At 61.2% G+C, this 112698-nt stretch carries 101 protein-coding genes and 2 pseudogenes (2 of these 103 cut by a window edge); 47 read left to right on the top strand and 56 right to left on the bottom strand.

The genetic code is table 11. The features are described from left to right. The 4 genes from HCI85_RS04365 to HCI85_RS04350 all read right to left on the bottom strand — a co-directional run. Positions 1–838 carry the 5' portion of an acyltransferase gene (locus HCI85_RS04365; RefSeq protein WP_167142376.1) on the bottom strand. The gene continues 68 nt to the left of window position 1, outside the view, so 838 of the gene's 906 nt are visible here — the first part of the coding sequence; the start codon lies at positions 836–838; the stop codon falls past the left edge of the window. A gap of 239 nt (positions 839–1077) precedes the next feature. Further along, positions 1078–3171 carry a phosphate acetyltransferase gene (gene pta, locus HCI85_RS04360; RefSeq protein ID WP_167142373.1) on the bottom strand — a complete coding sequence of 698 codons (2094 nt, stop codon included), beginning with the start codon at positions 3169–3171 and terminating at the stop codon, positions 1078–1080. Positions 3172–3198: 27 nt separating this feature from the next. Beyond that, positions 3199–4386: an acetate kinase gene (locus HCI85_RS04355; protein WP_167142370.1), complete on the bottom strand. Its 1188-nt coding sequence runs from the start codon at positions 4384–4386 to the stop codon at positions 3199–3201. After that, positions 4387–4758, bottom strand: a complete 372-nt coding sequence (locus HCI85_RS04350; RefSeq protein WP_167142367.1) for a DUF3565 domain-containing protein — start codon at positions 4756–4758, stop codon at positions 4387–4389. It lies immediately after the preceding gene. On the opposite strand from HCI85_RS04350, the gene HCI85_RS04345 reads away from it, so the two are divergent. From HCI85_RS04345 to HCI85_RS04335, 3 genes are all read left to right on the top strand, one after another. Beyond that, entirely contained in the window at positions 4727–5212 is a 486-nt protein-coding gene (locus HCI85_RS04345) for an FKBP-type peptidyl-prolyl cis-trans isomerase (RefSeq protein ID WP_090248959.1), read from the top strand. The two genes, HCI85_RS04350 and HCI85_RS04345, sit on opposite strands and share 32 nt — an antisense overlap. 226 nt (positions 5213–5438) lie before the next feature. Next, entirely contained in the window at positions 5439–5921 is a 483-nt protein-coding gene (locus HCI85_RS04340) for a glutathione peroxidase (protein ID WP_167142364.1), read from the top strand. Positions 5922–6017: 96 nt separating this feature from the next. Next, positions 6018–6755 carry a nitroreductase family protein gene (locus HCI85_RS04335; protein WP_167142361.1) on the top strand — a complete coding sequence of 246 codons (738 nt, stop codon included), beginning with the start codon at positions 6018–6020 and terminating at the stop codon, positions 6753–6755. 58 nt (positions 6756–6813) lie between these two features. Here the strand turns inward: HCI85_RS04335 and HCI85_RS04330 are convergent, their stop codons facing one another. The 7 genes from HCI85_RS04330 to HCI85_RS04300 all read right to left on the bottom strand — a co-directional run bounded on the left by HCI85_RS04330 (position 6814) and on the right by HCI85_RS04300 (position 14677). Further along, entirely contained in the window at positions 6814–8145 is a 1332-nt protein-coding gene (locus HCI85_RS04330; RefSeq protein WP_167142359.1) for a DUF58 domain-containing protein, read from the bottom strand. A gap of 40 nt (positions 8146–8185) precedes the next feature. Then, positions 8186–9298, bottom strand: coding sequence for an AAA family ATPase (locus HCI85_RS04325; protein ID WP_167142356.1), 1113 nt, complete (start codon positions 9296–9298; stop codon positions 8186–8188). Beyond that, positions 9295–10542, bottom strand: coding sequence for a DUF4350 domain-containing protein (locus HCI85_RS04320; RefSeq protein WP_167142353.1), 1248 nt, complete (start codon positions 10540–10542; stop codon positions 9295–9297). Before HCI85_RS04320 ends, HCI85_RS04325 begins: the two co-directional genes overlap by 4 nt. Next, a complete protein-coding gene (locus HCI85_RS04315) occupies positions 10539–12128 on the bottom strand; it encodes a DUF4129 domain-containing protein (RefSeq protein WP_167142350.1) in 1590 nt (529 codons plus the stop codon). Before HCI85_RS04315 ends, HCI85_RS04320 begins: the two co-directional genes overlap by 4 nt. After that, positions 12115–13095, bottom strand: coding sequence for a stage II sporulation protein M (locus HCI85_RS04310; protein ID WP_167142347.1), 981 nt, complete (start codon positions 13093–13095; stop codon positions 12115–12117). The genes HCI85_RS04315 and HCI85_RS04310 overlap by 14 nt, the downstream gene beginning before the upstream one ends. Beyond that, the gene (locus HCI85_RS04305) at positions 13092–13814 is read right to left on the bottom strand and encodes an RDD family protein (RefSeq protein WP_167142345.1); all 723 of its coding nucleotides are present in this window, start codon (positions 13812–13814) and stop codon (positions 13092–13094) included. The genes HCI85_RS04310 and HCI85_RS04305 overlap by 4 nt, the downstream gene beginning before the upstream one ends. Before the next feature lie 101 nt (positions 13815–13915). Further along, positions 13916–14677, bottom strand: a complete 762-nt coding sequence (locus tag HCI85_RS04300) for a hypothetical protein (RefSeq protein WP_167142342.1) — start codon at positions 14675–14677, stop codon at positions 13916–13918. A gap of 171 nt (positions 14678–14848) precedes the next feature. On the opposite strand from HCI85_RS04300, the gene sbcB reads away from it, so the two are divergent. Beyond that, positions 14849–16279: an exodeoxyribonuclease I gene (gene sbcB, locus HCI85_RS04295; protein ID WP_167142339.1), complete on the top strand. Its 1431-nt coding sequence runs from the start codon at positions 14849–14851 to the stop codon at positions 16277–16279. Positions 16280–16382: 103 nt separating this feature from the next. On the opposite strand, the gene mvaT is transcribed toward sbcB, so the two are convergent. Then, positions 16383–16757: a histone-like nucleoid-structuring protein MvaT gene (mvaT, locus tag HCI85_RS04290; protein WP_090248939.1), complete on the bottom strand. Its 375-nt coding sequence runs from the start codon at positions 16755–16757 to the stop codon at positions 16383–16385. A 295-nt stretch (positions 16758–17052) separates the two neighbouring features. Between mvaT and purU the strand changes: the two genes are divergently transcribed. From purU to HCI85_RS04275, 3 genes are read left to right on the top strand one after another with little or no spacing between them, the layout of a single operon-like run. Further along, positions 17053–17904: a formyltetrahydrofolate deformylase gene (gene purU, locus HCI85_RS04285; RefSeq protein WP_090248938.1), complete on the top strand. Its 852-nt coding sequence runs from the start codon at positions 17053–17055 to the stop codon at positions 17902–17904. Positions 17905–17948: 44 nt separating this feature from the next. Beyond that, positions 17949–18374 carry a CBS domain-containing protein gene (locus tag HCI85_RS04280; RefSeq protein WP_167142336.1) on the top strand — a complete coding sequence of 142 codons (426 nt, stop codon included), beginning with the start codon at positions 17949–17951 and terminating at the stop codon, positions 18372–18374. 27 nt (positions 18375–18401) lie between these two features. Beyond that, positions 18402–18587 (top strand): hypothetical protein, encoded by a 186-nt coding sequence (locus HCI85_RS04275; RefSeq protein WP_090248936.1) that lies wholly within the window; start codon positions 18402–18404, stop codon positions 18585–18587. Between the two features lie 42 nt (positions 18588–18629). Here the strand turns inward: HCI85_RS04275 and HCI85_RS04270 are convergent, their stop codons facing one another. Beyond that, entirely contained in the window at positions 18630–20507 is a 1878-nt protein-coding gene (locus HCI85_RS04270; RefSeq protein ID WP_167142333.1) for a methyl-accepting chemotaxis protein, read from the bottom strand. 122 nt (positions 20508–20629) lie between these two features. On the opposite strand from HCI85_RS04270, the gene HCI85_RS04265 reads away from it, so the two are divergent. Further along, positions 20630–22126 (top strand): helicase HerA-like domain-containing protein, encoded by a 1497-nt coding sequence (locus HCI85_RS04265; RefSeq protein ID WP_167142329.1) that lies wholly within the window; start codon positions 20630–20632, stop codon positions 22124–22126. A gap of 55 nt (positions 22127–22181) precedes the next feature. Here the strand turns inward: HCI85_RS04265 and HCI85_RS04260 are convergent, their stop codons facing one another. Further along, positions 22182–22394: a hypothetical protein gene (locus tag HCI85_RS04260; protein WP_090251216.1), complete on the bottom strand. Its 213-nt coding sequence runs from the start codon at positions 22392–22394 to the stop codon at positions 22182–22184. A 243-nt stretch (positions 22395–22637) separates the two neighbouring features. Next, positions 22638–23393, bottom strand: coding sequence for a substrate-binding periplasmic protein (locus HCI85_RS04255; protein WP_241693728.1), 756 nt, complete (start codon positions 23391–23393; stop codon positions 22638–22640). A gap of 339 nt (positions 23394–23732) precedes the next feature. Here HCI85_RS04255 and HCI85_RS04250 point away from each other — a divergent pair, with 339 nt between their 5' ends. Next, on the top strand, positions 23733–24017 hold the full coding sequence (locus tag HCI85_RS04250) for a hypothetical protein (protein ID WP_167142326.1): 285 nt from the start codon (positions 23733–23735) through the stop codon (positions 24015–24017). Positions 24018–24027: 10 nt separating this feature from the next. Here HCI85_RS04250 and HCI85_RS04245 read toward each other — a convergent pair whose 3' ends face one another. Further along, positions 24028–24573 (bottom strand): tetratricopeptide repeat protein, encoded by a 546-nt coding sequence (locus tag HCI85_RS04245; RefSeq protein ID WP_167142323.1) that lies wholly within the window; start codon positions 24571–24573, stop codon positions 24028–24030. 230 nt (positions 24574–24803) lie between these two features. Between HCI85_RS04245 and HCI85_RS04240 the strand changes: the two genes are divergently transcribed. Continuing rightward, on the top strand, positions 24804–25937 hold the full coding sequence (locus tag HCI85_RS04240; protein WP_167142319.1) for a M14 family metallopeptidase: 1134 nt from the start codon (positions 24804–24806) through the stop codon (positions 25935–25937). Between the two features lie 59 nt (positions 25938–25996). Here the strand turns inward: HCI85_RS04240 and gcvT are convergent, their stop codons facing one another. The 5 genes from gcvT to gcvH all read right to left on the bottom strand — a co-directional run bounded on the left by gcvT (position 25997) and on the right by gcvH (position 33292). After that, positions 25997–27118 carry a glycine cleavage system aminomethyltransferase GcvT gene (gene gcvT, locus HCI85_RS04235; RefSeq protein ID WP_167142316.1) on the bottom strand — a complete coding sequence of 374 codons (1122 nt, stop codon included), beginning with the start codon at positions 27116–27118 and terminating at the stop codon, positions 25997–25999. 81 nt (positions 27119–27199) lie between these two features. Further along, positions 27200–28576 carry an L-serine ammonia-lyase gene (locus HCI85_RS04230; RefSeq protein ID WP_167142313.1) on the bottom strand — a complete coding sequence of 459 codons (1377 nt, stop codon included), beginning with the start codon at positions 28574–28576 and terminating at the stop codon, positions 27200–27202. Between the two features lie 98 nt (positions 28577–28674). Next, positions 28675–29928 carry a serine hydroxymethyltransferase gene (gene glyA / locus HCI85_RS04225; protein ID WP_167142310.1) on the bottom strand — a complete coding sequence of 418 codons (1254 nt, stop codon included), beginning with the start codon at positions 29926–29928 and terminating at the stop codon, positions 28675–28677. Positions 29929–30046: 118 nt separating this feature from the next. Further along, on the bottom strand, positions 30047–32899 hold the full coding sequence (gcvP, locus tag HCI85_RS04220; protein WP_167142307.1) for an aminomethyl-transferring glycine dehydrogenase: 2853 nt from the start codon (positions 32897–32899) through the stop codon (positions 30047–30049). A 9-nt stretch (positions 32900–32908) separates the two neighbouring features. Then, entirely contained in the window at positions 32909–33292 is a 384-nt protein-coding gene (gene gcvH / locus HCI85_RS04215) for a glycine cleavage system protein GcvH (RefSeq protein WP_167142304.1), read from the bottom strand. 568 nt (positions 33293–33860) lie between these two features. Between gcvH and HCI85_RS04210 the strand changes: the two genes are divergently transcribed. From HCI85_RS04210 to HCI85_RS21195, 4 genes and pseudogenes are all read left to right on the top strand, one after another. After that, entirely contained in the window at positions 33861–35612 is a 1752-nt protein-coding gene (locus HCI85_RS04210) for a DUF1302 domain-containing protein (RefSeq protein ID WP_167142301.1), read from the top strand. Positions 35613–35641: 29 nt separating this feature from the next. Next, positions 35642–37012, top strand: a complete 1371-nt coding sequence (locus tag HCI85_RS04205; RefSeq protein ID WP_167142298.1) for a DUF1329 domain-containing protein — start codon at positions 35642–35644, stop codon at positions 37010–37012. Between the two features lie 155 nt (positions 37013–37167). Beyond that, positions 37168–39393, top strand: a pseudogene (locus HCI85_RS04200) (hypothetical protein); the annotation flags it as partial. A 129-nt stretch (positions 39394–39522) separates the two neighbouring features. Then, a pseudogene (locus HCI85_RS21195) lies at positions 39523–39708 on the top strand (response regulator transcription factor); the annotation flags it as partial. Here the strand turns inward: HCI85_RS21195 and HCI85_RS04195 are convergent. Continuing rightward, positions 39705–40508 (bottom strand): transglutaminase family protein, encoded by an 804-nt coding sequence (locus HCI85_RS04195; RefSeq protein ID WP_167142292.1) that lies wholly within the window; start codon positions 40506–40508, stop codon positions 39705–39707. The pseudogene HCI85_RS21195 and the gene HCI85_RS04195 overlap by 4 nt on opposite strands. 115 nt (positions 40509–40623) lie before the next feature. Here HCI85_RS04195 and HCI85_RS04190 point away from each other — a divergent pair, with 115 nt between their 5' ends. Together HCI85_RS04190 and HCI85_RS04185 are read left to right on the top strand one after the other, a co-directional pair. Next, complete coding sequence (locus tag HCI85_RS04190) at positions 40624–41355, top strand: hypothetical protein (protein ID WP_167142289.1); 732 nt, start codon at positions 40624–40626, stop codon at positions 41353–41355. Positions 41356–41421: 66 nt separating this feature from the next. Next, positions 41422–42441: a Leu/Phe/Val dehydrogenase gene (locus HCI85_RS04185; RefSeq protein WP_167142286.1), complete on the top strand. Its 1020-nt coding sequence runs from the start codon at positions 41422–41424 to the stop codon at positions 42439–42441. 65 nt (positions 42442–42506) lie between these two features. Here the strand turns inward: HCI85_RS04185 and HCI85_RS04180 are convergent, their stop codons facing one another. Both HCI85_RS04180 and HCI85_RS04175 read right to left on the bottom strand, forming a co-directional pair. Continuing rightward, positions 42507–42767, bottom strand: a complete 261-nt coding sequence (locus HCI85_RS04180) for a YebG family protein (protein WP_108485834.1) — start codon at positions 42765–42767, stop codon at positions 42507–42509. 147 nt (positions 42768–42914) lie between these two features. Beyond that, a complete protein-coding gene (locus HCI85_RS04175) occupies positions 42915–43913 on the bottom strand; it encodes an MBL fold metallo-hydrolase (RefSeq protein WP_167142283.1) in 999 nt (332 codons plus the stop codon). Positions 43914–44057: 144 nt separating this feature from the next. Here HCI85_RS04175 and HCI85_RS04170 point away from each other — a divergent pair, with 144 nt between their 5' ends. Then, the gene (locus tag HCI85_RS04170) at positions 44058–45239 is read left to right on the top strand and encodes a diguanylate cyclase domain-containing protein (protein WP_167142280.1); all 1182 of its coding nucleotides are present in this window, start codon (positions 44058–44060) and stop codon (positions 45237–45239) included. Positions 45240–45360: 121 nt separating this feature from the next. Continuing rightward, a complete protein-coding gene (locus HCI85_RS04165) occupies positions 45361–45864 on the top strand; it encodes a phosphate-starvation-inducible protein PsiE (protein WP_374725296.1) in 504 nt (167 codons plus the stop codon). 13 nt (positions 45865–45877) lie between these two features. On the opposite strand, the gene HCI85_RS04160 is transcribed toward HCI85_RS04165, so the two are convergent. From HCI85_RS04160 to arsB, 4 genes are all read right to left on the bottom strand, one after another. Further along, entirely contained in the window at positions 45878–48514 is a 2637-nt protein-coding gene (locus HCI85_RS04160; protein ID WP_167142277.1) for a DEAD/DEAH box helicase, read from the bottom strand. A 175-nt stretch (positions 48515–48689) separates the two neighbouring features. Then, on the bottom strand, positions 48690–49568 hold the full coding sequence (locus HCI85_RS04155) for a helix-turn-helix domain-containing protein (RefSeq protein WP_167142274.1): 879 nt from the start codon (positions 49566–49568) through the stop codon (positions 48690–48692). A gap of 86 nt (positions 49569–49654) precedes the next feature. Next, a complete protein-coding gene (locus HCI85_RS04150) occupies positions 49655–50410 on the bottom strand; it encodes a substrate-binding periplasmic protein (protein ID WP_167142271.1) in 756 nt (251 codons plus the stop codon). Positions 50411–50603: 193 nt separating this feature from the next. Beyond that, positions 50604–51674 carry an ACR3 family arsenite efflux transporter gene (gene arsB / locus HCI85_RS04145; RefSeq protein ID WP_167142268.1) on the bottom strand — a complete coding sequence of 357 codons (1071 nt, stop codon included), beginning with the start codon at positions 51672–51674 and terminating at the stop codon, positions 50604–50606. 150 nt (positions 51675–51824) lie between these two features. Here arsB and HCI85_RS04140 point away from each other — a divergent pair, with 150 nt between their 5' ends. The 6 genes from HCI85_RS04140 (at position 51825) to HCI85_RS04115 (ending at position 57201) form a co-directional block, all read left to right on the top strand. Then, positions 51825–52598 carry a metalloregulator ArsR/SmtB family transcription factor gene (locus HCI85_RS04140; RefSeq protein WP_167142265.1) on the top strand — a complete coding sequence of 258 codons (774 nt, stop codon included), beginning with the start codon at positions 51825–51827 and terminating at the stop codon, positions 52596–52598. A 24-nt stretch (positions 52599–52622) separates the two neighbouring features. Beyond that, positions 52623–53333, top strand: coding sequence for an arsenical resistance protein ArsH (gene arsH, locus HCI85_RS04135; RefSeq protein WP_167142262.1), 711 nt, complete (start codon positions 52623–52625; stop codon positions 53331–53333). Positions 53334–53395: 62 nt separating this feature from the next. Then, positions 53396–53722, top strand: coding sequence for a YnfA family protein (locus HCI85_RS04130; protein WP_090248888.1), 327 nt, complete (start codon positions 53396–53398; stop codon positions 53720–53722). A gap of 24 nt (positions 53723–53746) precedes the next feature. Further along, positions 53747–54748, top strand: coding sequence for an ArsJ-associated glyceraldehyde-3-phosphate dehydrogenase (locus HCI85_RS04125; RefSeq protein ID WP_167142259.1), 1002 nt, complete (start codon positions 53747–53749; stop codon positions 54746–54748). A 244-nt stretch (positions 54749–54992) separates the two neighbouring features. After that, positions 54993–56222: an organoarsenical effux MFS transporter ArsJ gene (gene arsJ, locus HCI85_RS04120; RefSeq protein ID WP_167142256.1), complete on the top strand. Its 1230-nt coding sequence runs from the start codon at positions 54993–54995 to the stop codon at positions 56220–56222. Between the two features lie 73 nt (positions 56223–56295). Beyond that, the gene (locus HCI85_RS04115) at positions 56296–57201 is read left to right on the top strand and encodes a DMT family transporter (RefSeq protein ID WP_167142253.1); all 906 of its coding nucleotides are present in this window, start codon (positions 56296–56298) and stop codon (positions 57199–57201) included. Here the strand turns inward: HCI85_RS04115 and HCI85_RS04110 are convergent. Both HCI85_RS04110 and HCI85_RS04105 read right to left on the bottom strand, forming a co-directional pair. Further along, positions 57198–58379, bottom strand: a complete 1182-nt coding sequence (locus HCI85_RS04110) for an AAA family ATPase (protein ID WP_167142250.1) — start codon at positions 58377–58379, stop codon at positions 57198–57200. The genes HCI85_RS04115 and HCI85_RS04110 overlap by 4 nt on opposite strands. 48 nt (positions 58380–58427) lie before the next feature. Then, positions 58428–60797: a DNA polymerase II gene (locus HCI85_RS04105; protein ID WP_167142247.1), complete on the bottom strand. Its 2370-nt coding sequence runs from the start codon at positions 60795–60797 to the stop codon at positions 58428–58430. 152 nt (positions 60798–60949) lie between these two features. Here HCI85_RS04105 and HCI85_RS04100 point away from each other — a divergent pair, with 152 nt between their 5' ends. Continuing rightward, the gene (locus tag HCI85_RS04100; RefSeq protein WP_167142244.1) at positions 60950–62947 is read left to right on the top strand and encodes a peptidase U32 family protein; all 1998 of its coding nucleotides are present in this window, start codon (positions 60950–60952) and stop codon (positions 62945–62947) included. Positions 62948–62976: 29 nt separating this feature from the next. Here HCI85_RS04100 and HCI85_RS04095 read toward each other — a convergent pair whose 3' ends face one another. Genes HCI85_RS04095 through yaaA form a run of 5 tightly spaced genes read right to left on the bottom strand, consistent with a single transcriptional unit; the run spans position 62977 to position 66393 of the window. Further along, a complete protein-coding gene (locus HCI85_RS04095; protein ID WP_167142241.1) occupies positions 62977–63837 on the bottom strand; it encodes a DMT family transporter in 861 nt (286 codons plus the stop codon). Positions 63838–63880: 43 nt separating this feature from the next. Then, the gene (locus tag HCI85_RS04090; protein WP_090248873.1) at positions 63881–64270 is read right to left on the bottom strand and encodes a hypothetical protein; all 390 of its coding nucleotides are present in this window, start codon (positions 64268–64270) and stop codon (positions 63881–63883) included. 11 nt (positions 64271–64281) lie between these two features. After that, entirely contained in the window at positions 64282–65112 is an 831-nt protein-coding gene (locus HCI85_RS04085; protein WP_167142239.1) for an SDR family oxidoreductase, read from the bottom strand. 33 nt (positions 65113–65145) lie between these two features. Then, positions 65146–65610 carry a multidrug transporter gene (locus tag HCI85_RS04080; RefSeq protein ID WP_090248869.1) on the bottom strand — a complete coding sequence of 155 codons (465 nt, stop codon included), beginning with the start codon at positions 65608–65610 and terminating at the stop codon, positions 65146–65148. A 3-nt stretch (positions 65611–65613) separates the two neighbouring features. Then, a complete protein-coding gene (gene yaaA, locus HCI85_RS04075; RefSeq protein ID WP_090248867.1) occupies positions 65614–66393 on the bottom strand; it encodes a peroxide stress protein YaaA in 780 nt (259 codons plus the stop codon). 139 nt (positions 66394–66532) lie between these two features. On the opposite strand from yaaA, the gene dmeF reads away from it, so the two are divergent. From dmeF to HCI85_RS04030, 9 genes are all read left to right on the top strand, one after another. After that, positions 66533–67552 (top strand): CDF family Co(II)/Ni(II) efflux transporter DmeF, encoded by a 1020-nt coding sequence (gene dmeF / locus HCI85_RS04070; protein WP_167142236.1) that lies wholly within the window; start codon positions 66533–66535, stop codon positions 67550–67552. Positions 67553–67853: 301 nt separating this feature from the next. Beyond that, a complete protein-coding gene (locus tag HCI85_RS04065) occupies positions 67854–69245 on the top strand; it encodes a PhoH family protein (RefSeq protein ID WP_167142233.1) in 1392 nt (463 codons plus the stop codon). A gap of 145 nt (positions 69246–69390) precedes the next feature. Further along, entirely contained in the window at positions 69391–69867 is a 477-nt protein-coding gene (gene moaC / locus HCI85_RS04060) for a cyclic pyranopterin monophosphate synthase MoaC (protein WP_160085348.1), read from the top strand. Beyond that, a complete protein-coding gene (locus tag HCI85_RS04055; RefSeq protein ID WP_090248858.1) occupies positions 69864–70106 on the top strand; it encodes a MoaD/ThiS family protein in 243 nt (80 codons plus the stop codon). Before moaC ends, HCI85_RS04055 begins: the two co-directional genes overlap by 4 nt. A gap of 46 nt (positions 70107–70152) precedes the next feature. Further along, a complete protein-coding gene (gene moaE / locus HCI85_RS04050) occupies positions 70153–70611 on the top strand; it encodes a molybdopterin synthase catalytic subunit MoaE (protein WP_167142230.1) in 459 nt (152 codons plus the stop codon). Positions 70612–70887: 276 nt separating this feature from the next. Then, complete coding sequence (locus tag HCI85_RS04045; protein WP_167142227.1) at positions 70888–71664, top strand: ABC transporter substrate-binding protein; 777 nt, start codon at positions 70888–70890, stop codon at positions 71662–71664. Between the two features lie 237 nt (positions 71665–71901). Further along, complete coding sequence (locus tag HCI85_RS04040) at positions 71902–72951, top strand: PDZ domain-containing protein (protein ID WP_167142224.1); 1050 nt, start codon at positions 71902–71904, stop codon at positions 72949–72951. Continuing rightward, positions 72944–74404 carry a S1C family serine protease gene (locus HCI85_RS04035; RefSeq protein WP_167142220.1) on the top strand — a complete coding sequence of 487 codons (1461 nt, stop codon included), beginning with the start codon at positions 72944–72946 and terminating at the stop codon, positions 74402–74404. Before HCI85_RS04040 ends, HCI85_RS04035 begins: the two co-directional genes overlap by 8 nt. Before the next feature lie 130 nt (positions 74405–74534). Then, positions 74535–75032: a hypothetical protein gene (locus HCI85_RS04030; RefSeq protein ID WP_167142217.1), complete on the top strand. Its 498-nt coding sequence runs from the start codon at positions 74535–74537 to the stop codon at positions 75030–75032. 19 nt (positions 75033–75051) lie between these two features. Here HCI85_RS04030 and HCI85_RS04025 read toward each other — a convergent pair whose 3' ends face one another. From HCI85_RS04025 to HCI85_RS04005, 5 genes are all read right to left on the bottom strand, one after another. Beyond that, positions 75052–75495 carry a hypothetical protein gene (locus HCI85_RS04025; RefSeq protein ID WP_167142213.1) on the bottom strand — a complete coding sequence of 148 codons (444 nt, stop codon included), beginning with the start codon at positions 75493–75495 and terminating at the stop codon, positions 75052–75054. A 29-nt stretch (positions 75496–75524) separates the two neighbouring features. Beyond that, complete coding sequence (locus HCI85_RS04020) at positions 75525–76157, bottom strand: helix-turn-helix transcriptional regulator (RefSeq protein WP_167142210.1); 633 nt, start codon at positions 76155–76157, stop codon at positions 75525–75527. Between the two features lie 81 nt (positions 76158–76238). Further along, on the bottom strand, positions 76239–77366 hold the full coding sequence (locus HCI85_RS04015; protein WP_167142207.1) for an NAD(P)/FAD-dependent oxidoreductase: 1128 nt from the start codon (positions 77364–77366) through the stop codon (positions 76239–76241). Then, on the bottom strand, positions 77366–78319 hold the full coding sequence (locus tag HCI85_RS04010) for an ornithine cyclodeaminase family protein (RefSeq protein WP_167142204.1): 954 nt from the start codon (positions 78317–78319) through the stop codon (positions 77366–77368). Before HCI85_RS04010 ends, HCI85_RS04015 begins: the two co-directional genes overlap by 1 nt. A gap of 98 nt (positions 78320–78417) precedes the next feature. Continuing rightward, positions 78418–79365: a GlxA family transcriptional regulator gene (locus HCI85_RS04005; protein WP_167142201.1), complete on the bottom strand. Its 948-nt coding sequence runs from the start codon at positions 79363–79365 to the stop codon at positions 78418–78420. 119 nt (positions 79366–79484) lie between these two features. On the opposite strand from HCI85_RS04005, the gene HCI85_RS04000 reads away from it, so the two are divergent. From HCI85_RS04000 to HCI85_RS03990, 3 genes are all read left to right on the top strand, one after another. Then, the gene (locus tag HCI85_RS04000; RefSeq protein ID WP_167142197.1) at positions 79485–79955 is read left to right on the top strand and encodes a nuclear transport factor 2 family protein; all 471 of its coding nucleotides are present in this window, start codon (positions 79485–79487) and stop codon (positions 79953–79955) included. A 37-nt stretch (positions 79956–79992) separates the two neighbouring features. Further along, complete coding sequence (locus tag HCI85_RS03995; RefSeq protein WP_167142194.1) at positions 79993–80310, top strand: GIY-YIG nuclease family protein; 318 nt, start codon at positions 79993–79995, stop codon at positions 80308–80310. A 66-nt stretch (positions 80311–80376) separates the two neighbouring features. Next, entirely contained in the window at positions 80377–81312 is a 936-nt protein-coding gene (locus HCI85_RS03990; RefSeq protein WP_167142191.1) for a glutathione S-transferase family protein, read from the top strand. 33 nt (positions 81313–81345) lie between these two features. On the opposite strand, the gene HCI85_RS03985 is transcribed toward HCI85_RS03990, so the two are convergent. Genes HCI85_RS03985 through HCI85_RS03970 form a run of 4 tightly spaced genes read right to left on the bottom strand, consistent with a single transcriptional unit; the run spans position 81346 to position 84910 of the window. After that, positions 81346–81663 (bottom strand): glutaredoxin family protein, encoded by a 318-nt coding sequence (locus tag HCI85_RS03985; protein ID WP_167142188.1) that lies wholly within the window; start codon positions 81661–81663, stop codon positions 81346–81348. A 47-nt stretch (positions 81664–81710) separates the two neighbouring features. Next, positions 81711–82529, bottom strand: a complete 819-nt coding sequence (locus HCI85_RS03980; RefSeq protein WP_167142185.1) for a polyphosphate kinase 2 family protein — start codon at positions 82527–82529, stop codon at positions 81711–81713. A 2-nt stretch (positions 82530–82531) separates the two neighbouring features. Beyond that, the gene (yejK, locus tag HCI85_RS03975; protein WP_090248829.1) at positions 82532–83539 is read right to left on the bottom strand and encodes a nucleoid-associated protein YejK; all 1008 of its coding nucleotides are present in this window, start codon (positions 83537–83539) and stop codon (positions 82532–82534) included. A 36-nt stretch (positions 83540–83575) separates the two neighbouring features. Beyond that, the gene (locus HCI85_RS03970) at positions 83576–84910 is read right to left on the bottom strand and encodes a TAXI family TRAP transporter solute-binding subunit (protein WP_167142182.1); all 1335 of its coding nucleotides are present in this window, start codon (positions 84908–84910) and stop codon (positions 83576–83578) included. Between the two features lie 357 nt (positions 84911–85267). On the opposite strand from HCI85_RS03970, the gene HCI85_RS03965 reads away from it, so the two are divergent. Both HCI85_RS03965 and HCI85_RS03960 read left to right on the top strand, forming a co-directional pair. Next, positions 85268–85960 carry a hypothetical protein gene (locus HCI85_RS03965; RefSeq protein WP_167142180.1) on the top strand — a complete coding sequence of 231 codons (693 nt, stop codon included), beginning with the start codon at positions 85268–85270 and terminating at the stop codon, positions 85958–85960. A 20-nt stretch (positions 85961–85980) separates the two neighbouring features. Next, positions 85981–87828 carry a zinc-dependent metalloprotease family protein gene (locus HCI85_RS03960; protein ID WP_167142177.1) on the top strand — a complete coding sequence of 616 codons (1848 nt, stop codon included), beginning with the start codon at positions 85981–85983 and terminating at the stop codon, positions 87826–87828. A 50-nt stretch (positions 87829–87878) separates the two neighbouring features. On the opposite strand, the gene yjeH is transcribed toward HCI85_RS03960, so the two are convergent. Next, positions 87879–89147, bottom strand: coding sequence for an L-methionine/branched-chain amino acid transporter (yjeH, locus tag HCI85_RS03955; protein WP_167142174.1), 1269 nt, complete (start codon positions 89145–89147; stop codon positions 87879–87881). A 128-nt stretch (positions 89148–89275) separates the two neighbouring features. On the opposite strand from yjeH, the gene HCI85_RS03950 reads away from it, so the two are divergent. From HCI85_RS03950 to HCI85_RS03930, 5 genes are all read left to right on the top strand, one after another. After that, on the top strand, positions 89276–89695 hold the full coding sequence (locus HCI85_RS03950) for an Lrp/AsnC family transcriptional regulator (RefSeq protein ID WP_167142171.1): 420 nt from the start codon (positions 89276–89278) through the stop codon (positions 89693–89695). Positions 89696–89703: 8 nt separating this feature from the next. Then, positions 89704–90924, top strand: coding sequence for an exonuclease subunit SbcD (gene sbcD, locus HCI85_RS03945; protein ID WP_167144254.1), 1221 nt, complete (start codon positions 89704–89706; stop codon positions 90922–90924). Next, on the top strand, positions 90921–94355 hold the full coding sequence (locus tag HCI85_RS03940) for an AAA family ATPase (RefSeq protein WP_167142168.1): 3435 nt from the start codon (positions 90921–90923) through the stop codon (positions 94353–94355). Before sbcD ends, HCI85_RS03940 begins: the two co-directional genes overlap by 4 nt. 109 nt (positions 94356–94464) lie before the next feature. Next, complete coding sequence (locus HCI85_RS03935) at positions 94465–95256, top strand: substrate-binding periplasmic protein (protein WP_176600615.1); 792 nt, start codon at positions 94465–94467, stop codon at positions 95254–95256. A 69-nt stretch (positions 95257–95325) separates the two neighbouring features. After that, on the top strand, positions 95326–96612 hold the full coding sequence (locus HCI85_RS03930; RefSeq protein ID WP_167142165.1) for an ABC1 kinase family protein: 1287 nt from the start codon (positions 95326–95328) through the stop codon (positions 96610–96612). On the opposite strand, the gene HCI85_RS03925 is transcribed toward HCI85_RS03930, so the two are convergent. Then, positions 96609–97751 (bottom strand): ABC transporter substrate-binding protein, encoded by a 1143-nt coding sequence (locus tag HCI85_RS03925; protein ID WP_167142162.1) that lies wholly within the window; start codon positions 97749–97751, stop codon positions 96609–96611. The genes HCI85_RS03930 and HCI85_RS03925 overlap by 4 nt on opposite strands. A gap of 121 nt (positions 97752–97872) precedes the next feature. After that, on the bottom strand, positions 97873–98667 hold the full coding sequence (locus HCI85_RS03920; protein WP_167142159.1) for a substrate-binding periplasmic protein: 795 nt from the start codon (positions 98665–98667) through the stop codon (positions 97873–97875). 172 nt (positions 98668–98839) lie between these two features. Here HCI85_RS03920 and HCI85_RS03915 point away from each other — a divergent pair, with 172 nt between their 5' ends. Together HCI85_RS03915 and HCI85_RS03910 are read left to right on the top strand one after the other, a co-directional pair. Continuing rightward, on the top strand, positions 98840–100207 hold the full coding sequence (locus HCI85_RS03915) for a choice-of-anchor I domain-containing protein (protein WP_167142156.1): 1368 nt from the start codon (positions 98840–98842) through the stop codon (positions 100205–100207). Positions 100208–100440: 233 nt separating this feature from the next. Next, positions 100441–101679, top strand: coding sequence for an SLC13 family permease (locus HCI85_RS03910; protein WP_167142153.1), 1239 nt, complete (start codon positions 100441–100443; stop codon positions 101677–101679). Positions 101680–101689: 10 nt separating this feature from the next. On the opposite strand, the gene rlmF is transcribed toward HCI85_RS03910, so the two are convergent. The 9 genes from rlmF to HCI85_RS03865 form a co-directional block, all read right to left on the bottom strand. Beyond that, on the bottom strand, positions 101690–102718 hold the full coding sequence (rlmF, locus tag HCI85_RS03905) for a 23S rRNA (adenine(1618)-N(6))-methyltransferase RlmF (RefSeq protein ID WP_167142150.1): 1029 nt from the start codon (positions 102716–102718) through the stop codon (positions 101690–101692). Positions 102719–102807: 89 nt separating this feature from the next. Next, the gene (locus tag HCI85_RS03900) at positions 102808–103371 is read right to left on the bottom strand and encodes a VTT domain-containing protein (protein ID WP_167142148.1); all 564 of its coding nucleotides are present in this window, start codon (positions 103369–103371) and stop codon (positions 102808–102810) included. Between the two features lie 15 nt (positions 103372–103386). Next, positions 103387–103683 carry a winged helix-turn-helix domain-containing protein gene (locus tag HCI85_RS03895; RefSeq protein WP_167142145.1) on the bottom strand — a complete coding sequence of 99 codons (297 nt, stop codon included), beginning with the start codon at positions 103681–103683 and terminating at the stop codon, positions 103387–103389. A gap of 52 nt (positions 103684–103735) precedes the next feature. Then, positions 103736–105112, bottom strand: a complete 1377-nt coding sequence (gene nhaD, locus HCI85_RS03890; protein WP_167142142.1) for a sodium:proton antiporter NhaD — start codon at positions 105110–105112, stop codon at positions 103736–103738. A gap of 211 nt (positions 105113–105323) precedes the next feature. Next, positions 105324–106787, bottom strand: a complete 1464-nt coding sequence (gene nhaC / locus HCI85_RS03885) for a Na+/H+ antiporter NhaC (protein ID WP_167142139.1) — start codon at positions 106785–106787, stop codon at positions 105324–105326. 101 nt (positions 106788–106888) lie between these two features. Continuing rightward, complete coding sequence (locus HCI85_RS03880; RefSeq protein WP_167142135.1) at positions 106889–109720, bottom strand: valine--tRNA ligase; 2832 nt, start codon at positions 109718–109720, stop codon at positions 106889–106891. 112 nt (positions 109721–109832) lie between these two features. Continuing rightward, a complete protein-coding gene (locus tag HCI85_RS03875; protein ID WP_167142131.1) occupies positions 109833–110225 on the bottom strand; it encodes a DNA polymerase III subunit chi in 393 nt (130 codons plus the stop codon). 9 nt (positions 110226–110234) lie between these two features. Next, positions 110235–110654: a DNA polymerase III subunit chi gene (locus tag HCI85_RS03870; protein ID WP_167142127.1), complete on the bottom strand. Its 420-nt coding sequence runs from the start codon at positions 110652–110654 to the stop codon at positions 110235–110237. Between the two features lie 244 nt (positions 110655–110898). Continuing rightward, positions 110899–112389 carry a leucyl aminopeptidase gene (locus HCI85_RS03865; RefSeq protein WP_167142124.1) on the bottom strand — a complete coding sequence of 497 codons (1491 nt, stop codon included), beginning with the start codon at positions 112387–112389 and terminating at the stop codon, positions 110899–110901. Between the two features lie 143 nt (positions 112390–112532). On the opposite strand from HCI85_RS03865, the gene lptF reads away from it, so the two are divergent. Next, on the top strand, positions 112533–112698 hold the start of the coding sequence (gene lptF / locus HCI85_RS03860) for an LPS export ABC transporter permease LptF (protein ID WP_167142121.1). Its footprint extends 956 nt past the window's final position; only the first 166 of its 1122 coding nucleotides appear in the window; its start codon is at positions 112533–112535; its stop codon lies beyond the right edge, outside the window.

The raw sequence follows: 112698 nt of genomic DNA, 5'->3' as shown, positions 1-112698 counted from the left end.
CCCATTGCTGGAACTGCAAGCGGTAGGCTTCGTCCTGATCATAGTTGCCGCCAATAAATTCCTTGGGAATCTGCAGCTGATCGAAACGCACGACTACCTGATCAATCCGTCCGCACAGCAGGTCCCAGAAACCGGGGTTGCCTTGTGGGTAATGGATGGTGACATTGACCAGGCTATGCAATTGCTCCCCCATGGCGTCCAGCACAAAGGCAATACCGCCGGCCTTGGGTTTGAGCAGGTGCTTGAACGGTGACTGCTGCTGCGCGTGCTTAGCCGGCGACAGACGCGTGCCTTCGAGGAAATTGAACACCGACACCGGGTTGGTCTTGTAGCGCTCGCAGGCCTTGCGCGTGGTGGCCAGGTCCTGGCCGCGTTTTTCCGGGTGCTTGGCTAGGTATTCCTTGCTGAAGCGCTTCATGAATGGAAATTCCAGCGCCCACCAGCACAAGCCAATCACCGGTACCCAGATCAGCTCTTGTTTGAGGAAAAACTTGAGAAACGGAACACGCCGATTGAGCTGGTATTGCAGCACCAGAATATCCACCCAGCTCTGGTGGTTGCTGGTCACTAAGTATGAGTGCTGTTTATCGAAACCACTCAGCCCGGCCACATCCCAATGCGTACGGCCGACCAGGTTCATCCAGAACTTGTTGATGGAAATCCAGGCTTCGGCACTCGCGTGCATCATAAAGCGCAGGATGCGGTGTACCTCAGGTATGGGTACTAGCAGTTTCACCAGTGCCAGGATAAACAGCGGCCAACACCAGAACAGGGTATTGAGTGCCAACATCAGGCCGGCAAGCAGGCCGCGCAGTGGAGCAGGCAGGAAATGCAGCATTGGGGCAGGTGCCTCCAGAAAATGGGGCCAGGCTGGTTGCGGGCCACTGCTGTGGCGCTCAAGCGGCTTGATCCCCGACTTATCTACGCCTGCGGTTTTGCACCGCAGATCGGTCGGCGCACAGGTTAACGTCTGTGCACCGAACTGCAACCCCTCGAAATATGGGTTATCGCAGCGATTCGCGGATGTTTAGCACTTTTGCCTGGCCAGGGCCGCCGCTTAGCAGCCCTGGCTGCGCATCACTGCGGCAGGTTGGCGGCCTGGATTGCGGTCAGGGCGATGGTGAAGACGATATCGTCGACCAGTGCGCCGCGAGACAGGTCGTTCACCGGCTTGCGCAGACCCTGCAACATCGGGCCGACGCTGACGCAATCGGCGCTGCGTTGTACCGCCTTGTAGGTGGTGTTGCCGGTGTTCAGGTCGGGGAAGATAAACACCGTAGCGCGGCCGGCGACCGGGCTGCCAGGGGCCTTCTGCCGACCGACGCTTTCAATCGCCGCCGCGTCGTATTGCAGCGGGCCGTCGAGCAGCAGTTGTGGGTTGATGGCCTTCGCCAGGCGAGTGGCCTCACGGACTTTTTCTACTTCTTCGCCGCTGCCGGAATCGCCAGTTGAGTAGCTGAGCATCGCCACCCGAGGAATGATACCGAAAGCGCTGGCCGAGGCCGCGCTTTGCAGGGCGATTTCCGCCAGCTCCACCGCTGTCGGGTCAGGGTTTACCGCGCAATCACCGTAGACCAGTACCTGGTCGGGTAGCAGCATAAAGAACACCGACGACACCAGCTTATAGCCCGGTGCAGTCTTGATCAGCTGCAGGGCGGGGCGAATGGTGTTGGCGGTGGTGTTGATCGCCCCGGAAACCAGGCCGTCGACCTCATCCAGGGCGAGCATCATGGTGCCCAGCACCACGGTGTCCTCCAGTTGCGCGGCGGCCATCGGCGCGTTCAGCCCTTTGCCCTTGCGCAACTCGACCATGGGCTCGACATAGCGCTCGCGAATCAGATCCGGGTCGAGGATTTCCAGCCCTTCCGGCAGCTCGATGCCATGGGCGCGGGCTACGGCGTGGACGTCATCCGGTTTGGCCAGCAATACGCAGCGGGCGATGCCGCGCGCCTGGCAGATGGCCGCAGCCTGCACGGTGCGTGGCTCACTGCCTTCCGGCAAGACGATGCGCTTGTTGGCTGCCTTGGCGCGTTGTACCAGCTGATAGCGAAACGCCGGCGGCGACATGCGCAGCTCGCGTGGCGTGCCGCAGCGGGCGAATAGCCATTCATGGTCGATATGGCTGGCGACGAAGTCGGCGACTTTTTCCGCGCGCTCCTTGTCATCGACCGGGATTTCCTTGTTCAACCGGTTGAGGTTGGTCGCGGTGTCGTAGGAGCCGGTGCTCACCGTCATTACGGGTAAACCGCCCTGCAGCGCGCCGCGGCATAGTTCCATGATGCGTGGGTCAGGCGCAAAGTCGCTGCACAGCAGCAAACCGGCCAGCGGCATGCCGTTCATCGCAGCCAGACTGGCTGCGAGGATGATGTCGTCGCGGTCCCCTGGCGTCACCACCAAGGTGCCAGGCTTGAGCAGTTGCACGGTGTTGGCCACCGCGCGGGCGCAGAGCACGATCTTCAGCATGCGCCGCTGCTCGTAATCGCCGGCATTCAGCACCCGCGCGCCGAGCAGGTCGGCGATGTCGCGGGTACGCGGGGCGTTCAGTTCTTCCTGCCATGGGATGCAGCCGAGCAGGCGGAAGTCATCGCCCTTGAGCAGTGGCGAGAGTTCTTTCAGGCGATTGGCGAAGGCTTCGATACCATCGTCACTGCGTACCTTGTTGAGGATCACCCCGAGCACTTTCTCGTCTTTTGGCCCGCCAAACAGTTGGGCCTGAATTTCCACTCGGTCGCTCAATTCGCTGAGGCTTTCCTGTTCCGGCGCTGAGACCAGAATCACCTCGGCATCCAGGCTTTTGGCCAGGTGGAAATTGACCCGCGCGGCGTAGCTGGCCTGGCGCGTCGGCACCATGCCTTCGACGATCACCACGTCTTTATCTGCAGCGGCCTGCTGATAGAGGCTGATGATTTCTTCCAGCAGTTCATCCAGCTGGCCGTCACCGAGCATGCGCTCGACATGCGCCAGGGCCAGCGGTTTTGGCGAGTGCAGGCCATGAGTGCGGGCGATCAGCTCGCTGGATCGCTCGGGGCCCATGTCGCCCTGATGCGGTTGGGCGATAGGTTTGAAGAAGCCGACCTTGAGGCCGGCACGCTCCAGGGCGCCGACCAGACCCAGGCTGATCGAGGTCAGGCCGACACCGAAACCGGTGGGGGCAATAAAGAAAGTGTGCATTCGCGCTCCGTAGTAGTCAGGTGACGATCAGGCTTCGAGTAGCGCCAGGGTGTCGAGGGCAATCTGTCGTTCTTCATTGGTCGGTACGACCATCACGCGCGGGTGGCCGGGCGCCTGGATCGGTCCGGCCGCGCCGCGCACGGTGCGAGCGTTGGCCTGCTCATTGAGGGCCAGGTTGAGCAATTTCAGGTGGGCGATTGTCCTGCTGCGGATCAGCGCCGAGTTCTCGCCGATGCCGCCGGTAAAGACCAGGCCGTCGAGTTGTGGCAGGGCGCAGCTCATGGCTGCCAGGGATTTGGCCAGGCGGTAGCAGAACACCTCGATGGCCAGGGTGGCGCCGGCATGGCCCTGCACGCGGGCTTGCTCCAGGGTGCGCATGTCGTTGGATAAACCAGACAGGCCCTGCAGGCCGCTGTCTTTATTGAGCATCGCTTCGATCTGCTCCAGGCTCCAGCCCAGGGTGCGCGCCAGGTGGCTGTGCAGGTTGGGGTCGACATCGCCGCTGCGGGTGCCCATCACTACGCCTTCCAGCGGCGTCAGGCCCATGCTGGTGTCGCGGCTTTGCCCATCGACGATGGCGCAGGTCGAGCAGCCATTGCCCAGGTGTGCCACCAGCCAGCTGCTGGCATTGACCGGCAGCCCGGCCATTTCTGCGGCGCGCTGGCTGACAAAACGGTGGCTGGTACCGTGGAAGCCGTAGCGGCGTACGCCGTGTTCGCGGTACAGGTGCTCGGGCAGGGCGTAGCGGTAGGCGTGTTCGGGCAGAGTCTGGTGAAAGGCCGTGTCGAACACTGCAACCTGAGTCAGGTCGGGGAACAGCTTGATCGCCGCTTCGATGCCCAGCAGGTTGGCCGGGTTATGCAGCGGTGCCAGCGGCGCGGTGGCGCGAATCGCCGCAAGGCTCAGCGCATCCAATCGACAGGCAGCAGTGAAATGCTCGCCGCCATGCACCACGCGGTGGCCGATTCCGTGCAGTTGGCCGCCAGCGGCGGCCTGCACCAGGGGCAATACCTGGGCGAGGGCGGCACGGTGATCGGCATGGGGCAGGATCAGGCTGTCTTTACTATCGCCTTGTTGCCAGTGGACTTGTGCATCCGGGCTGCCCAGGCGCTCGGCCAGGCCGCTGAGAATAAAGGCATCTTGGTCTTCGTTGATCAGGGCAAACTTGATCGATGAGCTGCCGCAGTTGATCACCAGAATATTGCGTGCGGGCATTTACCGCTCCTTGTTCAAATCGTGGTTCAGGCGTTCTGTCGTCGCCTCGCTTGCGCTATTTTCAGCCGCGCACCAGCCGCAGAGGAAAGGTCCTCCCACGTGCGCCTGGCGTTGATGAGCATCCAGCACCCACGCGCGATTCTGCCAGGGCGGCTGGTGGCGCAGGTGCTGAGTATGGCCGCAGGACAATACTGCCACCCAATGGCCGTGCTCATCCTGACGAAAATCAAGCACACGCACTGAGGCCGCGCGTGGCCGTCCGTCTGTGTCCGGTTCGCTTTCGCGCGTGCCCTTGGGTAAACTTGCCCGCTCTTTATTTCCAAGCAAAAGGTCTCGCCCCATGCTGATCGCCGCCAATAAGGCCGTCTCCATCGACTATACCCTGACTAACGATGCCGGTGAGGTGATCGACAGTTCCGCAGGCGGCGCGCCGCTGGCTTATCTGCACGGTGCCGGCAACATCATCGGTGGCCTGGAAAAAGCCCTGCTGGGCAAGCAAGCTGGCGATGAGCTGGACGTGGCCGTTGAGCCGGAAGACGCTTACGGCGAATACAGCGCCGAGCTGGTAGCCACCCTCAATCGCTCGATGTTTGAAGGCGTTGATGAGCTGGAAGTCGGCATGCAGTTCCACGCCTCCGGCCCGGACGGCGGCATGCAGATCGTTACTATCCGTGAGCTGGAAGGCGACGACGTGATCGTTGACGGCAACCACCCACTGGCTGGCCAGCGCCTGCACTTCAAGGTCAAGGTTGTCAGCGTGCGTGATGCCAGCGAAGAAGAAGTTGCGCATGGCCATATCCATGGCGAAGGCGGTCATCATCATTGATGGTTTAGCCCTATGTGGTCGCCACGAGTCGACTTATGGTCGTATCAACCGTTGGCTTGACTGCTAAGCTGCAACAGAAGAAAGGCGCCTTCAGATAGGCGCCTTTTTTATGAGCCACCATCCTTGGCGGCTCACCCTGCGGGCCGTCGCGGTGCGACGTTAAAAATGGCTCCCGGCCATTTTTTGTCCGCTACACGTAACCTGTGTGTTCTCAAGGAGTTAGACCATGAGTGCCTTTCACGACCTCAACCTGCGTGCACTGGATGGCCAAGAGCTGCCGCTGGCACCCTTCAAGGGGCAGGTGGTGTTGGTGGTCAATGTGGCTTCCAAATGTGGCCTGACGCCACAGTACGCGGGCCTGGAAAAGCTCTATCAGCAATACAAAGGACAGGGCTTCAGCGTGCTCGGGCTGCCGTGCAATCAGTTTGCCGAGCAGGAGCCCGACAGCGAGGACGCCATTCGTACGTTCTGCAGTCTCAACTACGGCGTGACCTTCCCGTTGGGCAGCAAACTTGAAGTGAATGGGCCGGACCGCCATCCGCTGTATCGTCTGCTGGCAGGCGAGGGCGCCGAGTTTCCAGGTGATATCACCTGGAATTTTGAGAAGTTCCTCGTCGGTCACGATGGCCGTGTGCTGGCGCGCTTCTCGCCGCGCACCACGCCAGATGACCCGAGCCTGATCCAGGCGATCGAAAAGGCGCTGGGTTAAGGCCATTTGCGCCAAGGCTGCGGACTAAGCCGGTATACGGCTTGTTCGTGGCTGGGCATCGCGGCTTAATCGGGCAACCTGCTGAGGATGCCCCTGATGAGCCTGTTTCCCGCTGATACCGCCATTTCTCCCGCGACTCCCGCCGCACTGCGTGAGCTGATCGAAAGTCGCCGCGCGGTACGCCGCTTTACCGCCGAAGCGGTGCCTGATGAGGTGGTGCGTGATTGCCTAGAACTGGCGGTGCTCGCGCCCAACTCCTGCAACCTGCAGCCCTGGAGTTTCCAGGTGATTCGCGACCGGGCGTTGCTGGCCCGTTTGCACCCGGTGTGCATGAGTCAGAATGCGGCCAAGGCACCACTGATCATTGCCGTACTGGCGCGGCCGGACACCTGGAAGCAGGCTTGCCAGAACATCATCGACTACTGGCCGGAGCCGGAAGTACCGGCGCGGATTCGCAGCTTCTACAACAAGACCGCACCCTTTCAGTACAACCAGGGACCATTCGGTCTGTTTGGGCTGTTCAAACGTCAGCTGCTGCGGGTGGCAGCCTGGCGCAAACCGTTGATGCGCGCGCCCAACAGCCAGGCGCAGATGCGCATCTGGGCGGTGAAATCCACGGCGCTGGCGGCGCAGAACCTGATGCTGGCCTTCCAGAGCCATGGCTATGCCACCTGCCCGATGGAAGGCTTCGATGAAGTGCGCCTGCGCAAGACGCTGAACATCCCGCGCCAGGCCTTGCCGATCATGCTGCTGGCGGTGGGCAAGCAGGACGAGAAGGGCGTGTATAACCCACGTCTGCGCTTTCCGTTGGAACAGCACGTGACGTGGCTATAGCCGTAGGTTGGGGCGGGGCGCTCAACGCCAACCTAGGTCGGCGTTGGCGTGGCCAGTGCTAGAGAACGCCGGCTTTTTTCCAGGCTAGATAACTGCTCACCAGCTGCGGTCCCAGTTCGCTCGGCCGCGCATCCAGCACCGGCACCTTGTGGGCAATCAGGCGTTCGTGCAGGCCAGCGCGGGCATTCAGGTAGTCAAGTGTGCCGCAGTAATCCAGAGCGCTGGAGAGGTCCTGCACCGGGGTGTGGCGCAGGGTGTCCAGCACTTCCTCACGCAGGCTGGCGACCAGCACGCGGTGTTGGCGGCTTAGGCGTTTGACCGCACCGAGCAGCGCCTGATCATCCTCATCACGCAGATTGGTCACCAATACCACCAAGGCGCGGCGGCGTTGGCGGCTGAGCAGGTTTTCCACTGCGGCGGTGAAATCTGCGGGTTGCTGGGTGCTGCGCAGGTCGTACAGGGCGTTTAGCAGCACATTTAGCTGCGCCTGGCCTTTTACCGGAGTAAGGAAGCGGTTCTGCTCACCGGCAAAGGTCGATAGGCCGACCGCATCGCCCTGGCGCAGTGCCACGTAGCTCAGCAGCAGGCAAGCGTTGAGGGCGTGATCGAAGTGCGACAGCTCGCCGTCCTGGCTGCGCATGCGTCGGCCGCAGTCGAGCAGGAAGACAATCTGCTGGTCGCGCTCGTCCTGATACTCGCGGGCAATCGGTGTGCGTTTGCGTGCGGTGGCTTTCCAGTCGATCTGCCGCAGGGTGTCGCCGTCGCGAAACTCGCGCAGCTGGTGAAATTCCTGCCCCAGGCCGCGGCGTTGCTGTTGGCGTACGCCCAGCTGGCTGAGCCAGTCATCCACCGCCATCAGTTGCGCGCCGTAAAGCCGGGCGAAATCTGGGTAGACGCGGGTTTCACCAGCCACGGGCAGATAACGCCGGGCTCGCCACAGGCCCATGGGGCTGGGCAGGCTGACTTCGCACTGCGGGAAATGAAAATGCCCGCGTAGCAGTGGGCGCACGCGGTAGCTGACCTGAGTCTGTTCGCCGGGGTGCAGATCGACCTTGAGCGGCAGGTGCTCGAAGGCCATATCGCCGGGCAGATGGTCGAATACCTCCACTTCTAGCGCACGGGTGTAGCGGTGGTGCAGATTCAGCCGTACTTCGCTCCAGCGCCCCAGCGGCAGGTTACCGGGTAGCTGGCGTTCGATGCGCGGCGAAGGCACTTGACGCAGCAGCAGGGCGTCGATCAGCGTCAGGCCGAGCAGCACCAGCAGCAGGCCCCAGTAAATCGGGGTGAAGCTGCGCGGCACGGCAACGCCCAGGGCGCTGCAGATACCCAGGGCAATGCCGAGCACGAACAGACCTGCGAGCAGCGCCAGCAGCGCGCGTGAGGGTTTCATGCGAGAGTGCCTTTCAATGCGGGCTTTTGCCAAGTGCGGGTCATAGGCGCGGTGCCGGAACCTGGTCGAGCAGCTGTTGCAGCACTTGATCCACCGACAGGCCTTCGATATCCAGCTCTGGCGACAGCCGCACGCGGTGGCGCAGTACGGCCAGGGCGCAGCCCTTGATGTCATCCGGCAGCACGAAGTCGCCACCGCGCAGCAGGGCGCGGGCCCGGCCGCAACGTACCAGGGCGATTGAGGCGCGCGGCCCGGCGCCGATGGCCAGGCCAGGCCAGGTGCGGGTGGCGCGGGCGATGCGCACGGCGTAGTCGAGCACCTGCTCATCAATCGGCAGGTCGCTGGCGATCTTCTGCAACGCCAGTACATCGCGGGCCTGCAGCAGGGTGCGCAGCGGGGTGACTTCGAGCATGTCGGCTTTGCTCGAGCGCGCCACCTGCCGAACCATGTTCAGCTCTTCGCTCTGCTCGGGGTAATCCATGCGCAGCTTGAGCATAAAGCGGTCGAGCTCGGCTTCCGGCAGCGGGTAGGTGCCTTCCTGCTCTATCGGGTTCTGCGTGGCCAGCACCATAAACGGCAACGGCACATTCAGCGCGCGGCCTTCCAGGGTTACCTGACGTTCCTGCATGACTTCCAGCAGCGCCGCCTGGGTCTTGGCCGGGGCGCGGTTGATTTCATCCGCCAGCAGCAGGTTGGTGAATACCGGGCCCTTGCGCAGCTTGAACTGCTCGCTCTGCAGGTCATACACGGCGTGGCCGGTGACGTCGCTGGGCATCAGATCCGGGGTGAACTGGATGCGCGCGAACTCGCCGCCAAAGCAGCGTGCCAGGGCACGCACCAGCAGGGTCTTGCCAAGGCCGGGAACGCCTTCGACCAGCACATGGCCGCCAGCGATCAGGGCGCTGAGCACATCATCAATCACCGCCGTTTGGCCGATCAGAGCTTTCTGCAACTCCGCACGCAGCGCCTGAGCCAACTGGCTGGCGCGCTGGCGCTGCGCATTCGGGTTGGCAGCTGCAGCTGCAGCTGCCGGGGCAGATGGTGCTGGGGCCGGTGCAGGCGTTTCGGTGGCCGCAGCTTCTACAGTTTCAGCGGCGACAGGGGCTGACTCGATCTCGCTGTCCGGCTGTTCGGGTGTGTGTTCGCTCGTCATAGGGCATTCCTGAGGGTTTGCAGGTTGGCGACCTGGCGGGTGAAGTCGGCGGCGGCCAGGCGCTGCTTGGGCAACGGCCGCATGGCTTGGCTGATAACGCTAGAAGGCTGGCGGGTCAGGCGGCTCAGCACCTGCCACTGCTCGGCCACCGCGAGGCGTTCGAAACCGGGGTGACGATGCCGCGCGCGGCGCTGGATGTCTTGTTGCAAGCCTTGCAGCAGGCTGTGCTGACCGTTGTGGCGCAGGAGGAAGTCGGCACTGCCGCGCAGGTGCTCCTGTAATTGGCGGCGATTACGGCTGGCGGGCAAAAGCAGCGGGCCCTGGCGCATGCCCAGGTGCCACAGGCCGAATGCCAGCAGCAGCGCCAGAGCGACCAGCGCCTGCGGGAAGTGCTCAAGCAGCAGGCTGAACAGGTCATCGCGGTCCGCCCGGTAGAGCAGGGTGACCTGGCTGTCCTGGGTCATGTACCAGAGCAGCCAGGCGTTGTCGTATTCGCCGATGCCTTGGTTCTGCCAGATCCAGCTGTCGCTGACCACGCTGATCAGGCCATCGCCATGGTAGAGCTGCAGCAGATGGGTGGCGGCGTCGCTGTTGGCCCAGGCGTGGGCACGGTTTTCGGCATCGTAGAGGTGGAAGTCGGTGTCGAAGTTGAAGTAGGCCGGCGCCTCTTCGTTTTCCAGATACAGCTGGGTTAGTTCTGGGTAGGCATTGTCTGAGCCTGTGGCTGCATCTGTCGCAGCTTCCGCTTCAGCCTGCGGCTCAGCGTCGGCCGTGTCTTCAGTCGAGGCGTCTTCTTCCGCTGCTTCGCTGGCGTCCTCGTCAAGTTCTTCGCTCTCATATTGCTGGATGCCCAGGCTGTCGAGCAGCAGATCGCCGCTTTTGCCTTCTTCTTCATCCCACAGGCGCTCGGCGACAAACAGCAGGTGGCCGCCTTTGGCCGTCCAGGCCAGCAGGCGTTCTGCCTGCTTGGGCGTCATGCGGTTGCGGTCGCCGAGCAGCAGCAGGGTTTGTCCGGCGCTCGGCAGGTCCTTCATGACCTCCAGGCCATCGGCACGTTGTACCTGCAGGCCCTGTTTGCGCAGGAAATGCTCGGCAGCGAGATAAGGGTTGGCTCGGGCCTCGGGTGCGGGGCCGTGCTCGAGGGTCTCTTCATAGGGCGTGAGTTTGCCCAGCAAGTAGATGCCGAGCAGACCGACCACCAGCAATAGACCGGCACCGAGGAGGAACTGGAGACGCCGATTCATGCCTGCGCCTCCTGTTCGAACAGGAGGCGCCAGGCATTGCACAGGCCCTGTTTGAGTGCCGCGGGCGGCAGTCGATGGCCGTAGGCGAGGTTCTGCCAGTGGCGGGTCAGGGCCTGGCTGAAGTGGCTGAGGTCTTTTTGTTGCAGCGCCTGCACCAGTTGCAGCACTTCGGCTTCGGTGTGCGAGCTTTTCAGCGGCAGGCGCTGTTCGTGCAACATGCGGCTGAGCAGGGCGCGGTAAAGCAGGCCGAGGGCGGCGCGTGGCTGTTCATCCCAGAGTTTTTCGACTTCACCGGGGATATCCGCTGGCAGGCTTTGTGGCGCCACTTCCAGGCCAAATAGCTGTTCAGGTGGCTGATAGGTACGGGCTTGCGGCAAACGCAGGCGACCGGCAAAGGCGCTCAGCCAGTCGCGGTAGCGCCACAGCAGCCAGGCAATCAGGCTGAACAGCGCGGCCCACAGCAGCACTTCGAAGAACAGCGCCACTGCATCGACGCTTTTCCAGAACTCGGTGAGTTTGAAGAATTTTTCCAGCAGTTCGATCAGGGCCTTGGCGTCTTCCTCGCTCGGCTCCTTGGGCTCTTCGCCGAGGCGCCAACGGGTGACGGTTTCACGGTGCTCGAAGGGCGGCTGATCGAGCAGCTGGCCTATGCTTTTTTGCGCTTCGGCGCTGGTCAGCGGCTGCTTGAGCAGGCGGTCGGCTTCTGGCCCCATGGGGTCTTCAACCGGCAGCGGGCAGCTGCTTGCGGTTGCGGTTTGGGTATCGGAGGCCATGGCGCTGTTTGGCAGCTGCATCAACAGCAGGCCGCAGCCCAGCAGCAGGGCATAAGCCACGCCCGTCAGGCGCTGGCGTAGCTGGCGGAAGACCAGTTCGATGTCCCAGGCTTCCAGAGCGGTGCGGCGATTCAGGTAGAGGGTGAAGCCGCAGGCGACGTAGATCGGTTCCCAGAGGATCAGCAGCAGAACGTAGGTCAGGTTGGACAGATGTTCCAGCCATAGCCACTCGCCAGACGCCGCATTGATCAGGCTGTCCCAGGTCCAGTCCAGCTCCATCTGCGCCGGCAGCAGCATGTAGACGAAACTGATGATGCCGAACCACAGCGCCATTTCCAGGTGAACGCCGACGATGGTGAGCCAGCTGGCGCCACCGGCATCGCGTTGGCCGAGGACGATCAGGCGCTGGCTGCGCGCCTTGCCGGACAGGCCTTCCAGCTGCATCACCGGCAGGTCGAAGCTGCGTGTGGGGCTTAGCCGGCGCCAGGTCAGGCTGGCCAGCAGTTGCGGTTTGAGCAGACCGGGCAGGGCTTTTAGCGCCTGCCTGAGGCTTGGCGTAGCGCCGAACAGGGCATGCGAGAGGATATACAGAGGCAGGCGTTCGTAAGCCGGTTTCAGCCACCAGAAGATCAGTACGGCGATGCTCGGGTAATCCCACAGCAGCAGGCACAGCAGGGCGAAAATCGGCACGGTGACCAAGGCCCAACTGAGCATCAACAGGCCTGCATGCTGTTTGGCTAGTAACACGCCGAGGTCGACGGCTTCCCAGGCGCTACGAGGGCGGATGGCGACGCTGGCATCAGTCAGGCGCATGCGCACCTCGGCCAGCCAATAGCAGATAAGCCAGCACCAGCAGCCAAAGACCAGCGCCGACTGCATATTTGATCGCAGGGCTGGCCAGGTCCATGGATGACCAGTAGGCCTCGATAAACGCCGCCAGCAGCAGAAATACGATCACCCCGCCGACCAGCCGCACGCTGCTGCCGGCGGCTACGCGCAGCGCCTCGCCGCGTGGCAGTCGGCCGGGAACCAGCAGTGCCCAGCCGAGCTTCAGGCCGGCCGCGCCGGCCAGGGCAATGGCGGTGAGTTCGAAAGAACCGTGGCCGATGACGAACGACCAGAAGGTTTCACCGTAGCCAATTTGCGTCAGATGGCCGGCCACTGCGCCGATCATCAGGCCGTTGAACAGCAGGAAGAACAAGCTGCCCAGGCCAAACAGCAAGCCGCTGGCAAAGGTCTGAAAGGCGATGCCGATGTTGTTCATGATGTAGTAGCCGAACATCATCCAGTCATCGCCGGAGTCGCGTTCGCTGAAGCGGCCGATGCGCCTGGCGTCGGGGTCGTACATCTTTTCCATCTCGCCGACCTGGTCAGGTGCCATCACCCCGTAGACTAGGTCGGGGAAGTGATACACCAGCGTGCCCATCAGCAGCAGGCTGCCGAAGAACAGCAGGCTGGCGGCCACGACAAAACGCCACTCGGCGCGCACCAGGCGTGGAAATCCAGCCAGGATAAACCCGAGCAGTTGCGCCCCCAGTGGGCTGCGATGGCGATAAAACTGCTGATGGCCGCGCATGGCCAGCAGCTGCAACTGCTCGATCAGGTGGCTGCTGTAACCCCGGCTCTGGGCCAGGGCTAGGTGCTGGCACAGGCTGCGGTAGTTGGCGGCAAAGGCCTTGCATTGCTGGCTATCGGCCTTGCCGCGCTCAAGGGCTTCTAGCTGCGCATTAAAGGCCTGCCACTCGGCTTGGTGCTGGTGTTCAAACAGGCTCTGTTTCATGTCGGCCCCAACAAGCCACGGGCAATCCCGTGGATCTGCTGTTCGGCCTGCTCAGCAGGTACCTGCAAGGGCTCGGCAAGAATGCTTGCCAGCTCCTGACGCCGTGCACTGGATAGACTCTGCGCTCGCTCGGCAAAGCTGAGCAGGGCGCGTTGCTCACTCAGGCTCATGCTGAACGGTGCACGGATGGGCTCGGCTTGCGGCAGCTCTGGGGCGGCCGGGGCGTTATCGCGATACACCACCAGGGTGCCGGCGGCGATATCGCCCAGGCGCTTGAACGCCGGGTGATTCAGGCAGCTGAGAATACCCAAGGTGTAGCCAAAGGGCAGAATGTCGACAAAACGTAGCAGGTTGCGCGTGAGCGAGGCGGCCCAGCCAATTGGCGTGCCGTCATCATGAATCACCCGCAGCCCCATCATCTGCTTGCCCGGCGAGCGGCCCTGGTTGAGCACCTCAAATAGCACCATGTACCACCAGGTCACCAGAAACAGCAGGATGGTGCCCAGGCCCATACCGAACTGGCCGAGCAACGCCAGCACGGCAAACAATGCACCGAGCAGCGCACCGCGAATCAGCAGATCAATGCTGAATGCCAGCGCGCGCGGCACTACCCCGGCTGGGCGCAGGATCAGGTCAATGCCTTCCGGTGTTTCCACCTTATAGCGGGTATCCAGCAGCGGGCGAGCGGCGACTGAAGCAGGGGTTGGCGTGGACGACATTGGCAGACTGCGTCGAGGAAAGCCCGATGCTAGCCAGCAGCAGGCAGGGAAGCAACCGGCTCAGTGATCTGAACCGGCGCAGCGGAGTTATTTAGTCAGGATTATTGCGGCGCGGGCAGTACACCGAAGATGGTGCGATAGAGCACGCCCATGGCGATGACAAACAGCGGAATGGTCCAGACCAGACCAATACCGAGCGGAATAGCGCTTATAAGCGTGATCAGGCCCAGCAGCAGGAACAAGCCGAACACCTTGAACCAGTGCTGGGTAATCGCCTTGCGCGAGGCTTCCAGGGCTTGCCACGGCGTCAGGCCGCGCTCCACCACCAGCGGAATGGCCAGCATATAAGCGATGGCCAGGTACAGGCCGGGAATGATCAACAGGAACATGCCGAGGTAGATCAGCAGCATGCTGATAATCGCGGTGATCACTAGCGGCACGGTGCGGCCGAAGTGACTGAAAATGTCATTGAAGCTGATCGGTTGGTCGGCGGCGCGACGGATACCGATCATATTGATCCCAGCCATAAAGGGATAAGCCAGGGCCGAAGCCAGAATGCCGATGACCAGTTCGGCCACGACCGCGAGCATTGGGCTGTCGCTGACCACGCCCAGCAGGCCGAAGAATCCGCCAATCAGGAAGGATGCAGTCAGCAGCACGGCGTAGAACACCAAAAAACCACCGATGATGATGCCCTTGGTGCCTTTTACCCGTTGCCAGGCTTCGCTGAGCAGGTCACTGATGGTGAAATCGTAGCCACGGCTCAGGGCTTCTTCGATGCTGGGTACCTGGCTGTCGCGTGGTGCTTCCTGCAGCGCGCTGGCAGGAGCGGCGTAGGGATTGCTGGGGTTGATCTCACTCATGGGGCGTCCTTGTACAGAGTGGTTAATCGGGCTTCCCACTTTAGTCTCCGCCAGGGTGCCCCACAAGGCACACACACCACGTGCGGCGTGCGCTGGCGCAAGGTTCTGCGCTTGTCTGCGTGATGCTGGCGGAGTGGTAGACTGCCTGCGCCTCAGCATCAGGACATAACTGTGACTTCCAGCCTCTTTTGGTACGACTACGAAACCACCGGTATTGACCCTCGGCGCGACCGGCCGCTGCAGGTCGCGGGGATTCGCACCGATGAAGACCTCAATGAAATTGCTGAGCCGCTGAACATTTACTGCCAGCCCAGCGACGACATCTTGCCGCATCCGGCAGCTTGCCTGGTGACCGGAATTACCCCGAGCAAGCTGGCGCAGCATGGCCTGGATGAAGCCGAATTTATGAGCCGTGTGCATGCCGAGTTGTCGCAGCCGGGCACCTGCGGGGTGGGCTACAACAGCCTGCGTTTCGATGATGAGGTGACGCGTTACAGCCTATATCGCAACTTCTTCGATCCCTACGCTCGTGAATGGCAGGGCGGCAATAGCCGCTGGGATCTGATCGACCTGGTGCGTACGGCCTACGCATTGCGCCCGGAAGGCATCGTCTGGCCGGAAGAAGAGGGGCGGGTGACGCTCAAACTGGAGCGTCTGACTGCTGCCAACGGCATCGAGCATGGCCAGGCCCACGACGCGCTGTCCGATGTGCGAGCAACCATCGCCCTGGCGCGCTTGCTGCGCAATAAGCAGCGCAAGCTCTATGACTACCTGTATCAACTGCGCAGTAAACAGCGGGTACAGGATCAAATACGTCTGTTGCAGCCGTTGGTGCATATCTCGGGGCGCTATGCCGGTGCGCGGCATTACCTGGCGGTGGTCTTACCGTTGGCTTGGCATCCGCGTAATCGCAATGCGTTGATTGTTTGTGATCTGCAGGCCGATATCTCGCCGCTGCTCAATGAGTCAGCTGAAACATTACGCACGCGCCTGTACACCCGTCGCGATCAATTGGCCGACGGCGAGTTGCCGGTGCCGCTGAAGTTGCTGCATATCAATCGTTGTCCCGTTGTTGCTCCGATGAATGTATTGCGCGCCGAGGATATTCAGCGTCTGCAGCTCGATGTCTCGGCCTATCAGGCACAAGCCGAACAATTACGCATTAGTCCTGGGCAGTGGCAGGAAAAACTGGTGCAGGTGTATGCCGAAGAGCAGTTCGCCGCCAATCAAGACCCTGAGCAGCAGCTATATGAGGGCTTTATTGGCGATCGCGATCGCCGACTGTGTGAGCAGGTAAGGCGTGCCGAACCGCAGCGTTTGGCCGAGGCAGTTTGGCCATTTGATGATGGGCGTTTGCCGGAGCTGTTATTTCGATACCGCGCGCGAAACTTTACCGCGACGTTGAGTGTTGAGGAGCAACAACGTTGGCGAACATTCTGTCAGCAACGTCTGACGCAGCCCGAATACGGTGCCCCGAATACGCTTGAACAGTTCAACCAAGCACTTGCGGACGTTCTTCCAGAGAGTGATTCGGCACAACAAGCTATTTTGTTGGAGTGGCGCGATCATGCAGAACAGTTACGCCAGCGTTATGCCCTGTAGTTGATAGGGCCAAATGCTGTAGGCGTAACTGAAACAATGCCCATAAAAAACGCCAGCATTGCTGGCGTTTTTGCGTGAAGCTTTTGGCGCTTAAGCGGCAGGCTTAGCCCAGCAGGGTTGCCCAGCCTTCAACGACGTCACCGCCCCACTTGGCTTTCCACTCTTTCAGCGTCTTGTGGTTGCCGCCTTTGGTTTCGATTACTTCGCCGGTATTCGGGTTTTTGTACTGCTTAACTTTACGGGCGCGTTTGGTGCCAGTTGTTTTGGCGGCGCGGGTGATTTTGCTGCCTTTGGCTTCTGGGTCGAGCATGGCAATGATGTCGCGCAGCGATTTCTGGTATTCACCCATCAGTGCACGCAGTTTGCCTTCGAATTCCAGCTCTTTCTTCAGTTTGTCGTCTTGCGACAGATTTTTCAGGCGATCTTGCAGTTCTTTGATTGCTTCTTCGGTGGCGCGGTATTCGTTGATCAACGACATGATGGGTACCTGTATTCGGGATTGGCGATTAAGTGATAGCAATAGTAGTCAGGCACTTTTAACAAGTAAACCGCTTTATAGGTATTTTTTATGAATTGTATTGTTAAGTAACTGGGTGGCCGCTTGGCCTGTTGTATATAGCGAGTTATTAACTGTTTAGGCTGAAGTGCTGCACTATTTCGCCAGCGACAACTGTCCTGTCCTGTTGCATGCTCTGGCATGTGCTGTCTGAGTACTGCAGTTTTTCCACGTTGAGACTAGAATGGCCGACTTTATTTGAGCCCCGGAGCCGTTGATGCGTACTTTTCGATTGGTCATTGCCTGTCCTGATCGGGTTGGAATTGTGGCTAAGGTGAGTAACTTTCTGGCCACCTATAACGGCTGGATTACCGAAGCCAGTCATCATTCGGATAATCAGAGTGGTTGGTTTTTTATGCGCCACGAGATTCGTGCTGACTCGCTGCCATTTGATCTGGACGGTTTTCGCCAGGCTTTTGCACCGATTGCCCGTGAGTTTTCTATGGAGTGGCGGGTTACCGATTCGGCGGTTAAGAAACGTGTGGTGCTGATGGCCAGTCGCGAATCGCACTGCCTGGCCGATTTGCTGCACCGCTGGCACAGTGACGAATTAGATTGCGATATTCCATGCGTCATTTCCAACCACGATGACCTGCGCAGCATGGTGGAGTGGCATGACATTCCGTATTTCCATGTGCCAGTTAATTCGCAGGATAAACAACCGGCATTTGATGAGGTGGCGCGGCTGGTAAAAGCCCATGCCGCCGACGTAATTGTGCTGGCGCGCTATATGCAGATTTTGCCTGCGCCACTTTGCGCCGAGTTCTCCCAGCGCGTCATCAATATCCATCACAGCTTTCTGCCGTCGTTTGTTGGGGCCAAGCCATATCACCAGGCATCGCTGCGAGGGGTCAAACTGATTGGTGCGACCTCGCACTATGTAACCGAGGAGCTGGACGCCGGGCCGATCATTGAGCAGGACGTGGTGCGCGTCAGCCACCGCGATAGCATCGAAGAGATGGTGCGTCTGGGAAAAGATGTCGAAAAGATGGTGCTGTCACGTGGTCTACGCTATCACTTAGAAGACCGAGTGCTGGTGCACGACAATAAAACAGTGGTGTTCGACTGAGGTGTCAGTAGGGTTCGGTTCAGCGCAGACAGAGGATATTAATGATGCTCAAGTCAATCAAAGTGCGAGATTACATGACCCGCAATCTGGTGACTTTCCGGCCTGAAATGAACCTGTTCACCGCGATTAACCGCTTGCTTGAGCACCGTATCTCTGGCGCACCGGTAGTTGACGGGCAAGGGCATCTGGTGGGGTTGTTGTCGGAGGGCGATTGTTTGCGCGGCATCCTTTCTGGCGCTTACTACGAGTCGGCGGGCGGTGATGTCAGCGCCTATATGACCACCGAGGTGGAAGTGATTTCCCCCGAGGCGGATATCATCGAAATATCCGAGCGCTTTCTGCGCGGCCGGCGCCGGCGCTTGCCAGTAGTCGAAGACGGCCGTTTGATTGGCCAGGTCAGCCGCAGCGATGTGCTGCGTGCGGTCAAAGAGTTTGCCCAGCATGACGAAGGCCGTGTGGCGCTGAGTTGAAGGTTGGTAGCATGCATTGGAGGTGTTATGACTGATCCACTCGCGCGTGGCACATCCAGCGCGCCACCAGTGCTTGGTGAGGGTTGTACGCAGCGCTATGACCCTGAGGCTTTAAGTCCTGAGGACGGTAGCGAATTTGCCGATGCCGCCGAGTTATGGCGGCAGTTGCAGCAAGACGAACAGTCACCAACGAACCACGAAAAGCAGAAATAAAAACGGGGCGCTCACTGAGCGCCCGTTTGTTTTCCGCAGGGGTTAAATGCGGAAGCTGTCGACCAGTTGCTTCAGACGGCTGGCCTGTTGCTCCAGATCGCCGCAGGCACGCAAGGTGGCGTTGAGGTTTTCCACACCTTCTTGGTTGAGGGTGTTGATTTCGGTGATGTCGACGTTAAGCGATTCGATCACCGAGGTCTGCTCCTCGGTTGCGGTGGCCACCGACTGGTTCATGCCATCAATTTCACCGATGCGTTCGGTGACGCTGCTTAGGCGGGCGCCGGCTTGGTTAGCGATCTCCACGCTTTCTTCGCTGTAGCGTTGGCTTTCAGTCATGGTGGTGACCGATTCGCGGGAGCCGACTTGCAGCTCTTCGATCATCTTCTCGATTTCCTGCGCCGATTCCTGGGTGCGATGTGCCAGGTTGCGTACTTCATCGGCGACCACTGCGAAACCACGGCCGGCTTCACCTGCGCGCGCTGCCTCGATAGCGGCGTTGAGCGCCAGCAGGTTGGTTTGTTGGGAGATGCTTTTGATCACCTCAAGTATCTGCCCGATGTTCACCGTCTTACTGTTGAGGGTTTCGATATTGCCGCAGGATGCGCTGATTTTGCCGGACAGTTCGTTCATCGCTTTGATGGTTTGTTCCACCACTTGGCGGCCGTCTTCAGCCAGGTGGCGTGCATCGGAGGCTTGGTTCGATGCATCGGCAGCGTTACGCGCAATTTCCTGCGCGGCGGCGCCCAGCTCATTAATCGCAGCGGCCACACTGTTGGTTCGGCTGGCCTGCTCGTCGGAGTTGATCATCGACGAGTTAGAGGCGCCGACCACCAGTTTCGCCACTTCATTGACCTGGCTGGTGGCGGATGACACCTCGCGGATTGAACTGTGGATACGCTCAACAAACTGGTTGAAGGCACTGGCCAGGCGGCCAAATTCGTCGTTGGATTGAATGCTCAGGCGTCTGGTCAGGTCACCCTCGCCTTGGGCGATGTCTTCCATGGCTTTGCCCATGACATTCAACGGTTGCATCAGCACGCTGATCAGCATGCTCAGCAGCAACATGATCAACACCACCGCGATGATGGTGGCAACGATCGCCGAGGCGCGGAATTCGCTGAGCATTGAGTAGGCCTTGGCCTTATCAATGGACAGGCCGACATGCCAGTTAACCGAGGGCAGGCCCTTGACCGGAGCGAAGGTGAGAATGCGCGTCTCGCCATTGAGTTCCGCTTCGCTGAACTCGCCGCTGATGCGCGGGGTATCTTGCGGGTAGACCTCACTGATGTTCTTCATCACCAGGGACTTGTCCGGGTGCACGAGAATCTTGCCATCCGCGCTGATCAGAAAGGCATAACCCATGCCGGCAAAGTCCAGCGAGTTGATGATGTCGACCAAGGTGTTGAGGCTCAGGTCGCCGCCAACAACTCCTGCCGCTTTGGCGGGCGTGGCGATGGTGATGATCAGTTCGCTGGTGGCGGCGTCGACGTAGGGTTCGGTAAGGGTAGTGCCGCCTGCTGCCATCGCATCCTTGTACCAAGGGCGCTGACGCGGATCGTAGCCATCCGGCATGTCCTCGTCCGGGCGCATGGTGAAGCTGCCATCAGCGCTGCCCAAGTAGGTGAAGGCGAAGGTGGAGGCCAGTACCTTCTGCTCCAGCAGTCCGGTCAGAGCATCGCCGGAAGAGTCGCGGGCGACCGATTGAGCAACGTTTTCTACCAGCAGAATGCGCCCCGACAGCCAGTTGGAAATATTACTGGCGGTGACATTCCCCATCTCCTTTAGGTAGCTTTCCAAGTCATCACGGATCGCGTTGCGTTGCAGGTAATCGTTGTAAAGCGTGAACAGCGAGAATGCGGCGATCACCACCAGCGAGGCGGCGAGCAGAATCTTGTGGCTGAACTTCAGGTTGTTGGTCATGGCGTCTTGCGTCCGGTGAGTTCTGGCATCAGTCTTGGGCTGATGTTAGGCAGTGGCTATTGCAGGGCACGCTAACTATGTCGGCCTATTTGCAGTAAAGCTTTAACCATGGAGATAACAAGATGGTGCAAACCGATCAGTTTGTTGTGGGGGCCGATCTTGAGGGACTGCCGGTGGGTCAGGCGTTGCGTCTGGCGAACCGTCACGGACTGATTGCTGGCGCGACGGGCACCGGTAAAACCGTGACATTGCAACGCTTGATCGAAACCTTCAGCGATGCTGGCGTCGCGGTGTTTGCCGCCGATGTGAAGGGTGATCTCTGCGGTCTGGGGGCGGCTGGCGCACCGCAAGGCAAAGTGGCCGAGCGCATTGCCAGCATGCCCTGGCTTAACCATCAGCCGATGGCCTACCCGGTAACCCTGTGGGATGTGCACGGCAAGAGCGGCCATCCACTGCGCACCACGCTGAGCGAAATGGGGCCTTTGTTGCTCGGCGCGCTGCTGGAGCTGACCGACAGCCAGCAGGCTGCACTCTATTCCGCGTTCAAGGTGGCAGACCGTGAAGGGTTGTTGCTGCTTGATCTTAAAGACCTCAAAGCGCTGCTGGCACACTTGAAAAATCACCCCGAGGTTTTGGGGGATGACAGCGCCTTGTTCACGTCCACCTCATCGCAAGCCTTATTGCGCAAGTTAGCCGGTTTGGAACAGCAGGGCGCCGAGGCACTCTTTGGTGAGCCGGCACTGCAGCTGGAAGACATTCTGCATCCAGACCGCGATGGCCGCGGGCGCATTCACCTGCTCGACGCCAGCCGCCTGGTGCATGAAGCGCCGAAGGTCTACGCGACCTTTCTGCTCTGGCTGTTGGCTGAGTTATTTGAGCAGCTGCCGGAGCGCGGGGATGCTGATAAACCGCTTTTGGCACTGTTTTTCGACGAAGCGCACCTATTGTTTGCCGATACCCCGAAAGCCTTGCAGGAACGCTTGGAGCAGGTGGTGCGACTGATCCGCTCAAAAGGCGTCGGGGTGTATTTCGTCACCCAATCGCCGGCCGATTTGCCAGATGATGTGCTGGCGCAGCTTGGCCTGCGTATTCAACATGGCTTGCGTGCGTTTACCGCGAAAGAGCAGAAATCGCTGCGCGCGGTGGCCGATGGCTTCCGTCCGAATCCGGCCATCGACACGCTGACGGTGCTTACTGAACTGGGTATCGGTGAGGCCCTGGTTGGTACGCTGGAAGCTAAAGGCACGCCGGCCATGGTTCAGCGTGTTGCTGTGGCGCCGCCGCAGTCGCGTATCGGTCCGTTGAGTGAAAGCGAGCGAGCAGCGTTGATCCAGCAGTCCGCGTTGCGGGTGCGCTATGACAAGCCAATCGACCGTGAGTCCGCCTATGAGTTGCTGACTGCGCGTGCAGAGCAAGCTGCGCAGCAGGCAGAGTCCAATAAACCGAGTTCAGCGAGTAAGAGCGAGGTCGGAGGCGGTATGGCCGGTGCTGCGGGCGAGCTGCTTGGCGGTTTGGCCAGCCAAGTGATGAAAACCGCCATGCGCCAGGCGGCCAATCAGATTGGTCGGCAGCTGGTACGTGGTTTGTTGGGGTCGCTGATGGGCGGTAAGCGGCGCTGAAGGCGTGGCCATCCAGTTAGGGATGGCCACGCTATCTGACTGATGCGGCGGGGCGTCAGCCAGCTGCTTCGTCGGCCTTGGATTGGAGCTCTTTTTCGATTTTTACCAGTTCTTTTTCAAACGCTTGGTCGAGAAGGTTAGCCTTCTTGCGCCACGGCTTGCGCTCGGGGTCCGGTTGAGCGGCGTAGGTAATCACTTCTCCGCCGTATACATCCTTGTAACGCTGCGCCTGGCGCTCGAGTTCGGCGCGCAGTTCGTCTTTCGTCACGTAGTTACCCATGGTCTTGAACAGAATAGTGGCTGGATGCCAGGCATAGGGCCTGGGCACTTGAGGCCGCCAAACAGGTTTAGTTCGCGCATTTAATAAGCGTGGCCAATAGTGTTGATGACTATTGCCGCGCCTGTTTGCCCTTTTATTGTGGATTACCTGAACGAGTTGTCAGGTTTGTTAAAGGGCTAATTAGGCTGCGCCCGGCAATTATGGCGAAGCCAAGTTAAATGTCCAGCGTGCTTAATTGGCAGGTTGTAGACCGTAACGCTGCACGATGGTTGCAAGCTGGCCGTTATTACGCAGTGTGTTCAGCCCGCGATTAAAAGCCTGGAACTTTACTGGGCTGACTCGTTTGCGGGAAAAACCAATGCCGTATGAAATTGACGTCAAATGTCCGGCGTTACGCAGCGCGTAGAGATATTCATGCTCGATCAAGTGACGAGCAACATCGCGATTAAGTAATACCACACCCTTTTCACCAAAGCGCCCAGCATTAAGCATCAGGAGCAGACGATGGTTGTTGGTCACCAATTTAATGTCGACATCCGGGGTGTTTTTCAGGCTTTCCTGCAGGACGAATGAAGTTCCGGACGGTCCGTATACGCCGATCTGGCGACCACGCAAATCATCGGGTTGAGTGAATTGAAAGTGATTTGAACGCAGGGTGTAAAAGTCGTAGCCGGAGGTCACCATCATGGGGGTGATTAGAAATGCCTTACGCCGTGCAGGCGACTGAATCACAGTGAAAATACCATCAACCTCACCGTCTTCGGCTTGTTGCAAGGCGCGCCGCCAAGGCAATACTTCAATTTCGCAATGCCACTGCAAGAGGCTACAGGTTGCATTAACTATCTCGGGCAGCGCGCCGCTGGCAATACCGCCGCGCGAAAAACTGAACGGTGGGAATTCCTCGGTTACAAAGTGCACCGTTTCGGCTGCAGCCGGGACGGCAGTTATCAAGGCCGTGACGAAAAACAATGCATGGCGTAACAGCACGACTTAATCCTTTAGTTGCGATGAACGCTCGCGGGTCTGCATGACCTAGTGTTTCTGGTGTGTACAGGGAACATTATTAACCGCGTCTGCGCGTAATTGCCTAGTGTCCTTTTGTGCCAGCGAAATGAACGATGTATTACGCATAGCACCCTGCATTGCCAGTGCGCGCCTAGCTGACTGGTAACACCTTGCAAACTCTATGCAATTGAGTAAATCCGTGTGCCTCCCTACATTTGCGCCCGCACCAGTGAGTCCCTGTTAGTGCTGGATCAATCCGGGTCATGGTCACTGGATCGCGGTCGTCAATCAGACCGCTCACGGCTGCTTATGGAGAACGTTATGCGTAAGTCGATGCAAATGGGTGTGCTGGGGTTGGTACTGATCGGCCTGGTCGGTTGTGAGGCGGCTGAGCAGTCTGCGCAAAAGCTGGCTCAAAAGGCCGAACAAGCCGTGGTGGATGTCGCCCGCGAAGCGGTTGATGAGACGGTGAAAGAGCTCAATAAGCAGGTGGACGAGGTGCAGCAGTCAACCAATGAGTGGTTGGGCGAGCCGGTTGATGAGGCTGAGCCGCAACAGCCTGAGCAGCCGGCAAGCGAGCTGGCGGAGCCCGCTACCGAGGCTTGATGCGAGGTTGTTAAGGGGCCTTGTTGAGTGCTTCACAGCTGGCGGCATAGCGTTGCTGGCAGGCGCTCTGGAACAACGCTTTGGCCTGGATCGGGTCGCGCGGCACGCCTTGTGCGCCCTTGAGGTAAAGGTTGCCAAGGATGTGTTGAGCCATCGGGTTGCCACCAGCGGCTGATTGGTTGAGGTACTTGAGCATCAGTTGGGGGTTGTTGAAGTCTGGATTGTCGCGGCCGGTGTACAGGTAGGCCAGGCTCACGGCAGCCATGGCATGGCCTTTGTCGGCGGCGAGTTTCCACCAGTACTCAGCCTGTTTGAGGTCCTTGTGCGGTTTGCCGACGAAGTACAGGCTGCCGAGCTGGAACTGACTGTTGAGGTCGCCCCGGTTGGCCTGGCTGCGCAGGTTGGCCTCGTCGACGCTATTTTCGCTTACCGCAGCGGTTGTCTGGGGCGGCGGGGCGTTACGGCTTTGCTCTGACTGGTTGGCGCAGCCGACCAGTAGCATTCCTGCGCAGAGCAGTATTGCCAGTGAACGATGGCTTGGCAGCGGTTTGATCATGCGGATGGCTGCTCCCTTAAATATGGCGTTGAGGGTTAAGTCGAACCTGAGACGGTTAAACACCAGACTGCAGGCTTACCGGTAAGTTGCGCGTTGTCCGAGGGCTGTCGCAGGCGCGAGCGTCGGGCGCAGTTGCGGAATCCATATCAGTTTGTCGCCTGCAGCGTTTCGCTGCTGCGCCAGAGCTGCGATTCTTGTTCATTCTTGCGCCCCAAGCCATCGAGGTCCCCATGCAGATCAGCTCCAACTTCGACAGCGGCAATATCGAGGTCATCGACGCCAGCAACCCACTGCAGGTGCAGCTGGCGATTCGTCCGGATCTCAACAGTGAACATTTCCAGTGGTTCCACTTTAAGGTCGAGGGCTTGCAGCTTGGTCAGCCTTACGGCTTTAGCCTGGGCAATGCCGGGCAGTCGTCTTACAAGAATGCCTGGATCGGTTACCACGCCGTAGCCTCTTACGATCAGCGCGACTGGTTTCGGGTGCCCAGCCGCTTTGAGGAGGGCGCGCTGAAGTTCAACATTGAGCCGCAGCATGGGCAGATCTGGTTCGCCTATTTCGAGCCATACAGCCGCGAGCGCCATAGCCAGTTGATCGAGGATGCGCAGCGTTTGGCGGGCGCCGAGCTGTTTGCCACGGGTAAGAGCATCGAGGGGCGGCCAATCGAGTTGCTGCGCATCAGCCGTAATCCGCAGGCGCTGCGCAAGATCTGGCTAATCGCCCAACAGCATCCCGGCGAGCATATGGCCGAGTGGTTTATGCAGGGTCTGCTTGAGCGTCTGCAGCGGCGCGATGATGTCGAGCTGAATGCCCTGCTAGATAAGGCCGATTTGTACCTAGTGCCAAACATGAATCCGGATGGCGCCTTCCGTGGCCATCTGCGTACCAACGTCGCCGGGCGCGACCTTAATCGCGCCTGGCAGTCAGCCAGTGAGGCGGACAGCCCGGAGGTGTATTTCGTCCAGCAGCAGATGCGCGCGGTGGGCGTCGATCTGTTTCTGGATATCCATGGCGATGAGGAAATTCCTCACGTGTTTACCGCTGGTTGCGAAGGTAATCCGGGCTACAGCCCGCGCCTTGAGCGATTGGAAAACCAGTTCCGCCAGTTATTGATCGAAACCGGCGCCGAGTTCCAGACCACCTTCGGCTATCCGCGCGACGAACCGGGCCAGGCCAATACCACCCTGGCCTGCAATGCGGTGGGTATGGAGTTTGATTGTTTGGCCTTCACCATCGAGATGCCATTCAAAGACCACGATGATCGGCCCAATCCGCTGACGGGTTGGAATGGCGAGCGGTCGATGCAGCTGGGCAAGGATGTGCTCAGCGTTGCAGCCGCCATGGTCGGGCAGCTGCGCGATTAGCAGGACGCTGGCGGGCAGGGTTGTTTGTCCTGCCCGCCAAGGTTGTCGCTAAGGTCGCTTTAGCCGCGGTAGTAGCGCTGCGGCACAAACGGGGTTTTGGCCACTTTCATCGCCACGCGCTTGCCGCGCACCATGGCCCATACCTCGGTATCCAGGGCAATATGGCTGCTCTGCACATAGCCCATGGCTACCGGCGCAGCGAGGGTTGGGCCGAAGCCGCCACTGCATACGGTGCCGATCACAGTGCCATCGGCATCGACAATTTCTGCGCCTTCACGTACCGGTACACGTTCCTGCGGCAGCAGGCCGACGCGCTTGCTGGCAACGCCTTCTTGTTGCTGGGCGAAGATTCGCTCGGCACCTGGGAAGCCGCCAGCACGGGCGCCATCGGCACGACGTGGCTTGGACATGGCCCACAGCAGGCTGGCCTCGATCGGCGTGGTGCTGGTGCTCATGTCGTGGCCGTACAGGCACAGGCCGGCTTCCAGGCGCAGTGAGTCGCGCGCGCCAAGGCCGATGGCGGCCACTTCCGGTTCGGCCAGCAGGCTGCGCGCCAGGGTTTCGGCGTGGGTGGCCGGCACCGAGATTTCAAAGCCGTCTTCGCCGGTGTAGCCGGAGCGGCTGACGTAGCAGTCGACACCCAGCAGGCGCACCGGGGCGAATTGCATAAAGGTCATCTTGGCGACTTCAGGGGCCAGGCGCGCCAGCACGTCGACAGCTTTCGGGCCTTGCAGGGCGAGCAGGGCGCGGTCGAAACAAGCTTCGATCTGGCACTGGCTGGAGATCTGCAGTTGTAGGTGCATGAGGTCCTTGTGCTTGCAGGCTGCGTTGACCACCAGAAACAGGGTGTCGTTGCCCAGGTTGGCGACCATCAGGTCGTCGAGGATGCCGCCCTGGTCATCGGTGAACATGGCGTAGCGCTGCATGCCCACGGGCAGGTCGATGATATCCACTGGCACCAGGCGCTCCAGGGCCTGTGCCGCCTGCGGGCCGCGCAGAATGATCTGGCCCATATGCGAGACGTCGAACAGGCCGGCGGCCTCGCGGGTGTGCAGGTGTTCCTTCATCACCCCGAGCGGGTACTGCACGGGCATGTCGTAGCCGGCGAACGGCACCATGCGCGCGCCAAGTTCAAGATGCAGGGCATGTAGCGGGGTTTTCGCCAGGGTTTCAGTGGTCATGCGGTTCTCCATGTCGGTAAAGGTTGTTTGTGTAGGCGCGAGCTAAAAGCGTCACGTCTACAGGCTGTATGGGATGCCGTGTCAGCACTCGACAATATTCACGGCCAGGCCGCCGCGGGCGGTTTCCTTGTACTTGTTGTTCATGTCGGCACCGGTCTGGCGCATGGTGCGGATCACTTTATCCAGCGAGACGAAATGCTGACCGTCGCCGCGCAGGGCCATGCGTGCGGCGTTGATCGCCTTCACCGAACCCATGGCGTTACGTTCGATACAGGGCACCTGCACCAGGCCGCCAATGGGGTCGCAGGTCAGGCCGAGGTTGTGTTCCATGCCGATTTCGGCGGCGTTTTCTACTTGATTGACGCTACCGCCAAGGACTTCGCACAGGGCGCCGGCGGCCATCGAGCAGGCCACGCCGACCTCGCCCTGGCAGCCGACTTCGGCGCCGGAGATCGAGGCGTTTTCTTTGTAGAGGATGCCGATGGCGGCGGCGGTGAGCAGAAAGCGCACCACGCCGTCGTCGTTGGAACTTGGGATAAAGCGGCTGTAGTAATGCAGCACCGCCGGCACGATACCAGCCGCGCCATTGGTCGGTGCGGTGACCACGCGGCCGCCGCTGGCATTTTCCTCGTTGACCGCCAGGGCGTAGAGGTTGACCCAATCGAGCACGCTCAACGCATCGCGCAGCGCGGCTTCGGGGTTCTTGCACAGCTGACGGTGCAGGGCTGCGGCGCGGCGTTTGACCTTGAGGCCGCCGGGCATGATGCCTTCGTTGCGGCAACCGGCTTCGACGCAATCCTGCATTACCTGCCAGATATGCAGCAGGCGCGCGCGGGTCTCGGCTTCCGGGCGCCAGGCGGCTTCGTTGGCCAGCATCACCTGGCTGATCGACAGGTTGTGTTCGGCGCAATGCGCCAGCAGCTGTTTGCCGGTGGTAAAGGGGTACTGCAGTACGGTGCTGTCTTCGACAATGCGGTCAGCTCCGGCGGCTTGTTCATCGACCACGAAGCCGCCGCCCACCGAGTAATACTCGCGCGAGCGGATCTGCAAACCGGCGGCGTCGAAGGCGCGAAAGATCATGCCATTGGGGTGAAAGGGCAGCGGCTTGCGGATCATTGCCAGGTGCTGCTTTTCTACAAAGTGGATAGCTTTTTCGCCGAGCAGCTTGAGTTCGCCGCTGCTGCGAATCGCCGCCAGACGGGCGTCGACGTTACTGGTGTCGACGCTGGCCGGCTGTTCGCCTTCCAGGCCGAGCAGCACGGCTTTGTCGCTGCCATGGCCCTTGCCGGTGGCGCCGAGGGAGCCGTATAGCTCCACTTTCACGGTATCGGTGGCGGCCAGTAGCTCATCGCGGCGCAGGCCTTCGGCAAAGCGCAGGGCGGCCAGCATGGGGCCGACAGTGTGCGAGCTGGACGGGCCGATGCCGATCTTGAAGAGGTCAAAAACGCTAAGTGACATGCTTGCTCCGACTGCGTGTTTTGCTGCCGCCCTTATGGGGCGGCGGTAATGCGGTGCGCTGGGTAACCGCGCCGCGAGTGGCAAAATTGCGTGCTGTCTTAGTTAGCGTAGACCGGGAAGCTGGCGCATAGGTCCGCAACCTGACCGCGAACGCGCTCGATCACGGCTGGGTTTTCCAAGTCGTCGAGGATGTCGCAAATCCAGCTGGCCAGGGTGCGGCACTCGCCCTGCTTGAAACCGCGGGTGGTGACTGCCGGGGTGCCGATGCGGATGCCAGAGGTGACAAACGGCGACTGCGGGTCATTCGGCACGGCGTTCTTGTTCACCGTGATATGCGCCGCGCCCAGGGCTGCGTCGGCTGCCTTGCCGGTGAGGCCTTGCTTGATCAGGCTGACCAGCATCAGGTGGTTGTCGGTGCCGCCGGAGACCACGTCATAGCCGCGTGCAACGAACACCTCGGCCATGGCCTTGGCGTTGTTGATCACCTGCTGCTGGTAAGTCTTGAAGCCTGGCTCCAGCGCCTCCTTGAAGCACACCGCCTTGGCCGCGATCACATGCATCAGTGGGCCGCCCTGGCTGCCGGGGAACACGGCGGAGTTGAGCTTCTTCTCGATCTCTTCATTGGCCTTGGCCAGGATCAAGCCACCGCGCGGGCCGCGCAGGGTTTTGTGGGTGGTGGTGGTGACCACATCGGCAAACGGCAGCGGATTCGGATACAGACCAGCGGCCACCAGGCCAGCGACGTGAGCCATATCGACAAATAGCAGCGCACCGACCTTGTCCGCTATGGCGCGGAAACGGGCGAAATCCAGGGTGCGCGAATAGGCGGAGAAACCGGCAACGATCATCTTCGGTTTGTGTTCGACGGCCAGGCGCTCGACCTCGGCGTAATCGATCAGGCCTTGCTCGTCGATGCCGTACTGCACCGCGTTGTACAGCTTGCCGGAGGACGACACCTTGGCCCCGTGGGTCAGGTGGCCGCCGTGGGCTAGGCTCATGCCGAGGATGGTGTCACCAGCATTCAGCAGCGCCAGGTACACCGCGCTGTTGGCGGAAGAACCGGAGTGCGGCTGCACGTTGGCGTAATCGGCACCGAACAGCTGCTTGGCGCGTTCGATGGCCAGGGCTTCGACCTTGTCGACATGCTCACAACCGCCGTAGTAACGCTTGCCTGGATAGCCTTCGGCGTACTTGTTAGTCAGGCCGCTGCCCTGGGCCTGCATCACGCGCTGGCTGCAATAGTTCTCCGAGGCAATCAGCTCGATATGGTCTTCCTGGCGCTGCTCTTCGGCGTTAATCGCAGCGAGCAGGGCGTCATCGTAGCCTTGCAGTTGGTCGTGCTTGCTAAACATGGTGAGGCCCTCTGGTTTTTATATGAGGTGCAGCTAACCCGCCTCGGGTAGAGGTGAGTCGAAAATTGGGGAGAAAGCAGTCCTGCGGCCCGGAGGTGTTCCGGGCCGCAGGCTGTTATCACGCGTCCTGATACGCCTCGATGGACGGGCAGGCGCAGATCAGGTTGCGGTCGCCGAACACGTTGTCCACGCGGCCGACCGGTGGCCAGTACTTGGCCTCGATCAGGCTGGCCACTGGGTACACGGCTTGTTCGCGGCTGTAGGCGTGAGTCCACTCACCGACCAGTTCCAGTGCGGTGTGTGGGGCGTTTTTCAGCGGGTTGTCGTTGGCATCCAGCTGGCCAGCTTCCACCGCACGAATTTCGTTGCGGATGGCGATCATGGCATCGCAGAAACGGTCCAGCTCTTCCTTGGATTCGCTCTCGGTCGGCTCGATCATCAGGGTGCCGGCAACCGGGAAGGACATGGTCGGGGCGTGGAAGCCGAAGTCGATCAGGCGCTTGGCCACATCGTCAACGCTGATGCCGCTGCTGTCCTTGATCGGGCGGATGTCGAGGATGCACTCGTGCGCCACCAGGCCGTTGCTGCCCGAATACAGCACGGGGTAGTGCTCTTCCAGGCGGCGGGCGATGTAGTTGGCGTTGAGGATGGCCATTTGCGAAGCGCGTTTGAGGCCTTCGCCGCCCATCATGCTGATGTACATCCAGGTGATCGGCAGAATGCTGGCGCTGCCGAACGGCGCGGCGCTGACCGCACCTTCCTTGCGGGCCATATGGCCGTGGCCGGGCAGGAATGGGATCAGGTGTTCTTTCACGCCAATCGGGCCGACACCTGGGCCGCCACCGCCGTGCGGGATGCAGAAGGTCTTGTGCAGGTTCAGGTGGGACACGTCGCCGCCGAACTTGCCCGGGGCGCACAGGCCGACCATGGCGTTCATGTTGGCGCCGTCGATGTACACCTGGCCGCCGTTGTCATGAATGATCGCGCAGATTTCGCGGATGCCTTCCTCGAACACACCGTGGGTCGACGGATAGGTGATCATCAGCGCAGCCAGGCGGTCTTTGTGCTCTTCGGCTTTGGCCTTGAGGTCGGCGATGTCAACGTTGCCGCTGCTATCGCAGGCGGTCACCACCACGCGCATACCGACCATGCTGGCGGTGGCCGGGTTAGTGCCGTGGGCCGATTGCGGGATCAGGCAGATGTCGCGCTGATCATCGCCACGGCTCAGGTGGTAAGCACGAATGGCCAAGAGACCTGCGTACTCGCCCTGGGAGCCGGCGTTCGGCTGCAGGGAGATGCCATCGTAACCAGTGGCTGCGCAGAGCATGGCTTCCAGTTCGGTGGTCAGCTGGGTGTAACCCTGGCTTTGCTCGGCAGGGGCGAAGGGGTGCAGGTTGCCGAACTCGGCCCAGGTCACCGGGATCATTTCGCTGGCAGCGTTGAGCTTCATGGTGCAGGAACCCAGCGGGATCATGCTGCGGTCCAGCGCCAGGTCCTTATCGGCCAGCTTGCGCAGGTAGCGCATCAGCTCGGTTTCGCTGTGGTAGCGGTTAAATACTGGGTGAGTGAGGATTTCGCTTTCGCGCAGCAGGCCTTTTGGCAGCTGAGCGATTACGCCGGCAGCCAGTTCAGCGAAGGCTGGAACAGCTTTGCCTTCGGCGAAGACCGCCAGCAGGGCTTCAACGGCGACTTGATCGGTGGTCTCGTCGAGGGACAGACCCAGACGCTCGCCGTCGATTTCACGCAGGTTGATACCTGCTGCGCGTGCAGCAGCGTGCAGAGCTGCGGTTTTGCCGCCGGTGGCCAGGGTCAGGGTGTCGAAGAAGAATTCCTGCTCAACCGTGTAGCCCAGAGCGCGCAGGCCCTTGGCCAGAATTGCAGTGAACTGGTGCACGCGCTGGGCGATCTGGGTCAGGCCTTTCGGGCCGTGGTAGACGGCGTACATGCTGGCGATGTTGGCCAGCAGCACCTGAGCGGTACAGATGTTACTGGTGGCCTTCTCGCGGCGGATATGTTGCTCGCGGGTCTGCATGGCCAGGCGCAGGGCCGGCTTGCCGAAGCGGTCAATGGACATGCCGACCAGACGGCCCGGCATATCGCGCTTGAATGCATCGCGGGTGGCGAAGTAGGCGGCGTGTGGGCCACCGAAGCCCAGCGGCACACCAAAGCGCTGCGCACTGCCCAGGGCCACGTCGGCACCGAATTCGCCCGGCGCGGTCAGCAGGGTCAGGGCCAGCAGATCGGCAGCTACGGCTACCAGGGCGTTGGCGGCGTGGAAGCGTTCCACCAGCTCGCGGTAGTCGAAGATATCGCCATTGCTCGCCGGGTATTGCAGCAGCGCGCCGAAGTAGGCGCTGGCGTCGGTGATGGCGGCTTCGTCGCCGATGACCACTTCAATGCCCAGCGGTTCGGCACGGGTGCGCAGCACGTCGAGGGTCTGTGGGTGGCAATGCTGCGAGGCGAAGAAGGCGTTGCTGGCCTTGTTCTTCGACAGGCGCTTGCAGAAGGTCATGGCTTCGGCAGCGGCGGTGGCTTCGTCCAGCAGCGAGGCGTTGGCGATCTGCATACCGGTGAGGTCGCTGATCAGGGTCTGGAAGTTCAGCAACGATTCCAGGCGGCCCTGGGAAATTTCTGGTTGGTACGGGGTGTAAGCGGTGTACCAGGCCGGGTTTTCCAGCAGGTTGCGCAGGATCGGGCTCGGCGTGTGGGTGCCGTGATAGCCCTGACCGATATAAGTTTTGAACTGCTGGTTCTTGGCCGCAATGGTCTTGATCTTGGCCAGGGCGTCGGCTTCCGACAGGCCCGGCAGAGAGCCCAGCACGCTGGTGCCCTTGATGCTCTCGGGGATGACGTTATCGGTCAGCGCGTCGATGCTGGCGTAGCCGAGCAGTTCGAGCATGGCCTCGGTATCGGCATCACGTGGGCCGATGTGGCGGGCGACAAATTCGTTCTGGGTGGTCAGCTTGGTCATCACAATCTCTCAGGCGTCAGCATTGGCGTTGAGCAGGCGCTCGTAGGCGGCCTGGTCGAGCAGGTCGTCTACCGCGCTGGCATTGGCTGGACGGAAACGGAAGAACCAACCCTTGCCCAGGGGATCTTCGTTGACCAGCTCAGGGCTGGATTCTAGCTCGCCATTGACCTCGACCACCTCACCGTCCAGCGGCATGGCGATATTGCTCGCAGCTTTTACCGATTCCAGCACCGCTACTTCGTCACCCTCGGCGTAGCTCTGGGCTTCCGGCAGCTGAACGAATACCACGTCACCCAGGGCTTCCTGGGCATAGGCGGTGATGCCCACGGTAACCAGGCCATCGGCATCCTGACGCAGCCATTCGTGCTCGACGGTAAAACGCAATTCGCTCATGTGTACTCCTCAAGGGTGGTGACTCGCCCTTTCTGCTGGGGGCGATGTGCTGGACGCGCGTGCTGGGCACGAGCGGAAGTTGAAAAGACCATAGCAAAGTAGGTGCCATTGTTATTTTTATCAATAAAAACAATAACTTAAGTGATTTTAGTTGGTGTGGGTTTTTGTTGATGTGTATTGAATTCAATACGCCGCTGATCGGCGCGTTCGCCACGCGCTGCGCAAAGGCTCTGGTGTCGTGGGTTGAACGGTTTGTGTCGCTTTCATTACGGTGTATTTAAATCGATACGTTTTTTTGTTGGGCTTGCGGGCTGTGTTGGAGTCACGGCGCCTGGAGGTGCAGGCAGCAACGTCAGCAGTGGTCAATACGTAACGGGTCGTCACTGTCATTCATCCGCCCTATAAAGCGCCATTGAACGGGTCGATGGATCGGCGGCGGGGCGGCTTTTTAGGGGCGTATTCACTCTTTTGGCTGACAGGGCAAATACCTCTTTCGGGCGCTTATCCCACTCATGGTGGCTGGGTAGCGTGGAGGCTCAACACGAAACCCGCTTTCCAGGAGAGCCGCATGAGAACAAGAACAAGACATGCCATCTTCCAGCCCAGCGTTTTGGCGATTGCCATTGCTGTTGGCTGTGTCGCGCCTGTCCAGGCTATTACATTCAATATTGGTGATGTCGAAGCGCAGTTCGATTCTTCACTTTCGGTGGGGGCCAGTTGGAGCGTGCGCGGTGCCGATCCTGACTTTATCGGCACGCGCAACGGCGGCAAGGCGTCCTCTCAGACCAACGATGACGGCCGCCTGAACTTCAAGAAAGGCGAAACCTTTTCGAAGATCTTCAAAGGCATCCACGACCTTGAATTGAAGTACGGCGATACCGGCGTGTTTATTCGCGGCAAGTATTGGTACGACTTCGAGACCAAGGACGAAAGCCGTCTGCTGTATGACATCGACGACCACAACCGCAAGACAGCGGCACAAGCCTCCGGCGCGGAAATTCTCGATGCCTTCATCTATCACAACTACAACCTGGGCAGCATGCCGGGCAGTGTGCGGGTCGGTAAGCAAGTGGTCAGCTGGGGTGAGAGCACCTTTATCGGCAACTCGATCAACTCGATCAACCCCGTGGATGCTGCAGCGTTTCGCCGGCCTGGTGCGGAGATCAAGGAGGGGCTGATTCCGGTCAATATGCTCTATGTCTCGCAGAGCTTGACCGACACCGTCAGCATGGAAGCGTTCTACCAGCTGGAGTGGGACCAGACTGTTATCGATAACTGCGGGACGTTCTTTGCACCCAGCGATACGGCCGCCGATGGCTGTAACGACCGCCTGGTGGTCGCAGGGGCTGACGTCGCGCCTGACGCGTCAAAAAACACCGGTGCGCCGGGTAATCCTGTGTTCATTCCGCGTGGTGGGGATCGTGATGCGCGCGACAGTGGGCAGTTCGGCGTTGCCCTGCGCTGGTTTGCCGAGTCGCTGAACGACACGGAATTCGGGCTGTATGCGATGAATTACCACAGCCGTACCCCGAGCGGCAGCATCATTGTCGGCACCGGGGCGCCACAGGCTGCCCGCTACTTTCTGGAGTACCCGGAAGATATTCGTCTCTACGGCGTCAGTTTCCAGACCAACGTCGAAGGCACAGCGTTGTCGGGTGAACTCAGTTATCGGCCCAACATGCCAATTGGCATCAACTCCACGGACATGACCTTTGCATCTCTGCGCCAGGGATTTTCACCGGTATTTACCAGCGGTCATGGGCGCAATGCCGTGGGTGAGGAAGTGGCCGGTTACGTGCGCAAGCCAGTGACCCAGGCGCAAGTCTCGGCGGTGCAGTTTTTCGACCGAGTGCTCGGAGCCAGTCGCCTGACCCTGGTGGGCGAGGTGGGTTACAACCATGTCAGTGGCATCAGTGATGATCTCGGCGAGCTGCGTTTCGGTCGCGATCCGGTCTATGGCATTGGTCAGCTCAACCCCAACACGACCTGTACGGCAGGGGTGAACACCGCCAACCCTGACCAGTGTAATGACGATGGTTTCTTTACCAGCAGCTCCTGGGGCTACCGTCTGCGCGCCAGTGCCGATTACAGCAACGTCTTCGCCGGGGTCAATCTCTCGCCAAGCATTGCCTGGTCGCATGACGTCGATGGCTATGGCCCCAACTTCAGTGAAGGCAGCAAGGCGGTGAGCCTGGGCCTGAATGCTGACTACCAGAACACCTACAACGCCAGCCTCAGTTACACCGACTTCTTTGGTGGGGATTACAACACCAACGTCGACCGTGACTTTGTTGCCCTGAGCTTCGGTGTGAACTTCTGATCAACGCAGTGCAAAAGGATCCGTACACCATGAAAAATACAAGAATCCTGCAAGCTGGGGCGCTGCTGCTGACCCTGTTAGCCAGCAGCGTGATGGCCGCAGTCTCGGAACAAGAGGCCGCTCAGCTGGGGACCAGTTTGACGCCGCTGGGCGGAGAAATGGCTGGGAATGCCGATGGCACTATCCCGGCCTGGGACGGTGGTCTGTCTACCAGTGCGGCAGCGGTCGACGCCAAAGGGTTTCTCGCTGACCCTTTTGCCAGCGAAACGCCGCTCTTCACCATTACCGCAGCGAATGCCGAGCAGTACAAAGACAAACTCTCCGCTGGGCAGATGGCGATGCTCAAGCGTTACTCGGACAGCTATACCATCCCGGTATACCCCACCCATCGCACTACATCCGTACCCGCTGCGATCGGCGAGGCAGCCAGGGTCAGTGCGGTCAATACCACGCCCGTTGACGGCGGGAACGGCCTGCAGAACTTCAATGCCAGCCGCTACTACGCCTTCCCCATTCCCAAAACTGGGGTTGAGGTGATTTGGAACCACATCACCCGTTACCGGGGCGGTAACACCCGTCGCGTGGTGACTCAGGCCACGCCGCAGACCAATGGCTCATACAGCTTGGTGAAGTTCGAGGACGAGGTGGCCTTCCCGGCGGACATGCCTGATCTTGATCCGGCCAAGGGCAGCAATATCCTGCTGTATTTCAAGCAGCGGGTGACTGCGCCTTCACGTCTAGCGGGTAACGTGCTGCTGGTGCACGAGACCATTGATCAGGTGAAAGAGCCGCGTCTGGCCTGGATCTACAACGCCGGTCAACGCCGAGTACGCCGCGCACCGCAGGTGGCTTACGACGGCCCGGGTACTGCTGCTGACGGCATGCGCACGGCCGATAACTTCGATTTGTTCTCGGGCGCGCCGGATCGGTATGACTGGCAACTGGTCGGCAAAAAGGAAATGTACATTCCCTATAACAGCTACAAGCTGGATTCGCCGGCGCTGTCGTACGACGACGTGATTAAGGCCGGGCACATCAACCAGGAGCTGACACGCTACGAGCTGCACCGCGTCTGGGAAGTGGTTGCCACGTTGAAGAGCGGCGAGCGGCACATCTATGCCAAGCGTCATATGTACATCGACGAGGACAGCTGGCAGATCGCACTGGTTGATCACTACGATGGCCGTGGTCAGCTTTGGCGTGTTGCCGAAGGACATGCGCAGCACTACTACAACCATCAAGTGCCGGGCTACACCCTGGAAGCGTTGTATGACCTGGTGGCCGGTCGTTACTTGGCTCTGGGCATGAAAAACGAAGAGAAGTCGGCGTATAACTTTGGTTTCAAAGCCACCGCTGCCGACTACACGCCAGCCGCCTTGCGCAGCTCCGGCGTTCGTTAGGCCGCACACTGCACGAAATACTCCGTGATTGGGCGGCCTTCGGGCCGCCTTTTTTATCGTTGGCCATCACCTCTCGTGATAGAGCTGTGAGCGATAGGTGTTGAGGTTTAGCCTGCAGCAATCCGGTTCCTGCAAGAACAATAAAACGAGCCGTCATGAACGCATTAGCGCCTTTCCCGCAAAGCGCCACAGCGTCCGCGTGTGGCGGCGTACAGCGCCCGCCACCTGGGCATATCGCTCGGCTATCCCTGCAGCAGCGGCTTTTGTCGCGCGACTGTCGCCTGCGCTTGCTGGTCGGTCCGGCCGGCTTTGGTAAAACCGTACTGCTGGCAGATTGCGCCCGAGAGTGCCCGGCCACGCATCACCTGCTCTGGCTGAGCTGTGCAGGTGAAGGTTTGCATGTCGAACAGCTGGCGCAGCAGCTCGGTAAACTCCTCAATTACCCCGCAGACCTCAGCAGTGGCGAGGTGCTGGAGACTCTGGCTCAGGACTCGCGGCCGCTGTGGATCATGCTCAATGACTACCCGGCGCAGCCGAATCTCGCCCTCGATGCGTACCTCAATCAGCTGCTGATGGTCACCCCCCCTGGCATTTGTTGGTGGCTGGGAAGCCGTCGGCGGCCGGTCTGTAACCTTTCCCGCCTGCTGCTGGAGGGCGAGCTGCTCGAATTGGGTAGCAGTGAGCTGGCCTTCAATGAAGCAGAGGTGCTGGCCTGGCTGCAACAGCTGGACCCTGGCCGAAACGGCTGGGCGCACGCCCTGCATGCGCTGACTCTCGGCTGGCCGGCGGCCTTGCGCTTGGTGCTGTTGGCGGCTCAAGCCGAACCGGCTGCGCTGAGCGCACCGCAGGACGGCGAACATGACCAACTGCTGGTCGAGTATGTCGAGCGAGAGGTGCTGCAAACGCTGCCCGATGAGCTGTTGCGCATACTTGAGCAACTGGCCCAGTTGCCGCGCTTCAATCCGGCGCTCTGTGACCACTTGTTTGGTGTCGGCGAAGGCGCGCAGTGGTTGCGTGCGCTGATTGAGCGTGGCGTATTTATTCAGGAACTTGACACAGCCAAGGGCTGGTATGTGTTGTTCCCACCGCTGGCTCGGCTGCTGCAGCGGCAGGCCATGAATCTGCCGTACAGCGCGTTGCATGTGCATGCCAGTCAGTGGTTTGCCAGTCATGGTGATATTCGCGCAGCGGTAGAGCACGCCTTGCTGGCCGGGCAACCGGAAGTGGCCGGCAGTTTTCTTGAGCGTTTTACCGAGGAGCAGGTGCTGCAAGGGCAGGACCTGGCGCTGATTCTGCGCTGGCGCAGCGAGCTACCCGAGAGCCTGCTGTGCAGCACGCCACGGCTGATTCTGCTGAATGCCTGGGTGCTGCTACTGGTCGGCCGTCTGGATGAAGCGCAGACCTGTATCAATCAACTGGCACGTTTTCAGCCGCGCAACGATGGCGCACGGACCCGCGAGCTGTTCGCTCACTGGCAAGCCATCCAGGGCATCATCGCCTACGGCCGAGTCTGTGCCGTGGATGCTCGCGCCCACCTGCATGATGCCCTGCAAGGGCTGCCGCAAAGTGCGTGGGCGCAGTCGTTGCTGTGTCGTTCGGCATTGACCTTGGTGGCCATTGGCGAAGGTCAGCTTGAGGTGGCACAGAAACTCAGTTTTGAAGCTTTGAAGCAGGCGCGCCTGCATGGCAACCCAGTGTTTGAAGCCCTGCTGGAACTGGACCACGCCCTGTTGCTGGAAACGCGGGGTGAGTTTGCCCGCGCCGAAACGTTGCTGCAGCGGGTGCTGACGGCAACCGCACCGACCGCTTTGCGCAATACGCCGGTACTCGCCCGCCTGGAGCTGCGCCTGGGGCGGTTGCTACTGCGTCAGGGGCATGCGGACGAAGCGGCTGCGCTGCTGCACCCAGGCCTGGAACATGCCCTTGCCTGTGGCGATCCAGGCGCGTTTCATGGCTACCTCGGCCTGGCCGAGTTGGCGATGGGGCAGGGTGATATGGCCACAGCCTTTGCTCACCTTGGCCAGGCTGAACGACAGATGCAGCGTCAGCGCGTCAATGAAACCCTGTACCGCGGCACCCTGTTGTTGGCCAGCAGTCATCTGTGGATTGCCCAGGGCCACTATGCGCGGGCGCGCGTCGCGGCGACTCGGGTGTTGAGTTATGAGCAGCGGGTTAAAGCGGTGTTGCCGACGCCGAACTTTCCCGAGCTGATTCCGCGGTTTCAAGCGTTATTGCTGCAATTGGACCGCATGCAGGGTGAGGATGTGCGCGAGCCTCTGCGGCAGTTGTTGGCGCAGGTGGCCGAGCAGGGCAGGCAGGCCCTGGTCAGCGATTTGTGGCTGAGTTATGCCGATGCCTGTGCGGCCTGTGACGATAAGACGGGTGCCGAACAGGCTCGGCAAACCGGCCAGGCACTGCAGCAGCGCCTGGGCTATCGACGTCCATGGTTCCGCGTGAAGAGCCCGGTGGAGGGCACGCCGTCTGCTGTGACCGTCGCCAGCAGCAATGCGCTGAGCAGCCGTGAGTTGGCGGTGCTCGGGTTGATAGCCCAGGGGCTGTCCAATCAGGAAGTGGCCGAGCAGCTGTTTATATCCCTGCACACGGTTAAAACCCATGCGCGCCGAATCAACGGCAAGCTGGGTGTGGCGCGGCGCACTCAGGCGGTGGCCAAGGCCAAGGCGTTGGGCTTCTTCTAGTGCAGCGCTGGGCTGGCGCTGAGCAGGCGTAGGCGTTGGCTGAGTTGCAGGTGCTGTGCCGGGTCATCGCTGAGCAGCAGGGCGCACTGCAGATCGAAGCGCTCGCCCTGTGGGCAGTCGAGCCGTTGATAAATCTCTGCGCGGGCCAGGTGGTCCTGCAATGTCGGCGTGCCGAGCTGCAGCGCGCGCTCGGCATCGCGTAGCGCGGCCAGCGGATCATCGTCCAGTTGATGCAGTTGCCGCAGGTTGCGCGACAGGCGCTGCAACATGCTGCGTGCGTCGCAAGGCTGCAGTTGGCTGGCGTTTAATTCGGCAGTCGGCCCCAGATGGCGTTGCAGCAGCTCGCGGCACTCGCGGGTATACAGCCGTCGGCCGCTGCAAGGGTCGAGTAGATGATCGGCGCCGGGTACGCGCAGCAGAAAGTGCCCGGGAAAATTGACTCCCTGTAATGGAATCTCCAGGCGCCTGGCCAGCTCCAGTGCCAGTAGGGCCAGAGTGAGCGGCTGGCCGCGGCGGCGCAACATCAGCTGATCCAGCAACGCGGCCCTTGGCCGTAGCGGGCGTTCGTCGTCCTCATGGAAGTCCAGCTCACTCAGCCGACGCAGCAGCGGTTGCGCCAGCTCCTGCAGCGGCAGGTTAGGCAACCCCTGACTGACCTGCTGCTGCAAACCGTTGAGCCGTTGCAGTACGTCGGTCGGTTGCAGCGTGGGCTGGTGTTCCACGGCAATCCACAGCGCAGCCTCAAACAGCGCAGGTGGTGTTTGTTCCAGGCAGGCAAGGCAGGCAGCGCGTGGGCTCATCACATTCTCCCAGGGTCTCTGGCTTTGTAGTCAAGCGCCTAACCTTCGTCCAGTACATTGTTGTTTCAGGGCTGTGCCAGTGTAGCTGCTGTGTTGTTGAACAAGGACGCCAAGCATGCCTGCAACCCTTCGCCGTTACACCCTGATCGTGCTGATACTGATGAGCCCTGTGCTGAGCGCGGCACAGGCTTCGCAAGCGCCGCTCCTGGCTCAAGAGTTGTCAACCTACCGGCTGCTAACGCTGTTTCACTTATTGCGTTTGGAGCAGGGGTCACCTGACGTGCAGGCACGCCTGGAGACAGAAGTTCAGCATTTCGCCGGTTTGTTAACTGCGCACCCTGAGGCGTTGCCAGCCCCGTTGCAGCAACAGGCGCAGCATTTTCAGGCGGTGTTGCTGAACAATGCCCGGTTGAACTACGAAGCGATTGATTTTTATGCCCTCGATACGCTGTCGCAGAGCGCCCATGACCTGCTGCAACTCAATCGGCAGCAGCAGGCGTTAGCGCCGTCCGCATCACCGACGTTGGACCTGCGTCAGGCCATCCTGATGCAGCAAATTGCTGCTGAGTATGTGCGTGAAGCTGCCAGTTTTGACTCCGGCTCGGCGGTGTACGACAGCGCGCAGGAACGCTTTGAGCCTGTGGACGTGCTGGCCAAGGCCTTTCGCCGGCGGCTTGAGCAGCTGCAGCCAACCCTGGCCGGCAGTGCCGAGCAACGTAAAAAGTGGGGCCAGGTGCAGGTGATCTGGAATTACATTGAACAGCCGCTGCTGGAATACCGCGAGCGCTCGCTGCCCTTTGTCGTGAACCGCTACAGCGAACAGATTGTCGCCCTGCTGGTGAACTGATCACCGGCGGGGTGTGATCAGCCGTGCTGCCTATACTGATGAGCAACGCAGTAGCGGAGCGACAGCATGTTTACCCTGATGGAAAGCGCTCGGCTGGAGTCGCTGCATTTTGCCGATGACCCGGCCACAGGCCTTAAGGCCATCATTGCCATTCACAACAGCCGCCTTGGCCCTGCGCTGGGCGGTTGTCGATACCTGCCCTATGCCGATGAAAAGAGTGCCGTGGACGATGCGCTGCGGCTGGCCAAGGGCATGAGTTATAAGGCCGCGCTGGCCGGCTTGGCGCAGGGCGGCGGCAAAGCGGTGATCATCCGTCCTGCGCATGTCGACAATCGTGGCGCGTTGTTTGAAGCCTTCGGGCGCTTTATCGACACCCTTAACGGCCACTACATCACCGCGATGGACAGCGGTACTTCCAGCGTTGACATGGACTGCATCGCTCAGCACACCCCGCATGTCACCAGCACCACGGCCGAAGGAGACCCTTCACCGCATACGGCGCTGGGCGTGTTTGCCGGTATCCGCGCAACTGCCCTGGCGCGCCTGGGTAGTGACAACCTGGAAGGTTTGCGGGTAGCGATTCAGGGGCTGGGCAATGTTGGCTTTGCGCTGGCCGAGCAGCTGCATGCTGCGGGGGCCGAATTGTTGGTCAGCGACTTGGATCACTGCCGCGTTCAGCTGGCAGTTGAACAGCTGGGCGCGCGGCCTGTGGCCAGCGAAGCCTTACTCGCCACGCCGTGCGACATCCTGGCGCCATGCGGGTTAGGGGGTGTGCTGAACAGCACAAGCGTCGGGCAACTGCGTTGCTCGGCAGTGGCGGGCGCGGCGAATAACCAATTGGCCAGTGCCGATATTTCCGACAGCCTGCAGGCGCGGGGGATTTTGTATGCGCCGGATTATGTGATCAATGCGGGCGGCTTGATCTACGTGGCGCTGAAGCATCAGGGGGAGCCTCTGCCGGCAATCACCGCGCATTTGACGCAGATCAGCCGGCGGCTGACCGAGATATTCGGCCATGCCCAGGCCGATAAGCGCTCACCGGCAAGGGTCGCCGATGCGATTGCCGAGCGCTTGTTGTATGGCTGAATGTGGCACTGATAAAAACGCAAAACCCCAGTCATGGACTGGGGTTTTGTTGACTGCCGCCGGCGTTACTCGGCAGCCGGTTCGCTCAGTTCACTCAAGGCATCAGGCTGGTTCTTGAATGCCTTGGCGAAGATGTCGCGGTTCTTCGCCATGTAGATACCCAGCTCTTCACCCTGGGTTTCATTCAGCGATGGCACGGCTTTTTGCAGCACTTCGGTGAGCAGCTCGGCCAGTTCGAGCATTTTGTCATGACGATCGGCTTCGGCTTTATCCATGAACAAACGCTCCAAATCCCGGCTGCTGCGGTACACCACTTCGACGGCCATTCATCACCTCTACGCCTTCACGCTGATAGGTTGCAGTTAACTGTTTATCTGTACAGTGGTTGCGAGCATAAAGAACTCGCCGGCATTTGACCAGCAGCAATTGCCATGCCGGCTAACACCATAGCCGATTCTGTGCGTCACAGCCGTTCAGCGGTCGCTGCGCAGCGGGCCGAACTCGGCCGGTACCCAGGCGTAGCCTGCACCTTCTTTGCGCACATGGCCCAGCCCTGGGAAGGGCATGTGCGCGCCAGCCACCCAGAGTTTGTCGCGGCTGGCGTTGGCGAATATCTGCTGGCGCGTAGCCTTGGCCTGTGTGCTGTCGATGTCGAACTCGATCACCACTTCCGGCTTGGCGAACTGCACCGCGTGGCTGTGCACAATATCGCCCCAGACCAGCAGGCTCTGGTTCTGTGAGGTGAACAGGTAGGAGCTATGACCGGGGGTGTGGCCGTTGCTCGGCACCAGGCTGACGCCTGGGATCAGTGCGCTGTCCGGGGCGTACAGCTTGAGACGCTGCTGAGCGTCGTAGGGTGCCACGGACTGCTTGGCCATCTGGAACATGCCGCGCATGGGCTCCGGGGCCTTGGCAGCCGCCTCATCGCTAAGCCAGAAATCCGCTTCGGCCTGGGGCACGTAGACGCTGGCATTCGGGTAGGCGGCCTGGCCGTCGCTGTTCAGCAGGCCGCAGGCATGGTCGGGGTGCAGGTGGGTGAGCAGCACAGTGTCCACCTGTTCCGGGCTATAACCGGAAGCTTTAAGGTTGTTCTGCACCACGCCCAGGGTTGGCCCGAAGCATTGCGCCGCCCCCGTGTCGACCAGCACCAAGTGGCTGCCTGTATTGATCAGGTAAGCGTTGACGGCGGTTTGCACGCCCTTACTGGAGTCAACGAACATGCGCGCCAGCAGGCTCTGGATATCCTCGGCGCTGGCGCCGGTGAGGATTTTGCTGTCGAGGTCAACGTAGCCGTCGTACAGCGCCGTCACTTCGAATTCGCCCAGGGTCATGCGGTAGAAGCCGGCGACCTGATTCTGCTGTTTGGCCACCGGCGCCGCATTGGCACTCAGGGGCAGGGTGTAGCCCAGGATCAGGGTCTGGGCTGCAAGCAGTGCGCTAAACAACCGAGTGCGGGTGAATAAGCTTGGCATGCTGATGTCCTCGTGTGGTTAGAAACCTATACGTAACTTATACGGTTTTGGCGAAATACTTGTACATTGTCGCTGTACACTATTGCTGGTCGCAGTGGCCAACAACAGTATTCGGCACGCTATCGGCTCTCTGTGAGGTGCACCATGTTGCTGTCTGCGGGTCGAGTCGAGCGCAAACTGCTGGCCCTGTTGGCCGTTGCCTATCTCAGTTTATTCGTCATTGTCGGTGCCATCTGGGGTAGCCGTGCCCACTTGATCGACGGGCAGCGTGTTGAGGTGCTACACACCTCGCTTTATCAGCTCAGTGAAACCCTGTCCTTGCTCAAGGATGCCGAGACTGGGCAGCGCGGCTTTCTGCTGACGGGCGAAGATTCATTTTTACAACCCTATAACGTGGCGGTGCAGCACTTGCACAGCCAGTTTCAGGCGTTGCGCGCGATACCGTTGATGGAGATGTACGCAGACGACATCGCGCGGATTGAGCAGCTCGCCGAGTTAAAAATGACCGAGCTGAGCGAAACCATCGCACTGCGTCGCTTGGCTGGTGCTGAAGCTGCCCGCCAGCGCGTGATGGACAATCAGGGCCGGCGTTACATGGATGAGCTGCGTGAGCGGATTAGCAGCCTGGAAGGCAACGTCAGTGATGAGCTTGAAACGCTGCATGAAAGCACCGATGTTCGCTCGCAAGTCGCCATCTGGGGTGGCAGTGCGGTTGCGCTGCTGATGCTCGGACTGCTCGGCCTGACCTACCTCGACCTGCGCCGTGACCTGCGCGAACGTGAGGAGCTGCTAAAACGTCTGGCCTTTGAATCGCAGCATGACGCCCTGACCCAGCTGCCAAATCGTCGCGCCTTCAACGATAGCCTCGATCAGGCCCTGGCCTTGGCGCGGCGTGCCGAGCGGCCGCTGGCGCTGATTTACCTGGACCTCGATGGCTTCAAACCGGTCAACGATGAACATGGTCACGCCACCGGCGACCGTGTGCTCAAGGCCATTGCTCAGCGCTGGCGGACGTTACTGCGCGAGGGCGAGGTGTTGGCACGGTTGGGTGGCGATGAATTTGCCGTGGTGGCCGAGGGGGATGTGGCGGCTATCGAGTGCCTGGCCGCCCGTATGATTACTGCACTGGATACGCCGCTGCTGGAAGAGTTGCCGCATGTGCGAGTGGGCGTGAGCATCGGTATGGCGCAGTTTCCTCAGCATGGTGAGGACCGGCGTCGCCTGGTGGCGGCGGCGGATACTGCCATGTATCGGGCCAAGGAAGCGGCTAAGCATTGTTTCGCCTGGCCTGAGCCCAGCAGCGCCATTCCAGCCGCGGCGCTCTGATGCGCTCTTGGACGTGTCTTGGCCCACGTGAGCGCCATCTCCTGAGAGCTGGTCTTGTTTCTGCATGGTGCAGGTACATTCCGCGTTGGAGCGGGCCGTCGATTTTAGGAGAGCAAGGATCGTGAAGGACAATCTGGCTGAACGCGCCCGCGAGCGCATGCATGGCTTGGCGGAGTCGCTGGGCAATCTGTTGATGGAGGCGTTCCACTACCTGGCGCTGTTCGCCATCGGCGCTATCACCGCCTGGGCGGCGGTGATGGCCTTTCTCGGCATGCTGGAGAAGGGCCATATCACGGTCGATGACATCCTGCTGCTGTTCATCTACCTGGAATTGGCAGCGATGGTGGGGATCTATTTCAAGACCAACCACATGCCAATTCGCTTCATGATTTATGTGGCGATTACCGCGCTGACCCGTCTGATGATTTCCGACATTTCGCACAACCACAAACCCGACATGGGCGTGGTGATGGTCTCCGGGGCAATTCTGTTGCTGGCGGTAGCGATTTTTGTGGTGCGTTTCGCCTCCTCGCGCTTCCCCGCAGTGCAGGCTGGCGGGGTGCGAAAAAAGGCCAATCCTGCGGATGAAGCGGCAGAGCGTGATTATGCGCAGAGCGATGACTGAGGCTTCGGGCTGGTCAGTCGTTTAACGGTGCAAACAGTGCCTGCACGTCGTCTTCACTGAGCTGCAGCTGGCTCTGGCTGCCACCTTCCAGCACGCCACGGGCCAGGTTGGCTTTGGCCTGCTGCAGCTGCTGGATTTTCTCTTCGACGCTGCCACGGGCGATCAGCTTGTAGACGAACACCGGCTTGTCCTGACCGATGCGGTAGGCGCGGTCGCTGGCTTGTGCTTCGGCGGCGGGGTTCCACCAAGGGTCGAAGTGGATCACCGTATCGGCGGCGGTCAGGTTAAGCCCCGCGCCGCCGGCTTTCAGGCTGATCAGGAAGATCGGCAGTTCGCCAGCCTGGAACTGCTGCACCGGGGTGCGGCGATCCTGGGTGCTGCCGGTGAGCTTGGCGTAGGGAATGTTGCGCACCTTCAACTCAGCTTCGATCAGCGCCAGCATTGAGGTGAACTGCGAGAACAGCAGCACCCGCCGACCTTCGGCGAACAACTCTTCAAGCATCTCCAGCAGACCGCTGAGTTTGCCGGAATCCGCGCTGGTGAGGTTGTTGTCGCCTTCCTCACCGAGTAGGCGCAGGTCGCAGCAGGCCTGGCGCAGGCGCAATAGCGCTTCGAGAATCACGATCTGGCTGCGCGCCAAACCCTGGCGGGCGATTTCCGCGCGGACCTTCTGGTCCATGGCCAGGCGCAGGGTTTCGTAGCGATCACGCTGCGCCGCGCTGAGCTCGACCCAGTGAGTGATTTCGGTTTTCGGCGGCAGTTCGCTGGCCACCTCTTCCTTGGTGCGACGCAGGATGAACGGTTTGATCCGCCCGGTGAGGTGCGCCAAACGCTGCTGGTTAGCGTTCTTCTCAATAGGCGTGCGGTAGTCGCGGGTAAAGCTTTTGCTGTCACCCAGCCAGCCGGGCATCAGAAAGTTAAACAGCGACCACAGCTCGCCCAGGTGATTCTCCAGCGGCGTGCCGGTCAGGCACAGACGCTGCCCGGCCTGTAGTTGCCCTGCAGCGACGGCGGCCTTGCTGCGTGGGTTCTTGATGTTCTGCGCTTCATCGAGAATCAGCAGGCGATAGCGGTAGGCGCTCAATGCCTTGAGATCGCGCGGCAGCAGGGCGTAGGTGGTCAGGATGATCTGGTGCTCGTCGATCTGCTTGAACAGCGCGCGGCGCTTCGGCCCGTGCAGCGCCAGTACCTTGAGCTGCGGGGTGAAGCGCGCGGCTTCATCCTGCCAGTTGGGAATCAGGCTGGTGGGCATAACGATCAGCGCCGGCTGCTGCAAACGCCCGGCGTTGAACTCGCAGAGGATATGGCCGAGCGTCTGCAGGGTTTTACCCAAGCCCATGTCATCGGCTAGCAGGCCGCCGACTTCCAGCTCAGCCAGGCCCTGCATCCAGGCCAGGCCTTGCAATTGGTAGGGTCGCAGTTCCGCGAGCAAGCCGGCGGGCGCTTGCAGGGTATTGCTGTCCAGTTGTTGCAGGCGTTGGGCGAATTCGCGCAACTGGTCGCCACCTTGCCAGCTGATGACTGGACCTTCCTGCAGGTGATTGAGGCGCGCGGCATCCAGGCGCGACAGGCGCAGGCGCTGGTTGGACTCACTCGGTTCGCGAACAAACAGCTCGCCCAGGGTCGCGAGCAGCGGTTTGAGACGGGCCAGCGGCAGGGCGGCGCGTTTGTGGTTATGCGGCAGGCTGACCAGCACCACTTCGTCGTCATCGCGTTTGTTCAGAGCTTCGCCGTTGAGCAACCAGGGTTTTTGGCGGATGGCCTGCAGCAGTATCGGCAACAGGCTGATGCGCTGGCCTTCGACCTCTATACCCAGTTCCAGATCGAACCAGGTTTGCTCGGGGTCTTCTTCGACTTCGGCGTACCAGTCATCGACCTGTGCCAGGTTGAACTGGAAGTCCGGCTGCATGCGGATTTGCCAGCCCTCTGCGCGCAGCGCTGGCAGATGCTCACGAATAAACTGCAACCAGGCAGTCTCACTGGGTTGCTCGTAAGCTTCGCCGGCGCTTTCCGGCAGCGCTTCGCTCTGCCGCAGTGCCACTTGCAGGCCGGTTTGTTCCAGGCGTTTGCGCAGCTGGGTTTCAGCGCTGATGTCACGCACTATGCGCAGACTGTGCTGGGCACTCTGCTTGATCAGCAGGTCCTTGCCCTGTTTGCCCGAGGCCAGGTGGCCCTGGTAATCGAAAGCCAGTGCGGCGCGGTGCTGGGTTTGTTCCTGCATACGGCCCTTGCGCGCATCAAAGTGCACGCGCACCAGGCTGCCGAGGCTCAGTACCGGGCTGGGTTGCAGGTTTTCCAGGCACTCTTCGCGGGCCTGCGGGCTGCTGACGATCAGTGGCGAGAGGTCGACGCCTTGTTCCTGCTGGGTTTGCAGGGTGAGTAGGGCGCTGGCCACGTGTTTGCAGTTGAAGCCCACCGGGCAGCTGCAATGGCCGGTTACGCCCCAGCCCTGGCCGTAATGATGCAGGGTGATGCGCTGTTGATAGGTTTGCGCACCGGAGCCACGGCAGCTGGCCAACAGGGTGCTGTCTTTGAGGCTGAGCAGGCGGCTGCGGCCTTGTGCGGCATAGGCCTGACCGCGCAGCAAGTCGCCGTCGCCGAATTCTGCACGCCAGTCTTCCTGGCGTAGATGCAGGATATCGAGGGCCATCAGTGGTACCGGGCGGGCGAGTGGACGAATCGTGGCATGGGCAGCTTTCTCGAAGGCAGCCGATGATTCTTGCACAGCCAGCGTGGGATTAGCAGGCTGTTTTCAGGCTCAGGGGGCGCAAGCTGCGTTGCCTGATAGGCGGGTATGCGGCGGGCTGATGCTGCTTGGCGTGGGCTCAGGGGCGTTGCAGGGCCGCGCGGTATTGCCCCGGCGTGGCGCTGAAGGCCTGGCGGAAACGGTTGTTGAAATGGCTGGCACTGGCAAAGCCGCAGGCCAGGGCCACTTCAGCCAGTGGCAGCGTGCTGTGTTGCAGCAGTTGCTGGCCATGGCGCAGGCGTTGCGCCAGCACATAGCGGTGCGGCGGCAGGCCGAAGCTGAGTTGGAACATCCTGGCGAAGTGGTATTCGGAGAGCGCACACAAACTGGCCAGCTGACCCAGGCTGAGCGCTTCACTGAGGTTGGCCTGGATAAACTCGCGCACTCGGCGGCGCTGGCCGGGGGCTAGGCCACCGGTCAGGCGCAGGCCTTCGCGGCGGCCCACTTGGGATAGCAACGCGTGGTTGATCAGGCCGTGGGCCAGGCTGCTGCTGAGCAGGCGTTCGGCCGGTTCTTGCCAATCAAGCTGGCTCAGCTGACGAAAGCGCTGGGCTTGCTGCGGGTCGTCGAGAAAGGTGCCTTCGCGCAGTTCCAGTTCCCGTGGTTCGCGGTCTAACAGGTTGACGGCCGCCAGGGCGAATTGCTCCTGGCTGATATACAGATGGGCCAGATGGATTTCACCGTTGATCACCCATTCCGACTGATGGCCGGCCGGCAGAATGCACAGTTTGCCTGGCGCGCCTTTGCTGTGTGGGCTTTCGCGGCGAAAGGTGCCGGTGCCGCCGGCCAGGTAGCAGGACAGCGTGTGATGGCTGGGGGCTTCGTAGTCGCGGGCATCATGGCGGTTGCTCCACACGGCAGCCGCCAGCCCGTCGCCCAACTCGGCGCTGCGGTGCAGGCGGGTGTTGGGCGAGCTGTGCATGCTCTGGAAAACCTGTAGGTGCTCAAGTTGCGACATAAATCCTCCGTCGCTCCATGCTACGCCGGGCATGCCCGCGTGCCAGCCCCCGCGCGCGGAAAAGCGCAAGATTATGCAAGGCGCGGTTATCTGTAGCTGTCGAGTATTTCCAGGTAGCGCGGCTGTTGCTTGAGCGCATTCAGGCTGTTCTGCAGCCGGGTGAGCTGCACCGCGTCGGTGTCCAGGCTGAAGGCGTAATACATGGCGCTTTCCTTGAGCACATGCACCGGGGTGAAGTCGTGGCTGTGCATGTCCAGATTGCGGATAAACCAGTAGGCAGTAGTTTCATCGTACGCCCACAGGTCGATACGGCTGTTATGCAGCAGGTTGGCCAGCTGAATTGCGCTGGCCGAGATCTGCAGCTGGTTGTCGTTGATACCAAGGCTATTCAGCAGGTGATGGCCGACATCATCGCGAATCACACCGATGCGGTGCGCGCTGAGATCTGCCGGTTGCTTGATCTGTAACTGGCGATCCTTGCGCGCCAATAGCACGATGCGGCTGGGCATGATCGGCCCGACCCACTTGAACTGCGGGCCGCGCTCCTCGGTGCGGGTCATGGAAAACAGCATCACCCCCGTACCTTTGCGCGCCATCTGATAACCGCGCGCCCAGGGCAGTGAACGAATATCCCGGCGCGCGATGGGCAGGCCGGCGCTGGCGGCTGCTTCCAGCAGGATGTCCACGGTAATGCCACGGGCGATGCCGCTTTCGGTGTAGTTGTAGGGTGGGAATTCTTCGGTGATGAAGTCCAGCGACTCCCACTTCGCTTCGGCATACAGCGTCAGGCTGAAAAAACACAAGGAAACAAACGCAAGCGCGTTGCCAAGGCGAGAAGACATGCGGCGTACCTCAGGCTACAGCGACCGGCAACGCCGGGTGGCTCAGGCAGTGTGGCGGGTGCGCATGCGTCAGCGACACCCTGTATTGACGCTAGCCTGCCGGGCATAGGCTGTCGACCCGCCGCATATACCGCTCTGGATGGTCATTTCCGGGCATGCGAGTGAATGGCTATTAACCGTCGGGATCGAGCGGTCAGCCCTGCGCGCGCTCGTACCAACCCTTGCTGTTATTGACCATGTGCACCAGCCAGAGCATCACCGGCACCTCGATCAGCACACCGACCACCGTGGCCAGCGCTGCGCCGGAGCTGAAACCGTAGAGCGCGATGGCCACGGCTACGGCCAACTCGAAGAAGTTCGACGCACCGATCATCGCCGCCGGTCCAGCGATATCGTGGCGCACCTTGAGTTGCCGGCACATCCAGTATCCGAGGGCAGCGATAAACAGCGTCTGCAGCAGAATTGGCACTGCCAGCATGGCGATGATCAAAGGCTGGGCAACGATGGTCTGACCCTGAAAGGAGAACAGCAGCACCAGGGTGGCGAGCAAAGCGAGGATGGAGAACGGGCCGATACGCGTCAGCACCGCATGCAGCGCTGCATCACCTCGGCGCAACAGGCGCGCGCGGATAAATTGGGCGATGGCAAGTGGGATAACGATATACATCACCACCGACAGCAGCAGGGTGTCCCACGGCACTGGAATCGACGATACGCCCAGCAGCAGGGCGACGATGGGGGCGAAGGCGAACACCATCACCAAATCGTTTATCGCCACCTGGGTCAGGGTGAAGTTGGCGTTGCCCTTACACAGGTTGCTCCAGACAAACACCATAGCCGTGCAAGGCGCGGCGCCGAGCAGAATTAGCCCGGCCACGTAGCTGTCGATCTGCTCGGCCGGCAGCCAGCCAGCGAACACATGGCGCAGAAACAGCCAGGCCAGAAAGGCCATGGTGAAGGGCTTGATCAGCCAGTTGATGCTCAGCGTCACGCCCAGGCCGGCGCGCTGCTGGTAGACCTCGCCGATGGCGCTAAAGTCGATCTTCATCAGCATGGGGATGATCATCACCCAGATCAGCAGCCCCACCGGGATATTCACCTGAGCAACTTCCAGAGCGCCCACCGCTTGCGTTGCTTCGGGGGCGAACAGGCCGAGCAGGGTGCCGCCGATAATGCAGAGAAATACCCAGAGCGTCAGGTAACGCTCGAACAGACCGAGCGGCGAGCGGGTTTGAGGATCGGAGGATTCTAGGGCGTTGGCCATACTGGATTCCTTGGGTGAGTGGCGAGTCTAGCCAGTCCCGCTGTGCTCGTTATTGATCTGGGTCGGCTTGGGTTAGGCTGAATATACGGTTTACAAGATATATGGATATCAATATATTCGCCAAACCGTATTTGCATGACACCCATCGCCATGAGCCAAAAGATTCGCGTGCTGTTTCTCTGTGTGGCCAATGCTGCCCGCTCGCAGATGGCCGAAGCGCTGCTACGCCATACCGATCCCGAAGGCTATGAGGTTTTTAGCGCCGGCACTCTGCCTGGTGAGGTTGATCCGCGTGCACGTCAGGCCCTGGAGCAGTTGGGCGTCAGCACGGAAGGCCTGCACAGCAAGGCGCTGGAGAGCTTCGATGGCCAGCAGTTCGATTACGTGATCACCCTGTGCGACAAGTCCGCCTTCGAGTGCAGCACCTTACCCGGGGCTGGCGAATACATCGCCTGGGACTTCGAGGACCCGGCCAGCAGCCAGCAGCAGAATGCCTACACGCGTTGTCTGCAGCAGATCCACGAGCGCATCAAGATGTTCGTGCTGGTCAAAAGCAAAGTCAGCCAGCCCACGCAGATGCTCGCCCCGGTGACCCTGTTCAAATGCCTGGCCGATGACACCCGCGCACGCATGACCCAGCTGATTGCTCAGGAAGGCGAGCTGTGCGTCTGTGAGCTGACCGCCGCCCTTGAGGAGAGTCAGCCAAAAATCTCCCGCCACCTGGCACAGTTGCGCAGCAGCGGCCTGTTGCAGGATCGCCGCGCTGGGCAGTGGGTGTATTACCGCCTGCACCCGCAACTGCCAGCCTGGGTTGGCCAGATCCTGGCGCAAGTGCTCCAGGCTGACGACCCGCAACTGGCCGAGGATCGTTTGCGTCTGCACAGCATGCGTGACCGCCCTGATCGCGCCTCGCTGTGCGGCTGAGCCACTGATTTCTGGAGCAAGACCATGACCTTTGAGTTGCCGAATATCGCCCCCGAACTGCTTGATCTACCGGATAACGAGCAACTGGCCAAACCGCCCATCACGCATAAGCCACGCATTCTGCTGCTGTACGGTTCCAACCGCGCGCGCTCCTACAGCCGCCTATTGACCGAGGAGGCCGCGCGTTTACTTGAACAGTTCGGTGCCGAAGCGCGGATCTTCAACCCCAGCGGTCTGCCGCTGCCGGACGACGCCCCTGAGGATCACCCCAAGGTGCAGGAGCTACGTGAGCTGGTGCTGTGGAGCGAGGGCATGGTCTGGTGCTCGCCGGAGCGCCATGGCGCGATGACCGGGGTGTTCAAATCGCAGATCGACTGGATTCCCCTGAGCATGGGCGCGGTGCGCCCGACCCAGGGCAAGACCCTGGCGCTGATGCAGGTCAGCGGCGGTTCGCAATCCTTTAATGCGCTGAACCAGATGCGCGTTTTGGGGCGCTGGATGCGCATGTTCACCATCCCCAACCAGTCTTCGGTGGCCAAAGCCTTTCTTGAGTTTGACGACGCCGGGCGGATGAAGCCATCGGCCTATTACGACCGGGTGGTCGACGTGATGGAGGAACTGATCAAGTTCACCCTGTTGCTGCGCGGCCAAACGGACTACCTGGTGGACCGCTACTCCGAGCGCAAGGAGTCGGCCGACGAGTTGAGTAAACGGGTCAATCAGGCATCCATTTAAGGTTCAGCCGCCAACCCTACACACGCGTCCAGACCGACTGCAGGTCGGCTATTGAGGTCAGCATGCTCAACACCATTGGGCTTTTCGCCCTTACGGCCCTGGCCGAAATTATCGGCTGTTACCTGCCGTACCTGTGGCTCAAGCAGGGCAAGAGCATTTGGCTGCTGGTGCCGGCCGCGGCTGCGCTGGCGCTGTTTGCCTGGCTGCTGACTCTGCATCCAACTGCCGCTGGGCGGGTGTATGCCGCTTATGGCGGGGTGTATGTGGCGATGGCGATTATCTGGCTATGGCTGGTGGACGGTATTCGCCCGACCCATTGGGACCTGCTGGGCGCCGCTGTGGCCATGCTCGGCATGGCGATCATCATGTTTGCGCCGCGCAATATTTAACCCGTTCAACGAGAGAGTCTGTCCATGGCTATCAAGGTAGGTATCAACGGTTTTGGTCGTATCGGTCGTCTGGCGCTGCGCGCTGCTTGGGGCTGGCCGGAATTTGAGTTTGTGCAGATCAATGATCCGGCCGGCGATGCGCCGACCCATGCCCATCTGCTGAATTTCGACTCGGTGCACGGTCGCTGGCAGCACGAGGCGAGCAGTGAGGGCGAGTGCATCCTGATCGACGGCAAACGCATCCAGGTCACGGCCAACAAGACCATTGCCGATACCGACTGGAGCGGTTGCGATCTGGTGATCGAGGCCAGCGGCAAGATGAAAACCGTCGCCGTGTTGCAAGGCTATCTGGATCAAGGCGTGAAGCGCGTGGTGGTCTGCGCGCCGGTAAAAGAGCAGGGCGCGCTGAATATCGTGATGGGCGTTAACCAGCAGCTGTTCGACCCGGCGCAGCACCGCATCGTCACGGCTGCATCCTGCACCACCAACTGCCTGGCCCCGGTGGTTAAGGTGATTCACGAAAACCTCGGTATTCGCCACGGTTCGATCACCACCATTCACGACCTGACCAATACCCAGAGCATCCTCGATACGCCGCACAAGGATCTGCGCCGCGCCCGTGCCTCAGGCATGAGCTTGATCCCAACCAGCACCGGTTCGGCCACGGCGATTGCCGAGATCTTCCCCGAGCTGCGCGGCAAGCTGAATGGCCACGCGGTGCGTGTACCGCTGGCCAATGCCTCGTTGACTGACTGCGTATTCGAGGTGGAACGCGCTACTTCGGTGGAGGAGGTCAACGCACTGCTTAAAGCTGCCGCTGACGGTCCGCTCAAGGGCATCCTCGGTTATGAGGAACGTCCGCTGGTGTCCATCGACTACCGCACCGACCCGCGCTCGTCGATTATCGATGCGCTGTCGACCATGGTGGTCAACGGCACCCAGGTGAAGCTCTACGCCTGGTACGACAACGAATGGGGCTACGCCAACCGCGCGGTGGAGCTGGCGCGGATGGTGGGTGCGCAATAACTGCGGCCCTCTCCCCCAACCCCCGCTCTGCGCCCCAGCCCTTCGCAGAACTCAGGGCGCGTTAGCGGGCGAAGCAGTGCTTCGCTTTCCCCGCACCGCCCCGCAAGCGTGAGAGGGGAGTGTTAAGCCTCCCGCTTCATTTCGTGGCTTTCTTTAAGCCGCATGAAGTCCGCTCCCTCGCCCCTTTGGGAAGAGGTTTGGGGAGAAGGGCTAAAGACACCGCGATTGATCAGGAAATCAGCACATGCACGCCTTATCCCGCCTCGCTCCCGAAGTGCGCCAATACCTGCTGGTGACCGGCAACTACTGGGCTTTCACCCTCACCGACGGTGCGTTGCGCATGTTGGTGGTGCTGCATTTTCATAGCCTCGGTTACACGCCACTGCAGATCGCCGCGCTGTTTCTGTTCTATGAGATTTTCGGTGTGGTGACCAATCTGGTCGGCGGCTATCTGGGCGCGCGACTGGGGCTGAATCGCACCATGAATATCGGCCTGGGCCTGCAGGTGGCGGCCTTGCTGATGCTCACCGTACCGGCGGCATGGCTGACGATTCCCTGGGTGATGGGTGCGCAGGCACTGTCCGGTATCGCCAAAGACCTGAACAAGATGAGCGCGAAAAGCTCGATCAAGCTGCTGGTGCCGGACAGTCAGCAGGGCACGCTGTACAAGTGGGTGGCGATCCTTACCGGCTCGAAGAATGCGCTGAAGGGCGTGGGTTTCTTTATGGGCGGTGCGCTGCTGGCGCTGCTCGGGTTCACTGGCGCAGTGCTGGCCATGGCGGCGGTGCTGGCGCTGATCTGGTTGGCCAGCCTGTTGCTGCTGAAAAAGGATCTGGGCAAGGCGAAAGCCAAACCGAAGTTTCGCGACATTATGTCTAAGAGCCGGGCGATCAATATTCTGTCGGCCGCACGCTTGTTCTTATTCGGCGCCCGCGATGTGTGGTTTGTGGTGGCGCTGCCGGTGTACCTGTCCAGTGTGTTTGGCTGGGGTTTCTGGCTGGTTGGCGGCTTTCTCGCTGCGTGGGTGATTGGCTACGGCATGGTGCAGTCCTTCGCCCCAGTCATCACCGGCAAGGCCAGCGGCCAGTTGCCGGATGGCCGCGCGGCATTCGCCTGGGCTGCGGTGCTGGCCGGGTTGCCCGCCGCCATTGCCCTGGGTCTGAGCAGTGACTTGCCGGCGCAGTGGGTCTTGCTCGGCGGGCTGATGCTGTTTGGCGCGCTGTTTGCGGTGAACTCCTCGCTGCACAGTTATCTGATCGTCAGCTACGCCAAGGAAGACGGTGTGTCGCTGGATGTCGGCTTCTATTACATGTCCAACGCCCTCGGCCGGCTGCTCGGTACGCTGCTATCGGGCTGGGTCTATCAGGCCTATGGTCTGGAGGCCTGCCTGTGGGTGTCCTCGGCCTTTGTCCTGCTGGCAGCGCTGATCTCCATTGGACTGCCTCGGCACCGCGCGATCAGTCTGAGGGAGTAAAAAGCGCAAGTTTGTGCAAGAACAGCCAGGCCGATCAGGCGCAGACTCTCAACCATCTACCGGGAGTCTGTTGATGAACCTGTCGCTCTATCTGCTCACCGTACTGATCTGGGGCACCACCTGGATCGCCCTCAAGTTGCAACTGGGCGAGGTGGCAATTGCTGCCTCCATCGCCTATCGCTTTGCCCTGGCTGCTGCCGTGCTGTTTGCCGTTCTGCTGCTTAGCGGGCGCCTGCAGAAACTCGATAAGCGCGGCCAGCTGATCTGCCTGGCGCAGGGGCTGTGCCTGTTCTGCATCAACTTTATGTGCTTCTACACCGCCAGCCAGTGGATCCCTAGCGGCTTGGTGGCGGTGATCTTTTCCACTGCAACGCTGTGGAACGCGATCAACGCGCGGCTATTCTTCAAACAGCAGATCGCCGCCAATGTACTGGCCGGCGGCGCGCTGGGCCTCGGCGGTCTGGCGCTGCTGTTCTGGCCGCAACTGGCCGGGCAGGAAGCCAGCCGTGAAACTCTGCTGGGTATCGGCCTGGCGCTGATCGGCACCCTGTGTTTCTCCGCCGGCAATATGCTCTCCAGCCTGCAGCAGAAGGCCGGTCTCAAGCCGTTGACCACCAATGCCTGGGGCATGCTCTATGGCGCGCTGATGCTGGTGGCGATCTGCCTGGTCAGCGGCACGCCGTTCGGTTTCGAGTGGAACACCCGTTACATCGGCACCCTGCTGTACCTGGCGATTCCCGGTTCGGTGATCGGCTTTACCGCCTACCTGACCCTGGTCGGGCGCATGGGCCCGGAGCGCGCGGCCTACTGCACCGTGTTGTTCCCGGTGGTAGCGCTGAATATCTCGGTGTTTGTCGAGGGCTACCAATGGACCGCACCGGCGCTGTTCGGCCTGCTGCTGGTGATGCTGGGTAACGTGCTGGTGTTTCGTAAGCCCAAGGCGCTACCGGCAACGGTTGCCCTGGCCGCCAAGGGTTAACTCGGCCACTTCCACGCCGGCTCATCGAGCATGCCCTGGCCCTGGATCACGGTTTGCCCCAGCTGTTTTTCCAGGACGATGGCATTGCACTCGGGGTGTTGCTCCAGGGTGGCGATCAGGCGGCTGGCGTGGGATACCACCCAGACTTGGGTGTGTTGCGACGCAGCGATAATCAGCCGGCCGAGGGCTGGCAGCAGGTCGGGGTGCAGGCTGGTCTCCGGCTCATTCAGCACCATTAGCGATGGCGGCCGTGGGGTGAGCAGGGCGGCGACCAGCAGTAGATAACGCAGGGTACCATCTGACAGCTCGCTGGCCGACAATGGCCGCAGTAGGCCCTCCTGTTGCAGTTCGACGGCAAAGCGCCCGCCTTGTTGAAAGTCGATGCGCAAACGTGCGCCGGGGAAGGCGTCGCTGATTGCCGCATCCAGCGCAGCGACATCGCCGATTTCACGAATGGTCTGCAACGCCGCCGCCAGGTCACGACCGTCGTGGTGCAGCACCGGGGTACGGGTACCCAGTTGCGGCTGGCGCGCGGGCGCTTCGGCATCGCTACGAAAGTTATCGTAGAAGCGCCAACGGCGAATATGCTCGCGCAGGTGGGAGACCTCCGGGCAGGCCGGATCATTGCCGATCTGCTCATACAGGCTGTCGAAGCTCGGCAGGTGCTGGGCCATCACCTGCCAGTTGCGCCCCTCACGCATACGCACCATCGCGCCGGCGCGATCCACCAGCAGTGAGGCGGGACGATAGCTGCCCCCAGCCCAGATGCATTCGCGTTTGATCTCGGGGTCCAGAGCGAAGGCGCTGGGCTTGTCGCGGCTCTCGCCGGAGTTGGACTCCGGCAGTCCGAGTGAAATGGCATAGCTGAAATCATCGCCGGCAAAGCCCAGGCGCAAACGTCGGGCCTCCTTGCGTGGACCGCCTTGCACCGGCACCTCGCCGCTGAGCATGCGCCGGCTGAGGGTTTCCGGCCCGGCCCAGAAGGTGGAGTCCAGCCCGCCTTCGCGAGCCAATGCATTGACCACGCCGCCCTGGGCGGTTTCCGCCAGCAGGCGCAGGGCGCGATAGAGATTCGATTTGCCGCTGCCATTGGCCCCTGTCACCAGATTGAGGCGGCCCAGCGGCAGCACCAGATTGTTAATCGAGCGGTAGTTGGCGACGGCGAGGGTGTGCAGCATGGGTGTCGTCCTGACAGCTAATGAAGGGTTTTTAGTGGCGCGACTTGCCTAAAACAAGCCTAGTTGCCCGCCGATCAAGGTTGCAAAATCATCCTCAACAAACGGCAGGATGGCATCTGCCACCGGTTGCAGTTGGCGGGTCAGGTAGTGGTCGTAGTCGATGGCGGCGCTGCGTGCTTCCAGCGGTTGTGGGCCAGCGGTGGTGATCACGTAGCTGATCCAGCCGCCGCGCTGGTATTGCAGCGGTCGGCCGTGGGCGGCGTTGTACGCGTCAGCCAGGCGCGCGGCGCGCACATGGGGCGGTACGTTGCGTTCGTAATCGGTGAGCAGGCGGCGCAGGCGTTTGCGGTAGATCAGTTGTTCATCCAGTTCACCGTTGAGTGTGCGGCTGACGTAATCACGTACATAGTCCTGATAGGGTTGGCCCAAAAAGATGCGCTCATACATTTCGCGCTGAAACTGCTGGGCCAGCGGCGACCAGTCGCTGCGCACGGTTTCCAGGCCTTTGTAGACCATCTTGTGGCCACCGTCAGGCTGGGTGATCAGGCCGGCGTAGCGCTTCTTGCTGCCTTCCTCAGTGCCGCGAATGGTCGGCATCAGAAAGCGCCGGTAATGGGTTTCGAACTGCAGTTCCAAGGCGCTTTCCAGGCCGTACTCATCACGCAAGTGATCGCGCCACCAGGCATTGACCTTGGCCACCAGTGCACGGCCGATCTGTGCGGCGTCCTCTTCAGCATGCGGGCGCTTGAGCCAGACAAAGGTGGAGTCGGTGTCGCCGTAGATCACCGCATAACCCTCGGCTTCGATCAGCGCGCGGGTGCGGGCCATGATCTCGTGGCCGCGCAGGGTGATGGACGAAGCCAGGCGCGTGTCGAAGAAGCGGCAACCGCTCGAGCCGAGCACGCCGTAGAAGGCATTCATGATGATCTTAAGCGCCTGCGACAGCGGCGCGTTGTGTTCGCGTTTGGCCGCCTCACGGCCCTGCCATACGCGCTCAACTATGGCCGGCAGGCAATGCTGCGTGCGGGAGAAGCGCGCACCACGGAAGCCCGGCACCGAATGCGCTTTGTCCGGCTGGCGCAGGCCCTCGATCAGCCCCACCGGGTCGATCAGAAAGCTGCGGATAATCGACGGGTACAGGCTCTTGTAATCGAGTACCAGCACTGACTCGTACAGCCCCGGCTGCGACTCCATGACAAAGCCGCCTGGGCTGGCTTGCGGCGGGTTGTCCCCCAGGTTCGGTGCAACAAAACCACGGCGGTGCATCAGCGGCATATACAGGTGCTCGAAGGCCGCCACCGAGCCGCCGCTGCGGTCGGCGGGCAGGCCGGTGACCGTGGCGCGCTCCAGCAGGAAGTCGAGGATCGCGGTTTTGCCGAAGATCCGTGTAACCAGCTCGCAATCGCGCAGGTTGTAGCGTGCCAGAGCGGGTTTGTCCTCGCGGAACATACGGTCGATTTCGTCCATGCGCTGGTAGGGCGTGGAGATGTCCTTGCCTTCGCCAAGCAGGGTTTGCGCGACGTTTTCCAGGCTGAACGAGGGAAAGCTCCAGGTCGCCGAACGCAGCGCCTCGATGCCGTCGATGATCAAGCGCCCGGCCGCGTCAGCAAAAAAGTGACCGTTGCCGCTGCCATGCTCACGCCACTGCATCTCGCTGCCATCACGGCCCAAACGCAGGGGGATGGCCAGGTTGCGCGCATGTTCATGCAGCACACGCAGGTCGAACTGCACCAGGTTCCAGCCGATGATCGCGTCCGGGTCATGTGCGGCCATCCACTGGTTCAGGCATTCGAGCAACTCGCCACGGCTGGCGCAGTAGTGCAGCTGGAAATCCACCTGCGGCGGTTGTTCGGGCGCACGGCCGAGCATGTACACGTTGCGCTGGCCGCAGCCTTCGAGGGCGATGGAGTACAGCTCGCCGAAGGCATTGGTCTCGATGTCCAGCGAGGCCAGTTTGAGCGTCGGGCGGTAACCCTCGCAGGGCTTGATCTGCACCTCCAGCAGTAGGGCTGGATTGGTCGCATCGGGCGTGCCGGTGAACTGCACGGGAGCGGTGATAAAGCGCTCCATCAGGTAGCGCTCGGGCGGTCGCACATCGGCTTCGTACACGTCCAGGCCAGCGCGGCGCAGCTGTTTGTCGAGGTCTATCAAGGTACGGTGCTGTTGGCAATACAGGCCGAGCACCGGGCGCAGGTGAAAGTCCTTGAGGCCCAGCGGGCGTAGCTCTACGCCGCGTTCGCCCGCGAGCAGCGCTTGCGCCTGCTCGCGTTGCGCAGCCGGGATAAAGGCCACTGAGGTTTGCAGCGGCAAGCGCAGCAGGCGCGGGCCGCTGTCGGTGGCCAACCAGAACTCCACCTGCGTGCCGGCTGGCGTATCACGCCAGTGGCGAGTCAGCAGAAAGCCCTGTTGTAAGTCCACCGCGTTGCTCTCGGGTCTGTATTGAGAGGCAATTCTACGCAGGCTTTTATCTGTATGCCTATACAGTTGTTGTGCGGCTGCCAAGCAGGCACAGACAAATCAGCTATTCCGAGTAAAATGCTCGGCCTGATTGACTGCCCGATAGCGAAACCATGTCCCTGCCCAAGCACCACCTCGAACTGCTGAGCCCCGCGCGCGATACCGCGATTGCCAAGGAAGCCATCCTGCACGGCGCCGATGCCGTGTATATCGGCGGCCCCGGCTTCGGTGCGCGGCACAACGCCAGCAACAGTGTGGCGGACATTGCCGAGCTGGTGCAGTTCGCCCACCTGTTCCATGCGCGGGTGTTCGTCACCCTCAACACTATCCTGCATGAGGATGAGCTGGAGCCAGCGCGGCAGATGATCTGGCAGCTCTACGAGGCGGGCATCGATGCGCTGATCGTGCAGGACATGGGCGTGATGGAAATGGACCTGCCGCCCATCGAGATCCACGCCAGTACCCAGTGCGACATCCGCACCCTGGAAAAAGCCCGCTTTCTCGACAACGCCGGCTTCTCCCAGCTGGTGCTGGCCCGCGAGCTGAACCTGGAAGAAATCAGCAACATTTGCCGCAACGTCGATTCGGCGGTGGAGTTCTTTATCCACGGCGCGCTGTGTGTGGCCTTCTCTGGGCAGTGCAACATCTCCCACGCGCAAACCGGCCGTAGCGCCAACCGAGGCGACTGCTCGCAAGCCTGCCGCCTGCCATACACCTTGAAGGACGATCAGGGCCGCGTGGTGGCGTTTGATAAGCACCTACTGTCGATGAAGGACAACAACCAGACCGACAACCTGATTTATCTGGTCGATGCTGGCGTGCGCTCGTTCAAGATCGAAGGGCGCTACAAAGACATGAGCTACGTGAAGAACATCACCGCGCACTACCGCCGCGAGCTGGATGTGATTCTCGAACAACGCCCGCACCTGACCCGCGCAGCCAGCGGTCGCACCGAGCACTTCTTCACCCCGGACACCGACAAGACCTTCCACCGCGGCAGCACTGATTATTTCGTCACCGACCGCAAGGTGGACATCGGCGCGTTCGACTCGCCGACCTTTACCGGCTTGGCGGTGGGCTTTATCGAGAAAGTGAACAAGCGCGACCTGATTGCCGTCACCGATACGCCGCTGTCCAACGGCGATGGCCTGAACGTGCTGATCAAGCGCGAAGTGGTGGGCTTTCGCAGCAACATCTGCGAGCTCAAAGGCGAGTTTGAAGAAGACGGCGAGAAGCGCTACCGCTACCGCGTCGAGCCTAATGAGATGCCCGAAGCCATGCACCGCGTGCGCCCGCAGCAGCCGCTCAACCGCAACCTCGACCACAACTGGCAACAGGCCTTGCAGAAAACCTCCGCCGAGCGCCGCATTGCGGTCAGCTGGCAGTTGGCGGTGCAGGGTGATCAGTTGAATGTGAGCGTCACCAGTGAAGAGGGCATCAGCGCTCGCGTTAGCCTGGCCGGGCCGTTCGCCGCCGCCAAGGATGCTGAGCAAGCTCGCGAGCAACTGGCCGATGGCCTGAGCAAACTGGGCACCACCATCTACTACAGCACTGGCGCGCAGATTGACTGTGAGGCCGTGCCGTTTGTCCCAGGCTCGCAACTCAAGGCCCTGCGCCGCGAGGCCATCGAAGCGCTGACTCAAGCGCGCGTTGCCGCTCATCCGCGTGGCGGGCGTAAGCCGGTGAGCGTGCCGCCACCGGTGTACCCGGAATCGCACCTGACCTTCCTCGCCAACGTCTACAACGACAAAGCGCGCACCTTCTACAAACGTTACGGCGTGCAGCTGATCGACGCGGCGTATGAGGCCCATGAAGAGGCGGGCGATGTGCCGGTGATGATCACCAAGCACTGCCTGCGTTTTTCCTTCAACCTGTGCCCCAAACAGGCCAAGGGCGTGACCGGCGTACGCACCAAGGTCTCGGACATGCAGCTGATCCATCAGGACGAAGTGCTGACCCTGAAGTTCGACTGCAAGCCCTGCGAGATGCACATCATCGGCAAGATGAAGGGCCATATCCTGCATCAGCCACAGCCGGGCAGCGCGCAAAGCAGCGGCGGTGTAGTGGGCTATATCACCCCGGATGACCTGCTCAAGACCATCAAGCGCTGAGTGTCGGTCAGCGGTTGCACACCGCCGCGTCAGCGGCGGGTTGGGCTGGCCTGCTTGCCAGTCAGGATCACCAGCGCAATGCCGCCGAGTATGGCCAGTGAGGCCAAGAGCAGACGCAGGCTGAGCGGTTCGGCGAGCAGCACCACACCGCCCAGCGCAGCGATCACCGGTACGCTGAGTTGCACGCTGGCGGCCGTGGTGGCTTTCAAGGCCGGCAAGGCGCTGTACCAGACGGCATAGCCGAGCCCGGATGCCAGCGCGCCCGAGGCGATGGCGTAGGCGATTCCTGCGGAGTGTTGCAGCGAGAGATCGCCGAGCATGGCGACACTCAGAATCAGCGCAATCGGCACCGCTCGGAGGAAATTGCCGGCGGTGACCTGCAGCGGATCGCCCGTGCCTTTGCCGCGCAACGAATAGATTCCCCACGCCATGCCCGCACCCAGCATCAGTGCCGAAGCCAGTGGCGGCGGTGCAGAGATACCCGGTAACAGCAACCCAACCAGCCCGCCAATGGCCAGCAACAGGCCGCCAAGCTGGGGCACTCGCAGGCGTTCGCCGCGGTACAGGCCATAACCGATCATGGTGCTTTGCACTGCGCCAAACAGCAGCAGGGCGCCGGTGGCCGTCGACAGTTCGAGGTAAGCGAAGGAAAAGCCGGCGGCGTAGGCAAACAGGGCCAGTGCTGATAGCCAGTTGCCTTGGCCAGCGGCGCTACCGGCGCGGATACGCACGATCAGCCAGAGCACGGCGGTCCCGGCGAGCAGGCGAATGCTGGTAAAACTGGCGGCATCAATGCTGCCGTCGGCGAGTGCCGCCCTGCAGAGCAGGGAGTTGGCCGCGAAGGCGATCAGCGCGAGTGTCGTCATGCAGACAAGGCGGGTGGATGACATGGGCGTTCCCACGGCGGCGTCAGTGGGACGTTTGGGGAGGCAGTCACTCACTGCGCTTGCCAAAACCCTTGGCGAGAAACAGCCAGGCCATCAGCGGATAACAGAAATAATGCAGGCCAAAAATCAGCAAACCCATGGGGCTGGGATCATCCTTCCACGCCATCATGGCCAGTAACCCCAGGTAGAGCAGCGCCAGGATGCCGCCGTACAGCGCGACCAAGCGACGGCGTTCGCCTTGCAAGGGTGCGCGGCGGTTGCGCCAGGAGAACCACAGGGTCATACCAGCGGCCACCAGGGCGGCGATCAGCACCGTGGTCAACAGCCCGCCGAGTTTGACGAAGGTGCGCAGCAGCAGGTTGAGCACGATAACCGCCACCACGCCGCCAAGGGCCAGGCGGGTAACCGCGACGCTGCTGGGGCTTGGCTCGCGCATGAGGCTTGCTCCTAGAGGCTGCGATTAAGGCCGAAACGTTTCTTTAATACAGCTTCCAGCAGGCGTTTAGGCAGCAGCGCCGCCAGAAGCGGCATGCTGCGGCTGCCATTACCCAGGCGTACCAGGTTCGGCCGGGATTTACTCTGCACGGCGGCCAGCAGGTTGCGGGCAAAGTGGCTGGTGGGCGTGGGGTTATCCTGCGAGGCGTTGGCACGGGCGCGGATGCCGTCTCGTATCGGCCACCAGGGCGAGGCTTCATCAATCAGCTGTTCGGCCTGCTGGCTGGCGTTGGCGCCAAAGCTGGAGGCAATCGCGCCGGGCTGCACTTCCATCACCTCGATAGCGAAGGGTGCCAGTTCCAGGCGCAGGGCGTCGGTCAGAGCATGCACGGCGGCCTTGGAGGCGCAGTAGGCGCCTGCAAACGGGGTGACCAGCACGCCGGAGACGCTACCGATATTGACCACCAGCCCTTTGTTCTGCCGCAGCAGCGGGAACAGCGCGCGGGTCACGCCGACCAGCGAGAACACGTTGGTTTCGAATTGCTTGCGCATGGCTTCGACACCACCATCGAGCAGTGGGCCCATGGCGCCGTAGCCGGCGTTATTGATCAGTACGTCGAGCCCGCCGATCTCCGCTTTCAGGCGTTCGGCCAGTTGGCCAAGACCCAGGCCATCGTTAACGTCCAGTTGTACGGCGTTAAAGCCCGCTTCGCTCAGGGCTGTGAGGTCTTCAGTTTTGCGCGCAGTGGCCCAAACCTGATAGCCGGCCTGCATAAACACCTCGGCCAAGGCGCGGCCAATGCCGCTGGAGCATCCGGTGATCAGTACGCTGGGCTGGGTCATGCAACTTTCCTTATTGTTTTAATGGGGTAGCCGTCAACGGCTAAAGCTGCCTTGCAGGCGCTCAGCACGAAACTCCAGGGTCTTGGCCCGGTAGCCGCTGCGCAGCGTGGGTAGCGGCAGGCAGGCTTGCCAGTCGTCACCGGGCAACAATTCGCCAGGGCCACTGTAGTGCGGGGTTTCATACAGGCGCTCGGCCAGGTTGACGCTGTCGCCAGGGCGGTAGGCGGCGATCTGCCAATGCAGCTCAAGCAGTGCGGCTTCGCTGCCATTCTTCAGGTTCAGGGCCAGCGGGCGATCCGCCGGGCAGCGCTCAGGGGCATAATCGAGGCGTAATTCGAGGTGGGCCAGGTGGCGGTTCTCGCGGCTTTCCTGCCAGAGCACCCAGCTGGCGACCAGGCCCAGGCCGATCAGCGCGCCGAGGGAGATCGGCAGTGCCTTGCTCGGGTAGCGGATCAGCAGTATCAGCCAGCTCAACAGCAGAATTGCGCCGAATAGCATTATTCAGGCCTCGGGTTGGTCACGCAGGAACACCAGACTATCAGCCTTGGAGTGTTCCGCCGAATAGCGATAGCCCTGGTAGTTGAAGTCCTTGAGGCCGGCTGGGTCAGTCAGGCGCTCTTTGATCACGTAACGGGCCATCAGGCCGCGGGCTTTTTTCGCGTAGAAACTGATGATCTTGTACTGGCCGTTTTTAAGGTCTTTGAATTCGGTGTCGATGATCCGTGCATTCAATGCTTTGCGTTTCACTGCACTGAAGTATTCGTTGGACGCTAGGTTGAGCAGCACCTCGTCGCCCTGAGCCGCCAGCGCCTCATTCAGCCAGCCACTGATGCGCTCGCCCCAGAAGTCATAAAGGTTATTGCCGCGCGGGTTGGCCAGTTTGGTGCCCATTTCCAGGCGATAGGGCTGCATCAGGTCGAGCGGGCGCAGCACGCCATACAGACCGGAAAGCATGCGCAGGTGCGTCTGCGCGAAGTCGAAGTCGGCCTCGCTGAAATCCTCGGCGTTAAGCCCGGTGTACACGTCACCCTTGAACGCCAGCAGCGCCTGTTTGGCATTGGACGGATTGAACGGTCGCTCCCAGCTGCCGAAACGCGCGGCATTTAGACCGGCGAGTTTGTCCGAGAGGTGCATCAGCTCGGCGATCTGCGCCGGGGTAAAGTCGCGCAGTTGCTGAATCAGTTCCTGGGCGTGGTCGAGGTGTTCAGGCTGGGTAAAACGCGGGGTCGCTGGCGGCGTCTCGTAATCGAGGGTCTTGGCGGGGGAAATCACCATCAACATAAGCTGTGCTCCTGAAAGTCTGCGGCGATTCTAGAAGCTGCTGGCGCTTGAGACTACCTATAAGGGCGATTGAGACGCTTGACCCAGGGGCCGCCACGGGGTTGTAGTCTGCCCAGGTCGAATCCTCCAAGGAGCTGTCATGACCGCCTGCAACCATTCGCGCTGGGAGCCATCCCACGACTACCGCCCGCTGGAAACCACTGCTGAGCGTCAGGCCTGGCGTGTTGCCGCACTGACCGGGGTGACCATGCTGGTGGAGATTGTCGCCGGTTATGCGTTCAATTCCATGGCCTTGCTCGCTGATGGCTGGCACATGGCCTCGCATATGCTCGCGATTGGCCTCACCGCTCTGGCCTACCTGCTAGCGCGACGCTACGCCAACGACCCACGTTTTGCTTTTGGCACCTGGAAGGTCGAGGTTCTGGCCGGGTTCGCCAGCTCGCTGATGTTGCTGGTGGTGGTGGCGATGCTGGCGTTCGAATCCTTCTGGCGTTTGTTGCAGCCCCAGGTGATTGCCTTCGAGATGGCGCTGTGGGTCGCAGTCATTGGCTTGTTGGTCAACCTGACTTCTGCCTGGCTGCTGCGTGATAGCCATGATCACGGGCATGCCCACGGCCAGGGCCATAGTCACGCTGGCGCGCATGCTCATGATGATCACGATCACGATCACGATCACGATCACGATCACGATCACGCAGCGCCAGCGGCGGGCAAGGACCTTAATCGCCATGCCGCCTTTATCCACGTACTGGCCGATGCGCTGACTTCGGTGGCGGCTATCATCGCCTTGCTCGGTGGCCTGCTGCTGGGCTGGGACTGGCTCGACCCACTGATGGGCGTGATTGGCGCGGTAATTATCGCGGTGTGGGCCAAGGGTCTGCTGATCGAAACTGGCAAGGTGTTGCTTGATCGCGAGATGGACAGCCCGGTGGTCGAGCGTGTACGCAGCGTTTTGGCCGAGGAAGCGGACACTGAGCTGGCCGATCTGCACCTATGGCGCGTTGGCCGGGCGCAGTTCGCCTGCATCGTCAGCGTGGTGACCCATGGCGACGGCTCGGCAGATCGCTACAAAGCGCGGCTGGCGGGGATTGCGGAGTTGGTGCATGTGACCGTGGAGGTCAATCGCTGTGCCGATGTGCACGGGGTGGAGCGGGGCTGAATGGAAAAATCTGCGCGGCTCGAAAGCCGGTGGGACTTCCGACTTTAACGGTGACCGCACAGGTCGCCAAGCGCTATTTGTCGCGCCGATAAATAAACCGGTAAATGCCGAAAAAAACGTTTTTCTGTCATCTTTTTTGGAGTATCTAAAAGGCAAGACCGCCGAACCCTGCAGACAGGTGGCGGCCATTGGCCCTCACCTTTTTGCAGCCTTCTCAGCCTCGGCACTGAGGAGTCGACGGCCCCTCCGCGGCGCAGACTCGCCCCTGCGTTGCTTGGCTACTACAAGAAGGTGACCGAGTATGGATGACCACGGACGCTCCAAGCCCACCGCCCCAACCCTGTACGCCCTCGACACCAATGTGCTGATCCACGACCCCAACGCGCTGCTGAATTTTCAGGAGCACCACGTTGCGATTCCCATGACCGTACTGGAGGAACTGGACAAGCTTAAAACCGGCAAACAGGGCGTGGCCGCCGAGTGCCGCCAGGCCATCCGTCTAATCGACAAGATTCTCGGCAGCGCCAACCCGGAGGAAGTGGAACACGGCGTTGCCATTCAGCGTGACAAGAGCGGCCCCTGTGGGTATTTGTCGATTCTGATGAGCAAGAGCGCCACCCCGGTCACCTGGCTGCCGGAAGACCTCAACGACAACAAGATCATCAACCAGTTGGTCGAGCTGAAGTCCCGTCGCCCCGGTCTCAACGTGGTGCTGGTGACCAAAGACATCAACATGCGCCTCAAGGCGCGCGCCTGTGGCATCGATTCCGAGGATTACCATACCGACCAGTTGGTCGACGACGTGTCCTTGCTGTCGCAGGGTTACCACAACATGGACGGCTCCTTCTGGGACCGCGTGAACAAGGTGGAAACCCGTCAGGACCACGGCCGTACCTGGCACCGCGTGCAGCTCATCGACAACTTGCCGGCGGTTCACCTCAACGAGTTCATCATCGACGAGCAGGGCTTTGTTGGCTGGATCAAGGGCATCAAGCATGGCGAACTGCTGATTCTCGACATGCACCAGGAACCCTTGATGCATCAGGAAGCCTGGGGCCTGCGCCCGCGGGATATCTATCAGTCACTGGCGTTGTTTGCCTTGCTTGATCCGGACATCCATCTGGTCAACCTGTCCGGCGCGGCCGGTTCCGGTAAAACCATCCTGGCCCTGGCGGCGGCCATCGAACAGACCATGGTCAGCAAGCGTTATCGCAGAATTATCGCCACCCGCAGCGTGCAGGGGTTGGATCAGGAAATCGGCTTTCTACCGGGCACCGAAGCCGAGAAGATGGAGCCCTGGCTCGGCGCGATCACCGACAACCTCGAAGCCCTGCATATGGACGACGAGAATACCCATGGCAGCGTCGACTACATCCTGCAAAAGGTCCCGCTGCAGTTCAAATCCCTCAACTACATCCGGGGCCGCAGCTTCCAGCAGAGCCTGATCCTGATCGACGAATGTCAGAACCTTACCCCGCACCAGATGAAAACCATCATCACCCGTGCCGGCAGCGGTTCCAAAGTGGTGTGCTTGGGCAACCTGGCGCAGATCGATACGCCTTACCTGTCGGCGCCCAGCTCGGGCCTGACCTACCTGACGGAGCGCTTCAAAGACTTCGAGCATGGCGTGCATATCACCCTGCAGGGTGTGCCGCGTTCGATCCTTGCCGAGTACGCCGAAACCCATATGTAACCCTCATCCGCGCTCGCCCAGCAGGCCGTTATGCCTGCTGGGCCGGACGCCGCTGTAACCTCCCGTCTGAATCACCTGGCATTCACAGGTGCCGAAACCTGACCCCTGGGTTTACAATCGCCGGACACCTGCCTGGAGTCTGTCTGTGTTAACCCATCTCGATTCCCAAGGCCGCGCCAATATGGTCGATGTCAGCGATAAAGCCCTGACCGTCCGTGAAGCCGTGGCCGAAGCTTTGGTGCGCATGCGCCCAGAAACCCTGCAGATGATTGCTCAGGGCGATCACCCCAAGGGTGACGTGTTCGCCGTGGCGCGTATTGCCGGTATTCAGGCAGCGAAGAAAACCAGCGACCTGATCCCGCTGTGCCACCCGTTGATGCTCACCAGCGTCAAGGTCGAGCTGACCCCTGAGGGCGCGGATGTCGTGCGCATCACTGCGCGCTGCAAGCTGACCGGGCAGACCGGGGTGGAAATGGAAGCCCTGACCGCCGCCAGCGTCGCCGCGTTGACTATCTATGACATGTGCAAGGCGGTGGATCGCGGCATGGTGATCGAAAGCGTGCGCCTGCTGGAGAAGGTCGGTGGCAAGAGTGGACACTTTATAGCTGGGGAAGAAGCATGATCCGCGTGCAGTATTTCGCCCGTTACCGCGAAGCCCTGGGTCTGGATGGTGAGCAGTTGAGCGCTGAATTCACCAGCCTTGATCAACTGCGTCAACACTTGCTGGCGCGTGGCGGGGTCTGGGAAGTACTGGCTGAGCAGAACCTGATGTGTGCACGCAATCAGGAACTGTGCAGCCTGGATGAGCCGCTGGCAGCTGGCGATGAAGTGGCGTTTTTTCCTACCGTAACCGGCGGTTGAGCCGTTTTTCGTCGCGGCTAAAGCCCCTCCCACAGAGAACCTTTGCATGAGCACTCGCGTCCAGTCGCACCCCTTCGATCCGGGCAATGAACTCAACGCCTTGCACGCGGCCAACCTGGGCATTGGCGCGGTGGTCAGCTTTGTCGGCTATGTGCGCGATTTCAACGAAGGCCGCGAAGTCGGCGGGATGTTTCTCGAACACTTCCCTGGCATGACCGAGAAGGCCCTGGGCAAGATTGCCGAGGAAGCCACGCAGCGCTGGCCGCTGTTGGGTATCGAGATCATTCACCGTATCGGTCGCTTGGAACCAGGCGAGCCGATTGTGTTTGTCGGCACCAGCAGCGCCCACCGTCAGGCGGCATTCGACGCCTGCAACTTCGTCATGGATTACCTGAAAACCCGCGCGCCGTTCTGGAAGAAGGAAGACACCGCCGAAGGCCCGCGCTGGGTCGAAGGGCGCTGCTCCGATCAGACCGCAGCCGAGCGCTGGAAACAGGAACCCTAAACACCTTTTGCCAGGTCGCCTGCGCTGATTCTTCAGTCGCAGCGCTGCCTGTTGCCCGGTTGACGATTTATACATATAAGTCCAGTATGGAATTTAAAGTATAAATCGAGGCTGGCATATGACCCGTCCATGCGTGCTTCTCAGCCATCGCTTTTCGCTCAGGAGCACACCTGATGCGCCTTTCTTCTGTCTTGCAGCAACCGTCGTTGCCCGCTCGATCTGCGCAGCAATGCCAGGTGGCACGGGCCTGTCACTCCCTCAGCAGGAATCCGCACAATGAAGAAAATCGTCCTGGCGGGCGGCATCGCCCTGAGCCTGATTGCATCCAGTCTGTTCGCCGCAGACAAGCCCTTGCGCCTGGGTATCGAGGCCGCGTATCCGCCATTCGCCTTCAAGGAAGCCAGCGGTCAGATCGCCGGCTTTGATGTGGATATTGGCAACGCCCTGTGCGCCGAGATGAAAACCGAGTGCCAATGGATCGAGCAGGAGTTCGATGGCCTGATCCCCTCGCTCAAGGTGAAAAAGGTCGACGCCATTCTGTCGTCCATGACCATCACCGATGACCGGCGCAAATCGGTGGATTTCACCGGCAAGTACTACTACAGCCCGGCGCGCCTGGTGATGAAGGACGGCAGCGAAGTGGCCGCCGATTTCAGTAACCTTAAGGGCAGGCGCATCGGCGTGCAGCGCTCGACCACCACCGACCGTTTCGCCAGCGAAGTGCTGGCCGCACAAGGGGTTGAAGTGGTGCGCTACAGCTCGCAGAACGAGATCTACCTCGACCTGATCTCTGCGCGCCTGGACGGCACCTTGGCCGACGCCATCCCGGTGGATGAGGGCTTTCTGAAAACCGCCAACGGCAAGGGCTTCGCCTTCGTCGGTCCGGCGTTTACCGACCCGAATTATTTCGGTGAAGGTGCCGGCATCGCCGTGCGCAAGGGCGATTCTGAACTGCTCGGCAAGCTGAATGCAGCCATTCAGGCGATACGCGCCAGCGGCGAGTACCAGAAGATTCAGGCCAAGTACTTCACCTTCGATATCTACGGCGACTGATTGCATCAGGCAGTAAAAAGCCGCGCAGTGCGCGGCTTTTTACTGTTCGGCTTGTGTTTACAGCATGCCTAGTCACTTATCACTGCTCGCCTTCGCGGTAGCTCGCCCCCTCATATACAACATCAAGGCAAATTGCCATGATGCCGAAATCTATTACAAGCACGCTTGCGTGCGTTGGAGGTTTCAATGGTCGGGCACCCTACGAAGTCAGCCTGCTACCTGTTACTGGCCTTTTCCATGCTGGGTCTCAGCGGCTGCGCCTCCGATGGCGGCCTGGGGGAGTTGGCGGTTGTGGCGGCGATGGTTGCACCCATTCCTGGGGATGCCAGCGCGCTGCTTACAACGGCAGCCGTTGCAGGTGGAGCCGTCGCATTGGCTTCGGCCAGCTCGATAGAATCGACGCCTGGTGCTGTGCCGGTGCCGGGGCAAGCCGCGCCGTATAAACCGGACCTGCAGATGCTGGTGACCCGCGAAACGCCTGAGCGCTATCGCCCACGTTCCTGCGAGTACATCGAAATGGCGCTGATTGAAGTGCCTGGCTATGTCGGCAGTAGCGAGCCTTTGCTGCAGCAGGCGGGCGAGGCCCGTAAGGTCGCTGCCAGCCAGGTCTGGTATGAAAAGGGTTGTACCCAGGCGAACCTGCCGCGCGGGATCATTGGCGTGCACATGGATACGGTTGACGCCGTCAGTGCCGCGCGGATTTCAGCACCGACGACGGGCGTGCTGATCGAACGCACCGGGCCAGGCAGCAGTGCACAAAATGCCGGAATCCTTGCTGGCGATATCGTGGTGGCAGTCAATGACCAGCCGATTGCAGACTCCGTCGACTTTCGCCTGGCCATTGCCAAAGCTCCCATCAGCTCGAGCATCAATCTCAAATACTGGCGTGCACACAACTTCTATACCGTTCCGGCCCTTATTGCCTCGTCGGGTAATCCGCCCCCGGTACTGCCGCTGGCCGCGCGCGGTAGCGCCATGCTGCTCAAGGCCACTTCTGTCTCGTTGCAGGGCATGAGCCTGGGCGTGGTGACGCCGTCTTACGCCAAAGCAGTGGGGCTGGCCTCAGCGAAAGGTGCCTGGGTGACGGACACCGTCAAGGGCAGTGCGGCGGATCGGGCGGGCATCAAGCCGCTGGATGTGATTGTCGAAGTCAGCGGCCAGGAAGTGGCCTCGGCCCAGGATGTCGCGGATATTTCGTCGCGCATGCGCGCCGGTTACAAGGCCACAGTCAGCGTCTGGCGCAACCAGGCTAAACGCGACGTGCAGATGGTGCTGCGCAATGAGTGATCACACCGTACTGGCTTTGCGTTTAGCGGCGCTGGCGGTTGCTTCGGCAGCGCTCTCCGGTTGTATGCATGCTGCTCACGCGGTGTTTTCTCCCGCGATGGAGGCGGCGATGGAGGCCTCGATAACGCCAGAAAAACTCGGCATCACCACCTCCACCTGGCGCGGTAAAAGCTGTAGTGAGCTGGAGGAAAGCCACGCCTATATGCTAGAGCTTCATCAGAAATCCAACCCATCAGGTGACCCGGGCATGGCCAGGGTTGATGGTTGGCAGATGGATGCGCTTAATCAGGTGCGCCGCGAGCAGGGCTGCTTTGGCGGTACGGCCACGGTGCCGGCCTCTGGGCAGGTCACGGCTTACGGCTACTGCTTTTCCGGCACGGAAACGGTCAACTACCTGACTCCGGTGTTTACCTATCGCGACTTTTACACCGACGGCGGCGCGGCGGAGACCGCGGCGTTCAATGCGATGCTGCGCTCGACCTACGGGGTTACGGACGGCCGGGGTGGTTGCCTGATGGAGGACAGCCCGGCCAATGCCGCTGCAGAGATCGAGCGCCTTGCAAACCTAACCAGGCTACAAATGAACTGGGACACGGTGCACGTGCCCTGGACTCCGCCGCCGATTGAAAAGGCCGCCAAGCTAGCAACGCGAGCAGCAGCGGCGCCGGCCAGCGTTTCGCCTGCTGCGGCTAACATCGGCAGCAGCAGTATCGAGGCCACGGACCTCGGCTTGACCCTGGAAAGCCCGAGCCCGGAATTGGTCAGTGCCCTTGGCCTGAAAAGCCCTACCGGTGCCTGGGTAGTCAGCGTCACCCCTGGCAGCCCTGCGGCAAAAGCTGGCCTAAAGTCGATGGATGTGATCCTCGATGTGTCTGGTCAGGAAGTGCGCGGGCCAGAGGATGTGCAGTCGATCACCAGCCGTCTGCGCAGCGGCTACCGCGCGCCATTGGGGGTATGGCGCAATCGTGCGCAGCAGGAGCTTACGCTGGCCATTCCGACGCGCGCTGCGCCAGTTGCAGTTGCAGTTGCTGCCGTTGCTCAGCCGCCGGCGCCAGTGCCAACTCCGGTGATTGCTGCGCCTGCTGCCGCGCCCCAGGGCAATACCTTCTGCCATGCCTATATCTATGTGGTGAAGAAGCCCGGCGGCGTGCAATCGGCGATCTTCCAGAGCCCCAGCCCGCAGATAACCTCGGCCGGCATGATGACCACGCTCTCTGCCTTTGTGACCAAGGTCAGGCAGCAGCAGCCCGAGGCCTGGCGGCCGTTCAGCTTCCCTGAGGTGCAATGCAGCCCACCTTCGGGTTACTGCTATGCCAATGCGCAGAAGGCGTTATTCAAACCCGACCAGATGGCCGGCCAGTTCTGCTTCGCCAACCGCGCTGAGGTGCAGAAGCATTACGAGGAGTTCAACTCGGTGAAGCCAGTTTATGAAACGCTGGAGTGGAAGCCTTAGGCGCTTTTCTGCAATCACTGCGCCAGGCTCAGCAGCATATGGCCGACGGACTGAGCCAAGACTGAATACACTATGCGCCAGACTATCCCGGACCATAACTATGGCTCTACCGAACAAGGACCGCGCCTCCATGGCTTCCCCAGATAAACAGCAGAAACGCGCCCAGCGGGCCAAAGCCAAGGCCAAGCAGAACCGTTCGGGCAAGGCTAAAGCCCATGTCGTACACCCGCTGCTGGCCAACCCGTTGATTAACGAGCCGTTCGATGATGTGGAAATCGACCTGAGCACCTTCGACTTCAAAGACATCGAAGAGAACGGTTTCGACCCTGCGCACTTCGACGACCTGTTCCAGGCGATGAAGGTCGGCGAAGGCATCAGCCTGTTGGCAATGTGCCTGATATTCCTGCAATACCCAGTGTTGGAGTTGGTGGTCGCGGAGGAAGCGGAAGAGGCTGCCACGGACTTTATGATGGGGCTGCTGATCGTCTATCGCGCGATTTTCCACGATGAAGACGAAGATACCGCCGTGGAGTGGATCGGCAGCGACGCCTTCCAGCATGCCTATAACGAAGCATCAATGATCCTGCAGAAGAAAAACGCTCGCGGCATTCCTGGCGCCCGCACTTAGTTGCAAAGGCGTTATCTGCTCAAGCCTGCGGCAGGCGTCCGCGTATCAGCGTGCCGAGTAAATCAATAAGCCACCACAGCAGCAGGCCAGGTAGTAGAGCGATTGCAAGCAGATGCAGGCGCCCGAGAAACAGGGCGATGAAAATCGCTGACTGCGTCCAGGTATTACCAAAGGCTTGGGCGAATACCACGCAGCTAAAATAGGCCGCAAGCACAGCCAGCAGAACAAAGCTGGCCGCTCGCAAACGACGATTTTTCAACACTCTGATGAGGGCGGCGTAGAGCAATATGCTGGGCAGCGAGAGCAGCAGGATTTCCAGCAGCGGGTAATCGACATCGATTAAAAATGGCCATTCCAGCGTGCGACGCGGCTCGCCGGTGACGGCGCAGATAAACAGCCCAGCTACCAGGGGAATGCCCAGCGCCTGAATGGTTGCGAAGATAAAACCGAGAAAACGTTGCATGTCTGGCAATCCCTGCCGAATGAGCGGACTCAGGCCTCGCCTTTGATCTCTTTCAAATGCTTGTACACCGTCGCGCGGCCCATGTTCAGAACGTTGGCCACGTAGTTGGCGGCGCTTTTGCCTTTGAAGGCGCCTTCGGCGTGCAGGGCTTCGACCAGTTCGCGCTTGTGATCGCGGGTCAGCAGGTTGAGGCCGAGCTGGCGCTGGCGTAGCCAGCTGTGCAGAAAGGTGTTGATGCGCTCCTGCCAGTCATCGCGGAACAGGGCGTCGGGCTGCGGCACCAGTTTGCTGGAGGAGAGAAACAGGTCCAGCGCCTGCTTGGCGGTCTCGAACAGCGAGATATTCAGGTTGATGCACAGCACCGCGATGGGCGTGCCGGTGGCGTCGCGTAGCACGCTGCTGACCGAGCGAATCTTCTGGCCGTCCCAGTTGAGCTTTTCATAAGGGCCGATGGTGCGTTCGTCGACGTCGCCACTGAGCATGTCTTCCAGCGCCGCGTCATCACCGATCACCCGTTTGGAGATGTTGTTGGCGATGTAGTCGACCTTTTGTGTGCGCAGATCGTGCAGCACCACTTCGGCATGGGGGAAGAACAGCGTGGCAATGGCGTCGGCGATGGTGCGGTAGTTGTCCAGCTCGGGGGCAGGGCGGGGCGGCGTCATGCGGCTAACTCTTCGGGCTCAGGTGGCGTTGCGAGTGTGCCGCAAAGCGCCCGAGGCGTCATCCTCGGGCGCTGCGACTGATTATTTGAGTAGGCGGGCAGGGGAGAGCATGGCTTCCGTAAGGCCAAATTGGCGCAAGTGTTCGGGCAGCGATTCACCACGGGCCAGGGCGGCGCAGGCCATGCCCATGGCGGCTGAGGTCTGGATGCCGTAACCGCCTTGCGCGGCCACCCAGAAGAAGCCCGCCATCTGCGGGTCGAAGCCGCCGACCAGATCGCCATCGGCGACGAAGGAGCGTAGGCCAGCCCAGGTATGCGCTGGGCGGCGAATGCTCAGGCTGGTGTGCTCTTCGATCTGGTAGATGCCCAGGGCGATATCCAGCTCTTCCGGCTGTACATCGTGGGGCTCGACCGGGTCGGCGTTGGCTGGCGAGCCGAGCAGCAGGCCGGCATCGGGCTTGAAGTAGAAGGATTCGTCCAGGCTGACCACGCATGGCCAGGCATGGCAGTCGATGCCTTCCGGCCCGTTAAAGGTAAAGGCGGCGCGGCGTTTGGGGATCAAACCAATGGGCGCCACGCCCGCCAGGGCGGCAATCTGGTCGCACCAACCGCCGGCGGCGTTGATCAGCACCTTGGCGCGGTATTGCGCGCTGCCGCAGTCCACCAACCAGACATCGCCGTCGCGCTGGATGCGTAGCACTTCGCAGTGGCTGTGGATTTCCCCGCCCTGCTGGCGTATGCCGCGCAGGTAGCCCTGGTGCAGGGCGTCGGTGTCGATGTCGGCGGCGCTGGGGTCGAGCATGGCGGCCTGCACCTTGTCGCGGCGCAGCACAGGCACCAGTGCGCAGGCTTCATCGGCGCTCAACAGACGCATATCGGGCACGCTGGCTTTGCCGCTGTCGAACTGGCGTTGCAGCTCGGCGGCATCACCGGTGAAGTCCACCACCAGCTCGCCGCGCTGGGTTAGCAGCGGGTGCTCGGCAAAACCTGCGGGCGGCGCATCGTAGAAGGCGCGGCTGGCGGCGGTCAGCGCGCGCACCTGGGGCGTGCCGTAGGCCACGGTATAGAGCGCGGCCGAGCGCCCGGTGGAGTGGTAACCCGGCAGCTGCTCGCGCTCCAGCAGGATGGTCTTGCCATGGGCGGCGAGAAAGTAGCCGGTGGAGGCCCCCGCAATGCCGGCGCCGATGATCAGGTAGTCCGCCTGGTGCATCAGCAGGTCTCCTGCTTGAGCTGGTATAGCGCGTGGGCCAGGGCGACATCTTCCAGGCCCAGGCCGATGGAGCGGAAAAATACTGAGCGGCGATAGTCCGGGCGCACGGCCTTACCGCTGACGAGCCCAGCCAGATCACCCAGGATGTCGGCACTGCTCCAGCCCAGACGGCTGGCCAGGAGCATTTCCCCCGCGCTATCCGGGGTGGTAGCGCGGTAGTCGCAGTAGACATCCATATTCAGCAGACTGGCGGGCGTTACTTCATGGGCGCGCGGCGCGTTAGTGCTGATTGAGGTGATCAGCGCCGGTTTATCCAGCTCGACGGGATCGAGCAACGGTTTCGCCGATGAAGTGCAGAGCATCACCACATCGGCATCGCGAATGGCGTCTGCCTGGCTGGCGCACAGCTGGATGCGTGGGTCGAGTTGCTGCAGCTTGAGCAGCTGCGCGCCGGTTTTGCCGGCCAAACCTGGTGAGTAAAGGCGGATGCTCTGCCACGGGCGTAGGTGTTTGGCGTAATGCACATGGGCTTGCGCCACGGCGCCGCTGCCGATCACCGCCAGGCGGTTGGCTTCGGGCGTGGCAAGGGCATCCACGGCCACTGCGGTGGTGGCGGCGGTACGTGCGGTGGTTAGGCTGCCGGCATCGCACAGCAGCAGTGGCTGGCAGGTTTGCATCGACATCAGCAGGGTCCAGGCGGTAATCAGCGGGCCTTGCTCGCGGACGATATAGGGCGAGGTTTTCACCCCGTACACACCCGCTCCGGCGAGTACGCCCAGGTAATTGATAAAGTCGCCAGCCTCGTTGGGGAACTCCACCAGCTGCTGCGCGGGCTGCACCGCATGGCCGGCGGCCAGCTCGCGGAACATCGCGACCATGGCCTGGTGCACATCGACCTGAGCGAGCAGCTGCTCGGCAGCGGTTTTATCCAGCACATAAGGGGTGGTCGACATCGGCGGCTCCGTACGAATTAAACATTTAATTCCATTTTGGACTTTAGTGTATTGATCGACAAGCGCTGACGCGGCATCTTGATACGTGGCTGCGACGTTTAATGTGCTTGGCGTAAGCGCTTGCGAAACGCCCCAGGGCTTTCCCCGCAGAGTTGCTTGAACAGCTTGGCAAAGGTGGCGCGGTCGGCGTACCCGACCTGCTCGGCGATCTGCTCCAGCGACGCCGGGCTGCGCAGGGCGCGCTGCGCGGCGCTAATGCGCACGCGCTGCAGATAGTCGTTGGGCGTCAGCCCGGTGCTGGCCTTGAAGCGGCGCAACAGGGTGCGCGATGAGCAGTTGGCTTCAGCGGCCAGGCGGTTGAGGTCGATAGCTTCGCCGTGATGGCGGTGCAGCCACTGCAACACCGGTGCGAGCGGACAATCGCTGCTGGGCGGCGGCAGCAGCGGGGCGAAGCGTGATTGCTGACCGCGCTGGCTGTCGAACACCAGAGCATTGGCCACCTGCTGCGCCAGCGTGTCACCCGCATGCTGGCGGATCAGGTGCAGGCACAAATCGAGTCCGGCGTGTGCGCCGCCGGAGCTGAGCAACTGGCCGTCTTCACAGACCAGTTGCTCGATCTGCAGATTGACCTGCGGGAAGCGCAGGCGGAACTGGCTGGCCAGTGCCCAGTGGGTGGTGGCGCGGCGCCCGTCGAGCACACCGGCAGCGGCCAGCAGAAAGGCGCTGCTGCACAGACTGGCCAGTTGTTGGGTGGGTGCGCGTTGCGCCAGCCAGGGCAGCAGGGCGGCGTTATCGCTCAGGGTGGTATCGATGGCGCTGCCGCTGGCAGCGAGCAGAATCAGCTCGGCATCCTCGGCCAGGCTCAGGTCGCCATCGACCTGGATCTGCGCAAAGCCCAGATCAACCGCCTCCCCATCCAGACTAACGCGCTGCAACTCGAACAACCGTTGCTCGGCCAGGCGGTTGGCCAGGACAAACGCGTCCATGGCCATGCTCAGGCTGGAGCACACGGTTTGCGGGCAGACGTACAGGGCGATCTTCAGCATGACGTGCTCAGGTGCGATGAAATTTGGCGATTATTGACACAAGTATGTCTTTTGCGCCAATCGCGCAGCGGCGATTTAACGACAATACTGCTCGCACGTTCCCTACCGGAGTTCGCCCCATGACCCACCCCAACGCCGAGCTGATCACCCGTTTCTACCAGGCCTTCCAGCAGTTGGATGCCGAAACCATGGCCAGCTGTTACAGCGAGGATGTGCAGTTCAGCGACCCGGTGTTTACCGACCTGCGCGGTGCGGCTGCCGGTGATATGTGGCGCATGCTCTGCGCCAAGGCTCAGGGCTTTTCCCTGACCTTTGATGGCGTGGCGGCGGATGATCATTCCGGGCGTGCGCGCTGGGTGGCTACTTACACCTTCAGCCAGACGGGCAATCAGGTGGTCAACCATATCGAGGCCAACTTCCGTTTTCGCGACGGCAAAATCAGCGAGCATCGCGATCACTTCGATCTGTGGCGCTGGGCAGGTCAGGCGCTGGGTCTTAAAGGTCAACTGCTGGGTTGGGCGCCGTTTGTGCAAAACGCCATTCGCCAGCAGGCGGGTAAAGGTTTGGCGGCGTTCCGGAAGAGCCGTTAAGCTCGGCGACCTTGCTTATTACCTGCTGATTTAACTGATGCTTGACTCCTCTTCTGCGTCTGAAACACCCGCCGCCAAGCCCTGGTTTGTCTATCTGGTGCGTGCGGCCAATGGTGCGCTGTACTGCGGCATCAGCGACGATCCGCACAAGCGTTTTGCCAAACACCAGAGCGGTAAGGGCGCGCGCTTTTTCCACGTGAGCCCGGCGCAGGCTTTGGTGTATATCGAACCATGTGCCGGCAAAGGCGCGGCGCTGCGCCGGGAGCGCGCGGTCAAGGCCTTGAGCAAGGCGGCCAAGGAAACCCTAGTCGCCGCTGCTGTTATCGCTGCGACTGATAACGCACCATCAGCCTAAGCGGGTAGGCCGCTGCTGCCAGCGCGGTTAAGCTGCTGGTTTACCTGACCCCTTGCGGAGCCTGCCATGCACGAGTTGATCCTGCACCATTACGATGCCTCACCGTTTGCCGAGAAGGCGCGCCTGATGCTGGGTTTCAAGCAGCTGTCCTGGCGCTCGGTGGATATTCCGCGAATCATGCCCAAGCCCGATCTAGTGGCGCTGACCGGTGGCTACCGCAAGACTCCTGTGCTGCAGGTGGGTGCCGATATCTACTGTGATACCGCACTGATTGCGCGTCGCCTGGACGCGGAGAAAGCAACCCCTGCGCTGTTCCCCGAGGGCCAGGAGTTCGTTGCGGCGAGCTTTGCTCAGTGGATCGACTCGCAGATTTTTCAACATGCGGTGAGCCTGGTGTTTCAGCCGGAATCCGTTGCCGTGCGTTTCGGCAAGCTGCCGCCCGAGGCGGTCAAGGCTTTTGTCGCAGACCGTGCCGGGCTGTTCAGTGGCGGTAGCGCAACGCGTGTACCGGTCGAGGTGGCCAAGCACAACTGGCCGTCGCTGATGGGGCGGGTAGAGCAGCAACTGGCGCGCGAGGCGGGCGACTTCCTGTTTGGTGAGCCGTCGATTGCTGACTTCTCCCTGGCCCATTGTCTGTGGTTCCTCAAAGGCACCCCAGTGACCGCGCCGCTGGTCGATGCCTATCCGCATGTCAGCGCCTGGCTCGGCCGCGTGCTGGGCTTCGGTCACGGTGCGTCCAGTGCGCTGAGTGCAGAAGATGCTATTGCCATCGCCCATGCGGCGACGCCAGCGGCTCTGCCGGACGAGCCGTTCGTGGAACCCAACGGCCTCACGGTCGGTCAGCGGGTGCAGATTGCCGCCACCGATTACGGTGTCGACCCGGTAGAGGGCGAGCTCGTGTTCGCCGGTGCTGAAGAACTGATCCTACGCCGCGAGGATGATCGTGCCGGTACCGTGCATGTGCATTTCCCGCGGCTGGGCTTTGCCATCAAGGCGCTGTAAGCACCAGGTTAGGACCTACCGTGCGCTGGCTTTTCAGTAGGCGGCGCGCATCGCCTGCGGATCGTAACCGTGAATCAGCGTGCCCTTGATATCCAGCAAGGGCACGCCGCGCCCACCCAGGGCCTTGAAGGTCGCCTGGCCGGCTGGGTCTTTCTCGATATCGATTTCCCGATAGGCAATCTGGTCATTCGCCAGTTGCTCGCGGGTTTTCGCGCAGTAGCCGCACCACTGCGTGGCATACAGCACCACTTCGCCTGGTCGATCAGCCAGCGGCGGTTGAAACCAGCGTTGCACCGTGTCCCAGTGTTGGAAGAGCGCCAGGGCGCTAAGCAGCAGAATGACTTTCTTCATGGGGCGTTCCTTTGCCTGCTTGTGTCGATGGTCTGGTGAACCGTGTGCTAACTGCGCTGCAAGTCTTCCAGACTGAACGGCGGCGGGGTATGCGGCCAATCCAGTTTTAGCCGCTCCAGCTCGCGGGCCAGCAGGCTTGCCACCAGCCAGTCGCGCAGCCAGCGATGATCCGCCGGAATTACATACCAGGGTGCTGCGTCGCTGTGGCTGGCTGCAAGTTGCTCGGCCCAGCGCTGTTGGCGCAGGTCAAATTCGCGGTAGGACTGCATGTCGCTGCTGTGCAGTTTCCAGCGTTTATGAGGTTTTTCCAGGCGCTCTTGCAGGCGGTGCTTTTGTTCATCTCTGGATAGCTGCAAAAAGCATTTCAGCGGTTGAATCGACTGGCTGATCAGCTGCGCCTCGAAGGCGTGAATCGCCAGCTGGCGCGCAGGCAGTTCGGCAGCACTGCACAGGCCATCCAGCGGATCGCTGATCAGCCCTTCGTAGTAACTGCGGTTGAATACCCCGAGCAGGCCCAGCCCCGGCAAGCGCCGTTGATAGCGCCAGAGAAAGTCATGGCGCTGTTCGCAGGCATCGGGCTTCTGAAAACTGTGGATGCGCAGACCCTGGGGATCGAAGCTGCTGATCACCCGGCGAATCACGCCATCCTTACCGGAGCAATCGGTGCCTTGCAGGATCAGCAGCAGGGCATTACGCCGGTTGGCCCAGAGCATGCGCTGTTGCTGATTGAGCCAGGGGCGCAGTTCAGCCAGGGCTAGCTGCGCCGCCTGCTTGTTCAGGCCGAAGTCGCGCGCCGGATCCTGGGCAAAGGGCGCTGCCGGATCACAGCGGCAGGCATCCAGCAGGCTATCCGGCAGGCGGCTCATGCTTAGTTTTTGCGGCGCTTGAGTTGATCGGTCAACTGCGTCGGCAGGTTACGGATCACCAGGGTGTCAGTGCTTTCGTCGTACTCGATCTTCGAGCCGAGCAGATGAGCTTCAAAGCTGATCGACAGACCTTCGGCACGGCCGGTAAAGCGCTGGAACTGGCTGAGGGTGCGTTTGTCCGCCGGAAATTCCGGGGCCATGCCGTAATCCTTGTTGCGGATATGCTCAAAGAAGGCCTTGGGTCGTTCTTCGTCGATCAGTCCGGATAGCTCATCGAGGGTGATGGGCTCGCCTTGTTTGGCCTGGTTCGCCGCATAGCTGACCAAGGTCTTGGTCTTCTCGCGGGCCTGTTCTTCCGGCAGGTCTTCGCTTTCCACGAAGTCACTGAAGGCTTTCAGCAGGGTGCGTGTTTCGCCGGGCCCGTCGACGCCTTCCTGGCAGCCGATAAAGTCGCGGAAGTACTCCGAGACCTTCTTGCCGTTCTTGCCCTTGATAAACGAGATGTACTGCTTGGAGTTGGCGTTGTTGCGCCACTCGGAGATGTTGATGCGCGCCGCCAGGTGCAGCTGGCTCAGGTCCAGGTGCTTGGCGGCGGTCACGTCTAACGCCTCGTTCACTGCCACGCCTTCACTGTGGTGCAGCAGGGCGATCGACAGGTAATCGGTCATGCCTTGCTGATAATGGGCGAACAGCACATGGCCGCCGGTGGACAGGTTGGATTCTTCCATCAGCTTCTGCAGCTGCTCGACCGCCTGACGGCTGAATGCGGCAAAGTCCTGACCTTCGTCGAGGTAGTGCTTCAACCAGCCGCTGAACGGATAGGCACCGGACTCCTCGTGGAAAAACCCCCAGGCCTTGCCCTGCTTGGCGTTATAGCTCTCGTTGAGGTCGGCGAGCATGTTTTCGATGGCTTGCGAGGCGGCCAGCTCGGTGTCGCGAGCATGCAGCACGGCGGGAGTGCCATCAGGCTTTTTGTCGATCAGGTGAACGATGCAGTGGCGGATCGGCATAGCGGCCTCGTGGTGCGTAAACGGAAAGCGCGCATCTTACCCGACCAGCTGCTTGGCAGTCGTGCGCTGCTGCAGTGCATGCAGGCGTTCGATCATGTAGCGCAGGTGCATATGTAACTGGTACAGCTCGCTGGAGTAGGACAGCGGCACTTCAATCCGCGCCAACTCATCCTCTAGGCGTTCCAAGCGGAGGATCTCAGCATCCAGGTCGTTGGGCAGTTTGCCTTGGTAGAGCTGCTGGTCGATCTCACGTAGGTGTTTGTACCAGCGGTAGATGCGCGCGCGGATGCGCCACTGGTAGATCGGGCCGATGGCCTTGAACAGCGGGAACAGCAGCACCAACAGTGGAATGGCCAGGATGATGTAGCGGTCAGCCAGGGAGGCAATACGGAACGGCAGATAGCGCTGCAGGATGGGCAGGCCCTTGTCGTAGTAGTACTCGGCTTCGTTCAGGGTATTGAGTGACAGCGGCGGCTTGGCCGGATAGCTGCCGGCGGGGTCGAGCAGGCTGCCATTCTTCAGCACGGTTTTCGCCGCTTCGAGGATCAGCGGGGTGAGTGACGGGTGGAATTCCTCGCCGGCGACCAGCGTGGCAACCGGGCCGAGGGTCACGATGTCACGGTCTGGGGTGTTGTGCTGCATATCGAGCATGCCTTCGCCCACCTGCAACTGACTCAAGTAGGGCAGGCGTGCGAGGTAGGCTTCGGTGCGGCGCAAGCTGACCAGGCGTACTTTGGGCTCCGCAGCCAGGCGCTGGATCAAGGCATTTTCGGCGGGGCCCACGAAGAAGGCCGCGTCCAGTTCGCCCGCGATCAGCGCTTCAGCGGCCTTGCTGCCGCCCATTTGTTGCCAGCGCTGTGGGTACTGTGGCGGCTCGATGCGGTTGGCGGCAAAAAGTGCCGCGGTGACTGCCTGGGTACCACTGTTGGCGGAGCCGATGGCCAGGCGCAGCTTGATCAGATCGCTCAGACGTTCGAATTTGACTGTGTCGCCGAGAAACAGCCACAGCGGTTCGCGGTACATCACGCCCAGGCCATTGAGGGTGCTGCGCGCCTCGTCGCTAAGGGTCAGTTCCTGGCCGCTCTGGACCATGGCCAGTTCCACGTCGCCGCGACCCAGTTTGCCCAGATTGTCTGCAGAGCCCGCGCTCTCTACCAGTTCCAGGCTGAAACCCTGCAGCGCCAGTTCGTCCCGCAGCCGCTCGCCAAATGCATGGTAGCCACCGCCCACTGCGCCGGTCGCCATGCGGGCATGCATGGGCGGTGGTGGGGCAACAAAGTAGAAGAGGGCACCGACCAAGGCGGCCACTACGGGCACGATCCACAGGTTGGTCAACAACATAATCTTTAGGTCGCGCAGGATTCTTCGCATTGCAGTTCCTTGGCCTTGCTCTGAGTGCGTAAAGGTTAACCGTCCGGCGTCTTTTTCGCCTGTTGCCCTTGTACACGTGCGTCGTGCGGGCTGTGCCTGGCGCTCGATTTAGAGCGGAAACGAAGCGTCAGACAGCTTTATAAGCTTCTGGAATGCGTTTTTCAGGGTTTCTCTATAGCGAATTCGTCTTTGTGGGCGATGATGGCACTGTGATATCAATATTTTGACGTCAATAAAACGAACAACAACCGACCGTTGCTCCACGACGGTTTAACCTGTTCCGCGGTCTTTCAGGGATGCTCTTCCGTGGCTTCGCTCTAACCCGGCTGTTGCGGGTTGAACGTAGGAAGGTGGCCTATGCCCCGAACCCTGCTTTATGTGGCAGTAGCCCTGCTTGCCTCAGGTGCCACGCTTGCATTTTTACTGCACGAGCCTGCAACGGCCAACGTCGCTGTTACGCCTTCTGCCCCGTTGCCTTCTGCCCTGGCTGCTGTGGCGCCGTCCACCGGTTTGCTGCCGTCCAAGCCGTTCAGTGCGCCGTCGGTTGCTGCCGCGGGTGGGGTCGCGAGTACGCCAGTTAAAGATGTCACGGCCCAAACGGCTGCCCCGACTGACAACGTGATTGAGCTCTGGGACAGCCGTTCGCTGGTGCCTGAGCAGCAAGACGAAATGACCCTCTACCGCACCAACATGCCGGTTTCTGCCCTTGGCACCCTGGCCGTGGGCAAAACCCTGCAGCTGGCCGTGCCGGGGCGCAAAGAACCGCTACGCGCCACGCTGGACGAGACCCACAACACCGGTGTCGCCGTTTGGAGCGGGTCGGTGCAAGGGGGGCAGCCGGAAGACTCGCTGACCGTCGTGCGCGGGCAGCTGGAGACCCACATCACCCTGGCAACCAGCGATAAGACCCTGTCGTTTGTGGTGGACAACGCCACCGGCAGCACGCTGATTACCGACCAGAACGAGCTGCTGCTGCGTGCCACCCCGGACGCCCTCGTGACCCCTGAATCCACGCCGTTGCAGCCACTCCCACCGCCAACCCGCGGCTGAGTGCTACAGGATTAAACATCATGAAAAAATTATTCGTCTGCCTGGCCATGCTCTTGCTGGCCCCGTTGACTCAAGCTGCCACCGAACCGCGCACCGTCGATCTGCTGGTGCTCTACACCAAAGAGGCGCAAGCCCTGCCTAATGGGCGTGACATTGACGCACGCATCGCCAGCTACATCGAATTTGCCAACAACGCGTTCAAGAAAAGTAACGTCAACCTGCGTCTGCGCTTGGTCAACCGGCAACTGCTGAACTGGGCCAGCTACCCGACCATATCTGGCAAAGATTTGTCTGCGTTCGCCGCCGACCCGCGGGTACAACAACTGCGTGAAACCTACGGCGCCGACGTGGTGCAACTGATCAGCCGTACCCAAGTGGGCCAGGGCTATGGGGTGTGCGGCATTGGTTACGTGCTCTCCGGCCCGAAGAACAGCGGCACGTTCCAGAATGGCGCCTGGGCCAGTGCCTACGGCATCACCGGCGTGGATTGCAGCCTGAGCACCATGGCTCACGAGATTGGCCACAACCTTGGGCTGCGTCACTCCTACGAGCAAGACCAGACCGAGGGTTACTACACCTACCTGGCTCGGGGCATTCACCAAGGCACCTATGAGTGGGGCCGCGGTTATGGCGTACAGGGTCGTTTCGCGACCATCATGGCCTACCCGCAGGCGTTTAATGCGTCGGTGCAGGCGCCGTTGTTTTCCACCCCAGCGCTGGCTGACAGTACCTGTGCCAACCAGGCGTGTGGCCGTGCCAGCTATGCTGACGCCGCTCGCGCGCTAAATGACATGGCCGCACACATCGCCGCACTGCGTCCGACAAAAGTGCCCGAAACGGTCAACCCCACCAGCACGCCGACCAAACCTACTACGCCCACTGCACCCACCACACCGGTCGCGCCCGTAGCACCACCGGTAACGGCCTGGTGCGCCAAGCCCGCCCTCACAAGCTTGGTAACCAACGGTGAGTTCCGCACCCTGGATGGTTGGAAAACCTTACTTAACGTGGCCAAGCTGAGCCAACTTAACGTCGGTAAAACCTGCCGTGACGACGCGTTGCAATTCGACCTGCCGGCTGGTCGCGACGATATGCTCGCCACCTCTGTCGGCGCGCTCAAGGTGGGCGCCACCTACCGGTTGAAAGCCAAGGTCATGCTCAAGGGCACCAATGTGCGCGGTAACGTGTACTTAGGCATGGTCCATGAGGAAAACGCCGGTATCAGCTACAGCAGCGCCAACGGCGCGATCAAGTCGGTGACCAGCAGCGAGTTCACGCCCATCGACATGACCTTTATCTACCAGCCGCCACCCACCGTCATTCGTAACACCTACCTGGGCCTATTAAGCGTCAACCGTTTGGGTGTGCTGCTGGACGAAGTTCAGCTCAGCGAAGTGACGCCCACCTCCGCGGTCAAGCCAGTTACGCCAGCGGCATTCAGTTGGCCGTTCGACAGCGCGATCGGTGAGTGGACTGGCTTCTACGGCAGCAATCGGCTCACCGCGCTGGCGAAGACCGGCAAGTCGCTGGAGGTCTATGCGCGTAAGGCCGATGGCACTGGCGCTAGCCTGTTGCTAGCCGGCAAGGTGCAGCCAGGTTTGTCGTATCGCTTCAACGCTGACGTGATGGTGAGCCGCACCGCCAGCGTCGCTGCGCTGTCCTATGCCTACCTCTACCTTGAAGACACGTCCGGCAAAGCTCGTACGCTGTCACTCGGTGTGGTGAATACCAAGGGCGGCGTTTGGAGCAAGTTGCAGCAGACCTTCCAGGTGCCGGCCGGCGCTTATCGACGCATGGAACTGCTGGTGCTTGGTACCCGCCCAGACCAATCGCTGTACCTGGATAACATCAGCCTTAACCGGCTCTAGCCGAAAAAAACTGGCGCCCGTGGTTGGCGCGCCAGTTTTTTTGCCTGCGGTTAATGCGCCGAAGAGGGTGAGGTCGGCGTACGACGGCTGCGAATAGAGTCCAGCGCCGCCAAGACCAGCAGCAGGCACACGGCGTACCAGGCGTCGTTGCCCAGGGCGACCATCACCAGGGCACAGAGCAGCGCGCTAAACGCCGCCACCCACCGCCACAGTCCTTTTAACAGCACCCAGCCAGCGGCCATGCTGAACAGATAAATCAGCACAAAGTTGCCATTGGCATAGCGGATGAGTTGGTCCACCGACAGCTGCATCACCGCTGCCAAGCTGGCGCACAGGGCGCAGATCATCACCACCAGCAACAAGGCGCGAGCCGGCACACCGTGATGGTTGCGTTGGGCCAGCGGGCGCGGCAATTTGCCTTCATCGGCCAGGCTCCAGATCAACCGCGCAAAGCCCTGCACATAGACATTCATCGAAGCAAAGCAGGCCAAGTAGCCGATCAGCGCACTAAGCCAACGGGCCTTGGCGCCGAACAGTTGGTCGAGCATACGCGGTAGGGACGCAGCATCGGCCTGCACATCGCCGTAGGCATGAAAACTCAATACCGCCACCGAAAAGGCCCAGTACACCAGGCCTGCCAGCAGCACACCCAACAGCAGCGCCAGTGGGAAGTCGCGTTCAGGGTTCTTGAACTCCTCGCCCATATGGGTAAAGGCTTCGATGCCGACAAAACACCAGAACATCACCCCCAGCGCGACGGGCAACAGATGCCAGGAACCACTCAGTTCCGGCAGCAAAGGTTGATTGGCGTGGGGCAAATCACCGGCCCACCAGATCAACCCCACCGTGGCAATAATCGCCAAGGCAATCGCCCCCTGCATCATGCCCGAGGCCTTTGCCGGACGTTGGCCGAGGAGCAACATCGCCCCCAGCGTGGCGAGCTGAATCAGCAGCGCTTCACCGCGGCCGATGGCAAACAAGGCCTGGAAAAAACCGGTGGAAATATTCAGCGCTGCCGGCAAACCCACTGGCAACACCGCAAGAAACAGCAGCGCGCTGATACGCTCCATCCGCGGTCCAAAGGCGCGGCCAATCAAATGCGGCGCGCCGCCAGCATAGGGAAAGTGCCGACCCAGCTGAGCGAAGGTAAACGCCACTGGCAGCACCAGAGCGATCAGCAGCATCCAGGCCCATAACGACGCCTCGCCAGCAGCAGTGGCGGCCAGCGCTGGGATCACAAAAATCCCGGTGCCCAGCAGTGAAGTACTTAGCAGGCCAATCCCTTGCAGCAGGCCCAATTCCGGGTTCAGACGACTCATGTTGTATGCTCTGCGGTTTCGTTCGCCATGTTAAATCGCCCGCCTGTTACAGGCTGCTGGCGAAGCGTCGGCTTTAACCGACGATCTGGCGCATTTGGCCGTCAAATTGCCTTTTTCGAGAGCTCCGCGTGGACAAGTTCGATCAGCAGATACTCGCCCTGTTACGCGCCGATGCGCGTTTGCCCGTCAGCCAGATCGCCCGCGAGGTCAACCTGTCGCGTTCGGCGGTCAGCGAGCGGATTCGTCAGCTGGAGCACGCTGGGGTGATCAGCGGCTATCACGCCCAGGTGACGGTGCCGGGTGCTGCTGGGATTAAGGCCTATCTGGAGCTGTTCTACCAGGGCGGGCGCTGCGAGCACTATGTCGAGCTGATGCGCGTATACCCGGAAGTGCGCCGTTGCAGTGGCATCAGCGGTGAGACCGATATGCTGGTGTCCATCGAAGCCGCGTCGATGCAGCGCCTGAGCGAGATTCGCGGCGAGATCGAAAACTTCCCCGGTATGCAGAAAGTGAAGACCCATATGGTGGTCAAGGACTGGCAGTTTTGACTCAGCCCATACGCATTTTGCACACCTCCGACTGGCACCTCGGCCAGCACTTTATGGGCAAGACCCGCCAGGCCGAGCATCAGGCGTTCTGCGCCTGGCTGATCGAACAGGTACGCGAGCATGCGGTCGATGCCGTGCTGATCGCCGGCGATATCTTCGACACTGGCGCGCCGCCGAGCTACGCCCGCGAACAGTACAACCGCTTTATCGTCGAGTTGCGTGGCACCGGCTGTGAGCTGGTGGTGCTAGGCGGCAATCACGATTCAGTGGCCATGCTTGGTGAGAGCAAGACGCTGCTGGCGCAGTTGGGGACGCGGGTAATTCCCGGCGTCTGCGAGCAGCTGGATGAACAGCTGCTGGTGCTGCATCGGCGCGACGGCTCGCCGGGTGCGATCCTCTGTGGCATCCCCTTTATCCGCCCGCGCGATGTATTACTTAGCCAGGCCGGACAGAGCTCCCAGGACAAGCAGCAGTCGCTGCAACAGGCGATCCAGCAACACTATCAGGACCTCTACGCCTTGGCCGAGGCGAAGCGTGCCGAACTGGGAGGTGATCTGCCGATTATTGCCACGGGGCATCTCACTACTGTGGGTGCCAGTGCCAGCGATTCGGTGCGCGAGATTTATGTCGGCAGCCTAGAGGCCTTTCCCACCAGTGCCTTTCCGCCGGCGGCCTATATCGCCCTGGGGCATATCCACCGGCCGCAGAAGGTCGGCGGCCTGGAGCATATCCGCTACTGCGGCTCGCCGATTGCGCTGAGCTTCGATGAAGCCAAACAGCAGAAAGAGGTGCTGCTGGTGGAGCTGGATAGCAACGGCTTGCGCCAGATCACGGCGCTGCCGGTGCCGCGTTTTCAGCCGTTGCTGTCCTTACGCGGCTCGCTAAAAGAGCTGGACGGGCAGATCAAGCAAGCGGCGGAGCAGGGCAGTGTCGAGCTGCCGGTATGGCTGGAAGTGCTGGTCGGTACCGACGATTACCTGAATGATTTGCAGCTGCGTATCGCCGCCCTATGCGACGGCCTTCCGGTGGAGGTGCTGCGCATTCGCCGCGAGCGCGGTAATGCCAGCGCGAGCTTGCAGGGCCAGGCCAAGGAAACCCTGGATGAGCTAAGCGTTGATGATGTATTCGCCCAACGCCTGAGCCACGAATCATTCGATGAACGCGAACAGGCCCGTATGCTGGCGCTGTATCAGCAGGTGGTCAGCGAGTTGCGTGAGGGTGACGTATGAAAATCCTCAGCCTGCGCCTGAAAAACCTCAATTCGCTCAAAGGCGAGTGGAAGATCGACTTCAACGCCGAGCCGTTCAAGGACAACGGTCTGTTCGCTATCACCGGGCCGACCGGCGCGGGCAAGACCACGCTGCTGGATGCCATCTGCCTGGCGCTTTACCACCGCACGCCGCGCATGAGCACGGTGTCGGCCAGCGCCAATGAACTGATGAGCCGGCATACCGCCGACTGCCTGGCCGAGGTCGAATTCGAGGTCAAGGGCGTGGGTTACCGCGCCTTCTGGAGTCAGCGTCGTGCCCGCGATAAAGCAGACGGCGCACTGCAGGCGCCCAAGGTCGAACTGGCCGATGCCAGTGGGCAGATCATCACCGACAAGATCAACGAGAAGCTGCGTGAGACCGAGCGCCTCACAGGTCTCGATTTCGAGCGCTTTACCAAATCCATGCTGCTGGCTCAGGGCGGTTTCGCTGCCTTTCTCGAAGCCAACGCCAACCAGCGTGCCGAGCTGCTGGAAGAACTAACCGGTACCGATATCTACGGGCAGATTTCTCAGCGGGTATTCGAGCAGTGTCGCGAGGTGAAAGTCGCTCTCGACCAGCTGCGTGCACGCGCTGATGGTGTCGAGCTGCTAAGCGAAGAGCAGCGTACCGAGCTGCAAGCGCAGGCCAAGCAACTGGCTATTGATGAAGCTGCCCTGGGCACAGAGCAAACCGAGTTGCAGCGCCAGCGCCGCTGGTGCGAGGAGCTGAGCAAGACCCAGACTCAGTTGCACGCCAGCCAGCAGGCCGAGCAGGCGGCGCAACAGGAGTTACAACAGGCCCAGCCGCAGCTGGCGCAACTGGCTTTTAGCGAACCGGCGCTGCGTTTGCAGCCGTTGCACCATGACTGGCAGCATGCCCGCCAAAGCCTGGCGCAGACCGAGCAGGGCTTGCAGCAGAATGCCGCTGAGCAGCGCCAGATTGAGCAGACTGTTGCCGAGCACAGCTGGCAGGCTCGCGAACTTAGCGCCTTGCTGCTTGCCGATTGCCAGGCGCAGCGCCAGCAACTGGCCGAACGTCTGCAGCAGGTGCAGCAACAACTGGCCGCGCAGCCGCAGCATGGCCGTCTGGGTGAGCAGCTGGGCAGTTGGGGCGAGCAGCTAAAGGCACGCGAGCAACAGATTGAGGAAATCGCCCAGCTGCAACTGAACCAGCAGCAACTGCAAGAAACCATCGCCGCCCTGCAGGCGCAGCTCGGTCAGCAGGCTGAACAGCTCAGCACCGAGCAGGCCCGTTTGCAACAATCGCGCGAGCAGGAAAAGGTCGCACAACAGCAACGCGATGAATTATTGGTTGGGCGCAGCGAAGCGGCCCTGCGTGAGCGCTGGCAGCAGCTGCATATCCATGGCAGTGTGCTGACGCAGTTGGGCGAACTGGCAGCGGCCCAACAGCGCCTGACGGGCGAGCAAGAGCAGTTGGCCAGTGCGCTGACGCTATTGCGTGAGCAACATCAAACCAAGAACGCCGAAGTGGCGCAGCTGCGTCTGAGCTACAAGGACCTGCAGCAACAGGTGCAGGCCCAGGAAAAGCTGCTGGAGCAGGAGCAGCGAATCCAGGCTCTGGAAACCCATCGCGCCCAGCTGCAACCCGGCGAGGCCTGCCCGCTGTGTGGCTCCGAGTCTCACCCGGCGATCAGTGCCTACCAGGCCCTGGATGTGTCGGCGACCAAGACGCTGCTCAATAGCAAGCGCACTGAGCTGGAAGCCCTGACTGAACAAGGTCGGCAACTGGCTGGCGAGCTGGAAAAGCTCGCCGCGCGCCTGGAGCAGCAAGAGCAGCAGTTCGAGCGTGGCCAGCAGACCCAGGCCGAGCAGGGCGAGCGCTGGCAGGCGCTTAGCGCGCAGCTGGAAAACCCGCTGACCGATGCCATTGCCCTGGCTGATCAGCAGGCGCAGCAGAGCGTTGAGTTGCAACAACTGCAGCAGTGTCTTGAACAGCTGCAACAGCTCAACAGCCAACTTGAGCAACGCCAGCAGGCGCGGTTGGGTTTGCAGCAACTGTGCAGCGAGCTGGAACAGCAGCAGGCGCTTAATCGCCTGCTACTGCAGCAACGTCAGGAGCAGAGTGAGCAAGGGCAATTGCGCGTGCAGCAGTTGCTGGAGGTTGCCAGCGAGCGTAGCGCCAGCCTAAGCCAAGCTTTGGCCGAGTTCGACTATCAGCTGCCGGACGACGCCAGCGCCTGGCTGGCTGAGCGTCAGGCCGAGTGGCAGCGCTGGCAGCACAATCAGCAGCAGTGCCTGGATTTACAGCGCGAGTTAAGCGAGCTGGATCATGGGCTACAAAACGCAGCTCAGCTTGCCCGGCTCTGGCAGCAACGCTGGGATGTATTGGGCCTGGCCGATCAACCGGCTTTGGCCAAGCCCGCCGATGCGCAGGCGGCTTTGCAGCAGGCGCAGATGCAACTGGAAGAGGCGCAGCGCCGCCAGCAGCAGCTTTCCGGTAGCCGTCAGGCCCTGGCCAGCCGTCTGCAGGATGATCAGGCGCGCCTGCAACAGACCGAGCAGCTGTGGACGGCCGCTCTGGTTGCCAGCCCTTATAATGCCGAAGCCGATTATCTGGCCGCCTTGCTGGATGAGGCGCAGCGTGCCGCGTTGCAGCAATTGCGTCAGCGTCTGGAGAAGGCCTTGAACGATGCTCAGGCCTTGGTCCGTGCCGCCACGCAGCAATTGGCCGCCCTACAAGCTAGCCCGGCCACCGCGCTTAGCCTGGCGCAGTTGGATGAGCAGCTGCTTGCTCTGAACGTCCAGCTAAAAGCCCTAAGCGAACGCCAGGGCGAAATCCGCGCTCAGCTGCAAGGTGACGACGCCCGAAGGCAAGGCCAGCAAAGCCTGTTTGCCGAGATCCAAGCCAAGCAGGGTGAATACGACTTATGGCAGCAACTTAACAGCCTGATCGGCTCGGCCGATGGCGCCAAGTACCGCAAGTTCGCCCAGGGACTGACCCTGGATCATCTGGTCTACCTGGCCAATCAGCAGCTCGAACGCCTGCACGGCCGCTACCAGTTGGCGCGGCGCAGCAGCGGAGAACTGGAGCTGGAGGTGATCGACACCTGGCAGGCCGATGCGGCGCGCGACACCAAGACCCTGTCCGGTGGAGAGAGCTTTCTGGTCAGCCTGGCCCTGGCCTTGGCGCTGTCCGATCTGGTTAGCCATAAAACCAGTATCGACTCACTGTTTCTTGATGAAGGCTTCGGCACCCTGGACGGCGAAACCCTCGAGGTGGCGCTGGATGCCCTGGATAACCTCAACGCCAGCGGCAAGATGATTGGCGTGATCAGCCACGTCGAGGCGCTCAAGGAGCGCATCCCAGTGCAGCTGAAAGTGCACAAGGGCGTCGGCATGGGCTACAGCGGCCTGGATAAGCGCTTTGCGGTGAGTGTTCGAGACAATTGATCTGCGCCAGCGTTGCTTGGGCTATGCCTACCTATACTGAAAAACAGCGCGCAGGAAGCCGCACCCATTATCAGGAAACGACGCTTTCCACTGTCTCGGAGCATTGCAATTGGCCAAGCTGTTGATCTACCTGCTGTGCTGCTGTTGCCTGGTTTTTGATGCCCACGCGGCCCCACGTTCGGCCGAGGCTTTGACCCTCTGTTATGAAGACAAGAACTCTTACCCCTGGGTGATGGCCGACGGCCGCGGGCTCAATCTGCAGCTGCTGCGCCTGGTTGCCGATGCCTTGCCAGTGCAGTTCAGCTTTGTTGCCGTACCCTGGAAACGCTGCCTGTCCGGGCTTGCTCAAGGTACTTATGACGGCGCTTTTGCCTCCAGCTTTAAGGAGGAGCGTTTGCTTCTCGGTCGCTACCCACAGGATGCCGAGGGCCGGCTGGATGAACGCAAGCGACTGCACACCTCGATCTATGCCCTGTACCGACGCAAAGACAGTCTGGTGAGCTGGGATGGTGAAGAGTTTCGCCAACTGCATGGGCGGGTGGGGGCTTTGAGCGGCTTTTCGGTTGCCGATTTTATTCGCGCTCAGGGCGCCGAGGTGGATGAAACCAGCCGTGATCCCCTGGCGCTGTTGCAGATGCTCAGCCTTAAACGCATCGAAGCGGCGGCGCTACAGAGCCTGCGTGGCGACTTTGTGCTGCAGAGCAATCCTGAGCTGGCAGCGCTGCTGGAGAAGGTCAAACTGCCGCTGGAAGAGAAGGCCTACTACCTGATGCTGTCCAACGCCTATGTGGCGGATAACCCCGCGTATGCCGCGCGTATCTGGGATGAAATTGAGCGTCAGCGCGAGTCGGTGACGTATCGGCAGCAGGTGCGGGATTTTCTGGCACGCTCTCAGCCCTGAGTCGGTTAATGCTTGGAGCCTGTCAAGGGCAGGTGCATGATCGTGCTTCGCCTCAATGAGTATTGCTGCATGGCCAAGCCTCCCGCCGCTCCACCGTCTGCCTCTGCGCTTGGGCGCTTTCTGACCTTGGCCGGTACGGCCACACGTATCGGCGGTAGCGTATTGGGACAACGGTTGCGTCCAGGGCGCAGCGCGATTGATTGGCAGCCGGTGGGCGATCTGCTCACCGATGTCCTGGGTGAGATGAAAGGCCCGGTGCTGAAGCTGGGGCAAATGGCTTCGCAGTGGCAGGGTGTGTTGCCTGAGCCGGTGGCCAAGGCGCTGGCCTCGCTGCAGAACCGCGTACCGGCCTTGCCCTTCAGCGCACTTCGCGGGCACCTGCAGCAGGTGTATGGCGCGGACCTTGGGCAGTTCTTCCAGCAGATTGATGAGCAGCCTTTCGCCGCTGCGTCCCTTGGCCAGGTGCATCGCGCTATCGCGGCGGATGGTCGGGCGCTGGTGCTCAAGGTGCAATACCCAGGCATCGCCGAGATCTGCCAGGCGGATCTGCGCCAGCTGCGCCGCTTATTGCCGCTGGGGCGTCTGTTCCGCGCGCCGGCCGCACAGCTGGAAGGGCTGTATCAAGAGCTGGCAGCCGTGATTGAAGCTGAGTTGGACTACCCAGCGGAGATGCGCCGCTTGCAGGACTTTCGCGCGCATTTCGCCGATTGGCCTGGCTTGCGTCTGCCGCAGCCGCAGGAGGACCTGTGCCGGCCCGGTGTGCTGGCGCTCAGTGAGGAGGCCGGTTTGCCGTTTGCCGAGGTCAGCCAGGCCAGTGCCGACGTGCGTGAGCGCCTGGCCCTGACGCTGGTGCGCTGGTTGAGTGCCCAAGCCTTTGAGCTGGGCCTGCTGCATGCCGATCCGCATCCGGGCAATTTCGCTTACACCGCTGCCGGTGAGCTGGTGGTATATGACTTCGGCTGTGTGCAGACGCTGTCCGCGCCCTTGTTGGCGGCCTATGTGCAAACCTACAAGGCGCTGCAGGCTCGCGACGGCGAACAGCTGGAAAAGGCCTTCCAGGCGCTGGGAACACGCCAGCCGCAATCCACCACACCCTATGGCTTGTACCGCCAGCTGCATGGTTTGCTCGGGCCGCTGTTGCAACCTGGTGTGCACTGGGACTTTGCTGCCACGCCGCTGCATGAGCAGGTGCAACGGCTGTTACCCGATGTGCTGGGTGCGTTGGGCAGTCTGCAACCGGCACCGGCCACCTTACTGGTCAATCGCACGCTGGAAGGGCATTACTGGAACCTCAGCCGCCTCGGTGTGGCGCTGCCGGTGGCCGATCTGCTGCAGGTGCAGCTGGCTGGGCGTTAGCGCATGGTTTTAACGGGTACGGCTTGGCCATTTTCGATACGGGTCAGGAAGACCGTGCTGGAGCCCTGATGCTGGCTGCGCGAGAACGCCACCTTGAAGCCGCCCAGGTCCGTTTCGAGGTGTTCAAGCGCATCGAGAAACGTCTCGCGCGTAGGCTCAGTACCGGCTTTGCGCAACGCCTGAGTAAACACCGCCGCGCCGATATAGCCCTCCAGCGAGGCATGGTCAAAATCGCCGGGTTGCATATTGGCCTGATAGGCGCGCACCAGCGCCAGCGAACGGTCGTCAGGTGAGGGCACTACCTGGGATATATACACCCCATCGCCATCACTGCCGATCTCACGGATAAACCCCTCGGTGCCGATAAACGACACGCTGATAAAGCGTGTATTGAAGCCCAGCGCTTTCGCCTGTTTGATCGAGGCCGCCAGTTGCCTGTAAGTGCCGACAAAGAACACCGCTTCCGGCCGGGTGCGCTGCAAGGCCTGGATGGCAGCAGTCACGTCCAGCGAATTGCGCTGGATGCGCGCTTGCTCATGAATCTTCAGCTCGCGCTTGAGCAGGGCGCCATTAAGGCCGCCCTTGACCGATTCACCGAAGGAGTCGTCCTGCATCAGGATGGCGATCTTGCTCAGCTTGAGGTCCTGGGTCATGCGCTCGACCAGATGCTCGGTTTCCTCGATATAGGACGCGCGAATATTGAACACCCCAGGTCTTGCCGGTGTGCGCAGAAACTCGGCGCCGGTAAAGGGGAACAGGTAAGGCACTTGCGCCCGCAGCGCCAGCGGCACGGCGGCGCGTGAGGTGGGCGTGCCGACATAGCCGAGCAGGGCGAACACCTGCTGGGTTTTCAGCAGGCTGCGGGTGTGTGCGGCGGTCTGGCTGGGCTCGTAGCCATCGTCGCGGCTGAGCAGGGTGATGCGCCGGCCATGCACACCGCCTTCGGCGTTGACGCGCTTGAAGTAGGCCTGAGCGCCATTGAGCATGCCCAACCCCAGGGCTGCCGCCGGGCCGCTCTGCGCATTGACCATGCCGATCCGCACTTCATCCGTGCTCAGGCCTGGCTCCGCTGCGCTGGCAAAACCCGGTATCAGCAGGCAGCTGATCACCAGGCCACGCAGCAGCTGTCGAGAGGTCATCGATACGCTCCTTGCCCTGATTGCAGGCGACTGCAGGACCTGCTCGTCCATTTCTTCTTGTTCTGGCTGTGCATGTGATCCTCTAAAACACTCTAGTCAGTTGTGCATAAAAGACCGGTTTTTACTCGTTTGTGGGTGATGCTGACGGCTCCAGCTGGTACTTGCCTTGCTGTAGATCATCGAAATAACGCTGGTAACGGCCGCTGTCACGGTAAAGCTGCAGGCGCTTATTGAAGCGTTCGAGCAGCGCCGGGCTGCCTTCCAGGCTTTTCGGCAGCATCAGGTAGCTGAGGTTGACCAGCAGCGGTTTAGGGTGATGGGTGATCTTGGCCTGATCTTCTGCGCTGAAGTTGCTACGCAGGGCGGCGTAGCCGACGTTCATCTCCTGCGGGTAGAGCACTACACGCTCCTTGAGCAGTTTTTCGAAGTTCTGCTGGTCGCTGGAGACGCGCTCCATCTTCACCTTGTTCTCGGCGAGAAAGGCATCGAACTGCGGGCCATAACTGTATTCCAGGCCGCCGCCGAGGGTCATGCCGGTGAGATCATCAAAGCGCTGCCAGTCAAAGGGCAGGCTTTTCAGGTGAAAGAACACGAATTGCTCGTCGAGCAATGGCGCACTGAAGAGAAAGTCCGCCTCGCGCTCGGCTTTGTGCATCCACACCGCGCTGGCGTCAAAGCGGCCCGCCGCAGCTGATGAATAAGCGCGTGGCCAGGGCAGAAATTGAAAGGTGACGCGATAGCCTTCATCGGCCAGCAGGTCACTGATCAGGTGGGCGATCACCCCGTTGTGTCGTAACTCGCTGGACAGGTAAGGCGGCCAGTCGCCGACGCTGATCTTCAGTTCTGGCTGTTCGCTGGCTTGCGCGGGCAGCCCCAGCAACAGGCAGAGTCCAATGAACAGGTTTTTCCACTTCATCAAAGCCCCTTAGTGACAACCGGGAATATCGCCAACACGTGTTAATGACCTAGTAATACCACTGCGCAGGCGCAGATAAAACGCCATTAATGTTTCATTAAAACGTCATCGTGCGGGTGAAGACTGCTGCGGATTTGTTCAATCCCCATGTCTCTGCATAAGGATAGTTGCTGTGCTGCGAATCCCTACACTTTGCGCGCTGTTTGCCCTGGCTCCGTTGGCCTCTGCCCTTGAGCTTAAACCCCTGGCGCTGTACGAGAGCGGCTTTGCGGCCGGCACTGAAATTGTCAGCGCGCAGGCCTCGAGCATGCGCGTGATTGTGTCCAATAGCGCCGAAGGCTTGGTCGATGTGCTGCAGCTGGACCCGGCCAAGGGGCTCAATCGCATTGCCCGGCATAACCTGGTGGCAGCCGGTACGGGGGAAATCACCTCGGCGATTTTCCACCCCAGCGAAGACCTGTTTGCCGTGTGCATCCGCAACAGCGATGGCCTGAAAAACGGTCGCGTCGAGTTGCGCTCGGTGGCCGATGGCAAGCTGCTCAATACCGTTGAAATTGGCATCTGGCCTGACAGCCTGGCGTTTTCGCCCAAGGGCGACTTCATCGTGGTGGCCAACGAAGGCGAAGGCTATGTGCGTGGCGGCGAGGGTTTCCGCAGCGGTGAAGGCTCAATCAGCCTGATCGACCTGCGTGGCGGCGTGGCGGCGGCCAAGCACAGCCTGATCACCCTGCCGGACCTGAAAGGTGTCGAAGGCGCGACCCAGGCTGAGCACAAGCGTCTGGTGGAGCGGGTGATCGACGGCGAAGAGTTGAAAGTGCCGTTCGGCACCAGCCCTGAGCATATCGAACCGGAATACGTGACCTTCAGCCCGGACGGCGCGCGTGCCTACGTCAGCCTGCAAGAGAACAACGCGATTGCTGTGGTGGATGTGCTGCAAGGCAAGCTGGACAAAGTGTTTGGCCTGGGCACCGTGCGCCATGCGGCGGACATCGTCGATGACGGCAAGTACGCCCCGGCGGCCGAGCTGTTTGCTCTGCGCGAGCCCGATGCGCTGGCGGTGAGCGCCGATGGCCGTTACCTGGTCAGCGCTGATGAAGGCGATACCGACCCGAAAATCGCCAAGACCAAGGCTGGCCTGCCCAGCGGTGGCGGGCGCACGGTCAGTGTATTCGATGCCATGAGCGGCAGGCTGCTCGGTGATACCGGCAGCCAGCTGGATGATATGGCCGCTCAGGCCGGTGTTTACCCGGATGCGCGCAGCCCCAACAAGGGCAGTGAGCCGGAAGGTGTGGTGAGTTTCGATGCCTTCGGCAAACGTCTGGCTGTGGCAACTCTGGAGCGCGCCGATGCCCTGGCCCTGATTGATCTGGACCAGGCCGAGCAACCCAAGGTGCTGCAAGTGGTGGGTGCCGGTGAAGGCGCAGGTTCCGGCAACCTGGCGCCGGAAGGGCTGGCCCATGTTGAGCGTGAGGGTCGGCATTTCCTGGTCACTGGCCTGGAGAAGAGCGGCAACGTGGCGGTGTTCGAGCTGCTCAAGTAATACGCCTGTTCCGGTCAGGCGCGCCGTCTGCGCCTGGCCGAGTCTCAAACAAGCCGGCCTGTGCGCCGGCTTTTTATGGCCCGCCATCCCTGGCTACTACCTTTCGCGTCGTCGCTGCGCGAGGTTGGAAATCGCGGCAGACGCTTTTTTCTTTACGGCCAGTTCCCCGTCAGCTTCAGGCCCTTTAGAGTGCTGCAGCGCAATCGCGCGGGTATGAGGGGGATAGCTGACGCATGACCGTTTGGGTCGTTTCAATTCTGTTTGTAGTGACCTACCTGGGCATGGCCGCAGGGGGCATCCGTGGCCTGCGCGTTGATCGCAGCTGGATTGCTGGCTGCGCGGCGGTGTTGCTGCTGGTCAGCGGCGCACAATCCCCTGCCGAGGCGGCCAGCCATCTGGATGCCGGTGCACTGTTGCTGCTGTTGGCGCTGATGCTGATCAGTGCGCAGTTCGATTTCTCCGGGGTATACGCCTGGCTTAACCAGCAGCTCAGCCACTATGCCGAGCAACCAGCGCTGTTGCTGCTGGGTGTGGTGGGTTTGGGCGGTGTGCTGTCGGCGCTGTTGGTTAATGACATCGTCGCCTTTGCCCTGACCCCGTTGCTGTGCCATAGCCTACTGGCCCGTGGCCTCGATCCACGGCCATTTCTCCTGGCATTGGCGCTGTCGTGCAATGCCGGCTCCTCCGCGAGCCTGATTGGTAATCCGCAGAACATTTTGATCGGCCAGGCCGGCGGTCTGGATTTCTGGTCCTACACCTGGATTGCCGCCCCGCCCGCACTGGCGGCATTGGCCATTACTTACGCGGTGATCTGGCTGCAGTGGCGCAAACGCTGGGGCACGGCCAAGCCGGCGGCTCAGGCCGAAACCCCGGTGCAGCATATTTATGGTGTGCGCAGTTATCTGAAACCGCTGCTGGCCAGCCTGGTGCTGCTCGGGCTGTTTTCCACCAGCATGCCGCGGGAGATTTCCGCACTGTTGATCGCGGTGCTGGTGATGATCTCGCGTCGGGTGGACAGCCGTGACTATGTGCAGAAGGTAGACTGGAACCTATTACTGCTGTTTGCCGGGTTGTTCGTGGTGACGGGCGCGGCGATGAGCCTGCCGCAGGTCGCCGGTCTGGCCGGTAATCTGGCCGAATTGGGCCTGCTGCCGCACGGGGTGATCACCCTGGCGAGCCTGTCGCTGCTGGCCGGTAACCTGATCGGCAATGTGCCCTATGTGATGTTGCTGCTGGGCGTGTTGCCGGAGGCCAGTGAGGCCTTGCTGGTGGGCCTGGCGATCATGTCGACCCTGGCCGGCAACTTGCTGCTGATCGGCAGCGTGGTCAACCTGATCGTCGCCGAAAGCGCGCGGCGTCAGGGCGTGCCGCTGAGTTTTATCGACTTTGCCCGCAGCGGGGTGCCGGTGACCCTGCTGAGTATGGGCCTGGCTGGGGTATGGCTGGCGTTGGGCGGCTGGCTGCCCTGGTAAGTCTCCGCGGTTATTGCCAGCGGTTCTGCCGCCAGGCCTGCTGCTGTTCGGGTGTCTGAAAGGTCCAGGCGACAAAGCGGCTCTGCTTCTGCCCCTGCGCCATCTCCACGGTCTGTACCTGCAGCGCGCCGGCTTTCTTCAACGCGCTGTACACGCCCGGCAGGTTGCCTGCCTTGGAAATCAAGCTGCTAAACCACAGCACCTGCTGGCCAATCTCGGCGCTTTCCTTGATCAACTGGCTGACAAACGCCGCTTCACCGCCCTTGCACCACAGCTCTGCCGCCTGACCGCCGAAGTTCAGCACCGGCAGTTTGCGCTTGGGGTCGAGTTTGCCGAGGTTGCGCCATTTGCGCTTGCTGCCGCTGCTGGCTTCTTCCGCACTGGCGTGGAAGGGCGGGTTACACAGAGTCAGGTCGAAGCGCTCATCGGCATGCAGCAAACCCTGGAAGATATGCGTGCTGTCGCGCTGCTGGCGCAGCTCAATCGCCTGGCTCAGGCCAGGATTGCCCTGCACGATGGTTTTGGCCGAGGCGATGGCGTTGGCAGCGATGTCCGAGCCGAGAAACTGCCAGGCGTATTCGCGGTGGCCCAGCAGTGGGTAGATGCAGTTGGCCCCTACGCCAATATCCAGCGCACGCACTTTGGCGCCGCGCGGGATATCGCCGCCGTTACTGGCGGCCAGCAGGTCGGCCAGGTAATGCAGGTAATCGGCGCGGCCTGGGATCGGCGGGCACAGATAATCCGCCGGAATATCCCAATGCTGGATGCCATAGAACTGCTTGAGCAGCGCCCGATTGAACACCTTGACCGCCGCCGGGTTAGCGAAGTCGATGCTTTCCTTGCCATAAGGATTGATGATCACGAAGGCTGCCAGCTCGGGGCTGGCCTTGATCAGCGCGGGAAAGTCATAACGGCCCTGATGGCGATTGCGTGGGTGCAACTGCCCTTTGCTCGCATCGGCCTTATTGGCCTCAGGTTTACTGGGCGGGGTGCGCGGTGCGGCAGGTTTTCGGCTGGGGCGTTTCGGCGGCAAGGACATGGCAGACGGATCTAAGGCGTGGGCACGGGATTTTCCCACAGCTGGGCGCAGGTTGCTTGCCGACTGTAGGTAAACGCTGGATGCCGGCGCTAGTGAGCAATATTGAGCAACATGGCCAGGTAGTCGAAAAACACGCAGTAAAGGGCAATGGGCAGCGGCAGGCCGAGCAGGGTGCCGAGCAGGTAGGTGCGAAAGCGCACGCCAGACAAGGCCAGCGCGTAGTTCAAGGCCGGTACGGTCTGAAACAGCATGCGCAGACTGATGATGCTGACCAGCGGATGGCGATCAAGGCCGCTTAGCAGGCGTTGCGCCAGCGGGTTGTTCAACTCACGCAGGGCGTTTCCGCCCAGATAGCGAATGGTGATGTAGGTGACGGAGCAGGACACGCATGCCGCGATATAGGTGACGACACCGCCATACACCCGTCCCAGGGCCAGCACCGCAGCGGCGAGAAATACCCAGCCAGGAATCTGGATCAGATTGCCCAGGGCAAATAGCAGGGTAAACAGCAGCAAGCCGACGACCGGGTGCATCAGGAGCAGCGCCTGCAAGGCGTCGAGGTTGAACTGCGCGCGGATGCCCAGGGTTTCGAACAGCACGAACAGAGCCAGCAGAAACAGGATGACCAGCAGCAAGCGGGAGGAACTGCGCATGGCGGCCTCGTGGCTTCAGGGGTAGCCGAGTACGGCTTTTATCTGCGCCAGGTTGGCGGCAATCCACTGCGGATTGATCGCGCCCCAGTCACGAATCTCGTAGTGCCCGGCGTTATTGCGCTCACCGCTTTGCTGGGCAAAGGTGCACTCGATATCCAGCTCGGTAAGGGCGCTCAGGGTGTCCTGGGCGGTACGCCGGGGCATGCCGGTGGCGTCCATCAAGGCGGGTACGTTGGTCGCCGTGCCGCTGTCGATCAGCCAGGCCACGTACAGGCGGCGGTAGAAGCTGCTGCGGGTTTTGCTGACTTCCATGGGCATGTACCTGGTGTTATGCCGTGCGCAGGGCGCACGGCCTGATTGACGGTCAGCTCAGGGTGGCAATCGCGATATAGGTCGCGGCCCCTGAAATGTAGCCGAGGAAGGCCAGCAGACTGATCTTCTTCAGGTACCAGATAAAGTTGATCTTCTCCATGCCCATGGCCGCAACGCCGGCCGCAGAACCGATGATCAGGCAGCTGCCGCCGGTGCCGGCGCAATAGGCGAGCATTTCCCAGAAGGTGCCGTTGACCTGGAAATTGCTCAGCCAGGCGGTGTCGGCACCGGCCAGCGCCAGAGCCTCCGGTGTGACCAGTGGGTACATCTTCATGGCGCCGGCTACCAGCGGTACGTTATCGACCACCGACGATAGCAGGCCGATGGCGATATTGATCGCATACACATTACCCAGGCTTTCACGCAGCGCGACGGCAACCTGGGTCAGGTGGCCCGCAGTGGCCAGGCTGGAGACCGCCAGCAGGATGCCAAGGAAGAACAGCACACTGGTGGTATCGATGCGGCGCAGTACGCCAACCACTGAGAGTGGGTGCTTATCTTCATCGTTCTTGCCGCGGTGAATCACTTCGGTGACCACCCAGAGCACGCCCAGACCGAAAAGGATGCCCATATACGGCGGCAGGTGGGTCACGGTCTTGAATACCGGCACGAACACCAGAGCGCCAATGCCCAGGGCAAACACCAGGTTGCGCTCGAAGGGCGTAGTCGGGTCGCGGCGTTCCTCGTCCGATTCGCTGATCAGTGGGCGCTGGATTTCGCCCTTCATGGTCATGCTGAGTACCAGCAGCGGCACCAGCAGGCAGACCACGCTGGGGATAAACAGGTTGGCGATGATGCCGCTGGTGGTGACTTGATTGCCGATCCACAGCATGGTGGTGGTCACGTCACCAATCGGCGACCAGGCGCCACCGGCGTTGGCGGCAATGACCACGATACCGACGTAGAACCAGCGCTCTTTTTGATCCGCTACCAGTTTGCGCAGCAGCGAAACCATGACGATGGTGGTGGTCAGGTTATCCAGCACGGCCGAGAGGAAGAAGGTGATCAGCGCCACCACCCAGAGCAGGGTGACGCGCTTGTTGGTGCGAATGCGGTCGGTGATGACCTTGAAGCCTTCATGGGCGTCGATCAGCTCGACGATGGTCATGGCGCCCATCAGGAAGAACAGGATCTCGGAGATTTCGCCCAGGTGATGGCGCAGCTCTTCGGTGACGTGATGGTCATTGCCACTGGCCCCGGCGGTGGCAGCACCGATCAGCGGCAGAATGCTGTCCGCACCGAGGACCAGCAGGGTCCAGCAAATCACCGCAGTCAGGATGGCCGACGCGGCTTTATCGATTTTCAGCGGGTGTTCGAGGGCGATGCACAGGTAACCGAGGACAAAGATCAGTGCCATCAACGCATACATGGTCAGAATTCCATTTGCAGGGCTTTTTTATTGATTTAGAGGTGCCGCGAGCTTTTGATGCGTGGACGAAGATGCCTGAAATGCTCAGAAATTGGGAGGGTATTTATCGTCAGTTAGCCTGCCTGCGACTTGCATAGGCGTTTTCTGACTGACCGGTTAGCGCTCACGCGCCCGGACTGCGCGGGATACGCAGTCGCGGGCGGGTTTTGGCTCAGGCCTGCGACAGGTCGTCGCGTTCAGCGCTGGCCGGCATCACGGGCTGCGGCGGGAAGATAAACGCCAGGCAGATGGCCAACAGCGGCATCAGTAGATTGAAGAAGCAGTACGGCAGGTAACTCAGGGTTGCCACGCCGAGGGTCGCGGCCATATACGCGCCGCAGGTGTTCCACGGCACCAGTACCGAGGTCAGGGTGCCGCCGTCTTCCAGGGCGCGCGACAGGTTGACCGGGGCCAGCCCGCGCTTTTCATACTCAGCGCGGTACATGCGGCCCGGCAGCACCAGGGCGATGTACTGGTCGGCGGTGATGATATTGGTGCCGATGGTGGTGGCAATGGTGCTGGCGATCAGGCTGCTGGTGCTTTTCGCCAAATGCAGGGTGCTTTGCAGCAGGCGCTGGAGCAGGCCGAGTTTTTCCAGCACGCCGCCAAAGCACATGGCGCAGATGATCAGCCACACCGTGGTGAGCATGCTGGCCATACCGCCCTTGGACAGCAGGCCGTCCAGCGCCGGGTTGCCGCTGCTGGATTCATAACCGGCGAACAGTGCCGTCCACACGGTTTTCAGCGGCGCCAGGCTGCCGGCCGCAGGGTCAGCCAGGCGCGCCATTACTTCGGGCTGAAACACCACTGCGAACACGCCGCCGAGCAGCGCGGCGACAAACACTGCTGGAAAGGCCGCCCATTGGCGCACCGCGAGAAACAGCAGCAGGGCTACTGGCAGCAACAGGTGCCAGCCCAGGCTGAACTGGCTTTCCAGCGCCTGCAGCACTTCGGCGATGCGTGCGGTGTCATGGCTGCCGTCTGCCTGCTGGCCGAGGATAAAGAACAGCACCAGAGCAATGCCCAGCACCGGCACCGTGGTGCGTAGCATCAGGCGGATATGCGCGAACAGATCAGCCCCGGCTGCGGCGGGTGCCAGGTTGGTGGTGTCTGACAGCGGTGAGAGCTTGTCGCCAAAGTAGGCGCCGGAAATGATCGCCCCGGCGGTAATCGCCGGGTCCAGCCCCAAACCGGCGGCTACGCCCATCAAACCAATGCCAAGCGTGCCGGCCACGGTCCAGGAACTGCCGATGGACAGCGCGGTGAGTGCGCAGATCAGGCAACTGGTGACGTAGAAGTATTCTGCGGAAATCAGCTTGAGGCCGAGCCAGATCATGGTTGGCACGGTGCCGGCAAGAATCCAGGTGCCGATAAGCGCGCCGACCGCCAGCAGAATCAGGTTGGCCTTCATCGCCATATGGATGCCAGCGAGGATGCCTTCCTCGATCTGCGCCCACTGCAGGCCATTCTTCAGGCCGACCAGGCCGGCGACAAAGGCGGCGCTCATCAGCGCGATCTGGTTTGGCCCGCTGGAGGAGCTGTCGCCGTACAGGTAGACGGAGAGGCCCAGCAGCAGCACCAGCACGCCAATCGGCAGCAGGGCATCGAGCAGGGAAGGGGAGCGCGTATCAGTCATGGGTGTACCGGTCGATCAATGAAACTGTGGCTGGAAAGCCCAGCCCAGAAAAAACGAAACCCGCGCCGTTAAGGGCGCGGGCTGCGGGTGTTGCCAGAGGATCAGAGTGCGGCGATCTTGCCGCGCTGCTCAACCATCTTGCTCAGGGCTTGCTCAGCTTCGGCCAGCTTGGCGCGCTCTTTATCGAGCACTTCGGCCGGCGCCTTGGCGACGAAGCCTTCGTTGCTCAGCTTGCCGCCGACGCGCTGCACTTCACCGGAGAGACGGGCGATCTCTTTATCCAGGCGCGCCAGTTCGGCGTCCTTATCGATCAGCCCGGCCATCGGCACCAACACCTGCATATCGCCAACCAGGGCGGTGGCGGACATCGGCGCTTCTTCGCCCGCTTCCAGCACGCGTACCGACTCCAGCTTGGCCAGCTTATTCAGCAGCGGCGCGTTGTCGGCCAGACGACGTAGGTCTTCCGCGCTGGCGTTCTGCAGGATGATATCGATGCGTTTGGCCATGGAGATTTTCATCTCGCCACGGATCTGCCGCAGGCCGAGCATCAGCTGCTTGACCCACTCGATATCGCCTTCGGCGGCGGCATCGATGCGGCTTTCATTGGCCACCGGCCAGGCCTGCAGCATGATGGTTTCACCACTGACGCCAGCCTGGGCCTTGATCCGTTGCCAGATTTCTTCGGTGATAAACGGCATAAACGGATGGGCCAGACGCAGCGCCACTTCAAGCACGCGAATCAACGTACGGCGGGTGCCGCGCTGACGTTCGATCGGTGCGGCTTCGTCCCACAGCACCGGCTTGACCAGCTCCAGGTACCAGGCGCAGTACTCGTCCCAGATAAACTCGTAGAGCGCTTGCGCGGCCAGGTCGAAGCGGAAGGCGTCGAGCTGGCGGGTGACTTCGGCTTCGGTGCGCTGCAGCGACGAGATGATCCAGCGGTCCACCGAGGACAGCTCGACCGGCTCACCGTTGACGCCGGTGTCCTGGCCGTCGGTGTTTTCCAGCACGAAGTTGGCGGCGTTCCAGATCTTGTTGCAGAAGTTGCGGTAACCCTCGACGCGGCCCATGTCGAACTTGATATCGCGACCGGTGGAGGCCAGCGCCAGGTTGGTAAAGCGCAGGGCGTCGGTGCCGTAGGCGGCGATGCCCTCGGGGAACTCGGCGCGGGTCTGCTTGGCGATCTTCTCGGCCAGCTTGGGCTGCATCATGCCGCTGGTGCGTTTCTCCAGCAGCTCATCCAGGGTAATGCCATCGACGATATCCAGCGGGTCGAGCACGTTGCCCTTGGACTTGGACATCTTCTGGCCCTGGCCGTCGCGCACCAGGCCGTGTACGTACACGGTCTTGAACGGAATCTGCTCGGTCAGGTGGGTGGACAGCATGATCATCCGGGCGACCCAGAAGAAGATGATGTCGAAGCCGGTCACCAGCACGTCCGTGGGGTGGAAGGTCTTCAATTCTTCGGTCTGCTGCGGCCAGCCGAGGGTGGAGAAGGTCCATAGGCCGGAGCTGAACCAGGTGTCGAGGACGTCTTCGTCCTGGCGCAGGTTGGCGTCGCCGAGGTTGTGCGTGGCGCGTACTTCCGCCTCGTCGCGGCCGACGTAGACGTTGCCGGCATCGTCGTACCAAGCCGGAATACGGTGGCCCCACCAGAGCTGACGGCTGATGCACCAGTCCTGGATATCACGCATCCAGCTGAAGTACATGTTTTCGTACTGCTTGGGTACGAACTGGATTTCACCGCTCTCGACCACTGCGATGGCTTTTTCGGCCAGCGGCTTGGTGCTGACGTACCACTGGTCGGTCAGCCACGGCTCGATGATGGTGCCGGAACGGTCGCCTTTAGGCACTTTCAGGGCGTGAGCGTCGATGCTTTCCAGCAGGCCGGCGGCCTCGAAGGCGGCAACAATCTGCTTGCGCGCCTCGAAACGATCCAGGCCGGCGTATGCGGCCGGCAGGCTGCAATCGATCTGGCTGTTGACGCTGCCATCGACATTGAACGCCTGGACCTGTGCGAGCACGGCGGCGTTCTTGTCGAAGATGTTGAGCAGCGGCAGGTTGTGGCGCTTGCCGACTTCATAGTCGTTGAAGTCGTGGGCCGGGGTGATCTTTACGCAGCCGGTGCCGAACTCGGGGTCGCAGTAGTCGTCGGCGATGATCGGGATACGACGGCCAACCAGCGGCAGCTCGACGAAGGTGCCGATCAGGGCTTTATAGCGCTCGTCTTCTGGGTGCACTGCCACGGCGCTGTCGCCGAGCATGGTTTCCGGGCGCGTGGTGGCGACGATCAGGTAATTCTTGCCGTCGGCGGTCTTGTTGCCGTCAGCCAGCGGGTAGCGAAGGTTCCACAGGCTGCCTTTCTCGTCGTGGTTTTCCACTTCGAGGTCGGAGATGGCGGTGTGGAACTTGGTGTCCCAGTTGACCAGGCGCTTGCCGCGGTAGATCAAGCCGTCTTTGTGCAGACGGACAAAGGCTTCTTTAACCGACTCGGACAAGCCGTCGTCCATGGTGAAGCGCTCGCGGGACCAGTCCACCGAGCTGCCCAGGCGACGGATCTGCCGGGTGATGGTGCCACCGGACTGCTCTTTCCACTCCCAGACTTTCTCCAGGAACTTCTCGCGGCCCAGGTCGTGACGGTCAATGCCATCGGCGGCCAGCTGGCGCTCTACAACCATCTGGGTGGCGATACCGGCGTGGTCGGTGCCCGGCTGCCACAGGGTGTTGCGGCCCTGCATGCGGCGGAAACGGATCAGCGCATCCATGATCGAGTTGTTGAAACCATGGCCCATGTGCAGGCTGCCGGTGACGTTCGGCGGCGGGATCATGATGGTGTAGGGCTCGCCCGAACCCTGCGGGGCGAAATAGTTATTCGCCTCCCAGTTCTGGTACAGGGCGGTTTCAATGGCGTGCGGCTGGTAGGTCTTGTCCATGCGCGGCGGGACCCTTATGACGGCTAGACGGAAAAGCCGGCAAGTATAGCGGGGATGGCCTATATGACGTAAGGGCGCGCGTGGTATGGCTGACTGGTGGGCGTGCGTGTGGTTACGGACGACGCGGCGGAAGCAGTCGGGTCAGGCGCGCATCCAGACGGCGTTTCAGCTCGGCCTCGATCTGCGGCACGAAATCGTCGATCACATCCTGCAGGATCAACTGAGCTGCAGCGCGCAGTTCGCTATCCAGGCGGTTCATCTCGCTGTCGCGACTGACGCTCTGGTTGACGGTTTCACGCAGGGTTGGCACGGCTGGAGCAATAGGTGCAACAGCTGCAGCCACGGGCGGTGGCGTGACGATTTCGGAGAGCAGGGGGATGCTGTCCGGGTCGAGCGAGTCGACCAGCAGCGGTGGTTCGAGGTTTTCATCGCCCAGCAGTTGGCGGATCGACTCCAGGTCGTTCAGCAGTTGGGCGGGTTTTTGCGGCGGTTTTGGGGTGTCCATACTGTGCAACTAGAGTTCGACTCGTTTGGGATCATACCCGCGCTGCCGGTAGCTGCGGAAATTCTCCCGGCAGGCGGTCAGCAGGTCGGGTTCCTGGTTGACGATTTCAATCACCCGGCTAAAGCGCTCGACCCGGGGTGAAAGGGTGCTGCCGAGGTTGATCAGCACGCCCTGAGTACTGCTGGGTTCTTCGTCCTGGCCAATCACCACCGGTGCGTGCGCGTCATCCTGGTAGCGGCTGTGTGGCACAAAGCTTTCCGCTTTGAAACGCCATAACAGTTCATCCACCTCGCTGCATTGCTGCGCATTGCTGCCGCGCAGAAACACCGGCAGGCCGGCGCGCCAGGCTTTCATCGCCAGCTGGCAGGCTGCGCGCAGGCGCTCGGCCGGCACGGCAGTAGACAGTACATAGAATTCTATTCGGGGCATGACGGCACGGTTTGGCGTTAGTTGCAGGAGCGGCTTGCTGACAGGCGCGCAGCTTACCAGTCAATCGCGGTTAACACCGCCCCTACTAATGCGCCTGGAACGTAGAACCTGTTTCGGATCTCGCGAGCTAGAGCGAGACAAGGCAATAATGGCCGAGGAAGCGGAGTTTACGAGCTGTAAATGAGCATTCCGAGGCCATTTTTAACGCCGTATCGCCGACGCGCAGCAGATCCGATACAGGTTCTCAGGCGTTGCTGCGATCCAGCAGGTACTGCGTCAGCATCGGCACCGGACGACCGGTCGCACCTTTGTCCTTGCCACCACTGATCCAGGCGGTGCCGGCGATATCCAGGTGCGCCCAGTGGTAGTTCTTGGCAAAGCGCGAGAGGAAGCAGCCAGCGGTGATGGTGCCGGCTTTCGGCCCGCCAATATTGGCGATGTCGGCAAACGGGCTGTCCAGCTGCTCCTGATACTCGTCATACAGCGGCAGCTGCCAGGCGCGGTCGTCGGCGCTCAGGCCGGCGCCGAGAATCTGCTGCACCAGTTCGTCGTTGTTGCCCATCAGTCCGGAGACATTGCTGCCCAGGGCGACGATGCAGGCGCCGGTAAGGGTAGCGATGTCGATGACTGCTTGCGGCTTGAAGCGCTCGGCGTAAGTCAGGGTGTCACACAGCACCAGACGGCCTTCGGCGTCGGTGTTGAGGATTTCCACGGTCTGCCCGCTCATGGTGGTGACGATATCGCCGGGACGCGTGGCGCCGCCGCTCGGCATGTTCTCGGCGCAGGCCAGCAGGCACACCAGGTTGATCGGCAGTTGCAGCTCCAGAACGGCCTTGAGGGTGCCGAACACGCTGGCGGCGCCGCACATGTCGTACTTCATCTCATCCATGCCGGCAGCTGGCTTGATGCTGATGCCGCCGGTGTCGAAGGTGATGCCTTTGCCAACTAGGGCGTAGGGCTTCTCGTTCTTTTTGCCGCCCTGATAGTTGAGCACGATCATCCGTGGCGGTTGGTCGCTGCCCTGGGCCACGGCGAGGAAGGCGCCGGCGCCGAGCTCCTTGAGCTTTTTCTCATCAAGGATTTCGACCTTGAGGTTTTTGTAGGCCTTGCCCAGGTTTTTGGCTTCTTCGGCGAGATAGCTCGGGTGGCAGAGATTCGGCGGCAGGTTGCCGAGGTCTTTGGTAAAGGCCATGCCGGCGGCAATCGCCTGGGCGTGCGTGCTGGCGCGCTCGGCGTCGGCCAGGTTGGTTTTGTCGGTGAGCAGGGTGAGCTTCTTTAGCGCGCCGGCTTCGGCTTTCTGGCTCTTGAAGCGGTCGAAGCAGTAGCCGGCGTCGGCCAGGCTTTCCACCATCAGGCGGGTTTTGCCATAGGCTTCGCGGCCCTTGACCTGCAGCTCGTCGAGCGCGAGTACTGCGTCGCTGCCGCCGAGGTTTTTCAGGCTGCTGTAAACGCTAGTGATCAATTTACGCAGTTGGCGGTCAGACAGTTCGCTGTCTTTACCGGTGCCGACCAGCAGCACGCGTTCTGCTTTGAGGTTTGGCAGGTTGTGCACCAGCAGGGTCTGGCCGACCTTGCCGGCCAGGTCGCCGCGCTTGAGCAGAGCACTGATCGCTCCGGCACTGGCGGTGTCGATAGCCTTGGCGGTTTCGCCGAGTTTTTTGCCCTCACCAACAGGGATAACCAGGGTGGCGGTTTTTAGTGTTTCTGGGCGTGCGCTTTTAACAATAAATTCCATTACGTGGTGTCCCCAAGACAAGGCGTCGGTATTGCAGGATAATGCCGGCTATTTTTCGATGGTTCGCCAGTTGGGCGAGCCGGCAAGCAGTGCGGCTAGTTTGATCTTAGCCGCCTGAGCCTGACAACCCTGGAGTGTCTGGTTTGATCGTCTTCCGTTATCTGTCCCGTGAAGTGTTGCTGACCTTGAGTGCCGTGAGCGCGGTGCTGTTGGTCATCATTATGAGTGGCCGTTTTATCCGTTACCTGGCTCAGGCAGCGCAAGGGCTTCTCGATCCCGGTGTGCTGCTGCTGATCATGGCGTACCGCA

It is taken from the genome of Pseudomonas sp. OTU750018, assembly GCF_011636575.1.
Taxonomy (GTDB): Bacteria; Pseudomonadota; Gammaproteobacteria; order Pseudomonadales; family Pseudomonadaceae; genus Aquipseudomonas; species Aquipseudomonas peli.
The sequence above is the reverse complement of the archived record's forward strand: the minus strand, read 5'-3'. Positions and strand labels throughout refer to the sequence as shown.

Excerpts from the sequence above, each read along its gene's own strand:
- pta (WP_167142373.1), bottom strand. The coding sequence starts at position 3,171 with ATGCACACTTTCTTTATTGCCCCCACCGGTTTCGGTGTCGGCCTGACC.
- HCI85_RS04355 (WP_167142370.1), bottom strand. The coding sequence starts at position 4,386 with ATGCCCGCACGCAATATTCTGGTGATCAACTGCGGCAGCTCATCGATC.
- HCI85_RS04345 (WP_090248959.1), top strand. The coding sequence starts at position 4,727 with ATGCTGATCGCCGCCAATAAGGCCGTCTCCATCGACTATACCCTGACT.
- HCI85_RS04350 (WP_167142367.1), bottom strand. The coding sequence starts at position 4,758 with ATGGAGACGGCCTTATTGGCGGCGATCAGCATGGGGCGAGACCTTTTG.
- HCI85_RS04340 (WP_167142364.1), top strand. The coding sequence starts at position 5,439 with ATGAGTGCCTTTCACGACCTCAACCTGCGTGCACTGGATGGCCAAGAG.
- HCI85_RS04335 (WP_167142361.1), top strand. The coding sequence starts at position 6,018 with ATGAGCCTGTTTCCCGCTGATACCGCCATTTCTCCCGCGACTCCCGCC.
- HCI85_RS04330 (WP_167142359.1), bottom strand. The coding sequence starts at position 8,145 with ATGAAACCCTCACGCGCGCTGCTGGCGCTGCTCGCAGGTCTGTTCGTG.
- HCI85_RS04325 (WP_167142356.1), bottom strand. The coding sequence starts at position 9,298 with ATGACGAGCGAACACACACCCGAACAGCCGGACAGCGAGATCGAGTCA.
- HCI85_RS04320 (WP_167142353.1), bottom strand. The coding sequence starts at position 10,542 with ATGAATCGGCGTCTCCAGTTCCTCCTCGGTGCCGGTCTATTGCTGGTG.
- HCI85_RS04315 (WP_167142350.1), bottom strand. The coding sequence starts at position 12,128 with ATGCGCCTGACTGATGCCAGCGTCGCCATCCGCCCTCGTAGCGCCTGG.
- HCI85_RS04310 (WP_167142347.1), bottom strand. The coding sequence starts at position 13,095 with ATGAAACAGAGCCTGTTTGAACACCAGCACCAAGCCGAGTGGCAGGCC.
- HCI85_RS04305 (WP_167142345.1), bottom strand. The coding sequence starts at position 13,814 with ATGTCGTCCACGCCAACCCCTGCTTCAGTCGCCGCTCGCCCGCTGCTG.
- HCI85_RS04300 (WP_167142342.1), bottom strand. The coding sequence starts at position 14,677 with ATGAGTGAGATCAACCCCAGCAATCCCTACGCCGCTCCTGCCAGCGCG.
- mvaT (WP_090248939.1), bottom strand. The coding sequence starts at position 16,757 with ATGTCGTTGATCAACGAATACCGCGCCACCGAAGAAGCAATCAAAGAA.
- purU (WP_090248938.1), top strand. The coding sequence starts at position 17,053 with ATGCGTACTTTTCGATTGGTCATTGCCTGTCCTGATCGGGTTGGAATT.
- HCI85_RS04280 (WP_167142336.1), top strand. The coding sequence starts at position 17,949 with ATGCTCAAGTCAATCAAAGTGCGAGATTACATGACCCGCAATCTGGTG.
- HCI85_RS04275 (WP_090248936.1), top strand. The coding sequence starts at position 18,402 with ATGACTGATCCACTCGCGCGTGGCACATCCAGCGCGCCACCAGTGCTT.
- HCI85_RS04270 (WP_167142333.1), bottom strand. The coding sequence starts at position 20,507 with ATGACCAACAACCTGAAGTTCAGCCACAAGATTCTGCTCGCCGCCTCG.
- HCI85_RS04265 (WP_167142329.1), top strand. The coding sequence starts at position 20,630 with ATGGTGCAAACCGATCAGTTTGTTGTGGGGGCCGATCTTGAGGGACTG.
- HCI85_RS04250 (WP_167142326.1), top strand. The coding sequence starts at position 23,733 with ATGCGTAAGTCGATGCAAATGGGTGTGCTGGGGTTGGTACTGATCGGC.
- HCI85_RS04245 (WP_167142323.1), bottom strand. The coding sequence starts at position 24,573 with ATGATCAAACCGCTGCCAAGCCATCGTTCACTGGCAATACTGCTCTGC.
- HCI85_RS04240 (WP_167142319.1), top strand. The coding sequence starts at position 24,804 with ATGCAGATCAGCTCCAACTTCGACAGCGGCAATATCGAGGTCATCGAC.
- gcvT (WP_167142316.1), bottom strand. The coding sequence starts at position 27,118 with ATGACCACTGAAACCCTGGCGAAAACCCCGCTACATGCCCTGCATCTT.
- HCI85_RS04230 (WP_167142313.1), bottom strand. The coding sequence starts at position 28,576 with ATGTCACTTAGCGTTTTTGACCTCTTCAAGATCGGCATCGGCCCGTCC.
- glyA (WP_167142310.1), bottom strand. The coding sequence starts at position 29,928 with ATGTTTAGCAAGCACGACCAACTGCAAGGCTACGATGACGCCCTGCTC.
- gcvP (WP_167142307.1), bottom strand. The coding sequence starts at position 32,899 with ATGACCAAGCTGACCACCCAGAACGAATTTGTCGCCCGCCACATCGGC.
- gcvH (WP_167142304.1), bottom strand. The coding sequence starts at position 33,292 with ATGAGCGAATTGCGTTTTACCGTCGAGCACGAATGGCTGCGTCAGGAT.
- HCI85_RS04210 (WP_167142301.1), top strand. The coding sequence starts at position 33,861 with ATGAGAACAAGAACAAGACATGCCATCTTCCAGCCCAGCGTTTTGGCG.
- HCI85_RS04205 (WP_167142298.1), top strand. The coding sequence starts at position 35,642 with ATGAAAAATACAAGAATCCTGCAAGCTGGGGCGCTGCTGCTGACCCTG.
- HCI85_RS04195 (WP_167142292.1), bottom strand. The coding sequence starts at position 40,508 with ATGAGCCCACGCGCTGCCTGCCTTGCCTGCCTGGAACAAACACCACCT.
- HCI85_RS04190 (WP_167142289.1), top strand. The coding sequence starts at position 40,624 with ATGCCTGCAACCCTTCGCCGTTACACCCTGATCGTGCTGATACTGATG.
- HCI85_RS04185 (WP_167142286.1), top strand. The coding sequence starts at position 41,422 with ATGTTTACCCTGATGGAAAGCGCTCGGCTGGAGTCGCTGCATTTTGCC.
- HCI85_RS04180 (WP_108485834.1), bottom strand. The coding sequence starts at position 42,767 with ATGGCCGTCGAAGTGGTGTACCGCAGCAGCCGGGATTTGGAGCGTTTG.
- HCI85_RS04175 (WP_167142283.1), bottom strand. The coding sequence starts at position 43,913 with ATGCCAAGCTTATTCACCCGCACTCGGTTGTTTAGCGCACTGCTTGCA.
- HCI85_RS04170 (WP_167142280.1), top strand. The coding sequence starts at position 44,058 with ATGTTGCTGTCTGCGGGTCGAGTCGAGCGCAAACTGCTGGCCCTGTTG.
- HCI85_RS04160 (WP_167142277.1), bottom strand. The coding sequence starts at position 48,514 with ATGGCCCTCGATATCCTGCATCTACGCCAGGAAGACTGGCGTGCAGAA.
- HCI85_RS04155 (WP_167142274.1), bottom strand. The coding sequence starts at position 49,568 with ATGTCGCAACTTGAGCACCTACAGGTTTTCCAGAGCATGCACAGCTCG.
- HCI85_RS04150 (WP_167142271.1), bottom strand. The coding sequence starts at position 50,410 with ATGTCTTCTCGCCTTGGCAACGCGCTTGCGTTTGTTTCCTTGTGTTTT.
- arsB (WP_167142268.1), bottom strand. The coding sequence starts at position 51,674 with ATGGCCAACGCCCTAGAATCCTCCGATCCTCAAACCCGCTCGCCGCTC.
- HCI85_RS04140 (WP_167142265.1), top strand. The coding sequence starts at position 51,825 with ATGAGCCAAAAGATTCGCGTGCTGTTTCTCTGTGTGGCCAATGCTGCC.
- arsH (WP_167142262.1), top strand. The coding sequence starts at position 52,623 with ATGACCTTTGAGTTGCCGAATATCGCCCCCGAACTGCTTGATCTACCG.
- HCI85_RS04130 (WP_090248888.1), top strand. The coding sequence starts at position 53,396 with ATGCTCAACACCATTGGGCTTTTCGCCCTTACGGCCCTGGCCGAAATT.
- HCI85_RS04125 (WP_167142259.1), top strand. The coding sequence starts at position 53,747 with ATGGCTATCAAGGTAGGTATCAACGGTTTTGGTCGTATCGGTCGTCTG.
- arsJ (WP_167142256.1), top strand. The coding sequence starts at position 54,993 with ATGCACGCCTTATCCCGCCTCGCTCCCGAAGTGCGCCAATACCTGCTG.
- HCI85_RS04115 (WP_167142253.1), top strand. The coding sequence starts at position 56,296 with ATGAACCTGTCGCTCTATCTGCTCACCGTACTGATCTGGGGCACCACC.
- HCI85_RS04110 (WP_167142250.1), bottom strand. The coding sequence starts at position 58,379 with ATGCTGCACACCCTCGCCGTCGCCAACTACCGCTCGATTAACAATCTG.
- HCI85_RS04100 (WP_167142244.1), top strand. The coding sequence starts at position 60,950 with ATGTCCCTGCCCAAGCACCACCTCGAACTGCTGAGCCCCGCGCGCGAT.
- HCI85_RS04095 (WP_167142241.1), bottom strand. The coding sequence starts at position 63,837 with ATGTCATCCACCCGCCTTGTCTGCATGACGACACTCGCGCTGATCGCC.
- HCI85_RS04090 (WP_090248873.1), bottom strand. The coding sequence starts at position 64,270 with ATGCGCGAGCCAAGCCCCAGCAGCGTCGCGGTTACCCGCCTGGCCCTT.
- HCI85_RS04085 (WP_167142239.1), bottom strand. The coding sequence starts at position 65,112 with ATGACCCAGCCCAGCGTACTGATCACCGGATGCTCCAGCGGCATTGGC.
- HCI85_RS04080 (WP_090248869.1), bottom strand. The coding sequence starts at position 65,610 with ATGCTATTCGGCGCAATTCTGCTGTTGAGCTGGCTGATACTGCTGATC.
- yaaA (WP_090248867.1), bottom strand. The coding sequence starts at position 66,393 with ATGTTGATGGTGATTTCCCCCGCCAAGACCCTCGATTACGAGACGCCG.
- dmeF (WP_167142236.1), top strand. The coding sequence starts at position 66,533 with ATGACCGCCTGCAACCATTCGCGCTGGGAGCCATCCCACGACTACCGC.
- HCI85_RS04065 (WP_167142233.1), top strand. The coding sequence starts at position 67,854 with ATGGATGACCACGGACGCTCCAAGCCCACCGCCCCAACCCTGTACGCC.
- HCI85_RS04055 (WP_090248858.1), top strand. The coding sequence starts at position 69,864 with ATGATCCGCGTGCAGTATTTCGCCCGTTACCGCGAAGCCCTGGGTCTG.
- moaE (WP_167142230.1), top strand. The coding sequence starts at position 70,153 with ATGAGCACTCGCGTCCAGTCGCACCCCTTCGATCCGGGCAATGAACTC.
- HCI85_RS04045 (WP_167142227.1), top strand. The coding sequence starts at position 70,888 with ATGAAGAAAATCGTCCTGGCGGGCGGCATCGCCCTGAGCCTGATTGCA.
- HCI85_RS04040 (WP_167142224.1), top strand. The coding sequence starts at position 71,902 with ATGCTGGGTCTCAGCGGCTGCGCCTCCGATGGCGGCCTGGGGGAGTTG.
- HCI85_RS04035 (WP_167142220.1), top strand. The coding sequence starts at position 72,944 with ATGAGTGATCACACCGTACTGGCTTTGCGTTTAGCGGCGCTGGCGGTT.
- HCI85_RS04030 (WP_167142217.1), top strand. The coding sequence starts at position 74,535 with ATGGCTTCCCCAGATAAACAGCAGAAACGCGCCCAGCGGGCCAAAGCC.
- HCI85_RS04025 (WP_167142213.1), bottom strand. The coding sequence starts at position 75,495 with ATGCAACGTTTTCTCGGTTTTATCTTCGCAACCATTCAGGCGCTGGGC.
- HCI85_RS04020 (WP_167142210.1), bottom strand. The coding sequence starts at position 76,157 with ATGACGCCGCCCCGCCCTGCCCCCGAGCTGGACAACTACCGCACCATC.
- HCI85_RS04015 (WP_167142207.1), bottom strand. The coding sequence starts at position 77,366 with ATGCACCAGGCGGACTACCTGATCATCGGCGCCGGCATTGCGGGGGCC.
- HCI85_RS04010 (WP_167142204.1), bottom strand. The coding sequence starts at position 78,319 with ATGTCGACCACCCCTTATGTGCTGGATAAAACCGCTGCCGAGCAGCTG.
- HCI85_RS04005 (WP_167142201.1), bottom strand. The coding sequence starts at position 79,365 with ATGCTGAAGATCGCCCTGTACGTCTGCCCGCAAACCGTGTGCTCCAGC.
- HCI85_RS04000 (WP_167142197.1), top strand. The coding sequence starts at position 79,485 with ATGACCCACCCCAACGCCGAGCTGATCACCCGTTTCTACCAGGCCTTC.
- HCI85_RS03995 (WP_167142194.1), top strand. The coding sequence starts at position 79,993 with ATGCTTGACTCCTCTTCTGCGTCTGAAACACCCGCCGCCAAGCCCTGG.
- HCI85_RS03990 (WP_167142191.1), top strand. The coding sequence starts at position 80,377 with ATGCACGAGTTGATCCTGCACCATTACGATGCCTCACCGTTTGCCGAG.
- HCI85_RS03985 (WP_167142188.1), bottom strand. The coding sequence starts at position 81,663 with ATGAAGAAAGTCATTCTGCTGCTTAGCGCCCTGGCGCTCTTCCAACAC.
- HCI85_RS03980 (WP_167142185.1), bottom strand. The coding sequence starts at position 82,529 with ATGAGCCGCCTGCCGGATAGCCTGCTGGATGCCTGCCGCTGTGATCCG.
- yejK (WP_090248829.1), bottom strand. The coding sequence starts at position 83,539 with ATGCCGATCCGCCACTGCATCGTTCACCTGATCGACAAAAAGCCTGAT.
- HCI85_RS03970 (WP_167142182.1), bottom strand. The coding sequence starts at position 84,910 with ATGCGAAGAATCCTGCGCGACCTAAAGATTATGTTGTTGACCAACCTG.
- HCI85_RS03965 (WP_167142180.1), top strand. The coding sequence starts at position 85,268 with ATGCCCCGAACCCTGCTTTATGTGGCAGTAGCCCTGCTTGCCTCAGGT.
- HCI85_RS03960 (WP_167142177.1), top strand. The coding sequence starts at position 85,981 with ATGAAAAAATTATTCGTCTGCCTGGCCATGCTCTTGCTGGCCCCGTTG.
- yjeH (WP_167142174.1), bottom strand. The coding sequence starts at position 89,147 with ATGAGTCGTCTGAACCCGGAATTGGGCCTGCTGCAAGGGATTGGCCTG.
- HCI85_RS03940 (WP_167142168.1), top strand. The coding sequence starts at position 90,921 with ATGAAAATCCTCAGCCTGCGCCTGAAAAACCTCAATTCGCTCAAAGGC.
- HCI85_RS03930 (WP_167142165.1), top strand. The coding sequence starts at position 95,326 with ATGGCCAAGCCTCCCGCCGCTCCACCGTCTGCCTCTGCGCTTGGGCGC.
- HCI85_RS03925 (WP_167142162.1), bottom strand. The coding sequence starts at position 97,751 with ATGACCTCTCGACAGCTGCTGCGTGGCCTGGTGATCAGCTGCCTGCTG.
- HCI85_RS03920 (WP_167142159.1), bottom strand. The coding sequence starts at position 98,667 with ATGAAGTGGAAAAACCTGTTCATTGGACTCTGCCTGTTGCTGGGGCTG.
- HCI85_RS03910 (WP_167142153.1), top strand. The coding sequence starts at position 100,441 with ATGACCGTTTGGGTCGTTTCAATTCTGTTTGTAGTGACCTACCTGGGC.
- rlmF (WP_167142150.1), bottom strand. The coding sequence starts at position 102,718 with ATGTCCTTGCCGCCGAAACGCCCCAGCCGAAAACCTGCCGCACCGCGC.
- HCI85_RS03900 (WP_167142148.1), bottom strand. The coding sequence starts at position 103,371 with ATGCGCAGTTCCTCCCGCTTGCTGCTGGTCATCCTGTTTCTGCTGGCT.
- HCI85_RS03895 (WP_167142145.1), bottom strand. The coding sequence starts at position 103,683 with ATGGAAGTCAGCAAAACCCGCAGCAGCTTCTACCGCCGCCTGTACGTG.
- nhaD (WP_167142142.1), bottom strand. The coding sequence starts at position 105,112 with ATGTATGCGTTGATGGCACTGATCTTTGTCCTCGGTTACCTGTGCATC.
- nhaC (WP_167142139.1), bottom strand. The coding sequence starts at position 106,787 with ATGACTGATACGCGCTCCCCTTCCCTGCTCGATGCCCTGCTGCCGATT.
- HCI85_RS03880 (WP_167142135.1), bottom strand. The coding sequence starts at position 109,720 with ATGGACAAGACCTACCAGCCGCACGCCATTGAAACCGCCCTGTACCAG.
- HCI85_RS03875 (WP_167142131.1), bottom strand. The coding sequence starts at position 110,225 with ATGGACACCCCAAAACCGCCGCAAAAACCCGCCCAACTGCTGAACGAC.
- HCI85_RS03870 (WP_167142127.1), bottom strand. The coding sequence starts at position 110,654 with ATGCCCCGAATAGAATTCTATGTACTGTCTACTGCCGTGCCGGCCGAG.
- HCI85_RS03865 (WP_167142124.1), bottom strand. The coding sequence starts at position 112,389 with ATGGAATTTATTGTTAAAAGCGCACGCCCAGAAACACTAAAAACCGCC.